Raw genomic sequence first — 105,713 nt, forward strand, 5'->3', positions numbered from 1 at the left:
AGGAACAGCGCCATGCCGCACAGGCGGTTCCACTTGGCCTCGCCGGAACTGATGAACTGGTCGATCACCACCTGCGCGCCGTTGGCGAAGTCGCCGAACTGGCCTTCCCAGATGTCGAGCGTGTCGGGATCGGCGGTGGAGTAACCGTATTCGAACGCCATCACCGCTTCCTCGCTGAGCAGCGAGTCGATGACGATCGCGTCCTCGGGATTCTCGACGAGTTGCTGCAACGGCAGGTACTGGGCGTCGCTCTTCTGATCGTGCAGCACCGCGTGGCGATGGAAGAACGTGCCGCGCCCGCTGTCCTGGCCGACCAGGCGCAGCTTGTGGCCTTCGTCGAGCAGGGTGGCGTAGGCCAGGTTCTCGGCGAAGCCCCAGTCACCGGGCTGTTCACCGGCCGCCATCTTGCGGCGGTCCTCATAGATCTTGGCCACGCGCGGATGCAGCACGATCTCGTCGGGGATCGTGTTGATCGCGTGGGCCAGCTCGTCGAGCTTGGCGCGCACGACGGTGGTGTCGACCGGGTCGGACAGCTTGCCCGACAGGTAGGTCGACCAGTCGATGGTGAATTCGTCGGGCGTGACCGTGGCCAGTTCGGTGGTGACCTTGCCCGCGTCGAGCGTGTCGCGATAGTCGTCGACGATCTTCTGCGCATCGCCCTCGGCCAGCGTGCCGGCCGCGGCCAGCCGCTGGGCGTACAGCTCGCGGGTGGTCTTGTGTGCGCGGATCGTCTTGTACATCAGCGGCTGGGTCGCCGCCGGCTCGTCGGCCTCGTTGTGGCCGTGGCGGCGGTAGCAGACCAGGTCGATGACCACGTCCTTGCCGAAGCGCTGGCGGAAATCGAACGCGAGCTCGGCGCAGAAGACCACCGCTTCGGGATCGTCGCCGTTCACGTGCAGCACCGGCGCGCCGACCATCTTGGCCACGTCTGTGCAGTAAAGCGTCGAGCGCGCATCCTCGGCGGCGCTGGTGGTGAAGCCCACCTGGTTGTTGATGACGATGTGCACGGTGCCGCCGACGGCGAATCCGCGCGCCTGCGACATCTGGAACAGCTCCATCACCACGCCTTGCCCCGCGAACGCGGCGTCGCCGTGCAGCAGGATCGGCAACACCTGCTTGCGTTCGGTATCACCGCGGCGATGCTGGCGCGAGCGCACGGACCCGGCGACCACCGGGTCGACGATTTCCAGGTGCGAGGGGTTGAACGCCAGCGCCAGGTGAACCGGGCCGCCTGGCGTGGCGATGTCGGCCGAAAAGCCCATGTGGTACTTGACGTCGCCGGTGTGTGCGCGGTCGTCGTGGGCGTGCTCGAACTTGCCCTCGAACTCGTCGAACAGCTTGCGCGGCGACTTGCCGAGCGTGTTCACCAGCACGTTGAGCCGGCCGCGGTGGGCCATGCCGATGACGATGTCCTTGACGCCGTTCTCGCCGGCGCGCCGCACCACGTTGTCGAGCAGCGGGATCATCGCGTCGCCGCCTTCGAGCGAGAAGCGCTTCTGGCCGACGTACTTGGTGTGGAGGTAGCGCTCCAGGCCTTCGGCCGCGGTCAGGCGCTCGAGGATGCGGCGCTTGTCGTCGGGCGTGCGCCCGTAGTCGCCGCCGGCCGCTTCCAGCCGCTCGTAGATCCAGCGGCGCTGCTCGGCATCGGTGATGTGCATGAACTCGGCCCCGATCGGGCCGGTATACGTCGCCTTGAGCCGCGCGAGCAGATCGCCCAGCTTCATCCGCGCGTTGCCGCCCACGCCGCCGGTGCTGAACTCGCTGGACAGGTCGCTCTCGGACAGGCGATGGAAGGCCAGTCCCAGGTCCGGGGCCTCCGGCTTGTCCTGCATCGCCAGTGGATCCAGCGCCGCGCCGAGGTGGCCACGCGAGCGGTAGGCGGTGATCAGGCGGCCGACATTGCGCTCGCGCTCATCGCCTGCGCCCTGCGAGGTCGCGACGCCGCGCGCGGCCGCGCGGCCCGCCGCGGCGACGTTGCGGATCACTGCCGAATGCGGGATGTCCCCGGCTTCGCGGCCCTTGAAACCATCGAACCACGCCTTCCACTGCGCCCCCACGCTGTCCGGGGCAACCAGGTACTGCTCGTACAGGTCCTCGATGTAGGCGGCGTTGGAGCCAAGCTGGGAGGACTGCGCAAACTGCTTCAGGAGACTGTCCACGTCGGGCGTAATCGGCTCGAAAAGGGGAGGGCAAATGCCTGATTCGACGGGATTTTCGCTGGCCCGTGGAACGGCTCGGGAAAGAACTCCGATTATAGCCGCTGGTCGTGCCGCAGTGCATCACGCGGGGGGACGCAGCGTTGCCCGGAGGCACGCTCACAGGCCCAGGGCCCGGTATTCGCTGCACGGTCGCGACCGTTCCCAGACCGGGCGGAACTGCTCGGCCAGCTGTCGGGCACGGCCGCCGGCACCGGTTTCGGCTTCGCCTTCGAGGCGGTGGCCCAGGGGGCGGAAGTAGTAGCCACCATCGTCGTTGGCCAGGTAGGCCGAGGGGTAGCCGCGATCGACCGGGTCGGCGACCTCGCGGAACGCGATCACGCTCGGCAAGCGCTGCGCGAGCGCCAGCAGCGGAGCCAGTGCGCGCTGCGGCGTGGCGGCGTCCTGCAGCAGGACCTGGACCTGGATGCCGGCACCGCGGGTGCACAGGTCGCGCATCGCCTCCAGCACGCGCGGCGCGTCGAGCAGGCCCGGATCGAGTTCGCGGCTGTAGACGCACAGCTTGCGCCGTGCCTGGCGGATCAGGCCGGCGGTGACGGCAATGGCCGCGTCGCGCCCGTCGATCGCCTGCGGCCGGTCGATCCGGCGCCGCATCGCCTGGTGCCCGATGCCGGCTTCGACGAAGCGCTCGCCGACCGGCACGAAGCCATGGCGGGCATAGAACGACTGCGCCGATACCTGCGCGTTGAGGGCGATGTCGTTCCAGCCTTGCTGGCGCGCCTGCCGCAGCAAGGCCTGCAGCATCGCGTCGCCGACGCCCGCGCCGCGCCATTCGCGCAGCACCGCCATGCGTCCGATGCACGCGGGGGCGTCGCCGTCGCGCGGCGGCACCAGCCGGCCGGTGCCGATCGCGGCGCCGCCCCGGTCGCGCGCGACGACGTGCCGGCACTGGGGGTCGAGCGCGTCGCGCTCTTCTTCGAGCGGGACGTTCTGCTCCAGCACGAACACCGTTTCGCGCACGGCGAGCAGCGCGTCGGCTGCGTCGTCGAACGCGACGTCGTCGATCCGGAATGGCCCGCGTGATGCAACGGTGCTCATGGCGCGTGGCCGTCCGGGCCGACGAGGTGGTAGTGCCCGCCGAGCAGGAGGTCGTAGACCGCATCGCGGCCGCGGTCCGAAAGCTTCGCGTACGCCGGGCCGTCGAGCGCGGGCATGGACGCGATCGACTGCGCGTCGCGGACGGGCAGGGCATGGACGTGGCCAGCGGCGTACAGCCGGGCCGCGCGCGCCGAGCGCCGCCAGGCCATGCGCGTCCACGGGTGGCGATGCAGCACGTGGCCCTGCTGGAGGTCCCATTCGATCTCGATCCGCGAGCGCCCGTCCTCGGCCGGCATCGCCTCGCCGCTGCTGCGGTACAGCGTGATGAAGCGGCCGAACCAGTCGCCGAGCCGCTCGGGATCGTTCATCCGCAGCACGTTCAGCGCCTCGACCGCGCGCTGCATCGCCGCGGCGTCGATCTCGTTGGCGTCCTTGGCCGGCGCGAGGTCCGGGTCGGCGTAGCGCAGGCCGTCGTCCGCTTCCGATGCCAGGGTGTCGACGAAGTCGCCAAGCAGTTCCGCCGCCGAGGGCGCGCGCATGCCGACCGAAAACGTCAGGCAGGCATCCTCGGCGACGCCGTGGTGCGGCACGCCCGGCGGCAGGTACAGCATGTCGCCCGGGCCGAGCACCCAGTCGTGGTCGGGGGTGAAGCGCTGCAGCATCCTGAGTTCGACATCCTTGCGGAAGTGCAGGGGGGGCGCTTCCTGCGTGTCGATCTGCCAGCGGCGATGGCCCTGCGCCTGCAGCAGGAACACGTCGTACTGGTCGATGTGCGCGCCGACCGATCCGCCGGTCGCGGCGAAGCTGACCATCACGTCGTCGATGCGCCAGCGGGGCAGGAAGTCGAAATTCGGCAGCAGGGCCGCGATGTCGGCGTCCCACTTGTCGACGTCCTGCACCAGCAGCGTCCAGTCGCGGTCGCCGAGGCCGGGGAATTCCTCTTCGTCGAACGGCCCGTGCCGCACCTGCCACGCATCGTGCTCGCGATCGTGCCGGACCAGCCGGGACAGCGCGGCTTCCTCGCAGGCCAGGCCCGCCAGGTCCTCGGGCTCGATCGGCGAGACGAAGCCCGGGAACGCATTGCGGATCAGCAGCGGCTTCTTCTGCCAGTAGTCGCGCAGGAAGTCGGCGGCCGGCATGCCCAGCGGCTGCTGCGCCGAACCTTCGACTTCGATGGAGGGGGTGGGGCGGGGACGTGCCATTCAGGAGTCCGGGAGTCGTCGGAGGCCTATTGTCGCGCCGATGCGTGACGGATGTCGGCCGTGCCCACGCCGGCGGCGCAGCACCGGTGCATTGGCGGCCCGAGCAACACGATGTCGCTATCGTGGATCTGCGATCTCGTCGTATCCGCGTCCGCGGAACTCGAGCAGGCACCAGCCATGCCCGAAGGGATCGGCAAGCTGCACGATGCGGCCCCACACCGCTTCGCGGATGGCGCCTTCGCCGATGGCGCCGGCCGACAGCGCGCGGGCCAGGGCGGCTTCGAGGTCTTCGACCACCACGTCGCAATGCAATGGCGTCCAGTGGCGAGTGTAGTCGCGGTCGGCCGGGGCATAGGCCGCGCTGTCGGCAGCCTTGCGCAGGAGGTAGAGCGGCACCGGTGCACCCGTCAGCTCCACGACGTCCTCGCCGAAGCGGCGGGCAGGTGCCAGACCGAAGGCGGCGATGTAAAACGCTTCCGCGGCGGCAAGGTCCGGAACGTCGATGTTGAGCAGCAACTTCATGCCAGCGCCTGCGCAAAGCGCAGTTCGAAGACCGACGGGTCTGCAAGCTTGAAGTCGCGGCGCCCGTGAAAGCGGTCGCCGATCGGTAGCAGTGGCGTGATGTCCAGCGGCTGCCACGCGCCGGTGCCGACTTCGATGGGGAGAGCGGTATGCGGGCGTGCCATGGCGGCCCAGAGGACGGAATGGGCCGCCATTGTCGCCCCTGGCGAGCGCCGGGGCACGAGCCCGGATGAGGATGCGGCCGGTGCGGCGTCGCCGGCGCGCGCGGTATGCGCGAAGGGCGGCAACGCCGGGTCGGCGATCAGAGCACCTTGTTGCCGCGACCGCTGTCCTCGACGGCGCCGACGTTGTTCACGTTGGCCGTATTGTCGTTTCCGGTGAAACGCAGCTTGTCCACCTGCCTGGCCATCAGCAGGTTGTCGCTGCCGCCCAGTTCGGCCTGGCCGACCTGGGTGAGGTTGAGCGTGACGTTGCGACCGGTTACCAGAGCGGTGTCGACGCGTTCGTTGATCACGGTCACCCGATCGCCGGCCACCTGCAGCGAACGGGCATGCGTCACGTTGAGCGATCCGTTGCTGCCGGTCACCGTGATTTCGCCGCAGTCGCCCTCGAGGACCAGGCGGAAATCGTCGTGCGTCAGGCGCACGTCGTGTCCGGCGCAACTGGCGCCGCTGGCCGGATCGACGATCGCGCCGCCAGCAGTCTCGACGACAGCGCCCGCGCTTCCGGGCGCGGCCTCCTGGCAGCCAGTCAAAGTCGAGGCAAACAGCGCAAGCAAGGCGATTCGGTGCATGGGCAGGTCCAGATGACGTTGACGGGGTCAGATGTCGCGGGCCAGCCGGTCGGCCAGTCCGATATACCTAGCCGGGGACAGCGCCAGCAGGCGCTGCCTGTCGGCATCGGGCAGCTCGAGCGAGGCGATGAACGCGCGCATCGAATCCTCCGTGATGCCCCGGCCGCGGGTCAACGCCTTGAGCTGCTCGTAAGGATTGGGCAGGCCATGGCGACGCATCACGGTCTGCACGGCTTCGGCCAGCACTTCCCAGGAGGCGTCGAGGTCGGCGGCGAGCCGTTGCGGGTTGGCCGACAGCTTGCCCAGGCCGCGAAGGAGCGCGTCGTACCCGATCAGCGCGTGGCCGAACGCGGTCCCGAGCGCACGCAGCACGGTGGAGTCGGTCAGGTCGCGCTGCCAGCGGCTGACGGGCAGCTTGATCGCGAAGTGCTCGAACAGCGCGCTCGCGATGCCGAAGTTGCCCTCGGCGTTCTCGAAATCGATCGGATTGACCTTGTGCGGCATGGTGGAACTGCCGACTTCGCCAGCCTTGACCGCCTGTTTGAAGTAGCCCAGCGAGATATAGCCCCAGACGTCGCGGCACAGGTCGATGCAGATGGTGTCGATGCGCCGGTGCGCGTCGCAGATCTCCGCGATGCAGTCGTGCGGCTCGATCTGCGTGGTGTAGGGGTTGAAGTCCAGGCCCAGCGATTCGACGAAGCGGCGCGCGAACGCCGGCCAGTCCACGTCCGGGTACGTCGCCAGATGGGCGTTGTAGTTGCCCACCGCGCCGTTGATCTTGCCGCTGAGCGACACCGCGGCCAGCTGTTCACGCTGGCGCTGGAGGCGGGCGACGACGTTGGCGATTTCCTTGCCGACGGTGGTCGGCGATGCGGTCTGGCCATGGGTGCGCGAGAGCATCGGCAGCGCCGCGTGTTCGTGCGCCATCGCCCGCAGGGCCGCGATCAGGGTGTCGAGCCTGGGCAGCAGCACCGACTCGCGCGCCTGGCCGAGCATCAGGGCGTAGGACAGGTTGTTGATGTCCTCGCTGGTGCAGGCGAAATGGACGAACTCCATTGCCTGGCCGAGCCCGGCGTCTCCCGATCCAGTCGGGGGCAGGCTCTTCAGCCGTTCCTTGATGAAGTACTCGACTGCCTTGACGTCGTGGTTGGTCGTGCGTTCGATCTCCTTGACCCGCGCGGCGTCGTCGAGGGAAAAGCCGTCGGCCAGCGCGCGCAGGCGCGCGACGGCGTCGGCGTCGAAGGGAGCGAGCTCTCCGATGGCGGGCTCCGCGGCCAGCGCAAGCAGCCACTCCACCTCCACCCGCACGCGCGCCTTTAGCAGGCCGTATTCGGAGAAGATCGGCCGCAGCGCATCGACCTTGCCGGCGTAGCGGCCGTCGAGCGGGGACAGGGCGAGCAGCTGGGGGGTAACGGACATGGCGATTCAAGGCAGCGAGGCTGCCCGGGATTCTACAGGGGGGTCAACGACCGAGCGGAGGCCCGGCCAGGTTCCACGGAAGGAAATCGCCGTCGGCTGCGGTTGGCAAGCCGTGTAATTCCGGGGGCAAGCACGGGATGGAGCCTGGACCAGCGGATGCCACTTCGAAGCGGATGGGGTTGGTGACTTCGTGACTTCCAACCGTTGGCGGTTACGGCATTGGCGCCGCGCCAGTGCAACGGGAATCGCCGACGATGCCATGGGCAATTGCGTGCCCATGGCGGTTCCAGGCAGAGCGACTACCTGGCAGCGTCCGTCAGGGGATTGCCGGCCTTGCCGCCCGTCTTGTACTTCTCGATGACAACCCCGTCCTTGTTGAACTCGAACACGGTGGCTTCGCTGACGTTCTTTCCAAAACTGCGGATCTTCGCGTAATCGTAATACCAGGTCTGGTTGTCACCCAGCTGTTCCTTGCGACTGGGATGGCCTACTGCCCTGACGACATCCTCCCGCCGCGTCCGGCCGATCTCCACGCTGTCGAACTGGTCCTGGGTGACCTCTATGCCGCTTTCATGCGACAGGAAGCCGGTTCCGGCGTGGGCGGAAGAAAAGAGCAGTGAGAGTGCAATGATGGCGAAGAGATTCTTCATGACGTTCCTTGTTTGGGTTGAGTTCTGCCAGAGCGGTCCGTTGCCTGATCGTGGCCGAGGCAATGAAGCTCCGACGCCAGCAAACTAGCACAAGCCCCATGCAGTGCCACACGGGCTGCACGAAAACGCAACGACGGTCCGTGGCTGGCGTCCAGCCGGGAATCCAGGCCCGTGGGACAACCGCATCGAAGCCGGTAAAGCCCTCCGACAACCTGCGGGGTGCGCGGTGCGGCCGCCTGCCAAGCCGATTGGGGCATCGCCCTGAACGTGCATTGGACCGCTCTTCGCGGTTTGTCTGCCGCGGCAACGGGCGCCGAGGCTCGCGGGCTTCGGCACTGCTGCGGAAGCATTCGCGGTAGCGGCGTATCCTGACCGCCTGCACCAGGAGGACAGCATGGCCACGCAGCGCTACCGGACCGAACACGACAGCATGGGCGAGCTCCAGGTGCCCACCGAGGCACTGTGGGGCGCGCAGACGCAGCGCGCCGTGCAGAACTTCCCCGTGTCGGGCAGGCCGATGCCGCGCGGTTTCATCCGCGCGCTGGGACTGGTGAAGGCGGCTGCCGCCTCGGTCAACGCCGACCTCGGCCTGTTGCCGAAAGGCGTGTCCAGGGCGATCCACGGCGCCGCCATGCAGGTCGCCGCGGGCGAGCATGACCGGCATTTCCCCATCGACATCTACCAGACCGGCTCGGGCACCTCGTCGAACATGAACGCCAACGAGGTGATCGCCACCCTGGCCTCGCGCACCGCGAAGCCCGGTTCCCGGGGCAATCACGTCGTCCACCCGAACGACCACGTCAACCTCGGGCAGAGTTCCAATGACGTCATTCCCACCGCGATCCGGGTCAGTGCGCAGCTCGCCGTGGTCGAGGACCTGCTGCCCGCATTGAAGCACCTGCGCAGCACCATCGACGGCCGCGCGCGCGCCTTTGGCAAGGTCGTCAAGACCGGTCGCACCCACCTGATGGACGCGATGCCGCTGACCTTCGCGCAGGAGCTCGGCGCGTGGTCGTCGCAGCTGGCCTCGGCGCAGGCGCGGATCGAGGACGCGCTGAAGCGCCTGCGGCGGCTGCCGATCGGCGGTACGGCGATCGGCACCGGCATCAACGCCGACCCCCGCTTCGGCAAGGCGATGGCGCAGGCGCTCTCGGCGCTTTCGAAGACCAAATTCGAATCGGCTGCCGACAAGTTCGAGGGCCTGGCCTCGCAGGACGATGCGGTCGAGCTGTCCGGACAGCTCAGCGCACTCGCAGTGGCCCTGATGAAGATCGCCAACGACCTGCGCTGGATGAACTCCGGCCCGCTGGCCGGGCTGGGCGAACTGGAATTGCCGGCGCTGCAGCCGGGCAGCTCGATCATGCCCGGCAAGGTCAACCCGGTGGTGCCCGAAGCGACGGTGATGGTCTGCGCGCAGGTGATGGGCCACCACACCGCGATCACGATCGCCGGTCAGACCGGCAACTTCCAGTTGAACGTGACCCTGCCGCTGATCGCGGCGAACCTGCTCGATTCCATCGGCCTGCTGGCCAGCGTCTCGCGGCTGCTGGCCGACACCACCATTGCCGGGATGCAGGTGCGCCGCGACAAGGTGGCCGCCGCCCTGGACCGCAACCCGATCCTGGTCACCGCGCTCAACCCGATCATCGGCTACGAGAAGGCCGCCGCGATCGCCAAGCGCGCCTACAGGGAAGGGCGGCCGGTGTTCGAGATCGCGCTGGAGGACAGCGGGCTGCCCGCCGCCAGGCTGAAGAAACTGCTGGATCCGGTCGCGCTCACGCGCGGCGGCATCCAAGGCGAGTAACGGCCGCGGGCGCTCAGCCTTCCCGGCAGCCGTCGACGTCCGCCTGGGTCATCGTCGCGTAGGGCTTGAACGCGGGCAGCTGCGCGGCAAGTTGCTGCTGGGATTCGAGCAAGGGCGGCATCCGGTCGCAGATCTCCAGCGCCCGGGCTTCGAACTCACGAGCTTCGGCTTCGATCTCTGCTTCCACCTGGTCGCCATTGCCCGACAGCGCCCCGCGCAGCGCCTTGCCGGCGGCGCGCACGCCGAAGTCGGCGCCCTGCGCGCCGATGTGGGCGCCTGCGGCGGCGATCGCGAGGACCTGGCTGCGGTATTTCACCAGCAACGCGCGCTGCCGCTCGTTGACCGGGATCTTCTCGCCGGCGACCAGCAGGTCGCCCTGCGGGGTGATCTCCGCTTTGGTGCCGCCGTTGTCGTCCGAGATCGTGAGATTCCGGCTTCCCATTTCGTCGGTCGCGCGATCCATGGCCTTGGCGACCACGCGGCCGATGGCGGAACGCGCTTCGGGCGAGGCGTCCTGTGTCGCCTTGTCGCCGGCGGAAGCCTGCTTGCCTGTCGATTCCTCGCGCTGGCAGCCGCTGGCCAGTACCAGGCAGGCGAGCAGGGCGATGACGTGGACCTTGGTCATGGGTGGTTCCTTGGTAGGAGTGTGGAGCGCGGATCAGTTTTCACGCGGGAGTTCGACGCGACCGCTGACATTGCGATGGCCGATGTCGCCGCTGCCGACCGATCGCACGCCGAGGTCGCCGCGCACGCCGTCGGCATCGATATCGCCCGAACCGATCGAGCCGACCGTGACGCTGCCGCCGATGTCCTCGAGATCGACATCGCCCGACCCCACCGAACCGATCTCCACCGGTCCGCGCGTGGCGCTGATGCCGAGGTCGCCGGAGCCGACGCTCCCGACCTTCGACGCGCCGCGGACGTTGCGGAATGTCGCGTCGCCCGAGCCGACCGACAGCAGGTGCAGCGAACCGACGTCGTCCGCCTCCAGGTCGCCCGAACCGATGGCAGCCGTGAGTTCGCCGCGGATGCGCGACGCGCGGACGTCGCCCGACCCGGTATCGACGCTGGCGGCGCGGGCGCCCTCGACGCTGGCGTTGCCCGAGCCCACCTTGAGCTGCACCGCGACCGTATCCGGCACGCTGGCCCGCAGCTTCATGTAGGCGTAGTGGTTGCCGATGAAGATGCCGCTGAAGTTGCCCTCGCGCCTGGCATGGACCAGCAACCGGTCGCCGCTCTTTTCCTGGGTCAGGACCAGGCGCCCCAGTTCCTTCGCGTTCGAGGCGCAGGCGCGGCCGTCGACCTTGTGGTCGGGTGAATTGCCGGCGCGCACGTCCAGGTCATTGCCGCCGATGTCGAACACCACCGTTTTCACGGCCGAGAAGTCGAGCTGCAGGCTGCGCGGTTCGCTGTGTTCGCAGTGCTCGTCGCCGGAGGCTTGCGCGGCCAGGGGCAGGAGCAGCAGGGCGACGAGGATCAACTGGTGCATGGGAGTCTCCGTTGGGTCGTGACGGGGCAGCGCCGCGTGGTGCGGCGCTGCCGCGCTGTGTCGGTCAGTCGGCGAGTTCGCGCCGGCGACGCAGCTGGATGGCGGCGTAGATCATCAGTGCACCCACGACAGCGCCGATCCAGATTTCGGGGGTGGCCAGGCTGGACAGCTGGCCGGCGGGCGACAGGTTCTGGATGATGTTCTGCAGCCCGTGATCCCCGGCGTTCTCGCCGAAGCCCTCGCGGTAGAGCAGGTCCATGCCCGGCACCGTGCCCAGCAGCAGGCGTCCGACGATGTTGCCCCAGAACCACGCGCTGTCGAGCTTGAACAGTTCCATCAGGTCGAACCAGCTGACGAAGATACCGGCGAACAGCGGCACCATGAGGGCCCACAGGAACGGCTTGCTGCGCGACCACGCCGAGCACAGCAGCAGCCAGCCGACGGTGGGCAGGGACCACAGCGCATACACCGGGATCCAGGCCAGGCTGCTGGCCGCGATCGTCAACGGGTTGGCCGGGCCCCAGAGCAGGGTCCAGGGATTGCCGCCATGGAGCAGCACCACGGCGCTGAGCATGACCATCAGGCCAAGCATGGTGATGAGCGACATGACCACCGCCAGCACCGGCGCCATCACCACCGCACTGGCGACCTTCGACAGCACCGTCTGCGCGTCCGAGACCGGCAGGGACTTCCAGAACAGCACGCTGCGATCCTTGCGTTCGTCGTAGAGCGCGCCGAGGCAGTAGAAGAAGACCACGAACGCCAGCACGATGAAGGGCCAGGATGAGCTCAGGTAGAGCGTCAGATCGATGCCCTGGGAGAACTTGACCATGTCCTCGGCATTCATGTGGCTGGTGAGCTGGCCGATGTCGAGGCCGTTGACGTTGATGCCGTCGAACTGCAGGTCGCCGCTGTCGGCTGCGCGGCGTGCGGCGACCAGGCCGAACACGATCATCATGCCGGTCAACAGCAGCGAGATGGCGCCGGCGATCAGCGGCGCCCAGAAGAAGCCGCCCTTGTGCTCCCAGAACTCGCGCTGCAGGAGCAGCTTGAACTTGTGGGTGGAATGGACCGGCGCGGCGGTGCGCGGCGCGGCATCGATGGCGGGGGCGTTCATGCGTAGGTCCCTTTCATGGTGGCGACGAACAGGTCGGCCAGGCCCGGCGTGCGGGTCTCGCCGAATCCGGCGAGGCCGGCCTGCGGCACGCCGTCGAACAGCATCACGGTCTTGCCGAAGGGCAGGGCGCGTTCGTCGATGGGCGCGAGCGCACGCGCGTTGTCGGCCTGGTCGGCGTTGACCAGCACCTCGACGAAGCGTTCGCCGACGGCGTCCATCGGTGCGTCGAGCACGATCTTCCCGGCGCGGATGAACATCACGTCGGTCAGGATGTGCTCGACCTCCTCGACCTGGTGGGTGGTGATGATGATGGTCTTCTGCTCGTCGAAGTAGTCCTCCAACAGGCGCTGGTAGAACTGCTTGCGGTACAGGATGTCCAGGCCCAGCGTAGGCTCGTCGAGCACCAGCAGCTTGGCGTCGATCGCCATCACCAGCGCCAGGTGCAGCTGCACGATCATGCCCTTTGACAGTTCGCGCACCCGCTGGCGGGGCTTGAGCTGGGTGTTTGCGAGGAAGCGTTCGCAGCGGGCGCGGTCGAATCGCGGATGCACGCCAGCCACGAAGTCGATCGCCTCCTTGACCCGGATCCAGCGCGGCAGGACGGCGACGTCGGCGATGAAGCAGACCTCGTTCATCAGCTCGTCGCGCTGGGTGCGGGGATCGTAGCCGAGCACCTTCAGCTCACCGTCGAACGGGGTCAGCCCGAGCATCGCCTTGAGCGCGGTGGTCTTGCCGGCGCCGTTGGGCCCGATCAGGCCGATGATCCGGCCGCCGGCGATGTCGAAGGTGGTGTTGTCGAGCGCGACGGTGGTGCGGTAGGCCTTGCGCAGGTTGCGTGCAACGACGACCTGCTCGGCGTTGGCGACGGTGTTCAAGCGGCACCCCCTTCGAAGCCCGGCTTCAACAGGTCTTCCATCGACAGGCCGAGGCGCTGGATGCGTTCGAGCACCAGCGGCCACTCCTCCTTGAGGAAGCGTTCGCGTTCGTTGGTCAGCAACTTCTTCGATGCCTCTTCGGTGACGTACATGCCCAGGCCTCTGCGTTTTTCGACAAGTGCTTCATCCGCGAGCTCCTGATAGGCGCGCGAGACGGTGATCGGGTTGAGCTGGTAATCGGCGGCGACCTGGCGCACGGAGGGCAGGGCGTCGCCGGGCTTGAGTACGCCATCGAGCATCATCGCGATGACGCGCTCCTTGAGCTGGCGATAGATGGGGGCACCATCGGTCCACTGGATTCCACTCATGGCTCAGCTCCGGCTGCCGCGGCGCAGGCCCTGCGCGAACGAGAAATAGGGGACGGCCAGGGCGCCGCGTACCTGGCGCGCGTGGCGGCGCTTTTCCTTCGCGGCCGCGCGCTTGTGTTCGGCTTCGTCGGCGGTCGCTTCGAACGCGGCGCTGAGCGCGGCCTCGGTGGACACGGCGGCGGCAAAGCTCATCGCGCTGGCGATGGTGTCGCCGAGCGAGGCGCTGTCTTCCAGTTCGCTTTCGAACTGCCGGGCGCGGGCTTCGATCGCGTCGATGTCGGCCTGCATGGCGACCGGGCCGGCGCCGGCGGCGGGCGCGGAAGCGGCGAACCCGAGAGGGGCCGGGGCGTCCTGGCCTGGCAAGACCGGGGTGGCGGCCATCAGCGCGAACACCAGCACCAGGCCGGTGGCTCCGAGGCCGAGCATCGAGTTGTGGAGCTTGCGGTTCATGGGACGTCCTGCTTTGGGTGACCGGTGTTGTATGTAACTATAACACCAAGACACACCATGTCAACGAGTTTCAGCGGGGGATCGACCCAACTGAAGGCATACGCGGGATTACTGGCGCCTCACAGGAAAAACAACAGGATTATCAACGAGTTGTGTCACTGGGCGGCTCGTGCGGCAGGCGAACTCCGGTCTCGCCCCCCAAGCGCATTCGGGTTCGCGTTGGCTCCCGGCAGCTTTTAGCCTCCAGTTCCTGCATTCCTGCGTCGCGGCTACCGGCTGGCCCGGCCGCGCTCGGTAGAAAGGTCTTGGCTGAGCCCGCGATCCCATGCTCGCCGTGCACGAAGGCGTACGGCGAGGGACAGGGCTGTTGCCGGTCTCGAATGCATCCGGAGCACGCGCGCCTTTTTGCATGTCTCCGCCAGCGATGCACCCACTCCTGCTTTCTCGCACCGGTTGCGACGCGCCGGTCGCGCCGTTTCGCGGCGATTGCCCGTATCGGCCGCGGCCGCGACAATAGGCGACTTCGCGCCTCGCCCGCAGGCGCCGCACAGGAGTCGTACCGGATGAAGCCCTTGCTGCGCGGAGCTGCCGCGCTGTTGATCGCCCTGGCCGCCCTGCCGGCCGCCAACGCACTGGCCCAGGACAAGCAGGTGGACAAGCCGGCGGACAAGCAAGTCCTGTCGAGCGAACGCGACAGATCCAGCTACATGGTCGGCATGGACGTGGCCAGGTCGCTCGCGCCGGCCGCCCCCGACCTCGACATGGCCGCGTTCGAGCGTGCGGTGCGCAATGGCCTCGAGGGCGGCGAACCGCTGATCGCGGAAAAGGACGCCGTCCAGACCGGGCAGGCACTGATGCAGCGCGTCGCGGCGCGTAGCGGTCGGCCCGTCGCCGGCCTGCCGCCGGGTACGCCGCCGCCGGCGGTGGACAAGGCCAAGGTGGGCCTGCTGCTCGGTGCGGACATCGGACGCTCGCTGGCCCCGGCGAAGGGCGAAATCGACCTGCCGGTAGTGATGCAGGCATTGCGCACCACGCTGGCGGGCGACAAGGCCCTGCTCAGTGACGCCGATGCCGACGCCGTGCGCAAGTCGTTCGGCGAGCGCATGCAGGCCAAGATGAAGGTCGAAGCGGCCCAGGCCGCGACCCGCAACGCCGCCGAAGGCCAGCGTTTCCTCGACGCGAACAAGTCGGTCAAGGGCGTGTTCACCACGCCGTCCGGGCTGCAATACATGGTGTTGCGCCAGGGCTCCGGCGCGCGTCCGCGGCCCAGCGACCGCGTCCGCGTCAACTATCGCGGTACCCTGCTCGACGGCACCGTGTTCGACAGTTCCGAACAACACGGCGGCCCGGCCGAGTTCGGCCTGGACCAGGTGATCGCGGGCTGGACCGAGGGCGTGTCGATGATGCCCATCGGCGGCAAGTACCGGTTCTGGATTCCCGCCGACCTGGCCTACGGCAAGCAGGGCAATCCGTCGATCGGCCCGAACTCCACGCTGGTGTTCGATGTCGAACTGCTCGATATCCTCTGATGATCCGGCCGCGCCGCGGTCTTCCCACGCATAACGATCCGACCATTTCCCTTTCCCTTGCCGGCGCACCGCCAGCATCCGCCGCACAACCCGGAGTTTTCCCGACATGACATCCCGCACCCGTTTCGCCGTTGCCAGCCTGCTCGCCGCATCGCTGGCGTTCGGATTCGCCGCCTGCAAGCCGATCGACGAGGACGCGAAGAAGGACGACAAGTCCGCCGCGGATGCCAACAGCGCCGGCGGTGCCGACATCGCCAAGAGCAGCGGACTGAAGACCGATAAGGAGCAGGCCAGCTACATGGTGGGCATGTCGGTCGGCAAGTCGCTGGAGCCGATCAAGGACGAAGTCGACATGGACACCCTGATCAAGGCGATGAAGACCATGATGTCCGGCGGCAAGCCGCTGCTGACCGACGAGCAGGCGCAGCAGGTCGCGCAGGCGTTCGACCAGCGCCTGCAGGCGAAGAAGGTGGCCGAGGCCGAGGCGGCGTCGAAGAAGAACGCCAGCGAAGGCGAAGCCTTCCTGGCCGCCAACGCCAAGAAGCCGGGCGTCAAGACCACCGCGTCGGGCCTGCAGTACCAGGTGCTGACCGAAGGCAAGGGTCCCAAGCCGGCCGCCGACGCCATGGTCAAGGTGCACTACAAGGGTGAACTGCTCGACGGCACCGAGTTCGACAGCTCCCACGATCGTGGCGAGCCGGCCGTGTTCTCGCTGCAGCAGGTCGCGCCGGGCTGGGCCGAGGGCGTGCAGCTGATGCCGGTGGGCAGCAAGTACAAGCTGTGGATCCCGAGCAAGCTGGGTTACGGCGAGCAGGGCACCCCGGGCGGCCCGATCCCGCCGAATGCCACGCTGGTGTTCGAGGTCGAGCTGCTCGACATCGTCAAGCCCGACGCCGCCCCGGAAGCGAAGAACTAGGGAGCGGCACCGCATGCGCGTCGCGATCTTCGGCACCGGTTACGTCGGGCTCGTCACCGGAACCTGCCTGGCCGAAGTCGGCCACGAAGTGGTCTGCGTCGACATCGACCAGGCCAAGGTGACCGGGTTGGAGAACGGGGTGATCCCGATCTACGAGCCGGGCCTGGAGCCGATGGTGAAGGCCAACCATGCCGCGGGGCGCTTGCGTTTCACCACCGACCCCGCGCAGGCGGTCGCCCACGGCGAGGTGATCTTCATCGCCGTCGGCACGCCGCCCGACGAGGACGGCAGCGCCGACCTGCAGTACGTGCTGGCGGTGGCCAGGACCATCGGCAGCCACCTGCGGAAACCCGCGGTGGTGGTCGACAAGTCGACCGTGCCGGTGGGCACCGCGGACAAGGTGCGAGCTGCGATTGCCGCGACCCTGGCCGAGCGCGGAGCGGACGTCGACTTCGACGTCGTCTCCAATCCCGAGTTCCTGAAGGAAGGCGCCGCGGTCGAGGACTGCATGCGTCCGGACCGGATCGTGATCGGCGCCGACAGTCCGGCGGCGGTCGAGAAGCTCCGTCGCCTGTACGCACCGTTCAACCGCAACCACGAGCGCATCGTCAGCATGGACGTGCGCTCGGCCGAGCTCACCAAGTACGCCGCCAACGCGATGCTGGCGACCAAGATCAGCTTCATGAACGAGATGGCGAACATCGCCGAGAAGGTCGGCGCCGACATCGAGATGGTGCGCCAGGGAATCGGTTCGGATCCGCGCATCGGCTGGCACTTCATCTATCCCGGTGCGGGCTACGGCGGTTCGTGCTTCCCCAAAGATGTGCAGGCGCTGGCGCGGACCGCGCAGCAGAACGGGCATGCCGCCACGCTGCTGGACGCGGTCGAGGCCGTCAACGAGCGCCAGAAGGCCCACCTGTTCGAACTCATGTTGCGCCACTACGGCGAAGGCGCGCTGCGCGGCAAGACCATCGCGCTGTGGGGGCTGGCGTTCAAGCCCAATACCGATGACATGCGCGAGGCGTCGAGCCGCCGGCTGCTGCAGTTGCTCTGGGATGCCGGCGCGATGGTGCGCGCCTACGATCCCGAGGCGATGGACGAGACCCGCCGGATCTTCGGCGAGCGCGATGGCCTGGTGCTGTGCGACAGCGCGGACGATGCGTTGCGTGGCGCCGATGCGCTGGTCGTGATCACCGAGTGGAAGCAGTTCCGCAGCCCGGATTTCGCCAGCCTGCGGCAGCGCCTGGCCGACGCGGTGGTCTTCGACGGCCGCAATCTCTACGAACCCGATGACGTGGAAGCCGCCGGCCTTGCCTATTACGGCATCGGCCGCGGCCGTTCCATCCGCCTCGGTTGACCTCCCGATGCCCGACGAATCCACGCAGCTCGAACAGCGCATCGTCGAACTCGAGATGCGGCTTGCTTTCCAGGAGCAGGCGCTGTCGGAGCTCAGTGACGCGCTCGCCGCCGCACGCATCGAGGTAGCCGAGGGGGCCGAGATGCTGCGCCGCGCGCTGGAAGCGGTGAAACAGCCGCGCGGCGAGTTCTATGCCGACCCTTCCGAGGAACCGCCGCCACCGCATTACTGATGGCCCGTGGTTGGCTGGCGACTGCCGGTTCGGCAGAGCGGACACGGTTTCCAGGTCATCGCGGGACCGCTGCGGAAATGCCCGGGTGATGCCGGGCGCGATGCGCGACCAATCATCAATCACGAATCGATGCTGCCATGAGCGACACACTCCGCGACCAACTCCTCGGCCTGGGCTTCAAGTCGGCACCGAAGCCGGACAAGCCGGCGCGCGACGGCGCCCCGAAGCCGGGCAAGCCGCGCCGCGACAAGCCGCGGCCGGACGGCGCGCAGTCGCGCGCGCATGCGCGCACCGAGGGGCAGGGCAGGCCGCGCTCGCACGAGCGCACGCAGGGGCAGGGCAGGCCGCACGCGGCCCCGAGCCGCGGCACGCCCGGATCGCGCGAGGACATCGACCTGGCGAAGGCCTATGCGATCCGCGCCCAGCGCGAGAAGGATGAGCGCATCGCCGCCGAGCGCCTGAAGCAGGAACAGGCCCGGCAGCGCCGGGAGGCCAAGGCGAAGCTGGCGCTATTGCTGCAGGACAAGGCGCTCAATGACGCCAACGCCGAACTCGTGCGCCATTTCGACTATGGCGGCAAGATCAAGCGCATCCACGTCAATGCCGAGCAGCTCAAGGCACTCAACGCCGGCGAACTGGGCGTGGTGCAGCTCGACGGGCGCTACCTGCTGGTCACGGCCGCGATCCTGGCCGAGGCCGAGGCGACATTCGCCCCCGCGGTGGCGCTCAAAGTCGATCCACAGGCGCCGGCGCCCGGCGATCCCTACGACGACCCTCGTTTCCAGGTTCCCGACGACCTGATCTGGTGACCTCGACGCAGCGGTCCGACAGCCGGTAGGCCGGTCGCGCGGCAGCCTTCCGTTCGAACAGGGGCTGAGTGCCATTCAGCTTCCTCTTCGCGGGGACGGCGCATGTACCGCAGCTTCCGTTACTGGGGGTTCCTCAGTTACAGCCACGACGACCGTCGTGTCGCGGAACGCATGCACAAGGCGCTCGAGGCCTATCGCATTCCGGCGCGGCTGGTGGGACTGGACGGACCGTTCGGCCCGGTACCGTCGCGGCTGCTGCCGATCTTCCGCGATCGCGATGATCTGAACGCCGGCGGTCGCCTGGGACCGGAGGTGGAGCATGCGCTTGCCGTCAGCCGTTCGCTGATCGTGCTGTGCACGCCTTCGGCCGCGGAATCGCCTTGGGTCGAAGCGGAAGTCGCGGCTTTCATCCGCCTGCACCAGGACGGGCCGCTGTTCTGCGTCATCCTTGCCGGCGAGCCCCTGGCGCCGCGAAGCGTGGGGGTGTCGTGCGAGTGCCTGCCGCCTGCCGCTCGCGTGCGGTTCAGTGCCGAAGCCGGGCTCGATTTCAGTACGCCGGTCGCGGTCGACCTGCGCGAAGAAGGCGATGGCTGGCGTCTGGCGGTGCACAAGATCGTCGCCGGGCTGACGGGCCTGCCGCTGGACCAGCTGGTGCAGCGCGATGCGCAACGGCGCCATCGACGCATGGCGTGGCTGGCGTTGGCGCTGATCGTGGTCGCGGTGGCCATGGGATTGCTCGCCATGCTCGCTTACCGAGCACGCGACGAAGCGCGCGAACAGCGGGCGCAGGCCGAAAGCCTGATCGAGTTCATGCTCGTCGACCTGCGCAAGCGCCTCGAACCGGTCGGTCGGCTGGATGCGCTGGAGGCGGTGGGTGAGCGCGCGCTGGCCTATTACGACCGGCAATCGGTCAAATCGCTGGATCCCGATTCGCTGGACCAGCGCGCCCGCGCGTTGCACCTGATCGGCGAGATCGACGACCGCCGCGGCGACCTCCAGGCCGCGCGTTCGGCATTCACGCGTGCGCGCGCGTCCACTGCCGAGCTCCTGCTGCGGGAGCCTGACCAGCCGCAACGCATCTATCTCCACGCGCAAAGCGTTTTCTGGAATGGCTATACCGACTGGCAGTACGGCGACATCCCCGCGGCCGAGCGCGCATTCCGCGAATATGCCCGCCTTGCCAATATCCTGCTGCGCCACGATCCCGAGAACCCGGACTGGTTGACCGAGGTCAGCAGCGCGCATTCGAACCTGGGCACCCTGCTGCTCGAACAGCTCCGCGCGGCCGATGCGGTGCCCCAGTTCATGCAGAGCCTGCGCATCGATCGCAGGCGCGCGACGCTCTGGGGCGATGCCGGAGCCGTGCAACTCGATATTGGCCAGGACCACTCCTGGCTGTCGTCTGCGTATTTCGCCAACAGGCAGCTCCGGCAGGCCATCGCCGAGCGCGAGGCGGAGCTTGACGTCTACGCTAGCTTGGCCAGGCTGGAGCCGCGCGACGCGACGGTGCAGGGGCGGCAGATGTTGGGATACCGCTTCCTCGCCATGCTGCGCCTGGCCGCGGGCGACGTGACGCGCGCGAGGGCCGCTCTCGTGCGCTCGATGTCGCTTGCGGAGCAGCAGCGCAAGCTCGATCCGGACAACCTGGACTGGCAGGAATCGAACGCGAAGGCGGAAGTCCTCCTGGCGCGGATCGAACGGATGTCGGGGGCCGGCGAACGGGCCAGGCGGCACCTGGACGCAGCTGCGTCCTTGCTTTCCAGGCAGCTGCAGCGCGATACGCCGACGTGGGAATGGCGCGTCGATGTCCAGGAAACGATCGCCCTGGAGCGCGCCGAACAGATGCTGGACGCGAGTCGCCTGCAAGACGCCGAAAGCGCCCTGGTGGCCTCGCAGCAGCGACTGCAGGAGGCTGCGTTGGAGCCTTCGCACGAAGTCAGGACGCTGCGCTACCGAATCCTCAATGAGGCGCTGCAGGCCCGAGTCGCAGGACGACGCGGCGAAGCGGCCGTGGAGCAGGCGCACTGGAAGCAGGTGGTTGCGCTCGCGCGCGGCCGGCAGCGACAGCTCGATGGCGAAACGACGTTTGTGCTGGCCGATGCCATGCAGGGCACGCGAAATGAGGATGAGGCCAAGCGACTGCGTTCGAGCTTGGCAGCCGCGGGTTACAGGCAAGGAGCCTCCGGATTCGGTGACGGTGGCGGTCCGGCGCCACAATGACACGCGAGGAGAGTTGAAATGGTTTCAGGAAACGTGGCGACTACGATCAAGACCCCGCTTGGAAATGGGCACAACCGAAACGTGCGTGTCCATATCGACTTCGAAGGAACCGACAAGGAGGATCGCCGAAACTACAAATTGACTTTCCTGGGGGCTGGCGCCACACCCGAGGGGGATCTGGTCTGTCTCGGCCCGAAAGGCACGTCGATCATCGGGAATCGATATGCATTCGTGTTCCAGGCAGAGCAGGGCAATCACCTTTCGAAAGCGAGCTTCGTGAACCCGAGCTCGCCGCCCAACTTCGACTTCGTCGTCGGGGTCATCAAGGAGGATGCCAAAGCGTGCGTTATCACTCCGGATGACGATGAGTTTTCGGTACCAGTGCTCGGTCCCCGCGAAACGATTCTGGTTACTGACCTGAAGAACAATAGCAAGCAGTTGCTTGGCTATCGGTTCACGGTCTGGGTCACGCACGACGATGGTTTCGTCGTTCCCGTGCCTTGCGACCCGCGGATCATCAACAAATAGAATGCAACGCGAACTCATCGAGCAGGGTGTCGAGGCCATTCCCCTGATCGTCGGCGTCACCAGCCACCGCGACCTGCGTGAGGACGAACTCGCAGGCCTGCGTGGGCAGGTGTCCCGGCTGTTCGCCCGCCTGCGCGGCGACTACCCCGACCTCCAGCTCGCGGTGCTCTCGCCGCTGGCGGAAGGCGGGGACCAACTGGTCGCCGAAGAAGGCCTGCGCCAGGGCGCGCGGCTGCTGGTGCCGCTGCCGCTGCCGGTCGAACTCTACGCGCACGACTTCCACGGCGAGGCGCAGCGATCGAACTTCCTCGCGCTGCTGGGACAGGGCGAAGCATTGCCGCTGCCGGTGCCCGAAGGCGTCGGCGTCAATGCACTCCGCGCGCCGGGGCCGCTGCGCGACCTGCAATACGCGCGCTGCGGCCTCTACGTCGCCGACCATTGCCACCTGCTGCTGGCGCTGTGGGACGGACGCCCATCACCGCGCATCGGTGGTACGGCGCAGGTGGTCGCCTACTACCTGGGCCAGTCCATGCCCGGTGTCGGCGACGCGCGCGCGCGGGTGCGCAGGGTGCTGGCAAACGATGACGACAGCCTGGTCTTCCATGTGCCCGCCGGTCGAAGGCGACACCGCGCGGCAGCGCCCGCGCAGGAGGAGGCTCCGCGCTGGCTGACCTCTCGCGGCGCGAGCCCGGGCGGCGCGCCGATGCCGGCAGGCTTTCTCACTGTGTTCGATCGACTGCAGTCGTTCGCGCGCGATCTGCGTCGGTATCCGGCCGCGCCGTTGCCCGCCGCGGAGGCCGATGGCAGCGTGGTGCAATCGCTTTTCCTCGGCGCCGACCGGCTGGCCGTGCACTTCCGCGGCCGCGTGCTGCTGGCCCTGCGCGCGACCCATGTGATGGTGGCGCTGATGGGCATCGCCCTGCTGCTGTACCAGTACGTACCCGAACCACGGTGGCTGCTGTGGCTGTTCCTGGTGGTGTTCGCTTACGGGATCGTACTGGCGCGGGTGGCGCGCCGCCGCGAATGGCACCGCAAGTACATCGACTATCGTTCTCTGGCCGAAGGACTGCGCGTGCAGTGGTTCTGGCGCCGGGCGGGGATCTCCGCGACCGGCGACCAGAACTTCGCCCACGACAACTTCCTCCAGAAGCAGGACGTGGAGCTGGGCTGGATCCGCAACGTCATGCGCTTCGCGGGGCTGCAGGTCACGGCTCCGATCGATCCAGCCGATGTCGGGCAGGTTTGCGACGAGTGGGTGGGCGAGGACGACGGCAGCGGCAACGGCGGGGCGGAGCTGGCGTGGTACACGCGCCGCGCGATCGAGCGCAGCCGCCAGGAACGGACGACCCGCGTGCTGGGCATCGTCTGCCTGTGGGCCGGCATCGCGATCTGCCTGCTGCTCGCGCTGGCCTGGCCGCGCCTGCCGCTGCCGCTGCGCGACGTGCTGGAAATCGCGCTCGGCACGCTGTCGATCATCGCCGCGGTGCGGTCCGCCTACGCGTTCCGCAAGGCCGACAAGGAACTGGTGCGCCAATACCGCTTCATGCAGCGCATCTACCGCAACGCACGCAACGCCCTGGATGCCTGCACCGACTGGCACCAGCGGCAGGACATCCTGCAGATCCTCGGCGAAGCCACGCTGGCCGAGCATGCGGAGTGGGCCCTGATGCACCGGGAGCGGCCGCTGGAGCACGGGAAACCATAGAAGCTCTTCTGGGAGCGGCTTCAGCGGCGCGCTTTGCTTCTTCCGCGAAGTCCGGGCAGGGTTGGAGGAGGGTGCTTTCAGGATCAGCCGGAACACGGCCACCCATCAAGCCTTCCCCTGCAAGTTGCAGGGAAGGGCAACATCGGAAGTCGCGGCGGAAACCGCTCCCACATCACGCGCGTGGGCTATTCCGGGTCGTAATCGAGGTTGGAGGCCAGCCAGCGTTCGGCCTGGGCTATTCCGGGTCGTAATCGAGGTTGGACGCCAGCCAGCGTTCGGCCTGCTGCAGGGACGCGCCTTTGCGGCGTGCGTAGTCCGCGACCTGCTCCTTCGACAGCCGGCCGACGACGAAGTACTGGCTCTTTGGATGGCTGAAGTAGTAGCCCGATACCGCGGCCGTCGGCAGCATCGCGAAGCCTTCGGTCAGCTCCATGCCGGCGTTGCGCTCGGCATCGAGCAATGCGAACAGCGTGCGCTTCTCGCTGTGCTCGGGGCAGGCCGGATAGCCCGGGGCGGGGCGGATGCCGCGGTACTTCTCTGCGATCAACGCGGCGTTATCGAGCGATTCGTCGGGATCGAAGCTCCAGTACTCCTTGCGCACGCGGCGATGCAGGTGTTCGGCAAGCGCCTCGGCCAGGCGGTCGGCGAGCGCCTTGAGCAGGATGGAGTTGTAGTCGTCGTGGTCGGCGCGGAAGCGTTCGAGGTGCGGCTCGATGCCCAGCCCCGCGGTGACCGCGAAGGCGCCGATCCAGTCCTGCCGGCCGCTGTCCTTCGGCGCGATGAAGTCGGCGAGGCAGAAGTCGGGACGCTCGACCGGCTTGTCGACCTGCTGGCGCAGGAAGTGCAGGGTGGTGGGGCCCGGCTCGCCTGCCGGTGCGGCGTCGACGACGACGTCATCGCCCACCGAGTTGGCGGGCCACAGCCCGAACACGGCCTTCGCCGTAAGCCATTTTTCGGCGATGATCCGGTCCAGCATCGCGCGGGCGTCGCGATACAGCTCGCTGGCCGCCTTGCCGACCACCTCGTCCTCGAGGATCGCCGGGAACTTGCCGGCCAGTTCCCAGGCCTGGAAGAAGGGCGTCCAGTCGACGATCTCCACCAGGTCCTGCAACGGGTAGTCGTCGAAGACGGTGATCCCGGGCATCCGGGGTTCCGGCGGCGCGTAGTCGCTCCAGCATCCGTCGAACTTCTGCGCCCGCGCCTTCTCCAGCGGCACCAGCCGCTTGGCATCGCCGCGGTTGCGGTGGCGCTCGCGGATCTCGGCGTAGTCGGATTCGTTGGCGGCGACGAATGCGCCCCTGAGCTCCTTGGAGATCAGCGACTGCGCCACGCCGACCGCGCGCGAGGCGTCCTTCACCCACACGGTCGGCGACTTGTAGAACGGATCGATCTTCAGCGCGGTATGCGCGCGCGAGGTGGTCGCGCCGCCGATCATCAGCGGGATGGTGAAGCCCCGGCGCTGCATCTCGCGGGCCACGTTGCCCATTTCCTCCAGCGATGGCGTGATCAGGCCTGAAACGCCGATGATGTCGGCATTCTCGGCGATCGCGGAGTCGAGGATCCTCTGCGCCGGCACCATCACGCCGAGGTCGACGACGTCGAAGTTGTTGCACGCCAGCACCACGCCGACGATGTTCTTGCCGATGTCGTGCACGTCGCCCTTGACGGTGGCCATCACGATCTTGCCGTTGGACTTGCCGACATCGCCCGTGCGCAGCTTCTCGGCCTCGATGAAGGGCAGCAGGTAGGCCACGGCCTTCTTCATCACCCGCGCCGACTTGACCACCTGCGGCAGGAACATCTTGCCCGCGCCGAACAGGTCGCCGACCACGTTCATGCCGTCCATCAGCGGGCCTTCGATCACGTCCAGCGGACGCGTGGACTGCAGTCGCGCTTCCTCGGTGTCGCCCTCGACGTACTGGTCGATGCCGTGCACCAGCGCATGGCTCAGGCGTGCGCGCACGTCCTTCTCGCGCCACGACAGGTCTTCGGTCTGCGATTGCCCCTTCTTGCCCTTGTAGCGCTCGGCCAGCGCCAGCAGGCGCTCGGTGGCGTCAGGGCGGCGGTTGAGGATCACGTCCTCGACGTGCTCGCGCAGTTCGGGGTCCAGGTCGTCGTAGATCGGCATCGCGCCGGCGTTGACGATGCCCATGTCCATGCCGGCGCTGATCGCGTGGTACAGGAAGACCGAGTGGATCGCCTGGCGCACCACCTCGTTGCCGCGGAACGAGAACGACACGTTGGAAACGCCGCCGGAGATGTGGCAGTGCGGCAGGGTCTTGCGGATGATCCGCGTCGCCTCGATGAAATCGACCGCGTAGTTGTTGTGCTCCTCCATGCCGGTGGCGATGGCGAAGATGTTGGGGTCGAAGATGATGTCCTCCGGCGGGAAGCCGACCTCGTCGACCAGGATCCGGTAGGCGCGCGTGCAGATCTCGACCTTGCGTTCGCAGGTATCGGCCTGGCCCTGCTCGTCGAACGCCATCACCACCGCGGCGGCGCCGTAGCGCAACACCTGGCGTGCGTGCCCGATGAATTCCGCTTCGCCTTCCTTCATCGAGATCGAGTTCACCACGCCCTTGCCCTGCAGGCACTTGAGCCCGGCTTCGATGACGCTCCACTTCGACGAATCGACCATCACCGGGATGCGGGCGATGTCCGGCTCCGAGGCGATCAGGGTGAGGAAGCGCACCATCGCCTTCTCGGAGTCGATCATCCCCTCGTCCATGTTGACGTCGAGGATCTGCGCGCCGTTGGCGACCTGCTGGCGCGCGACTTCGACGGCCTCCTCGAAGCGGTCTTCCTTGATCAGCTTCTTGAACTGGGCGCTTCCGGTGACATTGGTGCGCTCGCCGACGTTGACGAACAGCAGCTCGGGCGTGATGACCAGCGGCTCGAGGCCGGAGAGGCGGGTGTAGCGGGCTTGGTTATTCATCGGTGTCGTGCGTCATTCCCGCGAAGGTGGGGTTTTCAACAGGCGAAGGCCCGATCCAGCGACGCTTGCGCTGGCGCGCTGCCGGACCGGGGCGGGGAACTGGATTCCCGCCGTCGCGGGAATGTCGGCAAGTGCAGACTCGACACGTTCACGCGGCTTCGCGTGCGGCGCCGGGCAGCCTGCGCGGCGCGACGCCGGCGACGGCCTCGGCGATGGCGCGGATGTGGTCCGGCGTGGTGCCGCAGCAGCCGCCGACGAAGTTCAGAAGCCCCGATTCGGCGAACTCCTTCAGCGTCGCCGCCATTTCCTCGGGCGTCTCGTCGTACTCGGCAAAGGCGTTGGGCAGGCCGGCATTGGGATGCGCGCTGACGTAGCCCTCGACGATCCGCGCCAGCGTCTCGACATGCGGTCGCAGGTCCTTCGCCCCCAGCGCGCAGTTGAGGCCGACCGACAGCGGCCTGCCGTGCGCGATGGACGCGTAGAAGGCCTCGGCCGTCTGTCCGGACAGGGTGCGGCCGGATGCGTCGGTGATGGTGCCGGAGATCATCACCGGCAGCCTTCCGCCGCGCGCATCGAAGACTTCCTCGATCGCGAACAGCGCAGCCTTGGCGTTGAGCGTGTCGAAAATGGTTTCAACCATCAGCACGTCCGTGCCGCCATCGATCAGGCCTTCGACGGCCTCGCGGTAGGTTTCGCGCAGGGCATCGAAGCTGGTGTTGCGGAACCCGGGGTCGTTGACGTCGGGGCTGATCGACGCGGTGCGGCTGGTGGGCCCGAGCACGCCGATCACGAAGCGCGGCCTGGCCACCCGTCCTTCGGCGGCATCGTTCGCTTCGGCCGCATCGCAGCAGGCGCGGGCGATGCGTGCGCCTGCCTCGTTGAGTTCACGGACCAGGTGCTGCAGGTGGTAATCGGCCTGGCTGATGGCGGTGGCGTTGAACGTGTTGGTCTCGACCATGTCGGCGCCGGCGTCGAGGTACTCGGCATGGACCCGGGCGATCACGTCCGGCCTGCTCAGCAGCAGCAGGTCGTTGTTGCCCTTGAGGTCGTGGCCGCAGCGCGGACCATGCCCGGGCTGCGGATCGGCCTGCCGGCTGTCGAAGCCTTCGGCGAAGCGCTCGCCGCGGTAGTCGGCTTCCTCGAGGCGGTGGCGCTGGATCATCGTGCCCATCGCGCCGTCGATCACCAGGATGCGTTGCGCCAGCGCCGATTCCAGTTGGGCGACCCGATCGGGGTGCAGCCAGGGAAGTTGTCTCATCGTGTCACTCCGGGTTTTTCGCCTTCCGCTTCAGGGGAGGGCCGGGACGGGAGGTGGGCTTGGTTGCAGCGGCCCGAATCCATCCCGCCCGCGCTCGCCTTGAAAGAGCGGGCCTGCCCGCCAAGCTACTGGCGAATGCCGTCACGGCTTCTTCGCGATCAGCGAAATCACTTCGAAATGCGGTGGCCGCTTTTCCCGCGTCACCGTTTCCGCGGTCTGCAGGACAAGCCCCGCCTTCTCGGCGAAGCGTCGCAGTTCCTTTTCGCTGAAACCCAGGTTGGCGTGGCCGTAGGCCTCGACCACGCTGCGGTGCTCGTGGCGCGCGAGGCTGGACAGCAGCAGGCGGCCCCCGGGACGCAGCACGCGCGCGGCCTCGGCCACGGCCTGCGCTGGTTTGGCGGCGTAGGTCAGCGCATGCATCAGCACGACCAGGTCGAAGCTGTCCGGGTCGAAGGGCAGGGCGTGCATGTCCGCTTCGCGTACCTCGACATTGCGATACTGGCGCAGGCGCTCCGCGGCGGCGGACACCACGCGCTTGCTGCTGTCGATGCAGACGTAGCGGTGCGCATGCGGCGCCAGCAGTTCGGCCAGCACGCCGTCGCCGGAAGCGATGTCGAGCACGTCCCCGGTCTCGAACAGCGGCAATACCGAGCGCGCCAGCGCCTCCCAGGTGCGACCTGGCGAGTAGTGGCGTTCCATGTCGCCGGCGACCGAATCGGCCCAGTTCTGGTCGGCCGCGCGCATCGCCAGCACGCCGGCCACGCGCTCGGCGTCCTGGCGCAGCAGCGGATCGTCGCTGCCGGCGCTGAGCGCCTGCCACAGGCTGCGCTGGGCCGGGTCGAGCGTCGACTCGTCGAAGCGGTAGTAGGCCGACACGCCGGAGCGACGGTCGCGCACCAGGCCCGCTTCCTTGAGCTTGGCCAGGTGCGTGGAGACGCGGGGCTGGGCCAGCTGCGTGATCGCCGACAGTTCGGCGACGGTCAGTTCCTCGCCTTCGAGCAGCGTCAGCAGGCGGACGCGGGTCGAATCGGCAAGCACCTTCAGCCGGCTCGACCAGCCTTCGAGATCCATGAATATCTTCCCATCGCGATACAGAGATAAGTGTCCTCCGCGGCGGCGGGAAGGTCAAGCACGCGGACGCAATCGCGTGCGCGGGTCGCCACAGCCCTGGCGAAATGCGACGCATCGCGCCCCGGAATGTGAAAATGATCGCCGCTGCCTGCGCTCGGGGCGTTGGCTGCAGGTCAGGATCTCCCTTCGGTTCCGCGCGCCCCCCGGCTACAATTCCGCATCTGACCTCAAGGCGGAGCGCGCAACGTGGATTTTGGGTTCACCGAAGAGCAGTTGATGATCCAGGACGTTGCGCGACGGATCGCGCAGGAGAAGATCGCCCCCAGCGCCGAGCATTTCGACAAGAGCGGCGAGTTCCCGCTGGACAACATCCGCCTGCTGGGCGAGAACGGGCTGATGGGCATCGAAGTGCCGGCCCAATACGGCGGTGCCGGCATGGACCCGGTCGCCTACGTGCTGGCGATGGTGGAGATCGCCGCGGCCGACGCCGCGCATTCGACCATCATGTCGGTCAACAACTCGCTGTTCTGCAACGGCATCCTGACCCACGGCACCGAGGCGCAGAAGCAGAAGTACGTGCGTGCGATCGCCGAGGGCGAAGAGATCGGCGCGTTTGCGCTGACCGAGCCGCAGTCCGGGTCCGACGCGACCGCGATGCGCTGCCGCGCGGTGCGCCAGGCCGACGGCACGTTCGTCGTCAATGGCAAGAAGAGCTGGATCACCTCGGGCCCGGTGGCGAAGTACATCGTGCTGTTCGCGATGACCGATCCGGACAAGGCCGCGCGCGGCATCACCGCATTCATGATCGACACCACGCGCGAAGGCTTCCATCGCGGCAAGACCGAGCCCAAGCTCGGCATCCGCGCCTCGGCCACCTGCGAGATCGAGTTCACCGACTACGTGGTGCAGCCCGACGAAATGCTGGGCGAGGAAGGTCGCGGCTTCAAGATCGCGATGGGGGTGCTCGATGCCGGGCGCATCGGGATCGCGTCGCAGGCCATCGGCATCGCCCGCGCAGCCTACGAGGCCAGCCTCGAATACGTGCGCGAGCGCAAGGCGTTCGGCCAGCCGATCGGCGCGTTCCAGATGATCCAGGCGAAGATCGCCGACATGAAATGCAAGCTGGACGCGTCGCTGTTGCTGACGCTGCGCGCGGCCTGGCTCAAGGGCCAGGGCAAGCGCTTCACCACCGAGGCCGCAGTGGCCAAGCTCACCGCTTCGGAGGCGGCCATGTGGGTCGCGCACCAGGCGGTGCAGATCCACGCGGGCATGGGCTACTCGAAGGAAATGCCGATCGAGCGCTACTTCCGCGACGCGAAGATCACCGAGATCTACGAGGGCACCAGCGAGATCCAGCGGCTGGTCATCGCCCGCCACGAGACCGGGCTGCGTTGAGCCGAGGCGATTCGACCATGATGCCCAGATCGGACAGAACCGCCTGTCCCGCCTTGCGCGGCCACGATCGCCGCGAAACACGGATCGTCGTGCCCGGCATGGCCATTGCGCCATCGCCGTCCTGGCCAGGTGCGTCCTGAGCCCGGCACGTCCTGCAATACCTGTGTGGTGAACCCCACCCGGGGCCCGGCATGTGCACGGGCCTCCATCATCGGATCCAGCTCCCATGAGTACGCAACGCAAAGCCGCCGCTTCCCGTCCCTCCGCGCGCAACGCCGATGCCCCAGGCCAGCGCCGCAAGCCCGGTCGCCAGGTCGCGGCCATGCTGTCCCCCATCTTCGACGCCGTCGGCAAGCGCGCCGGCAAGGCCCGGAAGGACGATGCGATCGCCTTCGCCGACGCGTTCTACCATCGCCTGACCCCGGACGAGCTGCCGCTGCACACCCCCGACGGCTGGGCGGCGCTGGCGACCGACTTCCTGGAGTTCGCGCGCACCCGCAAGCGCGGCACGGCCAACGTGCGCCTGTTCAACCCGAACGTGAAGCAGCATGGCTGGGAGTCTCCCCACACCGTGCTGCAGATCGTCAATGACGACATGCCGTTCCTGGTCGATTCGGTGACCATGGCGCTGGCCGAGGCGGGCATCGGCGTGCACGTGCTCGGCCATCCGGTGGTGCCGGTCACCCGCGACAAGTCGGGCAAGCTGGTCGAGGTGGGCAGCGGGAATCCCGAATCGTTGATGCACATGGAGATCGATCGCCAGACCGGCGGCGCGATCGACGACATCGAGGCGACGCTGCAGTCGGTGCTGGCCGAGGTGCGCGGGATCGTCGCCGACTGGGGTCCGATGCGCGAAAAGATGCTGCAGGTGGCCGAAGGCCTGTCGACCCGCAGGATGCCGGTCGACGAAGCCGGCCGGCACGAGGCGCAGGAATTCCTGCGCTGGGCTGCCGACGACCACTTCACGCTGTTCGGCTACCGCGAGTACGCGGTGAAGAGGAAGGGCAAGGAGGAGACGCTGTGCGCGGTCGAGGACAGCGGCCTGGGCCTGCTGCGCTCGAAGGAGGTCGGCAAGCCGCGCCTGCTCAAGTCGCTGGCCGCCCACTACATGCCGCAGTCCGGCGCGGTGGATGCGCTGATCCTGACCAAGACCAACGCCCGCTCGACGGTGCACCGCCCGGGCTACATGGACTACATCGGCGTGCTCGAGTTCGACGACAAGGGCATGCCGGTGGGCGAGGAGCGTTTCCTCGGCCTCTACACGTCCAGCGCCTACAACCGCCGCCCGTGGGACATCCCGCTGGTGCGCGAGCGCTTCGAGTACGTGATGCGCGAGTCCGGCCTGAAGCCGAACAGCCACAGTGGCAAGGCGCTCAAGCACATCCTCGAGTCGCTGCCGCGCGACGAGCTGTTCCAGTCCAGCGAAGAAGAGCTGCTGGCGCTGGCGACCGGCATCCTCGGCCTGCAGGAGCGCGTGCGCAGCAGGCTGTTCCTGCGCCGGGACCGCTACGGACGCTTCTATTCGGCCCTGGTGTACCTGCCGCGTGACCGCTACAACACCGACCTGCGCCTGCGCGTCGAGGCGCTGCTCAAGCGCGCCCTGCATGCCGACCATGTCGACACCAACATGCAGGTCGGCGAATCGCCGCTCGCGCAGCTGCACATGATCGTGCGTCCGCGCGCCGGCGAGGATTTCGAGCTCGACCAGCAGGCGCTCGAGGCCGAACTGGCCGATATCGTGCGCAACTGGCACGACGACCTGCGCGACGCGCTGGTCGCCACCAGCGGCGAACGCGAGGGACTTGCGCTCGCGGCCCGCTACGGCCGCGCGCTGCCGACGAGCTACCTGCAGGAGGTCGGAACCGGGATCGCGACCGACGACGTCATGCACCTCGCCTCGCTGCGGGGACCGGACGACCTCGCGCTGAGCCTGCACCGCCACCACACCGGCGTCGGCGGCCTGCGCCTGAAGTTCTATCGCCAGAACAACGACATCCCGCTGTCGGACGCGTTGCCGATGATGGAAAACATGGGCCTGCGCGTGATCACCGAGCATCCCTACCTGCTGCCGATCGACGACGGGCGCACCTACCTGCAGGACTTCGAGGTCGAGGCGGCGCGCGAGTTCGACATCGGCGCGGTCGGCCGCACGTTCGAGGAGGCCTTCCTCCAGGTCTGGCGAGGCAACGCGGAAAACGACGGCTTCAACCGGCTCGTGCTCGGCGCCGGCCTGGCCTGGCGCCAGGTCGCGATGCTGCGTGGCTACTGCAAGTACCTGCTGCAGGTCGGCGTGCCGTTCTCGCAGAGCTACGTGGAAGAAACCTTCACCCGCTATCCGCTGCTGGCGCGACTGCTGGTGGAGCTGTTCGAGGCCCGCTTCGATCCGCGCCGGGACAAGCCCGGCAAGCCGGGCAAGCCGGGCAAGCCAGGCGTGGCCGGGGCAGCGGATGACGCGGCGCAGTTCACGCGCCAGGTCGAAGCGCTGTGCGGCGACGATGCCGAGGCATTGAAGACGCTGCGGCCGCTGTTCGATGCGCGTGGCAAGGACCGCGGCGCGCAGTACGAGGCGGCCCGCGTTGGGCTCAAGGCGCTGCTCGACCGCGTCGCCAGCCTCGACGAGGACCGCATCCTGCGCAGCTTCATGGGCGTGATCGACGCCACCCTGCGCACTGGCTTCTACCAGGCGAGCGTCGACGGCAGCCCGAAGGAGTACATCGGCTTCAAGTTCGATTCCGCGCGCGTGCCCGACCTGCCCAGGCCGCGGCCGTACCGCGAGATCTTCGTCTACGCGCCGCGCGTGGAAGGCGTGCACCTGCGCTTCGGCGCGGTGGCGCGCGGCGGCCTGCGCTGGTCCGACCGGCGCGAGGACTTCCGTACCGAGGTGCTGGGCCTGGTGAAGGCGCAGATGGTGAAGAACACGGTGATCGTGCCGGTCGGTTCCAAGGGCGGCTTCTTCGTCAAGCAGCCGCCGGCAGACCGCGACGCGCTGCAGGCCGAAGGCATCGCCTGCTACACGATGTTCATCAACGGCCTGCTCGACATCACCGACAACCTGGTCGACGGCAAGGTCGTGCATCCGCGCGACGTGGTCCGCCATGACGAGGACGACCCGTACCTGGTGGTCGCCGCGGACAAGGGCACCGCGCGCTTCTCCGACATCGCCAACGGCATCGCGCGCGAGCACGGCTACTGGCTCGACGACGCGTTCGCCTCCGGCGGCTCGGTGGGCTATGACCACAAGGGCATGGGCATCACCGCGCGCGGCGGCTGGGAGTCGGTGAAACGCCACTTCCGTGCGCTCGGGCGCGACAGCCAGTCCCAGGATTTCACCTGCGTGGGCATCGGCGACATGTCCGGCGACGTGTTCGGCAACGGCATGCTGCTGTCGAAGCACATCCGCCTGCTCGCGGCGATGGACCACCGCCACATCTTCGTCGACCCGAATCCCGACGCCGCGAAGTCCTACAAGGAGCGCCAGCGCCTGTTCAAGCTGCCGCGCTCGAGCTGGGACGACTACGACAAGGCACTGATCAGCAAGGGCGGCGGGGTGTTCCCGCGTTCGGCGAAGTCGATCCCGGTGTCGGCGGAAATGCGCGCGGCGCTCGGGCTCGAGGACGGCGTCGCCGCGATCAGCCCGAACGAACTGATGAGCGCGGTGCTCAAGGCGCCGGTCGACCTGCTGTGGAACGGCGGCATCGGCACCTACGTCAAGGGCAGCGGCGAAACCAACGCCGATGTTGGCGACCGCTCCAACAACGCGATCCGCGTCAACGGCGGGGAGTTGCGCTGCAAGGTCGTCGGCGAGGGCGGCAACCTCGGCTTCACCCAGTGCGGCCGCATCGAGGCGGCGCAGAACGGGGTGCTGCTCAACACCGACTTCATCGACAATTCGGCCGGCGTCGACACCTCGGACCACGAGGTCAACATCAAGATCCTGCTCAACGGCCAGGTGCAGGCGGGCAAGCTGAAGGTCGAGGAGCGCAACACGCTGCTCAAGTCGATGACCGACGAGGTCGCGGGCCTGGTGCTCAACGACAACTACCGCCAGAACCAGGCGCTGAGCCTGATGGAACGGATGAGCGTGTCGCGCCTGGGTTCCAAGCAGCATTTCATCCAGACGCTGGAATCGCAGGGCCTGCTCGATCGCCAGATCGAATACCTGCCCTCGGATGCCGAGATCGCCGAGCGCAAGGCCCGCGGCCTGGGTCTGACCCGGCCCGAGCTGGCGGTGCTGCTGTCGTACTCGAAGCTGGTGGTGTTCCAGCAACTGGTCGACTCGGACGTGCCCGAGGATCCGTACCTGTCGAAGGAACTGGTGCGCTACTTCCCCGAGCCGCTGCAGAAAAAGTACGCCAAGGCGATGGAACAGCACCGCCTGAAGCGCGAGATCATCGCCACGGCGGTCACCAATTCCACCATCAACCGGATGGGTGCGACCTTCCTGCTGCGGATGCAGGAAGACAGCGGCCGCAGCCCGGGCGAGGTGGCGAAGGCCTTCACCATCACCCGCGAGACGCTCGACGCGCGCAACCTGTGGGCGCAGATCGACGCGCTCGACAGCAAGGTCCCCGAGTCGGTGCAGATCGACGCGCTGCAGGTGATCTGGTCGCTGCAGCGTTCGATGACCCGCTGGCTGCTGGCGCGTCCGGGGGCGATCCCGGACATCGCCACCGCGGTGGATCGCTACCACGACGGTTTCCGCGACATCCGCGCCGGCGATGCCATCCTTCCCGATTCGCAGCGTCCCGAGTACGAAGCGGCCCTGGCCGCCTGGCGCGCGCGCGGCGTGCCGTCCGAACTCGCGCTGCAACTCGCGGCGCTGCCGTACCTGGAGCCTTGCTGCGACATCATCGAGTTGGCGCGCGAGCGCAAGCTCAAGCCGGTGGACGTGGCCAAGGTGCATTTCCGCCTGGGCGACGCACTGCAGCTGCCGTGGCTGATCGAGCAGATCGACCAGCTGCCGGTGGATGGCCGCTGGCACGCGGTCGCGCGCGGCGTGTTGCGCGATGAACTGGCCGCGCAGCAGCGTGCGCTGGTCGGCCAGGTGCTCTCCGTGCCGGGCAGCGGTGCCGACGCCAAGGTGCGCAGCTGGATCGGCCGGGACGACCCCGCGCTGCGCTTCACGCTGTCGATGCTGGGCGAGCTGGCAGCGCAGAAGACGCTCGACTATCCGACCGTGTCGGTGGCCGTGCGCAGGCTCGCGCAGCTGACCGCGAACGGGTGACGGCGCGTCCATGCCGGGAGCCCACGGTTCCCGGCATGGATCGACAGCAGGGAAGGGCCGCATCCGCGGCCCGGGTTATGCTCGTGCAAGCCCATGGAGCCGCCGATGACCGCGAACCCGCGTATCGCCTTCCTCGCCAGCCAGACCGCCGACGCGCAGGCCGCCCTGGCCGCGCTGTCGCGTGCGCACGGGCAGCACCAGCCCGAGGACGCCGATGTGTTGTGTCCGCTGGGCGGCGACGGTTTCATGCTGCAGACGCTGCACCGCCATGGCGCACTCGGCAAGCCGGTGTACGGGATGAAGCTGGGCAGCGTCGGTTTCCTGATGAATCACTATCGCGCCGAGGACGCGGACGGGAGCCTGTTCGAGCGCCTCGCCGCGACCGAGCCCGCGGTGCTCAAGCCGCTGGAGATGCTGGCGCAGACCGAGTCGGGTGCGAGCGTCGGCTCGCTGGCCTACAACGAGGTGTCGCTGCTGCGGCAGACGCGGCAGGCCGCGCACCTGCGCATCGACCTCAACGGCCAGCCGCGGCTGGAGGAACTGGTGTGCGACGGCGTGCTGGTCGCAACGCCGGCGGGCAGCACCGCCTACAACTTTTCCGCGCATGGACCCATCCTGCCGCTGGGTGCGAATGTGGTCGCACTGACGCCGATTGCCGCGTTCCGCCCGCGGCGCTGGCGGGGGGCTGTGCTCAAGGCGGAAACGGAAATCCGCTTCCACGTCGTCGATCCCTACAAGCGGCCGGTCAGCGCGACGGCGGATTCGCACGAAGTGCGCGACGTGGTCGAGGTCATGATCCGCGAGTCGCGCGATCGCACCGTCACCCTGCTGTTCGACCCCGAGCACAACCTCGAGGAGCGGATGCTGGCGGAGCAGTTCACCAGCGGGTGATCGTGCGCGGCGCGTGATTCGACCGGGCGAGGCTCGGGACGCTCGGGCGCGTCGCGGCGGAGTGGCATGGACCCGGGAGTATCAGGTTCTCGCTCGGTTTGTGGGCGCACCCCTGATCGCAGGCATCGTCGCGGCTGGCGGACCCGGCGTGGCCCGCAGCGCTTCGGGGCGAATGTCCCCCGTCAGCCGCCTGCGGCGGCCGCCTCCTCCTTGATTTCGCCCCGAAGCGCTGCGGGCCGCGCCGGGTTGTTGATCGCCGGCGCGGCAATGGCAGCGGGAACGGCCTACGCCAGCAGGTCCGCCTTTGCCGCGCAGATGAAGTCGTTCTCGCTCAGGCCTCCGACGTCGTGGGTGGAATAGCGCACGACGCAGCGGTCGTAGTGCACGCCCAGGTCGGGATGGTGGTCTTCGCGGTTGGCCACGTGGGCGAGGGCGTTCACGAACGACATCGTGTGGTAGTAGTCCTTGAACGCGAATGTCCTGCCCAGGGCGTGGCCGTCTTCCAGCACTTCCCAGCCAGGGACCTGGGGCAGCAGTTCCTGGATGCGGGCCAGGGAGAGTCGATGTTCGCTGCCCTTGCGCGGGGTGCAATGGGCCTGGGCGAGGGCGGGCAGGTCGGGCATGTCGGCTCCTGTCGACGGCGCGCGCCGCGGTGGCGCGCTGAACGGGAAATGTTCGTCGCCGGGGTTTTACGGAACCGGAACGAACGCGAATCGGCGGGGTCGCTAGAATACGCCCCACGGCCGGCAACCTCCGCATCCGCACGGGCAACCGCGCGCGCCGGTGGTACTGGCAGGTACCTCGCAGCAGGCAGCAGGCAATGATCGACATCTCACAATCCGCGCAGTCCCATTTCCGCAAGCTCATCGAGCGCGAAGCCGTGCCCGGCATGGGCGTGCGGCTGGCGGCGAAGGATCCGGGCACCTCGCGTGCCGACGTGCGGCTCGAGTTCGCCGAGCCGGGCGACCTGCACGGCGACGAGTGGGCGATCGACTGCGAAGGCTTCACCCTTTGGCTGGACGCCGACAGCGCGCCGTTCCTCGACGGCGCGCAGATCGATTACACGACCCAGGCCACGGGCGGCCAGCTGCAGATCCGGGCGCCGAAGATCAAGGGCGAGGCCCCGGCTGAATCGGCATCGCTGGTCGAACGCGTGCGCTGGCTGATCGGGCACGAGATCAATCCGCAGCTGGCCCAGCACGGCGGAAACGTCGCGCTGCAGGAAATCACCGCCGAAGGGGTGGTGGTGCTGCGGTTCGGCGGGGGCTGCCACGGCTGCGGCATGGCCGACGTCACCCTCAAGCAGGGCATCGAGAAGACCCTGCTGGAGAAGGTGCCCGGCGTGACCGCGGTGCGCGACGCGACCGATCACGACAGCGGCGCGGCGCCCTACATCGCCCGCGGCTCGGCGTGACCCGGTAGCGCGCCAGCGGCCACTGGATGACCTTTTCCTCTGCCGAACTGATCGACGCGCTGCGACGACGCAGGCGGCGATCGTTGCGGCCCGAGCGTCCCGCGGGCGAGTTCCCGCCGGGATGGGCGGCCTGGTTCGACGCGATGGAAAAACGGATCGGGGCGGTCACCGGCGCGGCTGCCGAGGCGATCCTGGCGATCTTCCTGGCCCGCGAGCCGAAGCTGCCGCCGCGCGCGATGGCGGAGCTCAACCGCTGGCAGGCATTCAATACCCTGTGGCGGCAGCAGTGGCAGCCGGCCAGCGAGCACGAAGAACCCGGGATCCGGATCGCTGCCGGCGTGGTGACGCTGCTGCTGCACGTGCTGTTCGCGATATTCCTGATCTACGTGGCCTATGTGCGCTTCATGGGCGTTGCCGAGCCGGCGAGCGCGGGCGAGGACGTGATCCAGGTCGAATACATCGGCGAGGGCACGCCGGAAGAAACGGGCGGCGGTCCGCCGCCGGGCGCGATGACCGTGCAGGAAACGGCGGAGTCGGCCGCCAGCGCGGCGGCCACCGCGCAGCCGCCGCAAGCCGCGGCGCAGAGCGTATCGCCTCCGGCGTCGGCCGTGGCCGCGGTCGATCCGCCGGCGCCCGCGCCCCCTGCGCAGGCACCGCCGGTCGAGCAGCCGCTGCAGGTCACCGAAACCCCGGAGCCGGACCAGGTGTTCACCGTGCCGCCGGTGGACCTCGCCGTCCCGCAGCCGGTCAGGCCGGTGCCGGAGCTGGGCATAACGGCGCCAGAGGTCGAAATGGTCGAGGTTCCGGCGCCGGCGGTGGCTCCGGCGCTGCAGGCGATCGAGCCCGCCTCGCCACGGGTCGCTTCGCCGCGCCTGCAGCAGCCGGCGACGATCACGGTGCGCGAGATTCCCGCACCGATCGCCCCGGTCAGCGTGCCCAGGGTGCCGGTGCGTCCGAGCGCCGCGCCCGACCTGCGCGCGCAGGCGCCGCAGGTCGCGATTCGCGCCATTCCCACGCCCAGCCGGGCGCCATCCGGCGAAGCGACGCAGGCGCAGCGCAGTGAGAGCGCCGGCGCGGCGAACGCGAGTTCGCCTGATTCGGCGACATCGACGGCCAGCGCTTCGCGTAGCGCGTCCGCGAGCGGCAGCCAGACCGCAAGCGCCGGGACCCGGCCCGTTGGTACCACCACCGGAGGCGGCGCGACCTCTTCGCCCAAGCCCGGAGCGTTGCCTTCACCGACGCGTGGCGACGACTGGGGCGCTTCGACGCGCAATCGTCCCGGTGGCCAGGCCGGCACGCCGGGACTGTTCAACGCCGATGGCACGCCGAAGCTCGCTTCGGGTGATGGCAACGTCGGGGGCGGCCTGCCGCCGGGCACGATCACCGAGGATTTCGAGAAGATCGACCGCAACGGCACCTGGCTCAAGCGTCCGCCGCTCGACTACACGCCGACCGCCTTCGACAAATTCTGGGTTCCCAGCGAGACCCTGCTGCAGGAATGGGTGCGTCGCAGCATCAAGGAAGTGCGGATTCCGATTCCCGGCACGTCCAAGAGCATCAAGTGCTCGGTGGTGCTGCTGGCGCTCGGCGGCGCGTGCGGCATCACCGACCCGAACATGCAGGACGTCGAGGCCGAGGCGCGCAAGCCGCCGGACGTGCCGTTCAAACCAGAGCTGCAGGAAAACCAGGACGCGCTGGGCAAGCCGCCGGGGTCGCGATAATCGCGTTTTCGTGGGAGTGGCGGGAGCCGCGAGTGCGTTTCCCGACGCGTCGATCTTGGAGCACAATGGTTCGCGGCTTCCGCCGCTCCTGCGGGTTCGTCGTCGCCGAGAACGCGGGATCCTTCCAATGCGGAAGCTGCAAGTTCCGCTCACAAAAAAGGCCCGCCGAAGCGGGCCTTCCCGTCGGAATCGCCGCGCCGGGCCGGCGCGCGCGATGCCTAGTCGTTGACGCCGTGCAGGTCGCGCAGCTGGGTCGGACGCGAGCCGAAGTATGCGGCCAGGTCGGCGATCTGCTGGTCGGTCAGCTCCTTGGCCTGCTGCGACATCAGCGCATGTTCGCGGTTGCCGTCGCGATACTGCTGCAGCGAGTGGGCGATGTAGTCGTAGTACTGGCCGCCGAGCTTGGGATAGCTGGCATCGATCGGGGCGTTGCCTTCCTCGCCATGGCAGTCCACGCAGGACTGGCCGGTGGCCTTGCCCTTGGTGTGGGCGAGCTTCTCGCCGGCGTCGACGTGGCCGTTGGGCAGGCCGGCGGACGAGCTGGTGTGGCCTTCGCTGCGGTCCGACGAGGAGTGTTCGGCCGGCGTGTCGCCGCCGGAGCAGCCTGCAAGCGCCAGCGCGGAGGCGAGGGCGATGGCGAGAACGGGAGCGGAACGGGTCATGGCGCGGCTCACTGCTTCAACTCCGAAAGATAGGCCGCGATATCGGCGATGTCCTGCCCGGAAAAGCTCTGCGCCTGCGCTTGCATCGTCGGGTGCTTGCGCGCGCCCTTCTGGTATTCGGTCAGGGCGTTGGTCAGGTAGACCGCCGATTGCCCGCCGATGCGTGGCACGTGGTAGTTCGGGTAGGCGTTCTTGTAACCGGTGACGCCGTGGCAGCCTTGGCAGGTGAACGTCAGCAGCTTGCCGCGAGCGGCGGAGCCGACCGGCGTGGCTGGCGTGCTGGCGGCCGCCGCGGCGGGCGCGGGTGCTGGCGCGGCAGGCGCGGGAGCGGCGGCTGCCGGGGCGGGCTCGCTGGTGGCGGGCGCGGTTTGCGTCTGGGCGAACGCCGCGAAGGACAGCGCGGCAAGGGCAAGGCTGGCGGCGATCGGCACCGGTCGCGTCATGTCGGGTATCCGCAATCGTGAATGGCTGGAATGGAACTGGCTGGTCGCGTGAACACCTGGGCGTCGCGCAACCGCAACAGTATAGCGACAGCTTGAGACCAACCCAAAACCTCGCGGCATGCCGACGTGCCGGCGCGCGTCCGCCGCCAGTCACCATGACCTCTGGCGCATGTTGCGCCGAGGCGGGTGATATACCTTGCTACAACACCGTAGGGGCTAGCGAAAAAGATGGACAAGAACACCGTGTTTTCAGGCGTCACGAAGGCGTTGCTGGCCGGCGTGCTCGTGGCCGGGGTGGCCGCGCTGGGGGGTTGCAAGGACGATGGGGAAGGCACCGCCCAGGCCAAGGCGCCCGGCGCCGAAAAGGCCGCTGACGCCATCCCCGTGGAGGTGTCCAAGGCCTCGCATCGCGCGGTCGCGGCGAGCTACACCGGCACCGGGGCGCTGGAAGCGCGCGCCGAATCGCAGGTGGTGGCCAAGACATCCGGCATTGCCATGGCGGTGTTCGCCGAGGAAGGCCAGCACGTGAAGGCCGGACAGGTGCTGGTGCGCCTGGACGCGGATCGCGCGCGCCTGCAGGCCGCACAGAGTGAGGCGCAGGTGCGCAAGCTGGAAGCGAACTACAAGCGCGCCGGGCAGCTGGCCTCGCAGCAGATGGTGAGCGCCAACGACCTGGACCAGCTCAAGTACGACCTGGCCAACGCGCGCGCGGTCAACAACATGGCCAACCTCGAGCTGTCTTACACCAGCGTGGTCGCGCCCATTTCCGGCACGATCGCCTCGCGGTCGATCAAGCCCGGCAACTTCGTGCAGATCAACACCCCGATCTTCCGCATCGTCGACGACTCCCGCCTCGAGCTGACGTTGAACGTCCCGGAGCGCGAGATCGCCACGCTCAAGGCCGGGCAGCCGGTGCAGCTGCAGGTCGATGCGCTGCCGGGGCAGTCGTTCGACGGCACGGTGGACCGCGTGGCGCCGGTGGTGGACTCGGGCAGCGGCACGTTTCGCGTGATCTGCGCGTTCTCCGGCGGCGGCGCGCTGCAGCCGGGCATGTTCGGCCGCATCAAGATCGATTACGACCAGCGCGCCAATGCGCTGGTGATCCCGCGCATCGCACTGCTCGACGACCAGGGCACGCCGGCGGTCTACGTGGTGCGCGGTGGCAAGGCGGCGCGGGTACCGATCAAGACCGGCTACACCGACGGCGAATGGACCGAGGTGCGCAGCGGCCTGAAGCCGGGCGATGCGGTGGTAACCGCGGGCAAGGTCGCGCTGCGCGACGGCAGCGCGGTGCAGGTGATCGGTGAGCCCGCGAAGAAGCCGGGGAGCAAGCCGGTTGCCAAGGCCGCAGCCGGCACGGAAGCCAGGCAATGAGTGGCGGCGCACACGATCCGGAAGCGACCGGTGCGCCTCGCCCGGACGATGACTCGGGCAACGGGCTGGTCGGGGTATCCACGCGCCGCCGCGTCACCGTGGCGATGTTCTGGATCACCATGCTGCTGTTCGGCTCGATCGCGCTGGCCTCGCTGAAGGTCAACCTGCTGCCGGACCTGAGCTATCCGACGCTGACCGTGCGCACCGAGTACACGGGCGCTGCGCCTTCGGAAATCGAAACGCTGATCACCGAGCCGGTCGAGGAAGCGGTCGGCGTGGTCAAGAACCTGCGCACGATGAAGTCGGTGTCGCGCACCGGCCAGAGCGACGTGGTGCTGGAGTTCGCCTGGGGCACCGACATGGCCCAGGCCGGACTCGAAGTGCGCGACAAGATGGAAGTGCTGCAGCTGCCGCTGGAAGCCGAAGCGCCCGTGCTGCTGCGCTTCAATCCGTCGACCGAGCCGATCCTGCGGCTGGCGTTGTCGAGCAAGGCCCGCGCCGCGACCGATGACGACGCGATCCGTGAGCTCATCCAGCTGCGCCGCTACGCCGACGACGACCTGAAGAAGAAGCTCGAGCCGGTCGAGGGCGTGGCCGCGGTGAAGGTCGGCGGCGGCCTCGAGGACGAGATCCAGGTCGACATCGACCAGCAGAAGCTGGCCCAGCTGCGCCTGCCGATCGAAACCGTGATCCAGCGGCTGCAGCAGGAAAACATCAACATCTCCGGCGGCCGGCTCGAACAGGGATCGCAGCGGTTCCTGGTGCGCACGGTCAACCAGTTCGCCAGCGTCGACGAGATCGCGAACATGCTGGTGACCACGCAGGGCGCCGGCAGCAACGCCGCCGAAAGCGCGGCGCAGCAGATGGCGCGCGTCGCCGCCGCGACCGGCGATCCCAATGCGATGGCCGCCGCCGCCTCGGTCGAGAGCGCATCGTCCGCCGGTTCAAGCACCGTGGCCGGCGGCGTCCCGGTCCGGCTCAAGGATGTCGCCACCGTGCGCCAGGGCTACAAGGAGCGCGAGGCCATCATCCGCATGGGCGGCAACGAAGCCGTCGAGCTGGCGATCTACAAGGAGGGCGATGCCAACACCGTCGCCACCGCCGATGCCATCGCCAAGCGCCTGGAGCAGATCAAGGCGCAGATTCCGCCCGGCGTGGAACTGACCACCATCGACGACCAGTCGACCTTCATCCGCCACGCCATCGCCGACGTGAAGCTGGACGCCGTCATTGGCGGCCTGCTGGCGATCCTGGTGATCTTCCTGTTCCTGCGCGACGGCTGGAGCACCTTCGTCGTCGCGCTGTCGCTGCCGGTGTCGATCGTCACCACGTTCTTCTTCATGGACCAGCTGGGCCTGAGCCTCAACGTGATGTCGCTCGGCGGCCTCGCGCTGGCCACCGGCCTGGTGGTGGACGACTCGATCGTGGTGCTCGAATCGATCGCCAAGGCGCGCGAACGCGGCCTGGGTGTACTGCAGGCCGCCGTCGCCGGAACCCGCGAAGTCAGCATGGCGGTGGTCGCCTCCACCCTGACCACGATCGCGGTGTTCCTGCCGCTGGTCTTCGTCGAAGGCATCGCCGGGCAACTGTTCCGCGACCAGGCGCTGACGGTGGCGATCGCGATCGCGATCTCGCTGGCGGTGGCGATGACCCTGATCCCGATGCTCAGCGCGCTCAAGGGCCGGCCGCCGATGGCGTTCCCGGAAGAGCCGCCGCATCCGCAGTGGCAACCCGACCGGAAGTGGCAGAAGCCCGTGGCCGCGACCGGGCGCGGGATCGGTGCCGGGACTCGCGGCGTGTTCTTCGGCATCGCCTGGCTGTTCGTCCGGCTGTGGCGCGGCGTGGTCGCGGTCGTCGGCCCGGTCATGCGCAAGGCCAGCGACCTGGCCATGGCGCCCTACGGTCGCGCCGAACGCGGCTACCTGAAGCTGCTTCCGGGTGCGCTGCAGCGTCCGTGGCTGGTGCTCGGCTTCGCCGCGATCGCGTTCGCGCTCACGCTGGCGGCAGTCCCGCTGCTGGGAGCGGACCTGATCCCGCAGTTCGCGCAGGACCGTTTCGAGATGACGGTGAAACTGCCCCCCGGCACGCCGCTGCGCCAGACCGACCAGCTGATCCGCGAGCTGCAGGGCGAACACGACAAGGATCCCGGCATCCGCACGCTGTACGGCGTGAGCGGCAGCGGCACGCGCCTGGACGCCAACCCCACCGAGAGCGGAGAGAACATCGGCAAGCTCACCGTGGTCATGGCCGATGGCGGCAGCAAGGAGGTCGAAGCGGCCGAGACCGAGAAGCTGCGGATGACGATGCAGCGGCACCCCGGGGCGCAGGTCGATTTCAGCCGTCCCGAGCTCTTCAGCTTCTCGACCCCGCTGGAGATCGAACTGCGCGGGCAGGATCTGGCGTCGATCGAAGACGCAGGCCGCCGGCTCGCCGCGCTGCTGCGCGACAACCCGCACTACGCCGACGTGAAGTCGACGGTGGAGCAGGGCTTCCCCGAGATCCAGATCCGCTTCGACCAGGAGCGGGCGGGGGCGATGGGCCTGACCACCCGCCAGATCGCCGACATCGTGGTCAAGAAGGTGCGCGGCGACGTGGCCACGCGCTACAGCTTCCGTGACCGCAAGATCGATGTGCTGGTGCGTGCGCAGGTCTCCGATCGCGCATCGGTCGCCGACATCCGCCGCCTGATCGTGAACCCGGGCAGCGCGCGGCCGGTGACGCTCGATGCGGTGGCCGACGTGGTCGAGACCACCGGCCCCAGCGAGATCCACCGCGCCGACCAGGTGCGCGTGGCGATCGTCTCGGCGAACCTGCGCGACATCGACCTGGGCGGCGCCGTGCGCGAGGTCGAACAACTCGTGCGCGACAACCCGGTCGGCGCGGGCGTCGGGATGCACATCGGCGGCCAGGGCGAGGAGCTGTCGCAGTCGATCCGGTCGCTGCTGATGGCGTTTGGCCTGGCGGTGTTCCTGGTCTACCTGGTGATGGCTTCGCAGTTCGAATCGCTGCTGCATCCGTTCGTCATCCTGTTCACCATCCCGCTGGCGCTGGTCGGCGCGGTGCTGGCGCTGCTGTTGACGCGGTCGGCGGTGTCGGTGGTGGTGTTCATCGGCCTGATCCTGCTGGTCGGACTGGTGGTGAAGAACGCGATCATCCTGATCGACAAGGTCAACCAGCTGCGCGAGGCTGGCGTTGCCAAGCGCGAAGCGCTGGTCGAAGGCGCGCGCTCGCGCCTGCGGCCGATCGTCATGACCACGATGTGCACGCTGTTCGGCTTCCTGCCGCTGGCGCTCGCCGTGGGCGAGGGCGCGGAAGTGCGCTCGCCGATGGCGATCACCGTGATCGGCGGCCTGCTGGTATCGACGCTGCTGACGCTGGTGGTGATCCCGGTGGTGTACGACCTGCTCGATCGCCGCGCGGACGACTACTACCTGGCCCGCGCCAGGCGCACGGGCGCCGAGGACCTGGCCGCGCACGACGCGATTCGAGCCGACGGAGATGCTGCATGACAGCTGCACGACATCCGGTGGCCTGCGCAGCGGCGGAGCGTGAGGCGGCGCAGGCCTTGATCGGCGGCGCGCGATCGATCCGGACGTTTGCAGGACAGGGGTCACGACCATGAGCGTCGCCGAATTCAGCATCCGCCGGCCGGTGACGACGATCATGTTCTTCGTGTCGCTGTTCGTGATCGGCATCATCGCGGCGGTGCGGCTGCCGCTCGAGGCCTTTCCCGAGGTATCGCCGCCCTTCATCTTCGTCTCCCTGCCGTACACCGGTTCGACGCCCGAGGAAATCGAGCGCACGGTGCTGCGGCCGGCGGAAGAGGCGCTGTCGACGATGGCCGGCATCAAGCGCATGGATTCCAGCGCGCGCGCCGACGGGGCCCAGCTGTTCATCCAGTTCAGCGACTGGAGCAAGGACGTCGCGATCGCCGCCTCCGAGGCGCGCGAGCGCATCGACGCCATCCGCGACGAACTGCCCGACGACCTGCAGCGCTATTTCGTGCTCAAGTTCTCCACCACCGACCAGCCGGTGCTGCGGGTGCGCCTGGCCGCCGGCAACGGCATCGACCTGTCGAACGATTACGACCTGATCGACCGCGAGTTCAAGCGGCGGCTGGAGCGCATCGCCGGCGTGGCGCGCGTGGAAGTGTCCGGCGCGATGCCCAACGAGGTCGAGATCGCGATCGCGCCCGACCGGCTGACGGCCCACGACATCGGCCTCAACGAGCTGGCGCAGCGGCTGCAGCAGCTGAACTTCTCCGTGTCCGCCGGCGAGATCGAGGACGGTGGCCAGCGCCTGCGCGTGCAGCCGGTGGGCGAGATCGTCGACCTGCAGCAGTTGCGCGACCTGGTGATCAACGAGCGCGGACTGCGCCTGGGTGATGTCGCCACCGTGCAGCTCAAGTCCGCGCGCCTGGACATGGGGCGCCGGCTCGAAGGTCAGCCCGCGGTGGGGCTGGACATCTTCAAGGAACGCAGCGCCAACCTGGTGGAGGTGTCGCGCACCGTGCTGGCCGAGATCGAGGCAATCCGCAGCGAATCCGCGCTGCGCGACGTGCGCGTGACCGTGATCCAGAACCTGGGCAAGGACGTGACCACCTCGCTGCTGGAACTGGCCGAGGCCGGTGCGATCGGCCTGGTGCTGTCGGTGATCGTGCTGTTCTTCTTCCTGCGCCACTGGCCGTCGACGCTGATGGTGACGCTGGCGATCCCGATCTGCTTCGTGATGACGCTGGGCTTCATGCATTTCGCCGGTGTCACGCTCAACATCCTGACGATGATGGGCCTGCTGCTCGCGGTCGGCATGCTGGTGGACAACGCCGTGGTGGTGGTGGAAAGCATCTACCAGGAACGCGAGAAGATCCCCGGCAAGCCCAAGCTGGCGTCGATCATCGGCACCCGCCACGTCGCGATCGCGCTCACCGCGGGCACCCTGTGCCACTGCATCGTGTTCGTGCCCAACCTGTTCGGCGAGCGCAACTTCCTGAGCATCTACCTGTCGCAGATCGCGATCACCATCTCGGTCTCGCTGCTGGCGTCCTGGCTGGTTGCGGTGAGTCTGATCCCGATGCTGTCCGCGCGGCTGAAGACGCCGCCGGCGGTGCAGAAGACCGGCGGCCTGATCCCGCGCATGCAGGAGCGCTATGCGCGCTTCCTGCGCTGGACGCTGGAGCATCGCGGCAAGAGCGTGATCGGCATCGCCCTGATCGTGGCGGTCAGCATCGTCCCGGTCATGAACACCAAGAGCAACATGTTCGGCGGCGACGGCGGCGACGAGATCAACATCTACTACCAGTGGAAGGGCTCGTACACGGTGGCGCAGATGTCGGACGAGGTGCGGCGGGTCGAGGAGTTCCTCGACAGCAACCGCGAGAAGTTCCATGTCACGCAGATCTACTCGTGGTTCAGCGAGCAGGGCGACGCCGGCACGCAGGTGACATTCGATTCCGCCGAACCCGAGCAGATCAAGTCGCTGACCGATGCGATCAGCAAGGCGCTGCCGAAGTCGGCGCGCGCCGAGATCGGCGTGCGCAACGGCGGCGGTGGCGGGCCGGGCGGCGGTGGTCCGGGGCAGGACGTGCAGGTGCAGCTGGTGGGCGATTCGTCGCAGACGCTGGCCGAGTTGGGGCGCAACATCGTGCCGATCCTGGCGCGGCGCAAGGAGCTGCGCGACGTGCATGTCGACGCCGGCGACCAGAACAGCGAACTCAGCGTCCGGGTCGATCGCGAACGGGCCGCCGCGTTCGGCTTCAGCGCGCAGGAGGTCTCCCGGTTCGTCGGGCTGGCGCTGCGCGGCGCCTCGCTGCGCGAGTTCCGTCGCGGCGAGACGGAGGTCCCGGTATGGGTGCGCTTTGCCGGCGCCGAGCACTACGGCATGTCCGACATCGCGACCTTCATGGTGCGCGCGCCCGATGGCCGCACCGTGCCGCTGCTGGCGATGGTGGACGTGTCGATCGACCCATCGGCCACCCAGGTCCAGCGCACCAACCGCCAGACCACGCTGACCATCAAGGCCAGCCTCGCGCAGAAGGTCACCATGCCCGAGGCCCGCACCGCGATGGAGGAAACGCTCAAGGCGTTCGCCTTCCCGGCCGGCTATTCGTACTCGTTCGACGGCGGCGCCTTCCAGGACGAGGACGAAGCGATGGCGCAGATGCTGTTCAACCTGCTGATCGCGCTGGTGATGATCTACATCGTGATGGCCGCGGTATTCGAGTCGCTGCTGTTCCCGGCGGCGATCATGAGCGGCGTGGTGTTCTCGGTGTTCGGCGTGTACTGGCTGTTCTGGCTGACCGGCACCGAGTTCAACATCATGGCCTTCATCGGCATCCTGGTGCTGATGGGCGTGGTGGTGAACAACGGCATCGTCATGATCGAGCACATCAACAACCTGCGCCGGCGCGGCATGAGCCGGACCGATGCGCTGGTGGAGGGAAGCCGCGAGCGGTTGCGGCCGATCCTGATGACGATGGGCACGGCGATCCTGGCGATGGTCCCGATCGCAATGAACACCGGTTCGACCGACGACATGCCCGCCTACTATCCGATGGCGCGCGCGATCGCCGGTGGACTCGCCTTCTCGACGCTGGTCAGCCTGCTGTTCCTGCCGACGATCTACGCGATCCTCGACGACCTGCGGCACGGCACCTCGCGCCTGTTGCGGCGCGCGCGCGGGGTGCCGCAAGTGCCGGTGGGCGCGGCCCTGGAAGGCTAGCCCGCCTTGAGGTGGCGCCCGCGGTCGACGCGGGCCGGGGCCAGGTCAATCGGGCGCGTGCGCCCGCGGTGCGGCGCCGGCTGCGGGTGCGCGTTCCCAGGGCGCCACCGGCCCCGGATGCGGGCGGAACAGCGGATGGCACTGCGGGCGGGCGTCAGCCTGGAGCTGTTCCGACAGCAGCAGGTCGCGGACTGCGAGCTTGCGGAGCAGGTGCTGGCGTTCGCAGGCAAGCTGGCCGAAGGTCACCGGGATCGGCTCGATCGCGCGCAGCGGCCCGATCTTGCTGCGGTCGAAGGCATAGCCGCGCGCGGTTGCCTCGGCGTGCACCGCGGCGAGGTAGGCGTTGATGGCCAGCTTCGGCGAAGCGTGGTCGCGGAATCGTTCGAGCTGCGGGTGTCGCGTGTAGCCGCGGGTCCTGCCGCGCAGGACCGCTTGCGCCAGCAGGGCTTCGCGCCACACGGCCAGCAATCCCTGGCGGTCGAGGTAGTGCGGGTGCAGCGACCAGATGCGCACGGGTGTCGTTCGCCTCGCGTTGGCGGGTTGGGGTCAGGCGATCAGCTTGCCGACGATCCGTGCGCCCGCCAACCACACGCCGATGCCGGTGCCCAGGTTGGTCAGGATGAAGTTGAGCACCACGCGTGCGACGCGGTTGCGATACCAGCCGCGCAGGGTCTGCGCATCGTCGCGCAGGGCCAGGAAATCGCCATAGGCCGGCTTGCGCACGCGCAGTTCCACCAGCGCGCTGAAGGTGCCCGAGGGAATGCCGGGCCGGAACGGCTTCAACGGCGCCGCGATCGCGCCGGCGAGGATGCTGAGCGGATGCCCGCCGGCCAGCAGGCAGCCCAGCGCGGCCAGTCCGGCGGTGAACAGCACCCACTGCTGCAGCAGGTCCGCGCCAAGCGCGAAACCGCCGCGCCAGAACCCCCAGCCGATGCCGCCGAGCACCAGCGTGGTGACCACCATGGTGAACCAGGGCAGCTTTTTCTTCTTGCGGACGAAGTCCAGCTCCTCGCAGATCGCGTGCGGATCCCGAGTCTCCTCGCGCAGGTAGCGGGCCAGCCCCTGCAGGTGCCCGGCGCCGACCACCGCCAGCACGTCGCGCGCCTCGCCGCTGGTTTCGCGCAGCCGCGATGCCATGTACTGGTCGCGCTCGTCGATCAGGGTTTCATACAGGGCGGGGCTATGCTTGGCGAACTCGCCGAAGCTGGCTTCGAGCATGTCGCCCTGCTTGAGATTCTCGATCTCTTCCTCGCCGACCTCGTCGTCGACCAGCAGGCCGGTGAGCAGGCCGGTGACGAGGCGGATGCGGCCGAAGAATCCGAGCCGCGCCGAGATGCGCCTGAAGGTGACGCCCACTTCGCGGTCGATCAGGTGCACGGGCAGGTCGCGGAGGCGCGCTTCGTCGGCCGCGGCCTTGAGCTCCGCGCCGGGCTCGATCCCGAGTTGCTCGGCAAGCCGTCTTTGGTAGGCGGCCAGCCCGAGATTCGCCGCGAACAGCGCCGCCTTGCCCTCGCGGATGACCTTGACCAGGTCGAGCTTGGCCAGCGCGTCCGGGTCGCTCAGCGCCAGCATTCGCTGGGTGTCGAGCTCGACCGAGACCGCGTCGTACGCGCCGGTGTCGATGGCCGCGCGCACCGCATCCAGGCTGTCGCGGGACACGTGCGCCGTGCCCAGCAGGGTGTAGCGCACGCCATCGCGTTCGACGATGGCATGCGGCTGGCCGGCAAGGGCAGCGAGCGGGGAGGGCGGAACGGTGTCGGTCGTCATCAGGGGCGTGTCGTGCGGGCGGGGCGCCACGGCAACGCCACGACGGGCCGGCAGCATAGACGCTCGCCTGCGTCGCCCGCAAAGAACGTGGACCGCTGCAGGGGCGGCGCGGCCCTGAGTGTTTGCCGTGCCTCTTGCCTGCGGGGCACGGGGCACGGGCAAGGGCGCGAGAGGTGTTCAGGCGATGCCGTACGGCAGGGCAGGCGTGGACACCACGCGCTGACCGACCGCCTCGCCGCGCAGGAATCGCATCGTCGCGACGATCACGTCCTCGTTCTGGGCGATCCGGTTGTGTCCAAGGCCGCGGGTGCTGAGCAGCCGCGCATCGGGCCAGTAGCGTGCATAGCGCTCGCCTTCGGCCCAGGGCACTTCGCGATCGTCCAGATCGTGCACGATCAGCGCCGGGCTGCCGATCCGCGGCGCGTTGCGATGCGCCTGGAATTCGTCGAACGACGTGCCGACCATGGATTCGAACATCGCGACCATGCGGCGCCCCAGTCGCATCGGCAGCCCGACCACCCGCGCGAAGCGCAGCGCGGCATCGACCGGGTCGGCGGCCGGCGCGATCAGCACCGCGCGCTCCACGGCAAGCCCGCGTGCCATCGCGATGGCGGCGGCCGCGCCCCCCAGCGAGTGCCCGACCAGCGCCGCGGCGGGCCCGAAACGCCGGCCGACTTCAGCCAGGGTGCGGGCGAATTCGGGCAGCGTGGCGCGCCGTCCGCCGCTGCGCCCGTGGGCCGGCTGGTCGAACGCGACCACGGCGTAGCCGCATTCATGCAGGCGTTCGACCCAAGGCAGGAAACGCGTGCCGTGGCTGGACCAGCCGTGCGCGAACAGCACGTAGGGCTGCGAGCGAGGGTCGCCCCAGACGTAGGTATGGATTCGCTGGCCGTCGAGTTCGAGGTCAGCCTCCGCGGCCTGGCCGGTGGGCGCGGCGAGGGCGCGCGCACGTGAACTCGGGAACGGCGTGCAGAACAGGTCGCCCGCGCGGCGCAGCGTGGCCTGCGGACGCAGCAGGCTGCCCAAGAGGAAGCTGGTACGCAGCAAGCGGAAACGAACGTTCGTGCCAATTTTCGACAAGGCTGCAGGCATGGCGCACCTCGGGTGGGGATCAGGTCTGGGGGGAGTGGGCGGTGATCCAGCGTTCCAGCGCGGCGTCACCGTGGCGCCGCGCGCGTTCGTAGCCGAACAGTCCGGCCTCGTGCAGCATCGCCAGCGGAATGGCGTAGAGCTCGAAGGCGTACTGGTCCGTGTCGCCGTCGCGCAGGTGGCCGCATTCGATCGCCAGCCGGGCGGCGCGCTCCAGGGCGCTGCGCCAGCGCTGCTCGTTGTGCAGCACCTTGTCGCGCAGGACGCCGGGCCGGTCGTCGTACTCGGTCACCGAACCGACCAGCACGCAGCCGCCGGCCGCATGGCGGCCCCACTGGAACCAGTTGTGCATCAGCGCGCGCAGGCGCGGAAGACCACGCGGTTGCGACAGGGCCGCGATCAGCACCGCGTCCCCGAAGCGGTGGGCCGCCGCGTCGAGCACGGCGAGTTGCAGGTCCTCGCGCGAACCGAAGTGGGCGAAGACGCCGCTCTTGGACATCCCCACCGCTTGGGCCAGCGGGCCGATCGACAACCCTTCCAGCCCCGTCTGCCGGGCGATTTCGTAGGCCCGGTCAAGGATGGCATCCCGGGTGGCGGCGCCCTTGGAGGTGGCAGTCAGGCTGGACATGCGGCGCACGATAGCACGACCGTTCGTTTTTATTTCGACCGTTTGTCGGGAGACCCCGGCCTGCGGCACAGCGCGGCGAAACGTCTCTATTGCGCCGCCGCGTTGCAGCGTTCGGGTGCGGCTCGCCCCTGACGGATCCGCGTCCGGGCCACGCGGAGTGCGCCAGCGAATCCGCTAGTCGCGGTAGCGCCGCAGCAGGTCGTCGTAGGCGTCGATGCGGCGATCGCGCAGGAACGGCCAGATCCTGCGCACGTGCTCGCTGCGGCCGAGGTCGACATCGCAGACCAGCACCGTGGGTTCGCCACCGGCTTCGGCGATGAACTCGCCCTGCGGCCCGAGCACATGGCTGTTGCCCCAGAAATCGATGCCCGATGCGCCCAGCGGCGACGGTTCGTGGCCGACTCGGTTGCAACTCAGCACCGGCAGGCCATTGGCCACCGCGTGGCCGCGGTGGCTGAGGATCCAGGCGTCGCGCTGGCGGTCCTTCTCGGCCTGGTCGTCGCCGGGATCCCAGCCGATCGCGGTGGGGTAAAGCAGCAGTTCCGCGCCGGCCAGCGCCATCAGGCGCGCGGCCTCGGGATACCACTGGTCCCAGCACACCAGCACGCCGAGGCGGCCGACGCTGGTGTCGATCGGTTCGAAGCCGAGGTCGCCGGGGGTGAAGTAGAACTTCTCGTAGAACCCCGGATCGTCGGGGATGTGCATCTTGCGATACTTGCCGGCGGTGGAGCCGTCGGCATCGAAGACCACCGCGGTGTTGTGGTACAGCCCGGTAGCGCGCTTCTCGAACAGCGAACTGACCAGCACCACGCCGTGCTGTTTCGCCAGTGACGACAGGCGCTCGGTGCTCGGGCCGGGGATGGTTTCGGCCAGATCGAACTCGTCCACGCACTCGTGCTGGCAGAAATAGGCGCCGTTGTGCAGCTCCTGCAGCAGCACCAGCTTGGCGCCCTGGTGCGCGGCCTCGGCGACGCGCTGTTCGATCACGGCGAGATTGTCTTCGGCACTGCCGTGGTTGCGTTCCTGCACCAGGGCGACCGGGAGGGTTCTGGTCTTCATGCGTGGATTGTAGGGAATGCAGGTGCCGGACGGCATGATGGCCGCGCGCTGTTCATGCCGTGGCACAGCGGCGCAGCGTGTCCCAGGTGCGGGTCGTGGTGGCGTCGCCGAAGGTCTTCGCGATCAGTGCCATGAAGACCGGCGTGCCGGGCGCCGGCACGTAGGCGGTTAAGACTTCTCGATCCCGCATGGCGAGGATGCGCGCCTCGGCCTTCGCGATGGGCAGCACCGTTGGTGGCACCGGCACCGCATCGAGGAAGGTCACCACCCGCTTCGCGCCGGGCGGGAGATTGAAGGCCTGGAAAGGATCGGCATCCAGCAGCGCTCGCAGTTGTGATTGCAGGCGGATGAAGGTCCTGAAGCTGCGCCCCAGCGTTTCGGCCATCGCCGCTTCGGCCTGGCGCGCGAGTGTGGCGTCGCTGCGGCGCGGAGCGTCGAACACCACGTTGCCGCTGGACAGCAGGGTCGTGACGTTGGTGAACCCGGCGCCCTCGAAGCACGCGCGCAGGGCCGACATCCTGGCATTCATGGGGCTGACGCCGCGGAGCAGTGCCACGTAGCGGGGCATGGGCGGGTCCGGGTGCGGGGGCAAGGCGGCGACCGGGTACGGGTGGAACGAAGCTGTGCCTGTTCCGCGGGTCTACACCAGGCCTTCGGGCAGCTGCATGGTGAGGCAATGCAGGCTGCCGTTCTGCCAGATCAGCGGGCGGCAGGGGACCTGCACGATCTCGCGGCCCGGGAACGCTTGCGCGAGTACTTCGGCGGCGGCGGCGTCGGCTGCGTCGTCGTATGCGGGCATCAGCACAGCGCCGTCGATGACCAGGAAGTTGGCGTAGCTGGCGGCGAGGCGCCGGCCGCCGTCGATGATCGGCTGCGGCCACGGCAGCGGAAACAGCCGGTACGGGCGACCATCGCGGGTGCGCAACGCGGCGATCTCGTCGGCCATGGCCTTGAGTTCGTTGTAATGCGAGTCGGCGGGGTCGTCGCAGGCCTGGAAGACGATCGCGTCGCCGGGTGCGAAACGGGCGAGGGTGTCGATGTGGGCGTCGGTGTCATCGCCTTCCAGGTAGCCGTGATCGAGCCACAGCACCCGGTCCTGCGCCAGCCAGTCGGCCAGCTTCGCCGACAGGTCCTCGCGGCTGGTCTCCGGATGGCGCTCCTGCAGGCACTGCCACGTGCTCAGCAGCGTGCCGGCGCCATCGGTCTCGATCGCCCCGCCTTCCAGTGCAAAATCAATCGGTTGCCGTGAACTATTGAGGAACGTCTTCGCTTCGTCGAGGCTCTCGACAAGGCGATCGTCGCGACCGGCCTCGAACTTCCCGCCCCAACCGGTGAAGCGGAAGTCGAGCAGGCGAAACCCCTTGCCGTCGCGCAGCGTGATGGGTCCGGAGTCGCGCAGCCAGGTGTCGTCGTAATCCACCGCGAGAAATTCGACGCGATCCATGTCGACCCGCGCCGACGCCAGTCGCGCTCGCGCGTAGGCCTCGACGTCATCATCGGCGACGCACACCAGCGCGCGCTGGAAACGGGTGATCGCCGCCACCAGGGCGATATAGGTCTCCTCGACCTCGCCGAGGCGGTCGGCCCAGTCGGTGCCGGCATGCGGCCAGGCAATCAGGATGGCGGACTGGGGCTCCCATTCGGCGGGGAAGCGCAGCCTGGTGTTGGACATGGGGGTCTTCGTGTAAGACCCGCGCGACTGGCGCGCGGGCAAGATGGTCGAACGGGCTCGCGCGCTCCGCCTCAGCGGATGGCGGGCTTGGGGCCGACTTCGTTGGGCGCGGCCTTCTGCGCGACGGCGTCGATGACGCGGCTCTTCTCGAAATAGACGACGAAGCCCGGATACACCCAGCGGTTGATGGTGGGCCATTGGCGCTTCTGGCCGCCACGCGCGTCGAGCCTTTCGCTGGGGGCGCCGAAGCGGGCTTCGACCTGGGCCATGCTCATGCCGCGGGTCGGCATGGCCAGCCGGGTTTCCTGCTGCACGCGGTCGACCAGCAGGACATCGGCGGAGGCGGCGCCGGCCATGCCCAGCAGGGCGGCGGCGGACAGTGAAATCAGGATTCGCGACATGACGGACTCCCCCAAGGCTTGAAGATGAATGCCGCAGCGTTGTAGCAGATTGCGGGCGGGCCGGGTGGCCTCGGCGAGGTTACTGGGCGCGGCGTCACGCCGATGTCTGGACTTCCGCCGGCCTTGATCCCGGGCCGCGCCGTCAGGCGTGCGCCGCAGAAACGTGCGAAAAGCACGCGACAAACAGCGAAAGGCCGCATTGCTGCGGCCCTTCGTCGACAACACGCACGACTCCCGGCGTACCGGGGAGGGAATCCCTCAGCGCTGGCGCGCCTTGAAGCGCGGGTTGCTCTTGCAGATCACGAAGACCTTGCCGCGGCGACGGACGACCTTGCAGTCGCGGTGGCGGGTCTTCGCCGATTTCAGGGAGGACAGGACCTTCATGACATACCTCAAAGACGGGTTGGGACGAGCAAGCCCGCCATTCTAGCGGGTAATTCCCCGGCCACTCAAGCGCTTGCGGTGATTTTTTTCGGCAAGGGCGGGCTGGCCGCCCGTCGGGGCCCGTAGAATGCCGCAAACCGCAGATCGGGGAGAGGTGATGACGGCAAGCGAGGTTCCGGTCCTGACCATCGATGGGCCCTCCGGCTCCGGAAAGGGCACCATCAGCCGCATGGTCGCGCGCCGGCTGGGCTGGCACTACCTGGATTCGGGAGCCCTGTACCGCGCGGTCGGCGTGGCGGCGGCCTGGGGCGACCTCGACCTCGGCGACGCCGGGGCCCTGGTGCGCTGCACCTTCGACACCGCCATCGACTTCCGCGAGGACGCCAGCGGCGAGCTGCGGGTGCTGGTGAATGGCAACGACGCCACCGACGAGCTGCGCACCGAAACCGCGGGGGCGGTGGCCTCGGCCATCGCCGCGATGCCCGAGGTACGGACCGCGCTCATGGACCGCCAGCGCGCTTTCCGGCAGCCGCCGGGCCTGGTGACCGACGGCCGCGACATGGGCACGGTGATCTTCCCCGATGCGCCCTTCAAGGTGTTCCTGACGGCGAGCGCCGGGGAGCGGGCCGAAAGGCGCTATAAGCAGTTGAAGGACAAGGGGGTTTCCGTTACATTGGACGGTCTGCTGCGCGAGATTCTCGCGCGCGACGCCCGGGACGCCAACCGCGCGGTGGCGCCATTGCGGCCGGCCGGAGACGCCGTCCACATCGACACCACCGGGATCGGTATCGATGAGGTCGTCGAGCGCGTTTTGAACGTGGTGGGCGCATAGCGCCTGCTCGGGCCTTTCCCCCCTCAAGGTAAGTGCAAGGGCCGAATGAACAAGTCGCAGTCGCGGTGGTATCGCGACCGCGCGAGATCCTCCCTTCGGGAAGGAAGTTCCAGACCCTTCCTTCGGGAAGGGCGTCGCATCCCTCCGCCGATTCAGGGAGGGCGTTACAGGCCCCGTCGGACCGCCGCCGGGTTTTCCAACCACAACACTCACGGCCACGCGCAATCCCGCGCAAGCCGACAACGGGTGGACCGGCAAGCGCCACGCGCCTGCGGTCTGAGTCATCAACCGGGTAATTTCCAAATGACCGAATCATTCGCAGAACTGTTCGAACAGAGCCAGACCAACCTGGCCAAGCTGAAGCCGGGCTCCATCGTCACCGGCACCGTGGTCCAGGTGCGCACCGACGTGGTGGTCATCAACGCCGGCCTGAAGTCCGAAGGCATCGTGCCGATCGAACAGTTCCGTAACGACGACGGCGAGATCGACGTCGCAGAGGGCGACATCGTCAAGGTCGCGCTCGACTCCCTCGAAAACGGCTTCGGCGAGACCGTGCTGTCGCGCGAGAAGGCCAAGCGCGCCATGGTGTGGGACGAGCTCGAGGAAGCCCTCGAAGCCAATGCCACCATCACCGGCCGCATCAGCGGCAAGGTCAAGGGCGGTTTCACCGTCGACATCAAGGACGTTCGCGCGTTCCTGCCCGGTTCGCTGGTCGATGTGCGCCCCGTGCGCGACCCGGTGTACCTGGAAGGCAAGGAGCTCGAATTCAAGCTCATCAAGCTCGACCGCAAGCGCAACAACGTGGTGGTTTCGCGCCGCGCGGTGGTCGAGAGCGAGCATTCGGAAGAGCGCGAGCAGCTGCTCGAGAAGCTGGTCGAGGGCGCCGTGCTCAAGGGCGTGGTCAAGAACCTCACCGATTACGGCGCGTTCGTGGACCTCGGCGGCATCGACGGCCTGCTGCACATCACCGACATGGCCTGGAAGCGCGTGCGCCATCCGTCGGAAGTGGTGGAAGTCGGCCAGGAGCTCGACGTCCGCGTGCTCAAGTACGACAAGGAACGCAATCGCGTCAGCCTCGGCCTGAAGCAGCTGGGCGAGGATCCGTGGGACAACATCGCCCGTCGCTATCCGTCCAACACCCGCGTGTTCGGCAAGGTCAGCAACGTCACCGATTACGGCGCGTTCGTCGAGATCGAGCCGGGCGTCGAGGGCCTGGTCCACGTGTCCGAGATGGACTGGACCAACAAGAACGTCAATCCGTCCAAGGTCGTGCAGGTCGGCGACGAGATGGAAGTGATGGTGCTGGACGTGGACGAAGAGCGTCGCCGCATCTCGCTGGGCATCAAGCAGGTCACCTCCAACCCGTGGGAAACCTTCGCGGCCATCCACAAGAAGGGCGACAAGGTCGACGGCCAGATCAAGTCGATTACCGACTTCGGCATCTTCATCGGCCTGGACGGCGGCATCGACGGCCTGATCCACCTGTCCGACATGAGCTGGAACTCCACCGGCGAGGAAGAAGCGCGCAACCTGAAGAAGGGCGACACGCTGGAAGCCGTGGTGCTGGCGGTCGATCCGGAGCGCGAGCGCATCAGCCTGGGCGTCAAGCAACTCGAGCAGGATCCGTTCGGCCAGTTCATGGCCGCCAATCCGCGTGGTTCGAAGGTCAGCGGCACGGTCAAGGAAGTCGACGCCAAGGGTGCGACGATCGAGCTGGCCGACGGCGTCGAGGGCTATGTCGCCGCGCGCGACATCTCCGACGAGCGCGTCGAGGACGCCAGCCACCACCTGAAGGTGGGCGACACGATCGAGGCCAAGTTCACCGGCATGGATCGCAAGGGTCGTTCGCTGCAGCTGTCGATCAAGGCCAAGGACGAAGCCGAGACCGCAGAGACCCTGGCCGAGTACAGCAAGTCGTCCTCGTCGTCGGATGCCTCCAGCGGCACCACCAAGCTCGGCGCGCTGCTGCGCGAGCAGCTCGAGAACAAGTCCGAGTAAGCGCTGCACGGTGGTCCGGCATAGGCCGGACCACCGCATCGGCCCGCCACCACGATGACAGCGTCCATGACCAAATCGGAATTGATCGAGATCCTCACCCAGCGACAGGGTCACCTGAAAGCCGAGGATGTCGACATGGCCGTGAAGTCGCTGCTGGAAATGATGGGCGGGTCGCTGGCCCACGGTGAGCGTATCGAGATCCGTGGTTTCGGCAGTTTTTCCCTGCACTACCGGCCGCCGCGTACCGGCCGCAATCCCAAGACCGGCGATGCGGTCGCGCTGCCGGGCAAGCACGTGCCCCACTTCAAACCGGGCAAGGAACTGCGCGAGCGCGTCAGCGGCGTCACGCCGTTGCCCGCCGACGAGGGCTGAGTCCGGTTCCCCGGCTTCTACTCACCGTACGCCGGCTCGTCGTAAGCTTGGGGTCCTGGTTCACGGGCCCACGCACATGCGATTGCTCCGATTCATCATTGCCCTGTCGTGCATCGCCGCCGGCGTCATCGTGGGCGCATTGAATCCGCAGCCGGTTTCCATGGATTTCGGTTTCGTGACGCTGCGTGCCGCGCTCGGCGTATCGCTGCTGGTGGCGTTGCTCGCCGGTGCCGTCGCGGGCGGGTTGATGCTCGCAGCCTCGGTGGTGGTGCCGCTGCGGCGACAGCTTCGGCGCGAACGCGCGCGGCAGCCGACTGCGCCTGCAACCCCACAACCCGGCGACTCCTGACATGGACTTCATTACCCAATGGTTCTGGCTCTTCCTCCTGCTGCCCATCGCCGCGCTGAGCGGCTGGGTGGTCGGCCGCCGTGGTGGCGAACGCCATAGCGATACCCAGGTCAGCCGGCTGTCGACCACCTACTTCCGCGGCCTGAACTACCTGCTCAACGAACAGCCCGACAAGGCGATTGAGCTGTTCCTGCATATCGCGGAGCTGGACAAGGACACCTTCGAAACCCAGGTCGCGCTTGGGCACCTGTTCCGCAGGCGCGGGGAGGTCGACCGCGCGATCCGCCTGCACCAGGGCCTGGTGCAGCGCCCCGACCTGAGCGACGCGCAGAAGGTGCAGGCGCTGCTGGCGCTGGGCGAGGACTACATGCGCTCGGGCCTGCTCGACCGCGCCGAAACCGTCTTCAGCGACCTGGCCAAGATCGACCAGCGTGCGCCGCAGGCGCTCAAGCACCTGATCGGCATCTACCAGTCCGAGCGCGACTGGCCCAGGGCGATCGAGAACGCCTCGCGCTACGAGGCCGCCACCGGCGAACCGATGGGCAAGCTGATCGGCCAGTTCGAATGCGAGCTGGCCGAACGCCTGCGCGCAGCCGGCGATGCCGCCGGGGCGCGGGAGGCGGTCGCGCGCGCCTATGCCGCCGATTCCAACCTGGTCCGGGCCGGGATCCTGGAAGGTCGCATCGAAGTGGATGCGGGCAACGACGTCGCCGCCATTCGCGCCTTCGAGCGCGCCGCCCGGCACGATCCGGAGTTCCTGCCGGAAGTCCTGCCGCCGCTGCTGGCTGCTTACGAGCGGGTCGGAGACGGCCCCGGCGCGCGCAATTTCCTCTCCGAGATGAGCGAGCACTACCGCGGCATCGCGCCCGTGCTCGCGCTGACCCGCCTGGTGGAAGCCGAAGACGGCGTTGCCGACGCCCGCTCCTACCTGGCGCGCCAGCTCAAGGACCGTCCCTCGGTGCGCGGCGAGGCGGCGCTGATCGACCTGACCCTCGCGGCGGGCGCCGACCCCACGGCGACCCTGCAGGACCTCAAGCACATCACCGACCAGCTCTTGGTGCGCAATCCCAGCTACCGCTGCAGCCGTTGCGGCTTCGGCGCGCGCAGCCACCACTGGCAATGCCCGAGCTGCAAGGAGTGGGGCACGATCAAGCCTCTGCTGAACTACGCGGTGGTTTGATCGTTGGACATGCCGGCAATCCCGGACGCGACCGCCTGGCTCGTGCTGCTCGCCTGCATCAGCCTGGCCGGCACCCTCGTTGCCTATCGCTACGCCCTCTGGCGCGACCTGCTCGATCATCCCGGCGGGCGCCGCAGCCATGCCGTGGCGACGCCGCGCGGCGGTGGCATCGGCATCGTGATCGCGCTGCTTGCCGCCATGGGCCTGCTTGCGTTTCGCGATCATGGCCAGGCGATCGACATGGCGCTCGCGGCGACCGGCCTGCTGCTGGTCGCTGGCATCGGCTGGCTCGACGACCACCGGCCTCTGACGCCATGGTCGCGCCTGGCGGTGCATGCGATCGCATCCGGCCTGCTGGCGGTGGTCGCCTTGCGGTCGGGAGGGCAGGTGCTACCGGCGCTGTTCGCGTTCGCATTGGCGATGGTGCTGGTCAACATCTGGAACTTCATGGACGGCATCGACGGCATCGCATCGCTGCAGGCGCTGGTCGTGGCGATCGCCTGCGCGCTGCTGGCCGATGACGTCTCCGCGCGCTGGCTCGCGCTGGCGCTGGGCGCTGCGTGTGCCGGTTTCCTGCCGATGAACCTGCCGCGGGCCCGGATCTTCCTCGGCGACGTCGGCAGCGGCGCGCTCGGCTACCTGCTGGCCTTGGCCATGGTGCTGGCGGCGACCGGTGAGGGCAGGGCCATGTCGCCTTCGACATGGGCGCTGCTGCTGATGCCAGCTTCGGCCTTCCTTCTCGACGCGGCCTTGACACTGGGGTCGCGCATCGTGCGCGGTGAGCGGTGGTGGACGCCCCATGTCGGGCACGCGTACCAGCGATGGGCGAGGATGCTCGGCAGTCACTGGCCAGTCACTTTCGCCTATGCAGCATGGGCGATCGCGGGCTGCGTGCTCGCCCTGGTGAGCCGGGATCGCGCCGGAGCGTCTATCATGTACGTCGGCAGCGCGTGGTACCTGGGGGGAGGGATCCTGTGGCTGTGGTTCCAGTCGTATTGCGGCCGTAGGTCGGGTTTGCCGGGAAAACAAAGCGAATGAGTGCCTGGAAATTGCGGATGGGGGCTACGCTGCCGCGTGCAGCGATCGTGGCCCACGACCTGTTCATGGTCTGGCTATGCTGGGCAGGCCTGAACCAGTTCCGCTATTCCATGGAGATCGTCTCCCTCGACCTGCCGTTCTGGTCGCCGGAAACGTTGCTGGTCATGTTCGCCCAGGGGCTCGTGTTCTGGAAGGTCGGCCTCTATCGCGGGGTCTGGCGCTTCGCCAGCCTGCCGGACCTGCTGAACATCCTCAAGGCGAGCCTGGCCGGGTTGCTGGCCATCGTGCTGGCGCTGTTCCTCTACAACCGCCTCGACCTGGTGCCGCGCTCGGTGCTGGTCCTGTATCCGATCGTGCTGACCGCGCTGCTGGGCATGCCGCGACTGCTGTATCGCACCTGGAAGGACCACGGCCTGGCCCGCACCGACAAGGCCGCCTTGCGCGTGCTGATCCTGGGGGCGGGGCAGGCGGGTGAAACCCTCGTGCGCGACCTGCGCCGCGCCGGTGCCTACCAGCCGGTCGGGTTCCTCGACGATGCGGCCAAGCTCCGCGGCAGCCACCTGCAGGGGCTGCCGGTGCTCGGCCGCATCGAGGACGTGGACAAGATCGCGCCGGAGACCGCGGCCAAGCTGATCGTGATCGCCATGCCGTCGATCGATGCCGCCGCCATGCGGCGCGTGGTCGAGGCCTGCGAACGCACGGGCCTGCCGTTCCGCACCGTGCCGAGGCTCGACGACCTGCTCGAAGGACGATCCCTGCCGGGCGAACTGAAGGAGGTCGCGATCGAGGACCTGCTCGGGCGGCAGCCGATGACTCCGGACTGGAAGTCGATCCGCGGCTGGCTCGGCGGACGCAGCGTGCTGGTGACCGGCGCCGGCGGTTCGATCGGTTCCGAGCTGTGCCGGCAGTGTGCCAAGCACGGTGCGCGCCAGATCACGCTGCTGGAGATCGACGAACTGGCGCTGATCACCGCCGAGGCCGAGTTGCGCCGCGACTTCCCGCAGATCCAGTGCGTGCCGGTGCTCGGCGACTGCGGCGATCCGGCCGTGGTGCGCTACGCACTGGAGAATTCCAGGCCGGACGCGGTCTTCCATGCCGCCGCGTACAAGCACGTGCCCGTGCTGGAGACGCAGCTGCGCGAGGCGATCCGCAACAACGTGCTCGCCACCGAAACGGTCATCGAGGAAAGCCTGCAAGCCGGCGTCGGCACCTTCGTGCTGATCTCCACCGACAAGGCGGTCGATCCGGCGAACGTGCTCGGCGCGAGCAAGCGCCTGGCGGAGATGGTGTGCCAGTCGATGGCCGATTCGCTGACGACGCGGCTGATCACCGTGCGCTTCGGCAACGTGCTCGATTCGGCCGGCAGCGTCGTGCCGCTGTTCCGCGCGCAGATCCGCAGCGGCGGCCCGATCACGGTGACCGACGAGGAGGTCACCCGCTACTTCATGACCATCCAGGAGGCCTGCCAGCTCATCCTGCAGGCGTCGGCGATCGGTTCGCAGCAGGCCATCTACACCCTGGACATGGGCGAGCCGGTGCCGATCCGGCTGCTGGCCGAGCAGATGATCCGCTTGGCCGGCAAGCAGCCGGGGCGTGACATCGCGATCGTCTATACCGGCCTGCGTCCGGGCGAGAAGCTGCACGAAACGCTGTTCCACGCCGACGAGCGCTATCGACCGACCGCGCACCCCAAGATCCTCCAGGCCGAGGCGCGCGAAGTTGTGGTCGAAAGAATCCATGGCGTCTGCGCCCGGCTGCGCGAAGCCACCGCACGCTACGACGTCGAGACGCTCGCCGCACTGCTGCGCGAAGCCGTCCCAGAGTTCGTCCCCGCCGACTCGCCGCAACTGCCGCGCAAGGTCGGGACGGTGGTCGCATTCCCCGCAAGAGCATCCCGCAGGACATGAGCAAACGCATCAGGAAGGCCGTTTTCCCCGTCGCGGGCCTGGGTACCCGTTTCCTCCCGGCGACGAAGACCGTTCCGAAGGAAATGCTGCCGATCGTCGACAAGCCGCTGATCCAGTACGCGGTCGACGAGGCCATCGAGGCGGGCTGTGACACGCTCGTGTTCGTCACCAATCGCTACAAGCATGCCGTCGCCGACTATTTCGACAAGGCCTACGAACTCGAGCAGAAGCTGGAGAAGGCGGGCAAGTATCGGCAGCTCGACCTGGTGCGCAACGTCTTGCCTGAGGGCGTGCGCGCGGTGTTCGTGACCCAGGCCGAAGCCCTGGGGCTCGGCCACGCGGTGCTGTGCGCGAAGCCGGTCATCGGCAACGAGCCGTTCGCGGTGCTGCTGCCCGATGACCTGATCTGGAACAAGGGCGGCCCGGGCGCGCTGAAGCAGATGGCCGACCATGCCGAAGCCAACGGCGTCGGCGCGATCGCGGTCCAGGACGTCCCGCGCGAACAGACCGCGAGCTACGGCATCGTGGCGACCGACGACTTCAGCGACCGCTCCGGCAAGATCCGCCGCATCGTGGAAAAGCCCGAGCCTGCGGACGCCCCCAGCACGCTCGCGGTCGTCGGGCGATACGTGTTGCCCGGTGACATCTTCGAACAGCTGGAGAGGACCGGTCGCGGTGCCGGCGGCGAGATCCAGCTGACGGACGCAATCGCCAGCCTGATCGAGAAGTCGCGGATCGATGCCTATCGCTTCCGCGGCACGCGTTTCGACTGCGGCACGCACCTGGGCCTGGTCGAGGCGACCATCCGCTTCGCGCTGGACCACGAAAAGATCAGCGACGCCGCGCGTGACAGCATGGCCCGGACGCTGCACGAACTCGGGGTGATCGACCTCGATTGATACCGTTCCCCTTTTCAAAGGGGCCGGGAAGGGGAGGGATGGTCCTGCTCCGGCTGCGATTTGTCGCAGCGTCAAGGAACCATCCCGATCCCAGCCTTCCCCCGGCTGGGGAGTCCGCGCGGGCTAGGCCTCCGCGTCTACAGCGCCTCGAAGATTCCCGCCGCACCCATGCCGGTGCCGATGCACATCGTGACCATGCCGTACCTCTGCTGGCGGCGGCGGAGGCCGTGGACGATGGTGGCCGTGCGCACCGCGCCGGTCGCACCCAGCGGGTGACCGAGCGCGATCGCGCCGCCGAGCGGATTGACCTTGTCCGGGTCGAGCTTGCAATCGCGGATCACTGCCAGCGACTGCGCGGCGAATGCTTCGTTGAGCTCGATCCAGTCGATCTGGTCCTGCGTGAGCCCTGCCTGCTTCAATGCTTTCGGGATCGCGGCGATCGGGCCGATGCCCATCACCTCGGGTCGCACGCCGGCCACCGAGAAGGAGACGAAGCGTGCCAGTGGCGTCAGGCCGTAGTCCTTGATTGCCTGTTCCGAGGCGAGCAGGACCGCGCCGGCGCCGTCGCTCATCTGCGAGGAGTTGCCTGCGGTGACCGTGCCGCCGAAGTGTCCGTTGCGGAACACCGGGCGCAGCTTCGCGAGGCCTTCCGATGACGTGTCCGGTCGCGGACCTTCGTCGTTTTCGACCAGGAGCTTCTTCAACCGGATCGTGTTGCCGCCAAGGTCGGGCTGGTGCGAAACGACTTCGTAGGGCGAGAGCTCGTCGCGGAACTCGCCCGCCTGGATCGCGGCCAGCGCCTTCTGGTGCGAGGCGAGGGCGAAAGCGTCCTGATCTTCGCGCGAGACCTTCCATTCCTCTGCCACCTTCTCGGCGGTGATGCCCATGCCGTAGGCGATGGCGACGTGGTCGTCCTTGAACACGCTCGGCGACAGCGCGACCTTGTTGCCCATCATCGGCACCATCGACATCGACTCGACGCCCCCGGCCAGCATCAGGTCGCTGTTGCCAAGGCGGATCTGGTCGGCGGCGAGCGCCACGGCCTGCAAGCCGGAGGAGCAGAAGCGGTTGATGGTCTGCGCGGCGATGGTGTTCGGCAGGCCGGCGAGCAGCACGCCGATGCGTGCCACGTTCATGCCTTGCTCGCCCTCGGGCATCGCGCAGCCGATGATCGCGTCCTCGATGCGGTTCACGTCGATGCCCGGCACCTGCGCGATCACGGCCTTGAGGACGTGGGCGAGCATGTCGTCCGGACGGGTATTGCGAAACACGCCCTTCGGCGCCTTGCCCACCGGGGTGCGGGTGGCGGCGACGATGTAGGCGTCCTGGATTTGGCGGGTCATAGGGTTCTCTCTGGAATTCAATGCTTCAGCTTTCGTGGGAGCGGCTTCAGCCGCGAGCTTTTCAAGGACGAAGACGATGTGGGAAGAGCTCGCGGCTGAAGCCGCTCCCACAAGAGCCCTAGTTCCTCAGCGGCTTGCCGGTCTTGAGCATGTGCGCGATGCGGGCCTGGGTCTTTTCCTGCTGGGCCAACTCGACGAAGTGCTTGCGCTCCAGGCGCAACAGCCATTCCTCGTCGACCACCGAGCCGCGATCGACCTCGCCGCCACACAGCACGGTGGCGATGCGGGTGGCGATCTCGTCGTCGTACGCGCTGATGAAACGGCCTTCGAGCATGTTGACCAGCAGCATCCGGAAGGTGGCGATGCCGACGTCGCCGGCGACGCGGATGCGGCGCGCGGGCAGGGGCGGGCGGTAGCCGCTTTCGGTCAGGGCGCGCGCCTGCTGCTTGGCGATGTAAAGCAGCTCATGGGCGTTGAAGGCCACCTTGTCCTGCTCGCGCAGCAGGCCGAGCTCCCTGGCCTCGACCGCGGAAGCCGAAACCTTGGCCATCGCGACCGTCTCGAACACGCGCTTGAGCTCAGCGAACACGTCGCCGTTGGGCCCGGCCGCCGTTGATGCGCGCACGGCCAGTTCCTTCAGGCCGCCGCCGGCGGGCAGCAGGCCGACGCCGGCCTCGACCAAACCGATGTAGCTTTCCAGATGCGCCACCGTGCGTGCGCTGTGCATCTGGAACTCGCAGCCGCCGCCGAGCGCCAGGCCGCGGACCGCGGCCACCACTGGCACCAGCGAGTACTTGATCCGCTGGCTGGTGGCCTGGAAGTTGGCGACCATCGCCTCGAACGCATCCACCTTCCCGGCCTGCAGCAGGCCCAAGGCCCCGGCCAGGTCAGCGCCCGCCGAGAACGGCTCTTTCGGCTGCCAGATCACCATGCCGGCAAAGTCGCGCTCGGCTCGTGCGACCGCTTCCTGCAGGCCATCAAGCACCTGATCCGACACCGTATGCATCTTGGTCTTGAACGAGGCCACGGCGATGTCATCGCCGTCGGTCCACAGGCGGATGCCGTCGTTCTCAAACACGGTCTCGCCCTGCGCGAACGACTCGCCCAGCAGCGGATCGGGGAAGCGCTGGCGCTTGTAGACCGGTAGCGCCGAGCGCGGCAGTCGCGCGTTCTTGCCGGGGCTGTAGCTGCCCTCGGCCGAATGCACGCCCTCGCGCCCGTCGAACACCCAGTCCGGCAGCGGGGCATCGCTCATGGCCTTGCCGGCCACGATGTCGTCGGCGATCCATTGCGCCACCTGCTTCCAGCCTGCGGACTGCCACGTCTCGAACGGCCCCAGCGACCAGCCGTAGCCCCAGCGGATCGCGAGGTCGACGTCGCGCGCGGTTTCGGCGATGTCGGCCAGGTGGTAGGCGCTGTAGTGGAACAGGTCGCGGAACACCGCCCACAGGAACTGCGCCTGCGGATGCTGGCTCTCGCGCAGCTTGGCGAACTTCGCGACCGGATCTTTCGTCTTCAGGATCTCGACCACTTCCGGCGCCGCGGCGCGGTCGGCCTGGCGGTAGTCCTGTTTCTCCAGGTCAAGGACCAGGATGTCCTTGCCGACCTTGCGGAAGATGCCGGCCCCGGTCTTCTGGCCGAGCGCGCCCTTGGCGATCAACGCCTCCAGCCACTTCGGCGACTTGAAGTACTTGTGCCAGGGGTCGTCAGGCAGGGTGTCGGCCATGGTCTTGATGACGTGCGCCATGGTGTCAAGCCCGACCACGTCGGAGGTGCGGTAGGTGGCCGACTTCGGCCGCCCGGCCAGCGGGCCGGTGAGGGCGTCGACCTCGTCGAAGCCCAGGCCGCTCTGCGCGGTGTGGTGGATGGTCGACAGGATCGAGAACACGCCGATCCGGTTGCCGATGAAGTTGGGCGTGTCGCGGGCGTAGACCACGCCCTTGCCGAGCGTGGTGGTCAGGAAGGTTTCCAGGCCCTGCAGCACGGCCTTGTCGGTGCCCTTGGCCGGGATCAGTTCGGCCAGGTGCATGTAGCGCGGCGGGTTGAAGAAGTGCACGCCGCAGAAGCGGTGCCGCAGCTTTTCCGGCAGCACCTCGGCCAGCTTGTTGATGCCCAGGCCCGAGGTGTTGCTGGCCAGCACCGCGTGGTCGGCCACGAACGGCGCGATCTTCTCGTACAGGTCCTGCTTCCAGTCCATGCGCTCGGCGATGGCCTCGATGATGAGGTCGCAGTCCTTCAGCTTCTGCAGGCCAACCTCGTAGTTGGCCGGCACGATCGCCTCCGCCAGCGATCTGGACGCCAGTGGGGCAGGGCTCAGCTTGCCCAGGTTGCCGATGGCCTTGAGGACGAAGCCGTTGGGATCGCCCTCCTTCGCGGGCAGGTCGAACAGGACCGTGTCGACCCCGGCATTGGTCAGGTGCGCAGCGATCTGCGCGCCCATTACGCCGGCGCCCAGCACGGCGGCCCGCTTTACAAGCAATTTATCAGGCATGTGTTGCAACTCCGTGATAGATAATTCTTTTAGAGGCGAATCGCGCGGACAGGGCAGGTGTCAGGGGCTCTTGCGCAGGGCTAGCGCACCCGATCGGTCCGCGGCGTACCGCATACCCTCGGAGACGAGGAGGTTCCCCCGTCGCCTTGAATTCGCTGGATCAATCCGCGTCCATCCGTGGCAGGTCAGCTCTTGAACCCCGCCGCCGCGAACCGGATCAGTTCCTGCGCCGCGCGGGTGCGGTGGGTGGTGTCGCTGACCCCGGTGGGGCGCTTGATCAGGCCGAAGTCGGCCATTGCGTAGGTCAGCGCCCCGGCGAGGAAATCCAGCCGCCAGTACAGCTGCTCCTTGTTGAGTTCGGGGACACAGGTCGCGATCGCCCGGGCGAAGTCGCGCAGCACGTGGCCATAGCGCTCCGACAGGAACTTGCGCAGGCCATCGTTCTTTTCCGCGTAGGCGCGCGCGATGACGCGGATGAAGGCGCCGCCGCCGTTGCGGTCCTGCGCCAGCGCCAGGGCAGGCTCGACGAAGGCCGCCAGAATCGCCTCCAGTTCGCCCGGCGCTTCCTCGAGCGCCTGCCGCAGCCGCGCCAAGCGCTGGGCGCTCATCTCGTCCATGCGCCGGCGGAACACCTCGGTGACCAGGTTCTCCTTGCTGCCGAAGTGGTAGTTGACCGCGGCGATATTGACGTCCGCGCGGCTGGTGACCTGGCGCAGCGACGTGCCGCTGAAGCCATGCTGGGCGAACAGCTCCTCGGCGGCGCCGAGGATGCGGTCCTTGGTCGAGAACTGCGTGTTGGCCATGGAGCCCCTGAACGAATCAAACGCTTGTTTGATCGTAGTCCCGGCAAGGCCATGGCGTCAAACACGGCCTGCGGGAACGCGTGCGTGGAAACGCGATTTAGGCTAGAATCGCTGGCAGCCAAGTCGGCTAAACCCGCGTCCGTACGCGGGTTTTTCCATGTTACCCTGTGGGCCGCACCGCCCTGCGGCCCGCCTGACCGGAGAAAATCCCATGGCGCTGGAGCGCACCCTTTCGATCATCAAGCCCGACGCCGTCGCCAAGAACGTTGTCGGCGAAATCTATTCCCGTTTCGAGAAGGCCGGCCTCAAGGTCGCCGCCGCGAAGATGAAGCATCTCTCCCGCAAGGAAGCCGAGGGCTTCTACGCCGTGCACCGCGAGCGTCCGTTCTTCAACGCGCTGGTGGAATTCATGATCAGCGGCCCGGTGATGATCCAGGTGCTCGAAGGCGACAACGCCATCGCGAAGAACCGCGAGTTGATGGGCGCCACCAACCCGAAGGACGCCGCGGCTGGCACGATCCGCGCCGACTTCGCCGATTCGATCGACGCCAATGCCGTGCACGGTTCCGACGCCGCCGAAACGGCCGCCGTCGAGATCGCATATTTCTTCCCGTCAACGGACGTTTACGCACGTTGATGTCCTGCCACGGATCATGCGGATGAACGCGAATAGCGCGAGCGCGAAGATGGGTCGGGCGACATGCGCCAGCCGATCCTCGCGCTTTGATCCGTGTCATCCGCGTCGATCCGCGGCAAACGCTTTCGTTTCAGAAGTCCAGTGAACGAATCCACAGCCAAGCAGAACCTGCTGGACCTCGACCGCGAGGGCCTGGAGCGCTTTTTCGCCGATACGCTCGGGGAAAAACGCTACCGCGCCCACCAGGTGATGAAGTGGATCCACCATCGCCACGTCACCGACTTCAACGAGATGACCGACCTGGGCAAGGCGCTGCGTGCCAAGCTCGAGGAACACGCCGAAGTGCGCGTGCCGCAGGTCCAGTTCGAGAAGCCTTCCACCGACGGCACCCACAAGTGGCTGCTCGGCATGGACGGCAAAAACGCGATCGAGGCGGTGTTCATCCCCGACAAGGGACGGGGCACGCTGTGCGTGTCATCGCAGGTCGGCTGCGCGCTCAACTGCCAGTTCTGTTCCACCGCCACCCAGGGCTTCAACCGCAACCTGTCCACCGCCGAGATCATCGGCCAGGTGTGGGTCGCCGCGCGCCACCTGGGCAACGTGCCGCACAAGATGCGCAAGCTCACCAACGTGGTGATGATGGGCATGGGCGAGCCGTTGATGAATTTCGACAACGTCGTGCGCGCGATGAGCATCATGCGAGACGACCTCGGCTATGGCCTGGCCAACAAGCGGGTGACGCTGTCGACCGCGGGCATGGTGCCGATGATCGACCGCCTGGGCGAGGAGAGCGACGTGTCGCTCGCCGTCTCGCTGCACGCGCCGAACGACGAGCTGCGCACCGAACTCGTGCCGCTCAACAAGAAGTATCCGATCGCCGAACTGATGGCAGCCTGCGAACGCTACGTGATGCGCAAGCCGCGGGCCTCCATCACCTTCGAGTACACGCTGATGAAGGGCGTCAATGACCAGCCGACGCACGCGCGCCAGCTGGCGCGCCTAATGCGGCAGTTCGACAACGCGGTGCAGATGAAGGACGCGGGCAAGGTCAACCTGATCCCGTTCAATCCGTTCCCGGGCACGCGCTTCGAACGCTCGACCGAGGCCGACATCCGGGCGTTCCAGAAATCGCTGCTCGACGCCCAGGTGCTGACCATGGTGCGGCGCACGCGCGGCGACGACATCGACGCGGCCTGCGGACAGCTCAAGGGCCAGGTGGCCGACCGCACCCGCCGCCAGGCCGAACACAACAAGCGGCTGCAGGCGCAGGCGGATGCAAGCGGGACCGGAGGCAGCAGTGCGCCTGCATAGCGCCGTCGCCTGCGCGGTTTCGATCTTGCTGCTGGCGAGCGGCTGCTCGCGGCTGACCTTCATCAAGCCGAGCATGGGCAGCGGCGACTACGAGCGCACGTCGCCAACCTACGAATTCCGCGACGACCCCGGTGCCAAGCAGAAGACGCAGTTGCGCAGCCACCTCGTCCTGGCCGCGAATGCGCTGCGGATCGACAAGCTGGAGGAGGCCGAGTCGCAGGCCCGCGCGGCGTTGAAGATCGATGCCGGGTCGGCGGATGCCAATACGCTGCTGGCCGTGGTCGAGGACCGGCGCGGAAACTCGGCGAAGGCCGGAGGCTACTACGCGAAGGCGGCGGAGCTTGCGCCGCAGCAGGGCGCGGCCCTCAACAACTACGGCGCCTGGCTGTGCAGCAACGGGCGTGCGGCCGAGTCGCTGGCCTGGTTCGACCGCGCTCTAACCGACGCGACCTACCGCCAGCGCGCTTCAGCGCTGGCCAATGCCGGCTCCTGCGCATTGCAGGCCGGACAGGCCGGACGGGTGGAGCGCGACCTGCGCGAAGCGCTGTCGCTGGACCCCACGGAGGCCACCGCGCTGGCGGCGATGGCCGACTACCAGTACCGCACCGGCCACTACATGGACGCGCGCGCTTTTTCGGAGCGCCGCCTGGCGGCTGCACCGGCAACGGCCGCCGCGCTCCTACTTGCGTCACAGATTGAAGAAAAACTTGGCGACAGGGCCGCCGCCGCTCGTTATGTTCAGCGTTTGCGGACGGAATTTCCGCAAATGGGGACGCTCCAACCCGGGGATAGCAGTCAATGATGTCGCCCAACGACGATTCGGCGAACAGCGAACGCGGCTGTGGCCAGCGTCTGCGCGCCGCTCGCGAGGCCGCGGGCCTGACCGTGGCCGAAGTCGGCGCGCGGCTGAAGATGACCTCGCGCATCATCGAAGCCCTCGAGGCGGACGACTGGGAGCGCATCGGCGCGCCGGTGTTCGTACGGGGCCAGCTGCGCAGCTATTCGCGCCTGCTCGGCCTGCCGGTGCAGCCGGTGCAGATGGCGTCCGGGGTGGCCCCGATCGAACCGACCCGGCTGGTGCCGAGGACGCAGACGCCGCGCATGCAGCGCATCGTCGACCAGGTGGGCGGCCGGCTGGTGTACATCGTGATCACTGCATTGATCATCCTGCCGGTCTGGGTCGCGACGCAGTCGCACGTGGCCGGCATCCAGGACACCGCCGCGCTGCTGGACCTGCCCGCGGACAAGCTCGCCGCGAATCCGGCGGCGCCTGATCCCGCGCCCGCCGAGCCCTCCACGGTGGTGGCCTCGATGGCCTCGCTGCCGCAGCGCCACGCGCCCGTGGCGCCGACGCTGTCGCTGCGATTCACCGGCGACAGCTGGGTCCAGGTCGTCGGGACCGACGGCCACAGCGTCGAGGAAGCCCTGCTCAAGGCAGGGGATACCCGCAGCTATCCGGCCGGCGAGGTTGGCCGTCTGGTACTGGGCAACGCCTCCGCCGTCGAGGTGCGCAGCAATGGCCAGGTCCGCGAGCTGGCGCCCTACATGCGAGCGAACGTGGCGCGCTTTACGGTATCCTCTGACGGTTCCCTCGCGCCGGTCTCCGACTGACCCGCAAGCGGGTCCAGCGAGTTCCTGCGTTCCGGCAACGGCGCATGAATCCAGGCCATGGCCAGCCGGCTTCGCGCACGGCTGGTCTGGTAGTGTCGGCCCGCCGCGGCCAGCCCATTTCAATGACGCCCCACGCACGCCGGCGGGCGGGAGAGACGCAGTTTTCCCATGGCAATCGACGACCTGCTCGACGAACACGAACAAAGCGAACGCGTCCTGGCCTGGTTACGCAGCAACGGGGCCGGCCTGATCGGCGGCATCATCGTCGGACTGGCGCTGATCCTGGGCTGGCAGTGGTGGGGCGGCAAGCAGGCCGCCAGCGACATGCGGGCCGGCGACGATTATCAGGCGATGCTCAAGAGCCTCGAAGCCAAGGACATCAAGAAGGCGCAGTCGCAGGCCGCGGCGCTGCACGACACGCCTTACGCTCCGCTGGCGGTGCTCGACCTTGCCAAGGCGCAGGTCGAAGCCGGACAACGTGACGCGGCGATCTCCACCCTGCGTACCGCGCAGTCGCCCAACCCGGTGCTGGAGCAGGTCATCAAGCGGCGCCTGGCGCGGCTGTTGATCGACTCCGGCAAGGCCGGCGAGGCGCTGAAGGTCCTGGGCAATGAGGACGATCCGGCCACCCTCGAAGTCCGCGGCGACGCCCAGGTGGCGCTCGGCAAGCGCGAAGATGCGCGCAAGTCCTATACGGAAGTCCTGGCCAAGCTCGACGTTGCCTCGCCCGGACGTCGCCTGGTGGAACTCAAGCTCACCGACGTCGGCGGTTCGGCCGCCAAACCCGAGGCGCGGATTTGATGAAGATGGATTCGATGACGCAAGCGACGACAACCACCCGACGGCTTGCCGCGCCCCGACGCAACTTGCCGGCGCGCGCCGCCGTCGTGTTGCTGTGCGTATTCGCCGTGGCCGGGTGCAGCACCATCAAGGGCTGGTTCGGCAGCAAGAAGGACAAGGGTCCGGAACCCGCGGAGCTGGCCGAATTCGCGCCATCCGCGACCGTCAGCAAGCTCTGGTCGGCAAAGGCCGGCAAGGGCGAGGGGTTGCTCGGCGTCCAGCAGGGCCCGGCGGTTGCCGATGGCCGTGTCTACGCTGCGGCGGTGGAGGGCGGCGTTCGTGCGCTGGACCTGCAGACCGGCGCCACGATCTGGACCTACGAGTCCGAGCTTGAGTTGTCCGGTGGCCCCGGGGTCGGCGACGGCGTGGTCGTGGTCGGCGGACTCGAAGGCGACGTGATTGCTCTCGACGCGGCCACTGGCGCGGAGAAGTGGCAGGCCAAGGTGGACAACGAAGTCATCGCCGCGCCTGCGGTCGGCCAGGGCATGGCCTTCGTGCGCTCCAACGACGGCCGGGTCACCGCGTTCGACGCGGCCACCGGCGAGCGTCGCTGGTTCTGGAGCCGCGACATGCCGCTGTTGACCGTGCGCGGCAACGACGCCCCCACGCTCGGCCCGGGCTATGTCTTCGTCGGCAATGACGACGGGACGATCTCGGCGCTGGCCTTGGCCGACGGCCGCGAACTGTGGAACCAGGTGGTCGCGCAGCCCGACGGACGCACCGAGCTCGAGCGCATGGCCGATGTCGACGGCACGCCCATGCTCGACGGCGCCACCCTGTATGCCACCAGTTTCAAGCGCCAGACGATGGCGATCGAAGCGCCGAGCGGGCGCCCCCTCTGGGCGCACGACAGCGGTGGGGCGGGTCGGGTTGGCCTCGCATCCGACCGGGTGCTGGTCACCGATCCGGACGGCACCGTCTGGGCGCTGGACAAGGGCACCGGCACCGCGCTGTGGTCGCAGCCATCGATGGCGCGACGCAACCTCACCGGGCCGGCGATCCACGGCGACTATGCAGTGGTTGGCGATTTCGAGGGCTACCTGCACTGGCTCAAGCTCGATACCGGCGAACTGGCCGCGCGCGTGCGTACCGGTAGGGACCCGCTGCGGGCCACTCCGGTCGTGGCCGACGGCATCCTCATTGCCGAAGACACCGACGGCGGCCTCAACGCCTACCGCCTGGGGCAGTAAGCGGGCCGCAACAGAACAGATGGGATCGCCCGTGCGATCCCGCGCTGCATCCGTCAGTTCCGCAACGTCGCGGCTGTCGTCACCAAGGATCAATCGCCGGGATCGGATCATCGGAACCATCGCGGATCGCCATCGATTCCCGATCCCGATTTCCCGTTCCCAGGACCGCACCCATGCTTCCCCTCGTCGCTCTGGTCGGTCGCCCCAATGTCGGTAAGTCGACGCTGTTCAATGCGCTGACGCGCACGCGCGACGCGCTGGTCCACGACGAACCCGGGGTGACCCGCGACCGCAATTACGGTGTGTGCCGGCTCGACGAGGCGCGGCCATTCGTGCTGGTCGATACCGGCGGCATTGCGGGCGAAAACATCCACCTGGAAAGCGGCAATCTCGCCGGCGCCACGGCGCGCCAGGCGCGTGCCGGGGCCGAGGAAGCCGATCTGGTGCTGTTCATCGTCGATGGCCGCGAGGGCCCGTCGGCACTGGACGAGGACATCCTGCGCTGGCTGCGCAAGGCCTCGCGCCCGACGTTTCTGGTGGTCAACAAGACCGACGGCGTCGATGCGCGCGCAGCGCTGGCCGAGTTCTCGCGCTACGGATTTTCCGACGTGCTCGCGATCTCCTCCGCGCACCGGCAGGGTCTCGACGAACTGCTGGCGCAGGTGCTGGCCAAGCTGCCCGCCGACGGCGACGCGGAAATCCTGGACGACGATCCCGAGCGCGTGCGCGTTGCCTTTGTCGGCCGCCCCAACGTCGGCAAGTCGACCTTGGTCAACCGCATCCTCGGCGAGGAACGCATGATCGCTTCGGACGTCGCGGGCACGACCCGCGATTCGGTGGCGGTCGACCTGGAGCGCGACGGACGCAAGTACCGCCTGGTCGACACCGCCGGCATCCGCCGCAGGGCGAAGGTCGAGGAGGCGGTGGAGACATTCTCGATCATCAAGACCCTGCAGGCGATCGAGCAGTGCCAGGTCGCCGTGATCATGCTCGACGCCAGCGAAGGGGTGACCGAGCAGGACGCCAGCGTCCTGGGCGCGGTGCTCGACGCCGGCCGCGCGCTGGTGGTCGCGGTCAACAAGTGGGACGGCCTGAGCGACTACCAGCGCGAACAGGTCGAAGCCCTGCTGTCGCGCAAGCTGGCCTTCGTGCAGTGGGCCGAGGCGGTGCGCATCAGCGCGAAACACGGGTCTGGCCTGCGCGAACTGTTCGGCGCCATCCATCGCGCGCATGCATCGGCGACGCGCGTGTTCAGCACCGCCGAGGTGACCCGGGCGGTGGAAATCGCCTACGAAACCAATCCGCCACCGGTGGTCCGTGGGCACGTCCCGAAGCTGCGTTTCGCCCATCCGGGCGGCGACAATCCGCCGACCTTCATCGTCCATGGCACGCGGCTGCGGACCTTGTCGGAGACCTACCGCCGCTACCTCGAGAACTTCTTCCGCAAGCGCTTCAGGCTGGTGGGCACGCCGGTGCGGTTCGTGTTCAAGGAAGGCGAGAATCCGTACAAGGACCGCAAGAACGTGTTGACCGAACGCCAGGTGGCGAAGAAGAAGCGACTCATCCGGCACGCCAAGCGCGGCAAGTGACGCCACGCTCCGCGCTCCAGCGGCGCGAACCCGCCTTGGCCGTGCACCTGGACGTCACTGTGGGAGCGGCTTAAGCCGCGAGCTTTTGATCTCTCCTGCCCGAACCGAAGAGCTAGCGTGCGGAAGCACCCCCATGAGGTTTGCCGACTCGTGGTTGCACCGACGTGCATGCCTCAACAACGGCAGAAAGGCGCAACGATCACCCCGCCGGCCGTTGACGAAGGCTTATCCTGTTCGCGAATCTCCCCGCAGGTAGTGCCAACCCGTGACCGTCCGTTCCGTACCCACGCACGACGATGCCATCACCCTCGGCATCCTCGCCGGCGGCGAGGCGACGCGCCTGGGCGGGCGCGACAAGGCCTGGATGTCGCGTGCCGGCAACCCTCTGGTGCTGGCGCTTGCCGAACGGCTCGCGCCGGAGGTGGAAGCCACCATCGTCAGCGCCAACCGCAACGCCGAACGCTATCTGTCGCACGGACTGCGCGCGATACACGATCGGGTCGCGGGCATCGGCCCGCTTGGCGGCATCGATGCGCTGGCCGCCGCCTGCCAGACGTCCTGGCTGCTGACGGTGCCGGTGGACGTGATCGGGGTGAATGATTGCCTGGTCCGCAGCCTGCTCGCGGCCGGAGCGCAGGGCGCCTGGGCGGAAGACGACAACGGCCCGCAACCGCTCATCGCGCTATGGCCCGCTGCCGCGCTGCGCGAAGCGGCGGCCGCCGCGGTGGCGTCTGGCGACCACGCCGTGCACGCGCTGCAATCGCGCATGGGCATGGCGCAGGTACGTTTTTCCGGCCTGTGTTTCGGCAACCTCAACACGCCCGACGACCTCGACGCCGCCGGCGTTGCGTCCTGACCTGGAGGCACGCGGCATGTCCGAAGCCAGCGCGTTTCCGACCCGTATCGCCTACGCGGAGGCCATCGCCATCGTCGAGCGCGTCGCCGCCGCGCATCGCGTGCCGGCGCAGCGTGTCGCGCTGGCGCGCGCGCACGGCTGCATTCTCGCCGGTGACTTGGCGGCGCGGATCCCGCAGCCGCCATTCGACAACTCGGCGATGGACGGCTTCGCGCTGCGCCATGCCGACCTGCAGGCCGGCGGCGAAGCCGTGCTGCGCCTGGTCGGCGAACAATTCGCCGGGCGCGCGATCGACCTTGCGATCACCGCAGGCCAGTGCGCGCGCATCACCACCGGCGCGTCGCTGCCGGCAGGCGCCGACACGGTGGTGATGAAGGAGAACACCCGGCTCGATGGCGATCGCGTCTTCGTCCTCGTCGCCCCGAAACGGGGGCAGCACGTGCGTCGCGCCGGCGAGGATACGCAGCCGGGAGAGTCCCTGCTGCGGGGCGGGGAAGCGCTGACGCCCGCGCGCATCGCGCTGGCCGCCTCGCAGGGAAGGGCCGAACTCGAGGTCGCGCGACGTCCGACCGTGGCGGTGTTCACCACCGGCGACGAACTGGTCGAACCCGGCCTGCCGCTCGCGCCCGGGCAGATCTACAACTCCAACCGCGAACAGCTGATGGGCCTGTTGCGCGCGGACGGCCTGGAACCGGTCGCATGGCCGACCCTGCCCGACGATCCGGCACAGGTCGAATCCGCGCTGCGCCACGCCGGCCACGCTTTCGACCTTGTGTTGACGTGCGGCGCGGTCTCGGCCGGCGAGAAGGACCACATTCCGGCGCTGCTGCAGGCGCACGGCGCAATCCATTTCTGGAAGGTGCGCATGAAGCCCGGGATGCCCGTGCTGCTTGCCGATGGCGGCGGATTCGGCGATGCGCTGTTCCTGTGCCTGCCGGGCAATCCGGTGTCGGTGCTGGCGACCTATCTGGCGCTCGGCCGGCCGCTGCTGGATGCCATGCAGGGCAGGGCGGCCGCACGGCCGCGCTGGCGCGCGCGCCTGGCGTCACCCTGGCACAAGGCGCACGAGCGCCTGGAATTTCTGCGCGGGCGGTTTCTTTCGCGCGACGAAGGCAGCCTGGAGGTGGAACCCGATCCCGCCGACGGCTCGCACCGGATGCAGGCGGCGGCGGATTCGGATGCGCTGATCGTGCTCGCCGAGGGTGCACGCGAGTATCCCGCCGGCACGGTTGTCGAAGTGCTGCCGTACTGAGCCCGGAGCCTTCGCCTGCTTGCAGCGGCGAACTGCTCTATCCCGACATCGTGGGCCAAGGCAGCAGTTGGCGCCGAGCCGCTCCAGCGCGTTCCTGCCGGGCGGGCGGCCCGACCAGCGGGGGTACCCGGCGATGGAACGCGGTGGAACGCCGGTTCCGGCGGCCATTTTTCGCGATAATCAGACCATGGCGATTCCAGAGATCACCCCGCGCGAAGCACAGCTGCGACTGACCCAGGGTGCGGTGCTGGTGGATGTCCGTGAGGACCACGAACGCGAACTCGGCATGGCCGAAGGTGCGCGCGGCATCGCGCGCGCCGAACTGGAAGAAGATCCGTCGTTCCATTTCGCCGATACCGACGCCGAACTGGTGCTGATCTGCCAGAGCGGCGGGCGTTCGATGCTCGCCGCCGAGGTGTTGCAGCGGCTGGGTTATCGCAACGTGGTGTCGGTGCGCGGTGGCACGCTGCGCTGGACTGCCGATGGCTTGCCGATGACCCGGCCCGACACCGGCGCCGCGATCGACCAGGATTTCCACGACCGCTATTCACGGCACCTGCTGCTGCCGGAGATCGGCACGCGCGGCCAGCGTCGGCTGGAGCTGGCGCGGGTGCTGATGATCGGCGCCGGAGGGCTCGGTTCGCCGGCCGCCTTCTACCTCGCCGCCGCTGGCGTCGGGCACCTGCGCATTGCCGATGACGACGTGGTGGAGCGCAGCAACCTGCAGCGCCAGGTGCTGCACGTCGATGCCGACATCGGCATGCCCAAGGTCGATTCCGCCGAAACGCGGCTGTCGGCACTCAACCCCCGCACCCGCGTCGAGGCGGTCGCCGAGCGGGTGACGTCGGCCAACGTCGAGCGCCTGCTCGAAGAGGTCGACGTGGTGCTCGACGGCGCCGACAACTTCCCGGTCCGCTACCTGCTCAACGATGCCTGCGTGAAGCTGGGCAAGCCGCTGGTCTACGGCGCGGTGCATCGCTTCGAAGGGCAGGTGAGCGTCTTCGATGCCGGCCGCCGGCGCGGCGTGGCGCCGTGCTATCGCTGCCTGTTCCCGGAGCCGCCGCCGCCGGAAGCCGCGCCCAATTGCAGCGAAGCCGGCGTGCTGGGCGTGCTGCCGGGCGTGATCGGGATGCTGCAGGCCACCGAAGTGCTCAAGCTTCTGCTGCACATCGGCGAGCCGCTTGCCGGACGGCTGCTGCATTTCGATGCGCTGTCGATGCGTTTCCGCGAGACGCGCCTGCCGCCTGATCCCGACTGCGCGCTGTGCGCCCCGGCGCGGCCGTTCCCCGGCTACATCGACTACGCCGCGTTCTGCAGCGGCTCCTGACCAGAAAACGCTGGCAGGAGCGGCTTCAGCGACAACATCGCGAACGTTCGCGACGCCACAGCCCCCGGGCAGTCGTCGCCGCCACGTGACGGCGAACGCCATGACCTGCATTAGGCTTCGGCCTGTCCCCTGGATGCGATCGACAATGAATCCTGCTTCGATGTTGAAACTGCTGCTGGCGTGCGCACTGTGCTGGCTGCTCGCCGCCCCTGGGCAAGCCGCGGCTGCCGACGTGTGCCCGCTGCTGCGCGCGCAGGTCGACTCGCCCGTGGTGGCCACGCGCATCGCCGCGGCCGCATGCGAGGAACACCAGCTCTGGTACCGGCCCTTCATCGACACCGACGGCCGCCTTGCCGGTTCGCGCGTGCGGGAAGCCGAGGCCGGGTTGCTGGCCAACGGCCAGCCGGCTTGGCTGCGCGTGGTGGACTACTGGCGCGGCAGCGGCCTGCTCGGTTCGGCGTCGGCGCGACCCGGCGCCAGCGATTGCGCCTATGCCGGCATGAGCCAGTACGCTTCGCCGGCGTGCCGCGCGTTCGTGGTCGATACGCCGTGGTCGGCCGCCTTCGTCTCGTGGGTGATGGCCCGCGCGCGGGTCCCCGGCTTCAACGGGTCGGCCAGCCACGTGCGCTATGTGCGCGATGCCTATCGCGACCCGGCCGGCAACGCCTACCAGGTCGCCAACCCGGTGTCCGCGCGGCCGCAGCCCGGCGACCTGCTGTGCTACGTGCGCGTCGCGTCGCGCGTCTATGGCTTTGGCGGGCTTGCCGGGCTGCTGAGCAGCAACGAGTCCGGACTCAACATGCATTGTGACATCGTGGTCGCGGCCAACCCCGACAACGACGGCCTGGCTTACCTGATCGGTGGCAACGTGCTGGACGGCGTCACCATGCGCCTGCTCCGACTCACGCCGGGGGGGCAGTTCGCAAACCTGCCGATGCGCGTGCCCGGTGCGCCGGAGTGTTCGCCGGATGCGCCGTCGAGCTGCGATGCCAGCCGCCAGGACTGGGCGGTGATGCTGCAGCTGCGACCGGCACCCCAACTGGCGCAGCTGGCGCCCGCCATGCCGATGGCGCAATCGCCGGCGCGGTTGCCTCAACCTTCGGCGCAGTGCTGCGTGAATTGCGTGATCGGATCGGGCATTCCGCGCTGCCCGGCCGGAACCCCAATGCCCACGACCCCGAAGCCACCCGCGACTCCGGCCGCGACTCCGCAGCCACAGGCGCCGCCGACGAAGTGCTGCGTGGACTGCGTTGTCGGTTCCGGCATCCCGCGTTGTCCCGCGGGAACGCCGGCGCGCCCCTGACCGGGATGCCTCAGGCCTTGCCGTGCTGGAGGGCGTCGAACGCCGCCAGCTGCTCCGGCGTCGCATCACGCTGGTGCCGCGCCTTCCACTGCGCGAACGGCTCGCCATAGATCGCTTCGCGCGCTTCTTCCCGGGTCATCGCGGTGCCGCGTGCGCTGGCGGCTTCGCGGTACCAGTCGGCGATGCAGTTACGGCAGAAGCCGGCGCCGATCATCAGGTCGATGTTCTGCACGTCGGGCCGCTCTCGCATCAGGTGCTGCAGCAGGCGCCGGAACGCGGCGGCCTCGATCGCGGTCGTGTCCGCGGTGGTGTCGTGAACGGTCATGTCCGTGTTCGCGTGAATGCTGGAATCGGGGACAATAGCGCCTTCGCCGCACGCAGGTCCGCCCGCATGACCGAACAGCACCGCGCCCGCATCCTCGACGGCAAGGGCATCGCCGAGCACCTGCTCGACACGCTCAAGACGCAGGTCGATGCGCGCCTGGCGGCGGGCAAGCGGCGGCCCGGGCTGGCCGTGATCCTGGTGGGCAACGACCCGGCGTCGCAGTCCTACGTGCGCAACAAGCGCCGGGCGGCGCAGAAGGTCGGCATCCAGGCCTTCGACCACGACTTCCCCGATGGCGCCAGCGAAGCCGAGCTGCTGGCCCTGATCGACCGCCTCAACGCCGATCCGGCCGTACACGGCATCCTCGTGCAGCTGCCGCTGCCCGGCATCCCGGACGCCACCGGCCTGATCCATCGCATCGATCCGCGCAAGGACGTCGACGGCTTCCACCCGGAGAACGTCGGTCACCTGGCGCTGCGCCAGTTTGGCCTGCGCCCATGCACGCCGCGCGGCATCACCACGCTGCTCGCCTACACCGACCGCCCGGTGCGGGGGCAGAGCGCGACGATCGTGGGCGTCAGCAACCATGTCGGCAGGCCGATGGCGCTGGAACTGCTGATCGCCGGCTGCACCACCACCTGCTGCCACAAGTTCACCCCGCCGGACGTCCTGCGCCGGCATGTGGGCGACGCCGACATCCTGGTCGTGGCCGTCGGCCGGCCGGGCCTGATCCCGGGCGACTGGGTGAAGGCGGGCGCGGTGGTGATCGATGTCGGCATCAACCGGCTCGACGACGGTCGCCTGGTCGGCGACATTGGATTCGACGATGCTGCACGGCGCGCGAGCTGGATCACGCCGGTGCCGGGCGGGGTGGGGCCGATGACCGTGGCCACGCTGATGCAGAACACCCTGGAAGCCACCGACGCCGCCGACGCGGCCTGAGCCCCGCGGATTTCGCCGGGCTTCTGTGGGAGCGGCTTCAGCCGCGAGCTTTCCCCGATCATCCAGGCCGCATCAAAAGCTCGCGGCTCAAGCCGCTCCCACGAACGGATCGTTCCAGATCCACGCCGCTCGCGCCCATCCGGATCGCCCGTCATTCGCGGTAGAATGCCGTGCTTCACCCCACCGGCACTCCCATGCTGCGCATCCAGGCTGAAGCACTGACCTACGACGACGTTTCGCTCGTCCCCGCGCATTCGATCGTCCTGCCCAAGGACGTTTCGCTCGCCACCCGGTTCACCCGCGAACTGCGCCTGAACCTGCCGATCGTGTCCGCGGCCATGGACACGGTCACCGAATCCCGCCTCGCCATCGCCATGGCGCAGCTCGGGGGCATCGGCATCCTGCACAAGAACATGTCCGCCGAACGGCAGGCGGCTGAAGTGTCGCGGGTCAAGAATTTCGAGGCCGGCGTGATCCGCGAGCCGTTCACCGTCGGCCCGCAGACCACGATCGGCGAGGTGCTGAAACTCACCCGCGCGCGCAACATTTCCGGAGTCCCGGTGGTCGACGGGGGGCACCTGGTCGGCATCGTCACCGGGCGCGACATGCGCTTCGAGACCAAGCTCGACGACCCGGTGCGCAACGTGATGACCCGGAAGGAACGCCTCGTCACCGTGCGCGAGGGCGCCAGCGAAGATGAAGTGCTGCAGCTGCTGCACAAGCACCGGATCGAGAAGGTGCTGGTGGTCAACGACGGCTTCGAGCTGCGCGGCCTGATCACCGTCAAGGACATCCAGAAGGCGCACGACAATCCCAACGCGGCGAAGGATGCTTCCGAAAGCCTGCTGGTCGGCGCCGCGATTGGCGTCGGCGGCGACACCGAGCAGCGCATCGAGCTGCTGGCCTCGGCGGGCGTGGACGTGGTCATCGTCGACACCGCGCATGGCCATTCGCAGGGCGTGCTCGATCGCGTGGCCTGGGCCAAGAAGCATTACCCGAAGCTGCAGGTGGTGGGCGGCAACATCGTCACCGGCGACGCGGCGCTGGCGCTGATGGACGCGGGTGCGGACGCGGTCAAGGTGGGCGTTGGCCCCGGTTCGATCTGCACCACGCGCGTGGTCGCGGGGGTCGGCGTGCCGCAGGTGACTGCGATCGACATGGTCGCCGAAGCCCTGCGGGACCGCATCCCGCTGATCGCGGACGGCGGCATCCGCTATTCCGGCGACATCGGCAAGGCGCTCGTCGCCGGCGCCTCGACGGTGATGATCGGCGGCCTGTTCGCCGGCACCGAGGAAACCCCTGGCGAAACCGAGCTCTACCAGGGTCGAAGCTACAAGAACTATCGCGGCATGGGCAGTCTGGGCGCGATGGAAAAGGGCAGCTCCGACCGCTATTTCCAGGACAGCAGCGACGCCGACAAGCTGGTGCCCGAGGGCATCGAGGGCCGCGTTCCGTATCGTGGGCCGCTGTCGGGCGTCGTGCACCAGCTCGCTGGAGGCCTGCGCGCGACGATGGGCTATGTCGGCTGCGCCACGATCGAGGACATGCGCACCACGCCGAAGTTCGTGAAGATCACCGGCGCCGGCCAGCGCGAAAGCCACGTCCACGATGTGCAGATCACCAAGGAACCGCCGAACTACCGCGCCGGCTGAAGCGCCTGCATCGGGAATCGAGAATCGGGAATCGATGACCGCGGCGCTCTGCACGATTCCCGATTCCCCACTCCGACCCGGCCTGCATGACCGACCTCCACAGCGACAAGATCCTCATCCTCGATTTCGGCGCGCAGTACACGCAGCTGATCGCGCGGCGCATCCGCGAACTGGGCGTCTATTGCGAGGTCTGGGCCTGGGACCACGACCCGGCCGAGATCGCGAGGTTCGCGCCGAAGGGCATCATCCTGTCCGGTGGTCCCGAATCGACCACCGAACACGGCGCGCCGGCCGCGCCGCAACAGGTGTTCGAAAGCGGCCTGCCGCTGCTGGGCATCTGCTACGGCATGCAGACGATGGCCAAGCAGCTTGGCGGCGAGACCGAAGCCGCCGACTCGCGCGAGTACGGCCATGCCGAAGTCACCCTGGTGGCCGCCGACCTGCTGTTCGAAGGGCTGAAGGACCATCCCGGCGCGCCGCCGCGGCTCGATGTGTGGATGAGCCACGGCGACCACGTGTCGAAGGCGCCGCCGGGCTTCACCGTGACCGCGAAGACGGCCCGCGTGCCGGTCGCGGCATTCGCCGACGACGAGCGGCGCTGGTACGGCGTGCAGTTCCATCCGGAAGTCACCCACACCCGTTCCGGGATGCAGATGCTGCGCCGCTTCGTGGTCGACATCTGCGGCTGCCAGACGCTGTGGACGGCAGCCCACATCATCGACGACCAGGTCGCGCGCGTGCGCGAACAGGTGGGGTCGGACGAGGTCATCCTCGGCCTGTCCGGCGGCGTCGATTCGTCGGTGGTCGCGGCGCTTCTGCACAAGGCGATCGGCGACCAGCTGACCTGCGTGTTCGTCGACACCGGCCTGCTGCGCTGGCAGGAAGGTGACCAGGTGATGGCGACCATGGCCCGGCACATGGGCGTGCGCGTCATCCGCGTCGACGCGCGCGATCGCTACTTCGACAGGCTCAAGGGCGTCAGCGATCCGGAAGCCAAGCGCAAGATCATCGGCAACCTGTTCGTCGAGATCTTCGACGAGGAGTCCGGCAAGCTGGCCAACGCCAGGTGGCTGGCACAGGGCACGATCTACCCCGACGTCATCGAGTCGGCCGGCAGCAAGACCGGCAAGGCGCACGTCATCAAGAGCCACCACAACGTCGGCGGTTTGCCTGCGCACATGAAGCTCGGGCTGGTCGAACCCCTGCGCGAGCTGTTCAAGGACGAAGTGCGCCGCCTGGGCGTCGAGCTCGGCCTGCCGCGCGAGATGGTCTACCGCCATCCGTTTCCCGGTCCGGGCCTGGGCGTGCGCATCCTGGGTGAAGTGAAACCCGAGTACGCCGACCTGCTGGCGCGCGCCGACGCGATCTTCATCGAGGAATTGCGCAGCGCGGACCTGTACGACAAGACCAGTCAGGCGTTCGCGGTCTTCCTGCCGGTGAAATCGGTGGGCGTGGTCGGCGACGCGCGTGCCTACGAATGGGTGATCGCGCTGCGTGCGGTCGAGACCATCGACTTCATGACCGCGCACTGGGCGCACCTGCCGTACGACTTCCTCGGCCGGGTGTCCAACCGGATCATCAACGAAGTGCGCGGTGTCTCGCGCGTGGTCTACGACATCAGCGGCAAGCCGCCGGCGACGATCGAGTGGGAATGAACTCCGCCTCCAGGCAAACAGGAACCATCCGATGACGCTTTCGCTCTACGACATCTCCGTGCCCGCGCTCGTCCGCGGCCTGCAGAACCTGTCCCACCAGATCGACAAGGCCGTGGCTTTCGCCCGCGAAAGCGGCGTCGATGCCGACGACTTCGTGCAGGCCCGGCTCGCCGCCGACATGCTGACGTTCGCCGGCCAAGTGCAGCGCGCCAGCGACACCGCCAAGTTCGGCGCCGCGCGTTTGTCGGGCGGGCAGTCGCCATCGTTCCCCGACGACGAGACGACGCTGGAGCAGCTGCAGGCGCGCATCGCATCCACCGTGGCCTACCTGCAGGGCGTGCCGGCCGGGGAAATCGAGGGACAGGAAGCGCGGGAGATCCGATTCACCGCCGGACAGAACGAGCTGCAGTTCAGCGGCGCCGACTACGTGCGCACGTTCCTGTTGCCGAACTTCTATTTCCACCTGACCATCGCCTACGGTCTGTTGCGCCACAAGGGCGTGCCGCTGGGCAAGCTCGACTTCCTGCGCGGCGCGCAGCCGGGCTGAGCCGCGGCGTGATCGAGCCCGCGGACGACACCGACACACGGTGGATGGGCCACGCCCTCGCATTGGCCGAGCGTGCCGAACGCGAGGACGACGAGATCCCCGTCGGCGCGGTGCTGGTGGACGCCACGGGCAACGTCGTCGGCGAGGGCTGGAACCGGAACATCGCCGAGCACGATCCGACCGCGCACGCCGAGATCGTGGCGATGCGGCGGGCGGGCAGGGCGCTGGGCAACCACCGGCTGCTTGGCTGCACGCTGTACGTGACCCTGGAGCCCTGCGCGATGTGCGCGATGGCGATGGTGCATGCGCGCCTGGCGCGCGTGGTGTTCGCCGCCAGCGATCCCAAGACCGGAGCCGCGGGCAGCGTCTTCGACCTGCTCGCCGATCCGCGGCATAACCATCGCGTCGAGACCCGCGGCGGCGTGCTGGCGGAAGAGGCCAGCAGCCGGCTGACCAACTGGTTCCGCCGCCGACGCGGGCAGCCGCCGCTGGCCTGAAGATGCCGTCCACGGGCGCTGGGCTATGATGCTGCGCCCCTCGAGGATGACACCACACGCATGGCAAGCAATAGCGGACACGCACGCGACGGCCGGTTGATCTGGATCGACCTGGAGATGACCGGCCTCGACACGGAGCGCGACTCGATCATCGAGATCGCCACCGTGGTGACCGATTCCGAGCTCAACCTCCTCGCCGAGGGGCCGGTGTTCGCGATCACGCATCCGCTGTCCGTGCTGGAGGCGATGGACGAATGGAATCGCACCCAACACGGCCGGTCCGGGCTGTGGCAGCGCGTGCTGGAACAGGGCGTGCCGATGGCGGAGGCCGAGGCGCGGACCCTGGATTTCCTGCAGCAGTGGGTGGGGCACAACCAGTCGCCGATGTGCGGCAACTCAATCTGCCAGGATCGCCGCTTCCTGCATCGGCAGATGCCGTCGCTGGAGCGGCACTTCCACTACCGCAACCTCGACGTCAGCACGATCAAGGAACTCGCGCGCCGCTGGGCGCCGGAAGTGCTGGCCGGCGTGCGCAAGGAAGCCGCGCACACGGCGTTGAGCGACGTGCGCGATTCGATCGCGGAGCTGAAGCACTACCGCACGGCGATGGGCGTGTTCGGCGCGCCGCACTGAGGCGCCTGGCGATGCCGTTGCTCTTGTAGGAGCGGAGGCAGCCGCGAGCTCTTGCCGGCGATCCGGCGTCACGCAAAGTTTCGCGGCTTCCGCCGCTCCTGCAATGAGCGAGGCCGGCTGATCGCCGGCCCCGTTCGTTCGATCAGGACGCAGCCTTCGACTTCGCCAGCTTCAGCCAGGTGTCGACCACGGTGTCGGGGTTGAGCGACACCGACTCGATGCCTTCTTCCATCAGCCACTGCGCGAGGTCCGGATGGTCGCTCGGGCCCTGGCCGCAGATGCCGACGTACTTGCCCCTGCGGCGCGCGGTCTGGATCGCCATCGACAGCAGCTTCTTCACCGCCGGGTCGCGTTCGTCGAACAGGTGCGCAACGATGCTCGAATCGCGGTCCAGGCCAAGGGTGAGCTGGGTCAGGTCGTTGGAGCCGATCGAGAAGCCGTCGAAGATGTCGAGGAATTCGTCCGCCAGCAGCGCATTGGACGGCACCTCGCACATCATGATGATCTTCAGCCCGTCCTGGCCCTGCTTCAGGCCGTTGTTCTCGAGCACCTCGACCACCTTGCGGCCTTCGTCGAGGGTGCGCACGAACGGGATCATCACCCAGACGTTCGATAACCCCATCTCATTGCGCACCTTGCGCACGGCCTTGCACTCGAGCGCGAACGCCGCGGCGAACGACGGATCGACGTAGCGGCTGGCGCCGCGGAAGCCGATCATCGGGTTCTCCTCATGCGGCTCGTAGCGCGCGCCGCCAAGCAGGTTGGCGTACTCGTTGGACTTGAAGTCGCTCATGCGCACGATGACCGGCTTCGGATGCACGGACGCGGCGATGGTGGCGATGCCCTCGGCGAGCCGATCGATGTAGAACTCCACCGGTCCGGCGTAGCCGGCGATGCGCTCGTCGATCTTCGCGCGGATCGCAGGCTCCTGCGCGTCGTATTCCAGCAGCGCCTTGGGGTGCACGCCGATGTGGCTGGCGATGATCATTTCCAGCCGCGCCAGGCCGATGCCGGCGTTGGGCAGCTGGCCGAAGTCGAACGCGCGCTCGGGGTTGGCCACGTTCATCATGATCTTCAGCGGCGCCTCGGGCATCGACGACAGGTCGGTGGTGATGCGCTCGAAGGGCAGGGTGCCGGCGTAGATGAAGCCGGTGTCGCCTTCGGCGCAGCTGACCGTGACCTCCATGCCGTCCTCGATCAGGTCGAGCGCGTTGCCGGTGCCGACCACCGCCGGGACTCCGAGCTCGCGGGCGATGATCGCCGCGTGGCAGGTGCGGCCGCCGCGGTTGGTGACGATGGCCGCGGCGCGCTTCATCACCGGTTCCCAGTCGGGGTCGGTCATGTCGGCGACCAGCACGTCGCCGGGCTGCACGCGGTTCATGTCGTCGAGCGTGCGCACCACGCGTGCGACGCCGGCGCCGATCTTCTGGCCGATCGCACGGCCTTCGACGACCACGTCGCCGCGCTGCTCGAGCTGGAAGCGCTCGATCTGCGTGGCCTTGGCGCGCGACTTCACCGTTTCCGGCCGCGCCTGGACGATGAACAGCTTGCCGCTGACGCCGTCCTTCGCCCACTCGATGTCCATCGGCCGCTGGTAGTGCTTCTCGATCACCAGCGCCTGCTTCGACAGCTCGTGCACGTCCTCGTCGCTGAGCGAGAACTTGTTGCGCAGTTCGGCCGGAGTGTCCTCGGTGCGCACGCGTTCGCCGGGGGCATCGGAATACACCATGCGCAGCTGCTTGCTGCCCAGCGAGCGGCGCAGGATGGCTGGCCGGCCTTCGGCCAGGGTCGGCTTGTAGACGTAGAACTCATCCGGGTTGACCGCACCCTGCACGACCATCTCGCCCAGGCCGTAGCTGGAGGTCACGAACACCACGTCGCGGAAGCCAGACTCGGTGTCGAGCGTGAACAGCACGCCCGAGGCGCCGACGTCGGAGCGCACCATCAGCTGCACGCCAGACGAGAGGAACACGTCCTCGTGCTTGAAGCCGTGGTGCACGCGATAGGCGATGGCGCGGTCGTTGTAGAGGCTGGCGAAGACTTCCTTGACCTTGCGCACCACGTCGTCGGCGCCGGTGACGTTGAGGAAGGTTTCCTGCTGGCCGGCGAACGATGCGTCGGGCAGGTCTTCGGCGGTGGCCGACGAGCGTACGGCCACGGCCACGTCGCCGCCGCCGTTCTCGCCGCACAGTTGCGCGTAGGCCGCGCGGATGTCGGCGTCGAGCTCGGGCTGCAGCGGCGCGTCGATGACCCAGCTGCGGATCTCCTTGCCGGCCGCGGTCAGCGCCGGCACGTCCTCGACGTCCAGCGGGGCCAGGCGGTCGAAGATGCGCTGGTGCAGGGTGTTATGCGCGATGAAGGCCTTGAAGGCGTCGGCCGTGGTCGCGAATCCGCCCGGAACCGAGACGCCGAGCGCGTCCAACTCGCCGATCATCTCGCCGAGCGAGGAATTCTTGCCACCGACCTGGGCCAGGTCGGTCAGTCGCAGGTCGTGGAGCCACAGGATGTTTTTGCTGGAAGCGAGGGCGCTCAAGACGGGCACTCCGGGTTGTGCAGGCGGACGGTAAGAACGGGCGGGGCGGGCGGAGCCGGCCGAAGTTGGCTATTTTAGCAAGCCGATCCACCGCGGCGCTCGTCGTCATCCATGGGAAGCGTTTACACATGTCCGCAATTCGCCCGGTTTTCTATGTGTCCGACGGCACCGGCATCACCGCCGAAACCATCGGCCACAGCCTGCTTACCCAGTTCGCCGACACCCTCTTCAGCACCGACCGGATTCCGTTCGTGGACAGCGAGGAGCGGGCGCGCGAGGCGGCCGACCGGATCCGGGCCAAGGGCGAGGAGGTGGGCGTGCGCCCGGTGGTCGTGAGCTCCTGCGTCGATCCGGAGCTGACCCGCCTGATCGGTGAAAGCGGCGCGCTGGTGCTGGACATCTTCGCGCCCTTCGTCGAGCCGATGGAGCGCGAGCTGGGACAGCAGCGCAAGTCGCAGGTCGGGCAGGCGCACGGCATGGTCGATTTCAAGACCTACCACGCCCGCATCAACGCGATGAACTACGCGCTGACCCACGACGACGGCATCGCCATCAACTACGACGACGCCGACCTGATCCTGGTCGCGGTTTCTCGCGCAGGCAAGACGCCCACCTGCGTCTACCTCGCGCTGCATTACGGTGTGCGTGCGGCCAACTACCCGCTGACCGAGGAAGACCTAGAACACGACCGCCTCCCGCCGCGCCTGCGTCCGTACCGCAGCAAGCTGTTCGCGCTGAGCATCGATCCCGAGCGCCTGCACCAGATCCGCGAGGAGCGACGCCCGAACTCGCGCTACGCGCAGCTCGATACCTGCAAGCGCGAGGTGGCGGCGGCCGAGAGCCTGTTCCGGGCAGAGCGCATCCCGGTGCTGAGCACCACGCACAAGTCGATCGAGGAAATCGCCAGCACGGTGCTGACCACGCTCGGCATCCGCCGCGGGATGTTCTGAAAAAGCGCGCCGGCCTCGGCGCGAATCGCGTTGCGTGCAAACGGCCGGGAAGCCTTCACGTTAGGGCCCCGGTACCAGTCCGTCAATGCTGCCGCGGCGCGGCTCCAGCGTGTAGGATCGGGCCATGTCCAAGGTCCCCGTCAGCGATCGCACCGCGCATGTTCCGAGGCTCAGCCGCTTCGGCTGGCTGATGGGGCTGTATGCGGAAAACTTCAGCCGGCTGACCCGGCTTTTCGAACCCGCCGACCTGGCTCAGGGCCGCTATGTTTCGACGATCGGCGACGGCCTCGACCTGCAGCTGGAAGTCATCGCGCAGCACGCCTACACCACCGAACTGCGTCTGACCTACGGCCTGCAGGACCCCGTGACCGGCGAGCCGGATCCGTCTGCGTTCCTGCGCCTGTACCGCGATGCGCGCCAGGTGGAAGCCACGCACTGCTACGTGGGCCGGCGCTGGCAGGATGTGATCGGCATGTACCCGCCGCCGGCGGAGGTCATCGGCCATCGCATGCGGATGAACACCTTCCTCGGCAAGTGGCTGCAGTACCTGGCCGAGGGCGGCCACGGCGTCGCCACGCTGCGCGCGGCGCCGTCCGAAACCAGGGCGGCGTGAGGCACGCGTCGCGCTTTTATCCATCGTTCACGGCCTTTACGCCCTGCAAACATCCGGCTGCTAGCATCGCCCTCCAACGCGCCTGAATGCGCATGAGGAGACACCGATGACCAAGCTCGACAAGCCGTTGCGGCGCGAAGTCCAGATCGGCGACAAGGCCTACACGCTCACCATCGATCCCGACGGCCTGAAGCTGGTCGAGAAGGGCCATCGCAAGGGCATGGAAGTGAGCTGGGCGTCGTTGGCCGGGAGCGAAGGCGAGGGCGCGTCGCAGACGCCGTCGATGTAAGCGACGCCAGAGCCGTAGCGCTGCCGCGAAAGGCCCGCCACCGCGGGCCTTTTCGTTGCCGGCGGAAACAGGATTGCACGCGATTCGTCAGCGACATCCGTCACGTGATTTCTGCCCGCTCCAGCCGTGGCGTGCGATCAGCACGCTATCGCCGCCGGCGGTACGCACCGCGACGCCGGTCGCGTCGCCACGCACGCGGTTGCGTGCGTAAGCCAGACGGCTTGCCACGCCGATCGCCTCGAGCTTGATCGCACGCAGTTCCAGCGCCTTGCCCCGCAGGCTGACGATCCAGCCGTGCCGGACGGGTTCCACGGTCAACACCGACCTCGCCATGTCGTCCACCTTCCCGCTTCGACGCGAGCCTGGGCCTGTCCGGTTCAACGTCGCGCGCCGACGTGGCTGGCCGTGCTCGCATTGGTTCGGAGGGCGGCGATGCTGCGCGGTGGAACCGGCATTGAACCGGATAGTGGCGATCAGGCACGCGGAAACGACGAGGGCCGCCTTTCGGCAGCCCTCGTCGTCGAATCAGAGGTGGCGTCCCCACGGGGATTCGAACCCCGGTGTCCACCGTGAAAGGGTGGTGTCCTAGGCCTCTAGACGATGGGGACGCAGTGGAACTTGCAGCGCTTCCAGACAGGCCATGTCCGGAATTGGTGGAGCCAGGCGGGATCGAACCGCCGACCTCCTGCATGCCATGCAGGCGCTCTCCCAGCTGAGCTATGGCCCCACGGGCTGGAAAGCGCGGAATTCTAGCCAGCGGTTGCCGAACGCGCAAGCGCTGATTTCGATTTCGCGCGTCGCGTTCACCTCGCGGCCGCCGCCAGGCGCAGTCGCAGCGCGTTGGCGACCACCGAAACCGAACTCAGGCTCATCGCCGCGGCGGCCAGCATCGGCGACAGCAGCAGCCCCGTGAACGGATACAGCACGCCGGCGGCGATCGGGATGCCGAGCGCGTTGTAGGCGAAGGCGAAGCCCAGGTTCTGGCGCATGTTGCGCACGGCCGCATTGGAAATCGCGCGCGCGCGCGCGATGCCACCCAGGTCGCCCTTGACCAGCGTGACCTGGGCGCTGGACATCGCCACGTCGGTACCGGTCCCCATGGCGATGCCGACATCCGCGGCAGCCAGCGCCGGCGCATCGTTGATACCGTCGCCGGCCATCGCCACGCGGCGGCCTTCGGCCTGCAGCCGCTGGACGAGCGCGAGCTTGTCGGCTGGCCGCACGCTGCCGTGGACCTCGTCGATGCCCAGTTCGCGCGCCACCGCCTGCGCCGTGGCGGTGGCGTCGCCCGATGCCATGACGATGCGCAGGCCGGAGGCGTGCAGCTGCCGGATCGCGCCCGCGGTGCCGGCCTTGAGCGGGTCGGCGACCGCGACCAGGCCCGCGAAGCCGCCCGCCACGCCCAGATACATGGCCGTGGCGCCCTGCGTGCGCAGTTCGTCCGCGCGCGGCGCGAGTACGGAGGGATCGATGCCGTGTTCGCGCATCAGCGCGTCGTTGCCCAGCACCAGCGCCTTGCCGTCGATGCGGCCGCGCACGCCGGCCCCGGTCATCGACTCGAAGTCCTGCGCCGGCGACAGCGCCATGTCGCGCCGTCGCGCCTCGGCGACGATCGCCGCGGCGAGGGGATGTTCGCTGCCGACGTCGAGGCTTGCCGCCAGTCGCAGCACTTCGTCGGGGTTCCAGGGATCGGCCGCCAGGACCTCGCGGAAAGCAGGCCGGCCCTCGGTCAGCGTGCCGGTCTTGTCGACCACCAGGGTGTCGACGCGGCGCAGCGTTTCCACCGCTTCCGCATCGCGAAACAGCACCCCGGCCTGCGCGGCGCGGCCGGTGGCGACCATGATCGACATCGGCGTCGCCAGTCCCAGCGCGCAGGGGCAGGCGATGATCAGCACCGACACGGCGGCGAGGATCGCGTGAGTCCACGCCGGTTCCGGGCCGAGCAGGCCCCAGCCCAGGAACGTCGCCACGGCGATGGCGAGCACGCCCAGCACGAACCAGTACGCGACCCTGTCGGCCATGCGCTGCATCGGCGCGCGCGAACGCTGCGCCTGCGCGACCAGCTGCACGATCTGCGACAGCACGCCGTCTCCGCCGGTCTTCTCGGCCTGCATCACCAGCGCGCCGGTGCCGTTGAGGGTCGCGCCGATGACGCGATCGCCGGTGGACTTCTCGACCGGCACGGGTTCGCCGGTGAGCATCGATTCGTCGACGTTGGAGCGACCGTCGACCACCACGCCATCGACCGGCACCTTTTCCCCGGGACGCACGCGCAGGCGATCGCCGACGTGGATCCCGGCCAGCTCGACGTCCTCTTCGCCGCCGTCCTCGCGCAGGCGGCGGGCGGTCTTGGGCGCCAGGCCCAGCAGCGCCTTGAGCGCCGCCGAAGTCTGCGAGCGCGCCTTGAGTTCGAGCAGCTGGCCGAGCAGGGTCAGCGAGACGATCATCGCCGCGGCCTCGAAATAGACGCCCACCACGCCGTGGTCGCGGAACGAAGCCGGGAACACGCCGGGCGCCACCGTCGCCACGACGCTGTAGCCGAAGGCGGCGAGCACGCCCGTGCCGATCAGGGTCCACATGTTGGGGCTGCGGTTGTGGATCGACTGCAGCCAGCGTTCGAGGAATGGCCAGCCGGCCCACAGGACCACCGGCGTGGACAGTGCCAGTTCGATCCACGGCTGCGTCGCGGCCGGCACCAGGGCGAACTCGTGTCCGGCCATCGCCAGCGCCATCGTCGCCAGGCTCAGCGGCAGGGTCCACCAGAAACGGCGGCGGAAATCGGCCAGTTCGGGGCTTTCGCCATCCTCGGGCGACGGCAGCATCGGCTCCAGCGCCATGCCGCAGATGGGGCAGGTACCGGGGCCATCCTGCTCGATCTGTTGATCCATCGGGCAGAAATAGCGCGTGCCGGGCGGGGGAGGCGGGGCCGGTTCGGCCTGTTCGGGATGCAGGTAGCGCCCGGGGTCGGCGAGGAACTTCGTCCGGCAGCCGGCGCTGCAGAAGTGGTACTCGGCGCCACCGTGGTTGGCATGGTGCGCAGTGCTCGCCGGATCGACGGACATGCCGCAGACGACGTCGATTGCCTTGTCGCCAGCAGATCCGACCGGCATGTTCCCGCCGCCGTGATGCGCGGCGTGGGCGTGGCCGGTCACGACCGTGCCGTCCGGCCGCGCGTGTCGGACGCGCTGTCGCTGGTGAGCGCCGCCATGATCGGACAGGTGGCGAGCGGACCATGGCCCGGGCAGGCGTCGACCAGCCCGCGCAGCGCTTCGCGCATCCGCGCCAGCTCGACGAGTCGTGCCTCCACGAGTTCGAGCTTCTTGGAAGCTTTTTCCCTCATCTCATTCATATCATTGGAAGAATGAGTACTTATCGCCATCAGCTCACCTATTTCCTCAAGAGTAAAGCCGAGTGTTTTGGCACGCCGGATGAAGTGCAGGCGGGTGACGTCTTCGGAGGCGTACTGGCGATAGCCGCTGGCGCTGCGTGCCGGCTCCGGAATCAGACGCTGGCGTTCGTAATAGCGGACGGTATCGATGGGCACGCCGGCCTGGCGCGCGAGCTGGCCGATGTTCATGGCGGTCTCCTTGGGGACAGGCACCATGATAAACCCTAGACTTTGGTCAAAGGTCAAGGGTTGGGTGCCGAGGGCGGATTGCCGGCGCGGGGACCCGATCAGAACCAGAAGCGGATGCCCGCGACCCAGGCGCGGTCCCCCGCATCCCCGCCCGCGGCTTCGGCCCGATCGGCGGTGCCGCCGAAACGACGCGTCCAGACGTAGCCCGCGTAGGGCGCAAGCTGCGGGCTGAACTCGTAGCGCAGGCGCAGTCCGACACTGGCGTCGCTCAGGCCCTTGCCGACGTGGTTTTCGTCGTCGTCGCGGCTGTAGAAGTTGGCTTCGAGCTTCGGCTGCAGGATCCACCGGTTGGTGAGCAGCACCTCGTATTCGCTTTCCACCCGCGCGGCGAGCCGCCCGGAAGCCCCGACATAGCCGATGGCCTCGAACTCGATCTTGTAGGGCGCCAGGCCCTGCACGCCGATCGCGAGCCAGTCGCGCGTCGCGCTGCCGCCGGAATCGTAGCGCACGCCGAGGGTGCGGTCCCACCACGGCCCGGTGGCGTGGCTCCAGAACAGTTCGGTGCTGGCGTGATCGAGCCGGCCATCGCGGCGCTCGCCCTCGCTGCGCAGCCAGAGCTTGTCGAAGTTGCGGCCAACGCCCGCACGCAGGTCCCAGCCCAGGGCGTTGTCGTTGCCGTGTTCGAGCCGGTCGCCGCGAAGCACCGCGACCAGCGGGTTGTCGTCCATGTGCCCGCGCATGTCCATGCCTTCGAGGTCCGCCGGGAACGCGGCGGCGCGTTCGGCGGCGGTGGGAGCGGGGAAGGGGAAGGGCGACTGCGACGCGTCGGTGTGCGCCGATTCGCCATGATGGACGTGCGCAGGCGCGTGGGCTTCCTGCGCCGGGGACGCATCCTGCACGTGATGGGCGTGGGCATCGTGCTGCGCGAATGCCGGCGCGGCGACGGCAAGGACGGCCGTCAAAGAGGCGGTGGCGAACGACTTCATTCGACCCGCACCTCGCGGAACATCCCCAGTTCCATGTGCAGCAGCATGTGGCAGTGGAAGGCCCAGCGCCCGATCGCATTGGCGCTGACGCGATAGCTGCGGACATGGCCAGGCGGCACGCTGATCGTGTGCTTGCGCAGGTGGAAGGCGCCGGATGCGTCTTCCAGGTCGCTCCACAATCCATGCAGGTGGATCGGGTGCTCCATCATCGTGTCGTTGACCAGCACGATGCGCATGCGTTCTCCGTAATTGAGACGGATGGGCGCGGCCTCGGAGAAGCGGACGCCGTCGAAACCCCAGACGTAGCGCTCCATGTTGCCGGTCAGGTGCAGTTCGACGGTGCGCGACGGTTCGCGCGGGTCGGGGTCGTCGAAGGCGCTTTTCAGGTCGGCGTACGTCAGCACGCGGCGGCCGTTGCCGCGCAGGCCGATGCCGGGATCGTCGAGTGCGCGCGAGGGCGCCATCGTCTGCATGTCGACCGCGGGATTGCCGGTTTCGCCGGCCGGGTGCGACACCATGGAGGCCGCGCCGCCGGCTCCATGCATCGAATGGTCCAGTTTGGTTGCCGCGTTCGCGGGCGGCATGGCATGGCCCATGGCGGCGTGGTCCATCGCGCTGTGGTCCATCGCGCTGTGGTCCATCGCGCTGTGGTCCATCGAGGCGTGGTCCATCGAGGCCTGGGGCTTCGAGACCTCCCTGCTCATCGCAGCGTGGTCGTGCGCGGAAGCCGGCACTGGATTGGCGGCTTCGGTTGCATCCGCTTTTTTCATCCCATGGCCGCCATGTCCCATGTCGGCCATGGTCAGGATCGCGCGGGGATCGAGGGCAGGGATGGGCGCTTCGAGCCCGATCCGCGGCGCCAGCGTGGCGCGCGCGTAGCCGCTGCGGTCCATCGCCTGGGCGAAGACGGTGTAGGGCTGGTCCTCCATCGGCGTCACGACGACATCCAGCGTTTCGGCCACGCCGATCCGGAACTCCTCGAAAGAGACCGGATGCACCGGTTGCCCGTCGGCGGCCACCACGGTCATCTCCAAGCCGGGGATGCGCACGTCGAAGTAGGTCATCGCCGAGCCGTTGATGAAGCGCAGGCGCACTTTCTCGCCGCGCTTGAACAAGCCGGTCCAGTTCCCGGCGGGGGTCACGCCGTTGATCAGGAAGGTGTAGGTCAGGCCGTTGACGTCGGCCAGGTCGGTCGGGCTCATCCGCATCCGGCCCCACATGCCGCGATCGTCGAGCGTCGCGCCCAGGCCGTCGCGGCCTGCGTCGCGGATGAAATCGCCTACCGTGCGCTTGTGGCGGTTGTAGTAGTCGGGCTGGATCTTCAGCTTGCGCACGATGGCGTGCGGATCCTCGTCGCTCCAGTCCGAGAGCAGCAGCACGTAGTCACGGTCGGCAGCCACCGGGTCGGGTGCGTCCGGCTCGATCACGATCGCGCCGTAGACGCCCTTGGCTTCCTGCAGGCTCGAATGGGCGTGATACCAGTAGGTCCCGGCCTGTTTCAGCGTGAATTGATAGGCGAACGCTTCGCCCGGACGGATGCCGTGGAAGCTCAGCCCCGGTACGCCGTCCATGTTCGACGGCAGCAGGATGCCGTGCCAGTGGACCGACGTATCCACGCCGAGCCGGTTGGCCACGCGCAGCGTGATCGTGTCGCCCTGGCGCCAGCGCAGCAGCGGCCCCGGCACGCCGCCGTTGACGGCGACGGCATTGGCCGGGCGGCCGGTGTAGTTGACCGGGACGGCGCCGATCGACAGGGCGTGATCCGTTGATTGACGCCAAGCATTCGCCCTGAAACTAACCGCCTGATTTCCAAAGAGAAGCGCGAACTAACGGGGCGTTTCGTCGGTGCTTTCCTCGTCAACAACTTACCCCGAATTCCCAGAACAACCAGCAATCGCCCGTCATTTCCTCGAACAACCGACGATCTGCCCGCTATTTCTTCTGCCGCATTTTGCCGGCTCGACGCGTGAGTCCGTTCCGGGTCCTCGGCCGCGTTGCAGACAGCTTGGATGCGGTCATGGTCTTCGTAGCGGATGAAATGGGCGCGGGGATGTCGACTGTACGCCTAGAGGGGGGCGGACGTGTTGGCGTCCAGCACACCCTCACCGAACGGATTACGTCGTTCGCGATGACGATCTCTGCCGTGGGCAAGGACCAGCGCTGACACTTCGATACTTTCCCGCAGGCCATCATCGACCTGAGTATCGTCTCCAAACCTTGGGTATACGCCCGGGCAAGGATGGCTTCCAAGGCTCTGGCCACGTGGCGTCGCCCCGAGATCCCATCCAGCGCATGGGATCGGGCCGCTTGAAGGGAACGGCTACACCCGTCGTCGCGCACCTCCAGACCGGAGACCACCCTGTCCAGCAACTCGCCGCAGAAACAGGCTGCTGTCGGGTCGACGGCCGAGAGGTTGAGCCAAATTCTTTGGTCGCTGGACAACCCGTGGGGAGCGATCAGGCAGTCAGGGCGGTTGACGAGGTTCTGTTCGAGGGTCTGTCCTTCTTCCAGCCCATTCAGGGTGGCGAGCTCGAGCGGGGTGGGTGTGTTAGCCGGAAACGCCGCCACGGCATCTCGGGTTGCCTGAGCGAGCTTGGCGTGCATCGTGGCGGGGAGCGGCACGAACGTCAGTGGACGCTCGCCACCCAGAAGGCTCCAGCCCCAGAACTCGCCTTCGGGTGGGTCCTCCCCAACATCGGAAAACTCTTCTAGGTCGGCCGCGGGCTTGGCGGTTACGAGCATGCCCTCGAGTTCAAGCGATTGGCGAGCCAGTGCAGCGTATCCCGGCATCCAATCGGTATGCGGGGCGGGGACTACGAGCAGACGGGACTTTCGTTCTTCGGCCGCCCAATCCAGATATCGGCTAGCCCATGCGTCGACATCCGCCGCCGGGAAATGCCACATGTTGATCGAAGCTGTCCTGACCTCGAACGCGTCGTACCCGCACTCGCAGCGACCAAGTCGAAGATCCTGGTGAAAGCGTGCCCAGCAGGTTCGACCACACTGAGGACAACCGGTGTGCAGCTTGGTGGCATGCCACGGACAGTGATCGATAAAAGGCAGTTGGAAAAGCGCACAGTGGTAACCATGGGCCGCGCAGAGAGGGCAATCGCGCAGTGGAAGGTTGTGGCGTTCCAGCACACGCCCGGTGCGCAGCGGGCTCCACACGTCTGGTGACCAATAGTCGCCCACGCGCGTCCGTCGCAGTCCAAGTGCGTGAAGCAGCCCCGCTTTTGGGGCACCAGGCCTTTGGGTCGCGGTCAGTGCGTCGGATGTCACTCGGTTGCGAATCCCTAGCGCTGTCAGTTCAACGCCCATCAGCCGGCCCAACTGCGTCATCCGCCGGAGCAGCCCGTAGCCGGAGATGTAGGGATAGGGTTCGAGTTCGGCGCCAAGGAGAGCCGGCAATGCCGGCCCTCCTTGGATGACGTCACGCCACGCCATTACGCGGCCTCGTCATGGCCCAAGTCCGGCATGCGCATCTTCGCGCGGACGAACTCCAGGCGGAGATAGCCGCTGGCCAGGAGAACATGCCTGACCTGCTCAGACGTGAAACCATTGAAGTCCGGCTTCTCGTGGGCAATGTCGGCCAGAAGCGAGTGCACGACCAAGGTAAACGTTGCCATCGGCCACGCATCGGTTTCGGGCAGCTTGTACTCCTTGCGCAGCGACCGGACGCCTTCGAAGATCACCGGCGCATCCTTCGACAGACACCAGCCGCGATCGAACGCGTCCTTGGCGAAGTAACGCGAGAACGGCATGTCCGGCGTCGGCCAGGCGACCGAACGGTCGTAACGACCCAAGGCATGGGTAATCTCCGCAATCCCCATCAGCGGCCGGAACGGGGCGGTGTCCATGAACCAGCGACGCACGGTATGGGACGGGCGTTCCAGCCAGTCGTCGCCGACATCGACGCCCTCGGCATCACTCTGGCGAACCAGCACGAGGAACAGGCTGAGGTTCTCATCGAGCACCAGACCATCCAGATCCTCGAGGTACTGGTACTCGGGCTCGGTGATGCGCTGGGCGTTGTCGATGAAGAGCACCATGCGGCGCTGCCGCGCCTGGCCGCAACGCGTGCGAATAAAATTCACCAGGCGTTCGAGGCCCAGGCCGGGATCCATGCGGATGGCGTTGACGAGCTTCAGTCGCCGGTTCATGGCGGTCCAGAACGCACGGTCCGAGCGACGGATTCCGCTGGGCATCACCATGCGCGCCGCGATGCCGATCTGCTGTTTCGTCTTGTTGTTGACCAGCCAGCGCGACGCATTGTCGGTCAGGTACTGCTGCGCGGTTGTTTTGCCGAGCCCGCCACCACCGTACACCGAGCAACCGTGATGACCTTGACTGATATTGGAGAGGATGAAATTGGCGAGGTACTCCGTCGGCTTGGTATAGATCTGGTAGCTGTTGGGAATGAAAATGGGGTGTTCGTTGTTGTCCATGAGTTCTCCTGGGCGTGTGTGCGCCATGCGGAAAGGTGGAAAACCGAAGCTTCAGAAGTCGTTTTCGTCGTCGAGGCTGATCCAGCCACCCGGAGGGACTTTCATGGGGGCATTGATCACTGGCGGACGTGAACTCGGTGGCGCGCCGTTGTGGACCTGTTCCATGCGGGCAAGTTGATCCACGGCCTGCTGGGAGGTTGGCGCGAGTGCACGCAGGAATGCGACGTAAGCCGCGATCGCGCAATCCACGCCGGTGATCGAGAAGCCTGTCCTCAACTTCGACCACTGCATGATCATGGCCCGCGTCGTTTCATCGTGGGCTGTGCGGTTCCAAGGCGCGGCCGCCCGGACGGCGCACAGGGGAGTGGTGGCGGTGCGCATCAGCACGAACGATCGCAGGTCGTGGCGATAGATGCGGGCCAAGACCGTCTTGCCGACCAGTTCCCACTTGTTGTCCAGATCCGGGCTGCGATAGCGCACGTACATGTAATTGACGTGCGGCATCACACCTTCGTTGCGATTGCCGTGAACCGTCAGCGGTACTAGCACGCTGCTCATGTCGCTGGCGTCTTCCTCGGCCTTGTCCGGCATGAAAGCGAAGGCCTTCGGCCCTTGCATCTGCAGATACTGAAGCGGACTCAGGTCGCCCAGCGCGGGGTGGGGTGTTGCGTTGTAGTTCGCGATGATGACGTCCAACAATTCTTCAAACGCATGCAACTGGATCGGATAGTCGTTCGGCGCGAAATTGCTGATACGGATCTTGTTCTCACCTAGTCGCTTGGCGGGCTCGAATCCGCCCGGCACGTCGCGGAGAGCGCCACGCTCCAAGCGCGAGAAGAATTGCTCGACGATCGGGCGGGAACGTGGTTCGTGCGCACGCCCATAGAACAGCATGCCGCCGCGGGCGCGACAGAACGCTTGCTCGAAGTCCAGGGCCGAATGCGCCTTCGCGTTGTCCAACGCCAGCAAGCGCGAGCGCCATGACGAGTGTGCGCCCAGGGAGCCCGAGGGTAGGCCAGCACCCGGTGCGTACTCCAAGCCAGGGATCGTCAGTTCTCGGCGTTTCCACGGTTGCAGGGACTTCGTGATGCAGGAGGCGAGGTCGAGGTTGTTGTAGGCCCTGCCGACGCGCAGGATCCAGCCCACGATGGCGCGGGACTCGACCTCGATCTCGACCAGCAACCACAGCGAGGTGATCTGGCGCTTGACGGAACCGCCGTTGGGCAATGCCACGCCGAGAACGGCCTCGATGTCGATGCGATGCCCGTCGATTTCCGTGCGAGCGAATGGGCTCCCTCGAAAAATTCCGGACAAGGTGGAAGGCGGTGCATCGGCGGTATCGAGGTTACCGATATCGGCGTGGTCGATGCGACGCTGGCGGATAAAGCGGAGCAGGGCGCGGCGCCCTTGGTCGGCTTGATTCAGAGGATAGAAATCCCGCAGTTCCAGACGTTTGAGCTCGGCGACGATCTTCGCGTGCAACCGGTCGAAGGCTTTCGGCGGTCGCCCGGGTGGCAAAGGCTGCCCGAACTCGTCGATCCAGAACGCGATTTCGGGGCGTGCCGAGAGGAGTTGGCTCATCGCATGCGGGCCGGCCAAGCGTGGCATTTCCGCATCGCCTTCCTGTTCGCCGCGCTGATAGGTGCCCCACGGCACGCACACCCTGAATCCGTACGGTTGCCCGTCGTGGGCCAGTTGCGGGGCGCGTTTAACCATGGCGCGCAAGCGTTTGTGGCACAGCCCGTGTGCGTCGGCCGCACGGGTGATGCCCATATCGCCTGTCAGGACTGCCGTCAGTGCCGCGCACGCTTCCTTGAAGCGCGACCGGATCGATTCAGCGAGATCGGACTCCTTGGGTTTGTACCAGGCATCAAGCTCCTCGGTGGGATAGCACGTGTATAAGCTACGCACGGGCCACCTCCAGGACGGCGTCGGCAGCGCACGGCAAGTAGTCCATCAGCCGCAACTCGCCTTGATGGATCATGCCCGCCACTACTGCGCGTACGTTTGCAGGAGTGAAATCCAAGGTCTTGATGAGGTTCGACAGCGAGACGCGCTCGGTGTTGGCGAGGCGCGCACGGATCTGGTTCCGAATAAGCGAGCGTGTCGCCAGTCGCCCGTACTCCCACACTAACGGCAACAGTTCGAAGCCGGTTGCAAGCCAGGTCCGTGCGGAAAGCAACTCCGACTCTGTGACATAGTGCAGCCGGATGCCATTGCGCTGTGCGGCCTCATCGAGTTCGCTTCGATCCCGAATGGAGACAGTACCCGTCGTGCTGCCGACGGTGCCTGCATCGGGAATGACCAAGTAGAAGCGCTCCTCGCCTGATGCGTCACGTGTCCAGAACGACACATCGATCTGTTGTTTGGCGGTGAGTTGGATGCGACGCGGTCGCTCGATGTATTTCTGGATGGTGGAATCGAACTCGAACTTGAGCGCCACTGCGGCGTTGACCGCATCGGCGATCGTGACCACCCGCCGGTTGCGTGGCGAAAAGAAGACGAATACTTCTCGGCGATTGCGTTCGCCACGGGTCAGCTTGCGAGGCGTGTAGGGCAGGTTGGTGTCAATGGCATGCGATGCCACGGACGAAGCGTCCGCTGTCGCGGTGGTTCCAGCAGTCATGGCAGCTCCTTCGCGCGCCGCTTAGGCACACGGCAAGGGACCGGGGTTTCCCGGTCGAATGGCAAAGGGAGGGGCAGTGCTCGCATCCGCGAGCGGTGCCTTGGCGCTCAGTGCGCGGGCTCGGGCTCGAGCCGGTAGCTCAAGATCAGGCGTGACAAGGGGCTGATGTACAGATGACTGCGGTATGCCGGTCCGCCCGGTACCTTCAGGTGAGTCAGGTAGTGAACGGGACGGGGCCGCTCGTTGTGCCGGGCGACGGCCCCCTCCAAGGCGGAGGTCACGGCGTCGAACGGAACGCTTTTGGCCTTTTTTCGATGGTTTTGCATCTGGGAATGTCCTTTCTGGGGCTGCCGGAGGCAGCAGTTGACACTGCCCAGGAAAAGAACGATGCTGTGGGTGAGCGCCCTATGGCATCGCGGGACCCTGGCAGGGGTCCCGCTTCTTTTCCGGGATCGGAAAGTTCGGATACGGGTGAAGCAGACGTTGGTCGGCGAGTAGTTCCTCCTGGCTAAGGACATGTCATGGTTTGTCCGGCACCTCGCCAAGCGAGGCCAACCAGATCGCAATGTCGCGTGTTCGTGCAAATCGCCCACGGCGACCCTCTAGAACGAATGTTTCCACCGGCAGCCGATCGGCTGCCGCTGCCTTTTGAAACGCCCGGGTGGTCCTGAAACCAAGGCATCGAGCGAGCTCGACGCCACCAATGAGCTCGCCGTGGGCAGTTATCAGGGCGGAAACCAACGGGTGAGAGAGACGAGGGGGCTGCACAGGACTGCAAGTTCGCCTTAGGGTCGACAAAGCGCAGTCGATCATGGTCTATTGAGCATGTCTATGCCAAAAAAGACCATCAAATCCGCTCATTTCTTCTCTGGAAAGGGGGGCGATCGCAAAATTGCTCGGAAGCCTCGAAGCCGAGAGCGGAGTCGAGAGGATCTGGTCCACCGCCTGCGATCCATGCTCTGGTTTGCGGCTGTTGACAACCGCTATTCCGGGAACTCGACAAATGCGATGGACGTTGACCTGCTCGCCTTGCCCGACACGAGTGGGCGGGTCATGTGGCGGATCAAGCGACACGCCTCGGATCCAGGGGAGCAGCGATCCGAATTGCTCCAGAAGCGGTCCCCTGTCGATGTGATCGGAGAGAGGCCAGGCTTTCACCATACGAAGACGATCTACAACAGCGAGTTGTTCACAGAAGTGCTGGTGGCTAGGCCGCTGGAGGTGGAGCGACGCGATGCGCTAATCACAATCGTTCTAGATAGGTTAGGACTGTACGAGCCGAGTCAGGCTGACCTCGCCATTGCCGAGAGAATCGGAACTGCCGTTGAAGGATTTCGCAATCCTGTCCACGGCTTGCGAGCTTGGCTGGCGGTTTTTACTCGCAGACGCCATATCGATCACGTGCTGCTCTTGTGTCTGCTCTATATGCGTGCGTTGGCGATGGCCAACCATTACGAGGCGTTGTCGTTCCGCGAAGCCGTACTTTTTGCGATTCAACGATTCTGCATGCGGCCGGGATTTAATGGTGACGTTGAAACGCTTTGGCGTTTTATCATTGCACGCCGGGTCTTTACCAATCGGATAAGCTTGGATCATCCAGATGCCGCGCTCATTGCGGCAGAAGAACTGGTTTCGATGTACTTTCGACGCGCCTCTACTGCGGCCGAGCGGAAACAGTTCGAGTGGATGCGCTACATGACCGCTTGTCGATCCGAACTGGATTACCAAGAACATTCTTCATTCATCACAAAACGAACGCCCGGCATTGACGCATTTCTCTCGGAGAGAAGCGTTCTAGAAGAGCGGGCGGTTCGCTCTTGGCGCGCCGAATCCTTGTGGCGAATGCGAAGCTCAATACGACAAGGCGTTACGGCCGCCACTCGTTTCCAAGAGATGCACGGACATCGAGAGAACTGGCGACCAGGTGACTACTAGGGTGCCAAGTCCTGATGTGTGACACGTTTCCTGCGTTCGAAACTAGGCAGTAGAGCGACCAAGAAGCACCTCGGCGCTAGGCCATCCGGTCCAGTAAAACGGACCCAAGCGCGTCACCCTGTAGGCGAATCCTCGGCCTAGCGCACTTTCTGGCTGCGGGGAAGATAGCGGAAAGGAACAGCCGCTCTAAGCACCACTGGCACTACGGACGCTCTGCGCCGCACTTCCTGATAGATGGCCTCTCGGGTTCCATCAGCATGAGGCCCTTGTTGCTGGGCTAGCGAAGCACCGCGTCTCACTGCTGCCCATGCACAGTAGCGCCACTGGGCCGGGGTGAGAACGACGCAGTCGCGGTATGCAAACGCGATGTCCTGCGCCCAATCGCCTGGGAAGCGGTGCTTGACCAACTGCTGCTCAAAGAAGCGCTCGGTTTCCGCTGAGCCGATGTCCATCGACGTTGCAGGGAAGACGATGCCCAGCATCCAACTGGTCGCACGCCCGCGAGTCTGGCCATCATGGATAGCGCTCCGCGGGAGCAGTTCCTTTACCCTGAGTTCGTGCTGCTCAAAGGCCTAAGCTTGCGCGCGCGTGAAGTTCTGGAAAACGCAGTCCACTTCGCTCAAGACGTCCGCGCAATGTAGCTCTTTCGTAGTAGAGCCGGATCAGCGATCGCACACCAGTAGTCCTTTCCGAGGTCGAACCACAGGTTGGCAAATCCTCGTGCCAAAGCGGTGGCGGGCAACTCGTGTTCTGGCGGAAACGCGCAATTGCCGTAGCGTCCGGCGGCCAAGGCGGCTGCGCGACGCGTCAGCTCCCGATACATAGCCTCACGGATGTGCTCGGCCGGCATCGCCTTCTGGCAGGCTACACTGGCCCCTTGGCGAACGGCGGCCCAGGCGCAGTAGCGCCATTGGGCGATGCTCAGTGCCATTCCGCCCAAGCGCTGAGCAAACTCCATGTCCGCCTGCCACTGACCTGCCCCCGGTAGCCGTACCAACCATTACTGGGAGAGCCCGGGGTTGAAGGGTACTGCGGT

At 67.6% G+C, this 105,713-nt stretch carries 91 protein-coding genes, 2 tRNA genes and 1 pseudogene (1 of these 94 cut by a window edge); 46 read left to right on the forward strand and 48 right to left on the reverse strand.

Annotation, left to right across the window (positions count from 1 at the left end):
- The 8 genes from ACFOM9_RS05215 to bamE form a co-directional block, all read right to left on the reverse strand.
- Positions 1 to 2,159: the 5' portion of a 2-oxoglutarate dehydrogenase E1 component gene (locus ACFOM9_RS05215; protein ID WP_386706920.1), read on the reverse strand. The gene continues 670 nt to the left of window position 1, outside the view; only the first 2,159 of its 2,829 coding nucleotides appear in the window; its start codon is at positions 2,157 to 2,159; its stop codon lies off the left edge, out of view.
- 156 nt (positions 2,160 to 2,315) lie between these two features.
- Entirely contained in the window at positions 2,316 to 3,254 is a 939-nt protein-coding gene (locus ACFOM9_RS05220) for a GNAT family N-acetyltransferase (protein ID WP_386706923.1), read from the reverse strand.
- Positions 3,251 to 4,456, reverse strand: coding sequence for a JmjC domain-containing protein (locus tag ACFOM9_RS05225; RefSeq protein ID WP_386706926.1), 1,206 nt, complete (start codon positions 4,454 to 4,456; stop codon positions 3,251 to 3,253). Before ACFOM9_RS05225 ends, ACFOM9_RS05220 begins: the two co-directional genes overlap by 4 nt.
- Before the next feature lie 117 nt (positions 4,457 to 4,573).
- Positions 4,574 to 4,978, reverse strand: a complete 405-nt coding sequence (locus ACFOM9_RS05230; RefSeq protein WP_386706929.1) for a VOC family protein — start codon at positions 4,976 to 4,978, stop codon at positions 4,574 to 4,576.
- Positions 4,975 to 5,172, reverse strand: coding sequence for a hypothetical protein (locus tag ACFOM9_RS05235; protein ID WP_386706932.1), 198 nt, complete (start codon positions 5,170 to 5,172; stop codon positions 4,975 to 4,977). Before ACFOM9_RS05235 ends, ACFOM9_RS05230 begins: the two co-directional genes overlap by 4 nt.
- A 107-nt stretch (positions 5,173 to 5,279) precedes the next feature.
- Entirely contained in the window at positions 5,280 to 5,771 is a 492-nt protein-coding gene (locus tag ACFOM9_RS05240; protein WP_386706935.1) for a DUF3060 domain-containing protein, read from the reverse strand.
- A 27-nt stretch (positions 5,772 to 5,798) separates the two neighbouring features.
- Entirely contained in the window at positions 5,799 to 7,190 is a 1,392-nt protein-coding gene (gene purB / locus ACFOM9_RS05245) for an adenylosuccinate lyase (RefSeq protein ID WP_386706938.1), read from the reverse strand.
- A 299-nt stretch (positions 7,191 to 7,489) separates the two neighbouring features.
- Positions 7,490 to 7,840, reverse strand: a complete 351-nt coding sequence (gene bamE, locus ACFOM9_RS05250) for an outer membrane protein assembly factor BamE domain-containing protein (protein ID WP_386706941.1) — start codon at positions 7,838 to 7,840, stop codon at positions 7,490 to 7,492.
- Positions 7,841 to 8,234: 394 nt separating this feature from the next.
- Here bamE and ACFOM9_RS05255 point away from each other — a divergent pair, with 394 nt between their 5' ends.
- Positions 8,235 to 9,644 (forward strand): class II fumarate hydratase, encoded by a 1,410-nt coding sequence (locus ACFOM9_RS05255; protein WP_386706944.1) that lies wholly within the window; start codon positions 8,235 to 8,237, stop codon positions 9,642 to 9,644.
- 13 nt (positions 9,645 to 9,657) lie between these two features.
- Here ACFOM9_RS05255 and ACFOM9_RS05260 read toward each other — a convergent pair whose 3' ends face one another.
- The 6 genes from ACFOM9_RS05260 to ACFOM9_RS05285 all read right to left on the reverse strand — a co-directional run bounded on the left by ACFOM9_RS05260 (position 9,658) and on the right by ACFOM9_RS05285 (position 13,943).
- Positions 9,658 to 10,269, reverse strand: coding sequence for a hypothetical protein (locus ACFOM9_RS05260; RefSeq protein WP_386706947.1), 612 nt, complete (start codon positions 10,267 to 10,269; stop codon positions 9,658 to 9,660).
- A 33-nt stretch (positions 10,270 to 10,302) separates the two neighbouring features.
- Positions 10,303 to 11,133, reverse strand: coding sequence for a DUF4097 family beta strand repeat-containing protein (locus tag ACFOM9_RS05265; RefSeq protein WP_386706950.1), 831 nt, complete (start codon positions 11,131 to 11,133; stop codon positions 10,303 to 10,305).
- Positions 11,134 to 11,197: 64 nt separating this feature from the next.
- Positions 11,198 to 12,250, reverse strand: a complete 1,053-nt coding sequence (locus ACFOM9_RS05270; RefSeq protein ID WP_386706953.1) for a hypothetical protein — start codon at positions 12,248 to 12,250, stop codon at positions 11,198 to 11,200.
- Positions 12,247 to 13,125, reverse strand: a complete 879-nt coding sequence (locus ACFOM9_RS05275) for an ABC transporter ATP-binding protein (protein WP_386706956.1) — start codon at positions 13,123 to 13,125, stop codon at positions 12,247 to 12,249. Before ACFOM9_RS05275 ends, ACFOM9_RS05270 begins: the two co-directional genes overlap by 4 nt.
- Entirely contained in the window at positions 13,122 to 13,493 is a 372-nt protein-coding gene (locus tag ACFOM9_RS05280; RefSeq protein WP_386706959.1) for a GntR family transcriptional regulator, read from the reverse strand. The genes ACFOM9_RS05275 and ACFOM9_RS05280 overlap by 4 nt, the downstream gene beginning before the upstream one ends.
- A gap of 3 nt (positions 13,494 to 13,496) precedes the next feature.
- Positions 13,497 to 13,943 (reverse strand): hypothetical protein, encoded by a 447-nt coding sequence (locus ACFOM9_RS05285; protein WP_386706962.1) that lies wholly within the window; start codon positions 13,941 to 13,943, stop codon positions 13,497 to 13,499.
- A 563-nt stretch (positions 13,944 to 14,506) separates the two neighbouring features.
- Here ACFOM9_RS05285 and ACFOM9_RS05290 point away from each other — a divergent pair.
- From ACFOM9_RS05290 to ACFOM9_RS05325, 8 genes are all read left to right on the forward strand, one after another.
- A complete protein-coding gene (locus tag ACFOM9_RS05290) occupies positions 14,507 to 15,472 on the forward strand; it encodes an FKBP-type peptidyl-prolyl cis-trans isomerase N-terminal domain-containing protein (RefSeq protein ID WP_386706965.1) in 966 nt (321 codons plus the stop codon).
- A gap of 106 nt (positions 15,473 to 15,578) precedes the next feature.
- Positions 15,579 to 16,388: an FKBP-type peptidyl-prolyl cis-trans isomerase gene (locus tag ACFOM9_RS05295; protein ID WP_386706968.1), complete on the forward strand. Its 810-nt coding sequence runs from the start codon at positions 15,579 to 15,581 to the stop codon at positions 16,386 to 16,388.
- A 13-nt stretch (positions 16,389 to 16,401) separates the two neighbouring features.
- A complete protein-coding gene (locus tag ACFOM9_RS05300; protein ID WP_386706971.1) occupies positions 16,402 to 17,745 on the forward strand; it encodes a UDP-glucose dehydrogenase family protein in 1,344 nt (447 codons plus the stop codon).
- 7 nt (positions 17,746 to 17,752) lie between these two features.
- The gene (locus ACFOM9_RS05305) at positions 17,753 to 17,977 is read left to right on the forward strand and encodes a SlyX family protein (RefSeq protein ID WP_386706974.1); all 225 of its coding nucleotides are present in this window, start codon (positions 17,753 to 17,755) and stop codon (positions 17,975 to 17,977) included.
- Between the two features lie 137 nt (positions 17,978 to 18,114).
- Positions 18,115 to 18,786 (forward strand): DUF2058 domain-containing protein, encoded by a 672-nt coding sequence (locus ACFOM9_RS05310; RefSeq protein WP_386706976.1) that lies wholly within the window; start codon positions 18,115 to 18,117, stop codon positions 18,784 to 18,786.
- A gap of 102 nt (positions 18,787 to 18,888) precedes the next feature.
- Positions 18,889 to 21,006, forward strand: a complete 2,118-nt coding sequence (locus ACFOM9_RS05315; protein WP_386706979.1) for a TIR domain-containing protein — start codon at positions 18,889 to 18,891, stop codon at positions 21,004 to 21,006.
- An 18-nt stretch (positions 21,007 to 21,024) separates the two neighbouring features.
- Complete coding sequence (locus ACFOM9_RS05320) at positions 21,025 to 21,534, forward strand: hypothetical protein (RefSeq protein ID WP_386706981.1); 510 nt, start codon at positions 21,025 to 21,027, stop codon at positions 21,532 to 21,534.
- Between the two features lies 1 nt (position 21,535).
- On the forward strand, positions 21,536 to 23,239 hold the full coding sequence (locus ACFOM9_RS05325; protein WP_386706984.1) for a hypothetical protein: 1,704 nt from the start codon (positions 21,536 to 21,538) through the stop codon (positions 23,237 to 23,239).
- 235 nt (positions 23,240 to 23,474) lie between these two features.
- Here the strand turns inward: ACFOM9_RS05325 and metH are convergent, their stop codons facing one another.
- From metH to ACFOM9_RS05340, 3 genes are all read right to left on the reverse strand, one after another.
- Complete coding sequence (metH, locus tag ACFOM9_RS05330; RefSeq protein WP_386706987.1) at positions 23,475 to 26,174, reverse strand: methionine synthase; 2,700 nt, start codon at positions 26,172 to 26,174, stop codon at positions 23,475 to 23,477.
- Between the two features lie 148 nt (positions 26,175 to 26,322).
- Positions 26,323 to 27,432, reverse strand: coding sequence for a homocysteine S-methyltransferase family protein (locus ACFOM9_RS05335; RefSeq protein ID WP_386706990.1), 1,110 nt, complete (start codon positions 27,430 to 27,432; stop codon positions 26,323 to 26,325).
- Positions 27,433 to 27,573: 141 nt separating this feature from the next.
- Positions 27,574 to 28,503, reverse strand: coding sequence for an ArsR/SmtB family transcription factor (locus ACFOM9_RS05340; RefSeq protein WP_386706993.1), 930 nt, complete (start codon positions 28,501 to 28,503; stop codon positions 27,574 to 27,576).
- Between the two features lie 246 nt (positions 28,504 to 28,749).
- On the opposite strand from ACFOM9_RS05340, the gene ACFOM9_RS05345 reads away from it, so the two are divergent.
- The 3 genes from ACFOM9_RS05345 to ACFOM9_RS05355 all read left to right on the forward strand — a co-directional run bounded on the left by ACFOM9_RS05345 (position 28,750) and on the right by ACFOM9_RS05355 (position 36,013).
- Entirely contained in the window at positions 28,750 to 29,898 is a 1,149-nt protein-coding gene (locus tag ACFOM9_RS05345) for an acyl-CoA dehydrogenase family protein (protein ID WP_386706996.1), read from the forward strand.
- 226 nt (positions 29,899 to 30,124) lie between these two features.
- Positions 30,125 to 35,122 (forward strand): NAD-glutamate dehydrogenase, encoded by a 4,998-nt coding sequence (locus ACFOM9_RS05350; protein ID WP_386706999.1) that lies wholly within the window; start codon positions 30,125 to 30,127, stop codon positions 35,120 to 35,122.
- A gap of 105 nt (positions 35,123 to 35,227) precedes the next feature.
- A complete protein-coding gene (locus tag ACFOM9_RS05355; RefSeq protein WP_386707002.1) occupies positions 35,228 to 36,013 on the forward strand; it encodes an NAD kinase in 786 nt (261 codons plus the stop codon).
- 284 nt (positions 36,014 to 36,297) lie between these two features.
- On the opposite strand, the gene ACFOM9_RS05360 is transcribed toward ACFOM9_RS05355, so the two are convergent.
- The gene (locus ACFOM9_RS05360; RefSeq protein WP_386707005.1) at positions 36,298 to 36,636 is read right to left on the reverse strand and encodes a 4a-hydroxytetrahydrobiopterin dehydratase; all 339 of its coding nucleotides are present in this window, start codon (positions 36,634 to 36,636) and stop codon (positions 36,298 to 36,300) included.
- Between the two features lie 197 nt (positions 36,637 to 36,833).
- Between ACFOM9_RS05360 and ACFOM9_RS05365 the strand changes: the two genes are divergently transcribed.
- Complete coding sequence (locus ACFOM9_RS05365; protein ID WP_386707008.1) at positions 36,834 to 37,427, forward strand: NfuA family Fe-S biogenesis protein; 594 nt, start codon at positions 36,834 to 36,836, stop codon at positions 37,425 to 37,427.
- Between the two features lie 26 nt (positions 37,428 to 37,453).
- Positions 37,454 to 39,148 carry a hypothetical protein gene (locus tag ACFOM9_RS05370; RefSeq protein ID WP_386707011.1) on the forward strand — a complete coding sequence of 565 codons (1,695 nt, stop codon included), beginning with the start codon at positions 37,454 to 37,456 and terminating at the stop codon, positions 39,146 to 39,148.
- A gap of 218 nt (positions 39,149 to 39,366) precedes the next feature.
- Here ACFOM9_RS05370 and ACFOM9_RS05375 read toward each other — a convergent pair whose 3' ends face one another.
- Both ACFOM9_RS05375 and ACFOM9_RS05380 read right to left on the reverse strand, forming a co-directional pair.
- The gene (locus tag ACFOM9_RS05375) at positions 39,367 to 39,810 is read right to left on the reverse strand and encodes a c-type cytochrome (RefSeq protein ID WP_386707014.1); all 444 of its coding nucleotides are present in this window, start codon (positions 39,808 to 39,810) and stop codon (positions 39,367 to 39,369) included.
- Between the two features lie 8 nt (positions 39,811 to 39,818).
- Positions 39,819 to 40,253: a c-type cytochrome gene (locus tag ACFOM9_RS05380; protein WP_386707017.1), complete on the reverse strand. Its 435-nt coding sequence runs from the start codon at positions 40,251 to 40,253 to the stop codon at positions 39,819 to 39,821.
- 228 nt (positions 40,254 to 40,481) lie between these two features.
- On the opposite strand from ACFOM9_RS05380, the gene ACFOM9_RS05385 reads away from it, so the two are divergent.
- From ACFOM9_RS05385 to ACFOM9_RS05395, 3 genes are all read left to right on the forward strand, one after another.
- Entirely contained in the window at positions 40,482 to 41,627 is a 1,146-nt protein-coding gene (locus ACFOM9_RS05385) for an efflux RND transporter periplasmic adaptor subunit (protein WP_386707020.1), read from the forward strand.
- Positions 41,624 to 45,136: an efflux RND transporter permease subunit gene (locus ACFOM9_RS05390; protein ID WP_386707023.1), complete on the forward strand. Its 3,513-nt coding sequence runs from the start codon at positions 41,624 to 41,626 to the stop codon at positions 45,134 to 45,136. Before ACFOM9_RS05385 ends, ACFOM9_RS05390 begins: the two co-directional genes overlap by 4 nt.
- A gap of 109 nt (positions 45,137 to 45,245) precedes the next feature.
- Positions 45,246 to 48,344, forward strand: coding sequence for an efflux RND transporter permease subunit (locus ACFOM9_RS05395; RefSeq protein ID WP_386707026.1), 3,099 nt, complete (start codon positions 45,246 to 45,248; stop codon positions 48,342 to 48,344).
- Between the two features lie 45 nt (positions 48,345 to 48,389).
- Here ACFOM9_RS05395 and ACFOM9_RS05400 read toward each other — a convergent pair whose 3' ends face one another.
- The 9 genes from ACFOM9_RS05400 to ykgO all read right to left on the reverse strand — a co-directional run bounded on the left by ACFOM9_RS05400 (position 48,390) and on the right by ykgO (position 55,344).
- Positions 48,390 to 48,857, reverse strand: a complete 468-nt coding sequence (locus ACFOM9_RS05400; protein ID WP_386707028.1) for a pyrimidine dimer DNA glycosylase/endonuclease V — start codon at positions 48,855 to 48,857, stop codon at positions 48,390 to 48,392.
- Positions 48,858 to 48,890: 33 nt separating this feature from the next.
- Positions 48,891 to 50,111, reverse strand: a complete 1,221-nt coding sequence (locus ACFOM9_RS05405; protein ID WP_386707031.1) for a TraB/GumN family protein — start codon at positions 50,109 to 50,111, stop codon at positions 48,891 to 48,893.
- A gap of 177 nt (positions 50,112 to 50,288) precedes the next feature.
- Complete coding sequence (locus tag ACFOM9_RS05410; protein WP_386707034.1) at positions 50,289 to 51,158, reverse strand: alpha/beta hydrolase; 870 nt, start codon at positions 51,156 to 51,158, stop codon at positions 50,289 to 50,291.
- Positions 51,159 to 51,222: 64 nt separating this feature from the next.
- Positions 51,223 to 51,828 carry a TetR/AcrR family transcriptional regulator gene (locus ACFOM9_RS05415; RefSeq protein WP_386707037.1) on the reverse strand — a complete coding sequence of 202 codons (606 nt, stop codon included), beginning with the start codon at positions 51,826 to 51,828 and terminating at the stop codon, positions 51,223 to 51,225.
- A gap of 174 nt (positions 51,829 to 52,002) precedes the next feature.
- Positions 52,003 to 52,887 carry a carbon-nitrogen hydrolase gene (locus tag ACFOM9_RS05420; protein ID WP_386707040.1) on the reverse strand — a complete coding sequence of 295 codons (885 nt, stop codon included), beginning with the start codon at positions 52,885 to 52,887 and terminating at the stop codon, positions 52,003 to 52,005.
- A 52-nt stretch (positions 52,888 to 52,939) separates the two neighbouring features.
- A complete protein-coding gene (locus ACFOM9_RS05425; RefSeq protein WP_386707043.1) occupies positions 52,940 to 53,455 on the reverse strand; it encodes a DUF1697 domain-containing protein in 516 nt (171 codons plus the stop codon).
- Positions 53,456 to 53,527: 72 nt separating this feature from the next.
- Positions 53,528 to 54,559: an agmatine deiminase family protein gene (locus ACFOM9_RS05430; RefSeq protein WP_386707046.1), complete on the reverse strand. Its 1,032-nt coding sequence runs from the start codon at positions 54,557 to 54,559 to the stop codon at positions 53,528 to 53,530.
- A 71-nt stretch (positions 54,560 to 54,630) separates the two neighbouring features.
- Positions 54,631 to 54,960: a hypothetical protein gene (locus tag ACFOM9_RS05435; RefSeq protein WP_386707372.1), complete on the reverse strand. Its 330-nt coding sequence runs from the start codon at positions 54,958 to 54,960 to the stop codon at positions 54,631 to 54,633.
- Positions 54,961 to 55,218: 258 nt separating this feature from the next.
- A complete protein-coding gene (gene ykgO, locus ACFOM9_RS05440) occupies positions 55,219 to 55,344 on the reverse strand; it encodes a type B 50S ribosomal protein L36 (RefSeq protein ID WP_005913193.1) in 126 nt (41 codons plus the stop codon).
- Between the two features lie 157 nt (positions 55,345 to 55,501).
- Here ykgO and cmk point away from each other — a divergent pair, with 157 nt between their 5' ends.
- The 8 genes from cmk (at position 55,502) to galU (ending at position 63,919) form a co-directional block, all read left to right on the forward strand.
- Positions 55,502 to 56,176 carry a (d)CMP kinase gene (gene cmk, locus ACFOM9_RS05445; RefSeq protein ID WP_386707062.1) on the forward strand — a complete coding sequence of 225 codons (675 nt, stop codon included), beginning with the start codon at positions 55,502 to 55,504 and terminating at the stop codon, positions 56,174 to 56,176.
- A 303-nt stretch (positions 56,177 to 56,479) separates the two neighbouring features.
- Positions 56,480 to 58,174 carry a 30S ribosomal protein S1 gene (gene rpsA, locus ACFOM9_RS05450; RefSeq protein ID WP_386707065.1) on the forward strand — a complete coding sequence of 565 codons (1,695 nt, stop codon included), beginning with the start codon at positions 56,480 to 56,482 and terminating at the stop codon, positions 58,172 to 58,174.
- A 66-nt stretch (positions 58,175 to 58,240) separates the two neighbouring features.
- A complete protein-coding gene (locus tag ACFOM9_RS05455) occupies positions 58,241 to 58,546 on the forward strand; it encodes an integration host factor subunit beta (protein WP_386707068.1) in 306 nt (101 codons plus the stop codon).
- A gap of 76 nt (positions 58,547 to 58,622) precedes the next feature.
- On the forward strand, positions 58,623 to 58,895 hold the full coding sequence (locus ACFOM9_RS05460; RefSeq protein WP_386707071.1) for a lipopolysaccharide assembly protein LapA domain-containing protein: 273 nt from the start codon (positions 58,623 to 58,625) through the stop codon (positions 58,893 to 58,895).
- A 1-nt stretch (position 58,896) separates the two neighbouring features.
- Positions 58,897 to 60,075, forward strand: coding sequence for a lipopolysaccharide assembly protein LapB (gene lapB / locus ACFOM9_RS05465; RefSeq protein ID WP_386707074.1), 1,179 nt, complete (start codon positions 58,897 to 58,899; stop codon positions 60,073 to 60,075).
- A gap of 9 nt (positions 60,076 to 60,084) precedes the next feature.
- Positions 60,085 to 61,113 carry a hypothetical protein gene (locus ACFOM9_RS05470; protein WP_386707077.1) on the forward strand — a complete coding sequence of 343 codons (1,029 nt, stop codon included), beginning with the start codon at positions 60,085 to 60,087 and terminating at the stop codon, positions 61,111 to 61,113.
- Positions 61,110 to 63,020, forward strand: coding sequence for a polysaccharide biosynthesis protein (locus tag ACFOM9_RS05475; RefSeq protein WP_386707079.1), 1,911 nt, complete (start codon positions 61,110 to 61,112; stop codon positions 63,018 to 63,020). The genes ACFOM9_RS05470 and ACFOM9_RS05475 overlap by 4 nt, the downstream gene beginning before the upstream one ends.
- The gene (galU, locus tag ACFOM9_RS05480) at positions 63,017 to 63,919 is read left to right on the forward strand and encodes a UTP--glucose-1-phosphate uridylyltransferase GalU (RefSeq protein ID WP_386707082.1); all 903 of its coding nucleotides are present in this window, start codon (positions 63,017 to 63,019) and stop codon (positions 63,917 to 63,919) included. The genes ACFOM9_RS05475 and galU overlap by 4 nt, the downstream gene beginning before the upstream one ends.
- 137 nt (positions 63,920 to 64,056) lie before the next feature.
- Here the strand turns inward: galU and ACFOM9_RS05485 are convergent, their stop codons facing one another.
- The 3 genes from ACFOM9_RS05485 to ACFOM9_RS05495 form a co-directional block, all read right to left on the reverse strand.
- Positions 64,057 to 65,262 (reverse strand): acetyl-CoA C-acyltransferase, encoded by a 1,206-nt coding sequence (locus tag ACFOM9_RS05485; RefSeq protein ID WP_386707085.1) that lies wholly within the window; start codon positions 65,260 to 65,262, stop codon positions 64,057 to 64,059.
- 118 nt (positions 65,263 to 65,380) lie between these two features.
- On the reverse strand, positions 65,381 to 67,753 hold the full coding sequence (locus ACFOM9_RS05490) for a 3-hydroxyacyl-CoA dehydrogenase/enoyl-CoA hydratase family protein (RefSeq protein ID WP_386707088.1): 2,373 nt from the start codon (positions 67,751 to 67,753) through the stop codon (positions 65,381 to 65,383).
- Between the two features lie 185 nt (positions 67,754 to 67,938).
- Positions 67,939 to 68,556 carry a TetR/AcrR family transcriptional regulator gene (locus ACFOM9_RS05495; protein ID WP_386707091.1) on the reverse strand — a complete coding sequence of 206 codons (618 nt, stop codon included), beginning with the start codon at positions 68,554 to 68,556 and terminating at the stop codon, positions 67,939 to 67,941.
- Between the two features lie 211 nt (positions 68,557 to 68,767).
- Between ACFOM9_RS05495 and ndk the strand changes: the two genes are divergently transcribed.
- The 11 genes from ndk to ACFOM9_RS05550 all read left to right on the forward strand — a co-directional run bounded on the left by ndk (position 68,768) and on the right by ACFOM9_RS05550 (position 80,472).
- Positions 68,768 to 69,193, forward strand: a complete 426-nt coding sequence (gene ndk / locus ACFOM9_RS05500; RefSeq protein ID WP_386707094.1) for a nucleoside-diphosphate kinase — start codon at positions 68,768 to 68,770, stop codon at positions 69,191 to 69,193.
- 141 nt (positions 69,194 to 69,334) lie between these two features.
- Complete coding sequence (gene rlmN / locus ACFOM9_RS05505; RefSeq protein WP_386707097.1) at positions 69,335 to 70,504, forward strand: 23S rRNA (adenine(2503)-C(2))-methyltransferase RlmN; 1,170 nt, start codon at positions 69,335 to 69,337, stop codon at positions 70,502 to 70,504.
- 73 nt (positions 70,505 to 70,577) lie between these two features.
- Positions 70,578 to 71,306 (forward strand): type IV pilus biogenesis/stability protein PilW, encoded by a 729-nt coding sequence (locus ACFOM9_RS05510; protein ID WP_386707375.1) that lies wholly within the window; start codon positions 70,578 to 70,580, stop codon positions 71,304 to 71,306.
- Positions 71,306 to 72,115, forward strand: coding sequence for a helix-turn-helix domain-containing protein (locus ACFOM9_RS05515; protein WP_386707100.1), 810 nt, complete (start codon positions 71,306 to 71,308; stop codon positions 72,113 to 72,115). The genes ACFOM9_RS05510 and ACFOM9_RS05515 overlap by 1 nt, the downstream gene beginning before the upstream one ends.
- A 168-nt stretch (positions 72,116 to 72,283) precedes the next feature.
- Complete coding sequence (locus ACFOM9_RS05520) at positions 72,284 to 72,916, forward strand: YfgM family protein (RefSeq protein ID WP_386707103.1); 633 nt, start codon at positions 72,284 to 72,286, stop codon at positions 72,914 to 72,916.
- Between the two features lie 14 nt (positions 72,917 to 72,930).
- Positions 72,931 to 74,145 (forward strand): outer membrane protein assembly factor BamB, encoded by a 1,215-nt coding sequence (bamB, locus tag ACFOM9_RS05525; protein WP_386707377.1) that lies wholly within the window; start codon positions 72,931 to 72,933, stop codon positions 74,143 to 74,145.
- Positions 74,146 to 74,318: 173 nt separating this feature from the next.
- Positions 74,319 to 75,734, forward strand: a complete 1,416-nt coding sequence (gene der / locus ACFOM9_RS05530) for a ribosome biogenesis GTPase Der (RefSeq protein WP_386707106.1) — start codon at positions 74,319 to 74,321, stop codon at positions 75,732 to 75,734.
- Positions 75,735 to 75,999: 265 nt separating this feature from the next.
- The gene (gene mobA, locus ACFOM9_RS05535) at positions 76,000 to 76,590 is read left to right on the forward strand and encodes a molybdenum cofactor guanylyltransferase (RefSeq protein WP_386707109.1); all 591 of its coding nucleotides are present in this window, start codon (positions 76,000 to 76,002) and stop codon (positions 76,588 to 76,590) included.
- A 16-nt stretch (positions 76,591 to 76,606) separates the two neighbouring features.
- A complete protein-coding gene (locus ACFOM9_RS05540; protein WP_386707112.1) occupies positions 76,607 to 77,842 on the forward strand; it encodes a molybdopterin molybdotransferase MoeA in 1,236 nt (411 codons plus the stop codon).
- Between the two features lie 187 nt (positions 77,843 to 78,029).
- Positions 78,030 to 79,169: a molybdopterin-synthase adenylyltransferase MoeB gene (gene moeB / locus ACFOM9_RS05545; RefSeq protein ID WP_386707114.1), complete on the forward strand. Its 1,140-nt coding sequence runs from the start codon at positions 78,030 to 78,032 to the stop codon at positions 79,167 to 79,169.
- 160 nt (positions 79,170 to 79,329) lie between these two features.
- On the forward strand, positions 79,330 to 80,472 hold the full coding sequence (locus ACFOM9_RS05550) for a DUF2272 domain-containing protein (RefSeq protein WP_386707117.1): 1,143 nt from the start codon (positions 79,330 to 79,332) through the stop codon (positions 80,470 to 80,472).
- Positions 80,473 to 80,482: 10 nt separating this feature from the next.
- Here ACFOM9_RS05550 and ACFOM9_RS05555 read toward each other — a convergent pair whose 3' ends face one another.
- Positions 80,483 to 80,797, reverse strand: a complete 315-nt coding sequence (locus ACFOM9_RS05555; RefSeq protein ID WP_386707120.1) for a DUF1244 domain-containing protein — start codon at positions 80,795 to 80,797, stop codon at positions 80,483 to 80,485.
- 66 nt (positions 80,798 to 80,863) lie between these two features.
- Here ACFOM9_RS05555 and folD point away from each other — a divergent pair, with 66 nt between their 5' ends.
- From folD to orn, 6 genes are all read left to right on the forward strand, one after another.
- The gene (folD, locus tag ACFOM9_RS05560) at positions 80,864 to 81,739 is read left to right on the forward strand and encodes a bifunctional methylenetetrahydrofolate dehydrogenase/methenyltetrahydrofolate cyclohydrolase FolD (RefSeq protein ID WP_386707123.1); all 876 of its coding nucleotides are present in this window, start codon (positions 80,864 to 80,866) and stop codon (positions 81,737 to 81,739) included.
- 194 nt (positions 81,740 to 81,933) lie between these two features.
- Entirely contained in the window at positions 81,934 to 83,391 is a 1,458-nt protein-coding gene (guaB, locus tag ACFOM9_RS05565; RefSeq protein WP_386707380.1) for an IMP dehydrogenase, read from the forward strand.
- A gap of 86 nt (positions 83,392 to 83,477) precedes the next feature.
- Positions 83,478 to 85,046, forward strand: a complete 1,569-nt coding sequence (gene guaA, locus ACFOM9_RS05570) for a glutamine-hydrolyzing GMP synthase (RefSeq protein WP_386707126.1) — start codon at positions 83,478 to 83,480, stop codon at positions 85,044 to 85,046.
- 31 nt (positions 85,047 to 85,077) lie between these two features.
- Complete coding sequence (locus ACFOM9_RS05575) at positions 85,078 to 85,593, forward strand: DUF1993 domain-containing protein (protein WP_386707129.1); 516 nt, start codon at positions 85,078 to 85,080, stop codon at positions 85,591 to 85,593.
- Between the two features lie 8 nt (positions 85,594 to 85,601).
- Entirely contained in the window at positions 85,602 to 86,090 is a 489-nt protein-coding gene (tadA, locus tag ACFOM9_RS05580; protein WP_386707131.1) for a tRNA adenosine(34) deaminase TadA, read from the forward strand.
- Positions 86,091 to 86,150: 60 nt separating this feature from the next.
- The gene (orn, locus tag ACFOM9_RS05585) at positions 86,151 to 86,723 is read left to right on the forward strand and encodes an oligoribonuclease (protein WP_386707133.1); all 573 of its coding nucleotides are present in this window, start codon (positions 86,151 to 86,153) and stop codon (positions 86,721 to 86,723) included.
- Between the two features lie 142 nt (positions 86,724 to 86,865).
- Here orn and ppsA read toward each other — a convergent pair whose 3' ends face one another.
- Positions 86,866 to 89,256: a phosphoenolpyruvate synthase gene (ppsA, locus tag ACFOM9_RS05590; RefSeq protein WP_386707135.1), complete on the reverse strand. Its 2,391-nt coding sequence runs from the start codon at positions 89,254 to 89,256 to the stop codon at positions 86,866 to 86,868.
- A 128-nt stretch (positions 89,257 to 89,384) separates the two neighbouring features.
- Here ppsA and ppsR point away from each other — a divergent pair, with 128 nt between their 5' ends.
- From ppsR to ACFOM9_RS05605, 3 genes are all read left to right on the forward strand, one after another.
- Entirely contained in the window at positions 89,385 to 90,206 is an 822-nt protein-coding gene (gene ppsR / locus ACFOM9_RS05595; protein WP_386707138.1) for a posphoenolpyruvate synthetase regulatory kinase/phosphorylase PpsR, read from the forward strand.
- A 124-nt stretch (positions 90,207 to 90,330) separates the two neighbouring features.
- Entirely contained in the window at positions 90,331 to 90,819 is a 489-nt protein-coding gene (locus tag ACFOM9_RS05600; RefSeq protein WP_386707141.1) for a DUF1249 domain-containing protein, read from the forward strand.
- A gap of 106 nt (positions 90,820 to 90,925) precedes the next feature.
- Positions 90,926 to 91,108 (forward strand): hypothetical protein, encoded by a 183-nt coding sequence (locus ACFOM9_RS05605; RefSeq protein WP_386707144.1) that lies wholly within the window; start codon positions 90,926 to 90,928, stop codon positions 91,106 to 91,108.
- An 87-nt stretch (positions 91,109 to 91,195) separates the two neighbouring features.
- Here ACFOM9_RS05605 and ACFOM9_RS05610 read toward each other — a convergent pair whose 3' ends face one another.
- The 12 genes and pseudogenes from ACFOM9_RS05610 to ACFOM9_RS05665 form a co-directional block, all read right to left on the reverse strand.
- Positions 91,196 to 91,420, reverse strand: coding sequence for a hypothetical protein (locus tag ACFOM9_RS05610; protein WP_386707147.1), 225 nt, complete (start codon positions 91,418 to 91,420; stop codon positions 91,196 to 91,198).
- Positions 91,421 to 91,640: 220 nt separating this feature from the next.
- Positions 91,641 to 91,716 (reverse strand) — tRNA-Glu (locus ACFOM9_RS05615).
- A 43-nt stretch (positions 91,717 to 91,759) separates the two neighbouring features.
- A tRNA-Ala gene (locus ACFOM9_RS05620) sits at positions 91,760 to 91,835 on the reverse strand.
- Between the two features lie 76 nt (positions 91,836 to 91,911).
- A complete protein-coding gene (locus ACFOM9_RS05625; RefSeq protein ID WP_386707383.1) occupies positions 91,912 to 94,218 on the reverse strand; it encodes a heavy metal translocating P-type ATPase in 2,307 nt (768 codons plus the stop codon).
- 38 nt (positions 94,219 to 94,256) lie between these two features.
- The gene (locus ACFOM9_RS05630; protein ID WP_386707150.1) at positions 94,257 to 94,685 is read right to left on the reverse strand and encodes a MerR family transcriptional regulator; all 429 of its coding nucleotides are present in this window, start codon (positions 94,683 to 94,685) and stop codon (positions 94,257 to 94,259) included.
- A gap of 98 nt (positions 94,686 to 94,783) precedes the next feature.
- Positions 94,784 to 95,671, reverse strand: a complete 888-nt coding sequence (locus tag ACFOM9_RS05635) for a copper resistance protein B (protein ID WP_386707153.1) — start codon at positions 95,669 to 95,671, stop codon at positions 94,784 to 94,786.
- Positions 95,668 to 97,443: pseudogene (locus ACFOM9_RS05640) on the reverse strand (copper resistance system multicopper oxidase); the annotation flags it as partial. The pseudogene ACFOM9_RS05640 and the gene ACFOM9_RS05635, both read right to left, overlap by 4 nt.
- 160 nt (positions 97,444 to 97,603) lie before the next feature.
- Positions 97,604 to 99,079, reverse strand: coding sequence for a hypothetical protein (locus ACFOM9_RS05645; RefSeq protein WP_386707156.1), 1,476 nt, complete (start codon positions 99,077 to 99,079; stop codon positions 97,604 to 97,606).
- 35 nt (positions 99,080 to 99,114) lie between these two features.
- Positions 99,115 to 100,116 carry an ATP-binding protein gene (locus tag ACFOM9_RS05650; RefSeq protein WP_386707159.1) on the reverse strand — a complete coding sequence of 334 codons (1,002 nt, stop codon included), beginning with the start codon at positions 100,114 to 100,116 and terminating at the stop codon, positions 99,115 to 99,117.
- A 51-nt stretch (positions 100,117 to 100,167) separates the two neighbouring features.
- Positions 100,168 to 102,027 (reverse strand): hypothetical protein, encoded by a 1,860-nt coding sequence (locus ACFOM9_RS05655; protein ID WP_386707162.1) that lies wholly within the window; start codon positions 102,025 to 102,027, stop codon positions 100,168 to 100,170.
- On the reverse strand, positions 102,020 to 102,742 hold the full coding sequence (locus ACFOM9_RS05660; RefSeq protein ID WP_386707164.1) for a hypothetical protein: 723 nt from the start codon (positions 102,740 to 102,742) through the stop codon (positions 102,020 to 102,022). The genes ACFOM9_RS05655 and ACFOM9_RS05660 overlap by 8 nt, the downstream gene beginning before the upstream one ends.
- Before the next feature lie 107 nt (positions 102,743 to 102,849).
- Positions 102,850 to 103,068, reverse strand: coding sequence for a hypothetical protein (locus ACFOM9_RS05665; protein ID WP_386707167.1), 219 nt, complete (start codon positions 103,066 to 103,068; stop codon positions 102,850 to 102,852).
- Positions 103,069 to 103,750: 682 nt separating this feature from the next.
- Between ACFOM9_RS05665 and ACFOM9_RS05670 the strand changes: the two genes are divergently transcribed.
- Entirely contained in the window at positions 103,751 to 104,677 is a 927-nt protein-coding gene (locus ACFOM9_RS05670) for a hypothetical protein (protein WP_386707170.1), read from the forward strand.
- Positions 104,678 to 104,814: 137 nt separating this feature from the next.
- Here the strand turns inward: ACFOM9_RS05670 and ACFOM9_RS05675 are convergent, their stop codons facing one another.
- The gene (locus ACFOM9_RS05675; RefSeq protein WP_386707173.1) at positions 104,815 to 105,159 is read right to left on the reverse strand and encodes a hypothetical protein; all 345 of its coding nucleotides are present in this window, start codon (positions 105,157 to 105,159) and stop codon (positions 104,815 to 104,817) included.
- Between the two features lie 137 nt (positions 105,160 to 105,296).
- Positions 105,297 to 105,608 carry a hypothetical protein gene (locus tag ACFOM9_RS05680; RefSeq protein WP_386707176.1) on the reverse strand — a complete coding sequence of 104 codons (312 nt, stop codon included), beginning with the start codon at positions 105,606 to 105,608 and terminating at the stop codon, positions 105,297 to 105,299.
- Positions 105,609 to 105,713: the final 105 nt, after the last annotated feature.

It is taken from the genome of Luteimonas notoginsengisoli, assembly GCF_042648885.1.
In the GTDB taxonomy this organism is placed as follows: Bacteria; Pseudomonadota; Gammaproteobacteria; order Xanthomonadales; family Xanthomonadaceae; genus Luteimonas; species Luteimonas notoginsengisoli.

Coding starts and splice junctions, on each gene's coding strand:
- ppsR (WP_386707138.1), top strand. CDS start 89,385: ATGTCCGCAATTCGCCCGGTTTTCTATGTGTCCGACGGCACCGGCATC.
- ACFOM9_RS05385 (WP_386707020.1), top strand. CDS start 40,482: ATGGACAAGAACACCGTGTTTTCAGGCGTCACGAAGGCGTTGCTGGCC.
- ACFOM9_RS05380 (WP_386707017.1), bottom strand. CDS start 40,253: ATGACGCGACCGGTGCCGATCGCCGCCAGCCTTGCCCTTGCCGCGCTG.
- ACFOM9_RS05350 (WP_386706999.1), top strand. CDS start 30,125: ATGAGTACGCAACGCAAAGCCGCCGCTTCCCGTCCCTCCGCGCGCAAC.
- ACFOM9_RS05360 (WP_386707005.1), bottom strand. CDS start 36,636: ATGCCCGACCTGCCCGCCCTCGCCCAGGCCCATTGCACCCCGCGCAAG.
- ACFOM9_RS05520 (WP_386707103.1), top strand. CDS start 72,284: ATGGCAATCGACGACCTGCTCGACGAACACGAACAAAGCGAACGCGTC.
- ACFOM9_RS05425 (WP_386707043.1), bottom strand. CDS start 53,455: ATGCCCCGCTACGTGGCACTGCTCCGCGGCGTCAGCCCCATGAATGCC.
- ACFOM9_RS05230 (WP_386706929.1), bottom strand. CDS start 4,978: ATGAAGTTGCTGCTCAACATCGACGTTCCGGACCTTGCCGCCGCGGAA.
- ACFOM9_RS05300 (WP_386706971.1), top strand. CDS start 16,402: ATGCGCGTCGCGATCTTCGGCACCGGTTACGTCGGGCTCGTCACCGGA.
- ACFOM9_RS05280 (WP_386706959.1), bottom strand. CDS start 13,493: ATGAGTGGAATCCAGTGGACCGATGGTGCCCCCATCTATCGCCAGCTC.
- ACFOM9_RS05430 (WP_386707046.1), bottom strand. CDS start 54,559: ATGTCCAACACCAGGCTGCGCTTCCCCGCCGAATGGGAGCCCCAGTCC.
- ACFOM9_RS05305 (WP_386706974.1), top strand. CDS start 17,753: ATGCCCGACGAATCCACGCAGCTCGAACAGCGCATCGTCGAACTCGAG.
- ACFOM9_RS05240 (WP_386706935.1), bottom strand. CDS start 5,771: ATGCACCGAATCGCCTTGCTTGCGCTGTTTGCCTCGACTTTGACTGGC.
- rpsA (WP_386707065.1), top strand. CDS start 56,480: ATGACCGAATCATTCGCAGAACTGTTCGAACAGAGCCAGACCAACCTG.
- ACFOM9_RS05435 (WP_386707372.1), bottom strand. CDS start 54,960: ATGTCGCGAATCCTGATTTCACTGTCCGCCGCCGCCCTGCTGGGCATG.
- ACFOM9_RS05235 (WP_386706932.1), bottom strand. CDS start 5,172: ATGGCGGCCCATTCCGTCCTCTGGGCCGCCATGGCACGCCCGCATACC.
- bamE (WP_386706941.1), bottom strand. CDS start 7,840: ATGAAGAATCTCTTCGCCATCATTGCACTCTCACTGCTCTTTTCTTCC.
- ACFOM9_RS05605 (WP_386707144.1), top strand. CDS start 90,926: ATGACCAAGCTCGACAAGCCGTTGCGGCGCGAAGTCCAGATCGGCGAC.
- ACFOM9_RS05575 (WP_386707129.1), top strand. CDS start 85,078: ATGACGCTTTCGCTCTACGACATCTCCGTGCCCGCGCTCGTCCGCGGC.
- ACFOM9_RS05625 (WP_386707383.1), bottom strand. CDS start 94,218: ATGCCGGTCGGATCTGCTGGCGACAAGGCAATCGACGTCGTCTGCGGC.
- folD (WP_386707123.1), top strand. CDS start 80,864: ATGACCGAACAGCACCGCGCCCGCATCCTCGACGGCAAGGGCATCGCC.
- ACFOM9_RS05550 (WP_386707117.1), top strand. CDS start 79,330: ATGTTGAAACTGCTGCTGGCGTGCGCACTGTGCTGGCTGCTCGCCGCC.
- ACFOM9_RS05405 (WP_386707031.1), bottom strand. CDS start 50,111: ATGACGACCGACACCGTTCCGCCCTCCCCGCTCGCTGCCCTTGCCGGC.
- ACFOM9_RS05470 (WP_386707077.1), top strand. CDS start 60,085: ATGCCGGCAATCCCGGACGCGACCGCCTGGCTCGTGCTGCTCGCCTGC.
- ACFOM9_RS05365 (WP_386707008.1), top strand. CDS start 36,834: ATGATCGACATCTCACAATCCGCGCAGTCCCATTTCCGCAAGCTCATC.
- ACFOM9_RS05390 (WP_386707023.1), top strand. CDS start 41,624: ATGAGTGGCGGCGCACACGATCCGGAAGCGACCGGTGCGCCTCGCCCG.
- ACFOM9_RS05635 (WP_386707153.1), bottom strand. CDS start 95,671: ATGAAGTCGTTCGCCACCGCCTCTTTGACGGCCGTCCTTGCCGTCGCC.
- ACFOM9_RS05375 (WP_386707014.1), bottom strand. CDS start 39,810: ATGACCCGTTCCGCTCCCGTTCTCGCCATCGCCCTCGCCTCCGCGCTG.
- ACFOM9_RS05540 (WP_386707112.1), top strand. CDS start 76,607: ATGTCCGAAGCCAGCGCGTTTCCGACCCGTATCGCCTACGCGGAGGCC.
- ykgO (WP_005913193.1), bottom strand. CDS start 55,344: ATGAAGGTCCTGTCCTCCCTGAAATCGGCGAAGACCCGCCACCGCGAC.
- galU (WP_386707082.1), top strand. CDS start 63,017: ATGAGCAAACGCATCAGGAAGGCCGTTTTCCCCGTCGCGGGCCTGGGT.
- ACFOM9_RS05680 (WP_386707176.1), bottom strand. CDS start 105,608: ATGGCACTGAGCATCGCCCAATGGCGCTACTGCGCCTGGGCCGCCGTT.
- guaA (WP_386707126.1), top strand. CDS start 83,478: ATGACCGACCTCCACAGCGACAAGATCCTCATCCTCGATTTCGGCGCG.
- ACFOM9_RS05420 (WP_386707040.1), bottom strand. CDS start 52,887: ATGAAGACCAGAACCCTCCCGGTCGCCCTGGTGCAGGAACGCAACCAC.
- ACFOM9_RS05415 (WP_386707037.1), bottom strand. CDS start 51,828: ATGTCCAGCCTGACTGCCACCTCCAAGGGCGCCGCCACCCGGGATGCC.
- ACFOM9_RS05600 (WP_386707141.1), top strand. CDS start 90,331: ATGTCCAAGGTCCCCGTCAGCGATCGCACCGCGCATGTTCCGAGGCTC.
- ACFOM9_RS05315 (WP_386706979.1), top strand. CDS start 18,889: ATGTACCGCAGCTTCCGTTACTGGGGGTTCCTCAGTTACAGCCACGAC.
- ACFOM9_RS05285 (WP_386706962.1), bottom strand. CDS start 13,943: ATGAACCGCAAGCTCCACAACTCGATGCTCGGCCTCGGAGCCACCGGC.
- ACFOM9_RS05265 (WP_386706950.1), bottom strand. CDS start 11,133: ATGCACCAGTTGATCCTCGTCGCCCTGCTGCTCCTGCCCCTGGCCGCG.
- purB (WP_386706938.1), bottom strand. CDS start 7,190: ATGTCCGTTACCCCCCAGCTGCTCGCCCTGTCCCCGCTCGACGGCCGC.
- cmk (WP_386707062.1), top strand. CDS start 55,502: ATGACGGCAAGCGAGGTTCCGGTCCTGACCATCGATGGGCCCTCCGGC.
- ACFOM9_RS05290 (WP_386706965.1), top strand. CDS start 14,507: ATGAAGCCCTTGCTGCGCGGAGCTGCCGCGCTGTTGATCGCCCTGGCC.
- ACFOM9_RS05475 (WP_386707079.1), top strand. CDS start 61,110: ATGAGTGCCTGGAAATTGCGGATGGGGGCTACGCTGCCGCGTGCAGCG.
- ACFOM9_RS05460 (WP_386707071.1), top strand. CDS start 58,623: ATGCGATTGCTCCGATTCATCATTGCCCTGTCGTGCATCGCCGCCGGC.
- ACFOM9_RS05355 (WP_386707002.1), top strand. CDS start 35,228: ATGACCGCGAACCCGCGTATCGCCTTCCTCGCCAGCCAGACCGCCGAC.
- ACFOM9_RS05675 (WP_386707173.1), bottom strand. CDS start 105,159: ATGCTGGGCATCGTCTTCCCTGCAACGTCGATGGACATCGGCTCAGCG.
- ACFOM9_RS05340 (WP_386706993.1), bottom strand. CDS start 28,503: ATGGATCTCGAAGGCTGGTCGAGCCGGCTGAAGGTGCTTGCCGATTCG.
- guaB (WP_386707380.1), top strand. CDS start 81,934: ATGCTGCGCATCCAGGCTGAAGCACTGACCTACGACGACGTTTCGCTC.
- ACFOM9_RS05650 (WP_386707159.1), bottom strand. CDS start 100,116: ATGGACAACAACGAACACCCCATTTTCATTCCCAACAGCTACCAGATC.
- ACFOM9_RS05270 (WP_386706953.1), bottom strand. CDS start 12,250: ATGAACGCCCCCGCCATCGATGCCGCGCCGCGCACCGCCGCGCCGGTC.
- ACFOM9_RS05310 (WP_386706976.1), top strand. CDS start 18,115: ATGAGCGACACACTCCGCGACCAACTCCTCGGCCTGGGCTTCAAGTCG.
- ACFOM9_RS05395 (WP_386707026.1), top strand. CDS start 45,246: ATGAGCGTCGCCGAATTCAGCATCCGCCGGCCGGTGACGACGATCATG.
- ACFOM9_RS05455 (WP_386707068.1), top strand. CDS start 58,241: ATGACCAAATCGGAATTGATCGAGATCCTCACCCAGCGACAGGGTCAC.
- ACFOM9_RS05630 (WP_386707150.1), bottom strand. CDS start 94,685: ATGAACATCGGCCAGCTCGCGCGCCAGGCCGGCGTGCCCATCGATACC.
- ACFOM9_RS05515 (WP_386707100.1), top strand. CDS start 71,306: ATGTCGCCCAACGACGATTCGGCGAACAGCGAACGCGGCTGTGGCCAG.
- ACFOM9_RS05490 (WP_386707088.1), bottom strand. CDS start 67,753: ATGCCTGATAAATTGCTTGTAAAGCGGGCCGCCGTGCTGGGCGCCGGC.
- der (WP_386707106.1), top strand. CDS start 74,319: ATGCTTCCCCTCGTCGCTCTGGTCGGTCGCCCCAATGTCGGTAAGTCG.
- ACFOM9_RS05325 (WP_386706984.1), top strand. CDS start 21,536: ATGCAACGCGAACTCATCGAGCAGGGTGTCGAGGCCATTCCCCTGATC.
- ACFOM9_RS05225 (WP_386706926.1), bottom strand. CDS start 4,456: ATGGCACGTCCCCGCCCCACCCCCTCCATCGAAGTCGAAGGTTCGGCG.
- ACFOM9_RS05335 (WP_386706990.1), bottom strand. CDS start 27,432: ATGAGACAACTTCCCTGGCTGCACCCCGATCGGGTCGCCCAACTGGAA.
- ACFOM9_RS05320 (WP_386706981.1), top strand. CDS start 21,025: ATGGTTTCAGGAAACGTGGCGACTACGATCAAGACCCCGCTTGGAAAT.
- ACFOM9_RS05295 (WP_386706968.1), top strand. CDS start 15,579: ATGACATCCCGCACCCGTTTCGCCGTTGCCAGCCTGCTCGCCGCATCG.
- ACFOM9_RS05255 (WP_386706944.1), top strand. CDS start 8,235: ATGGCCACGCAGCGCTACCGGACCGAACACGACAGCATGGGCGAGCTC.
- ACFOM9_RS05665 (WP_386707167.1), bottom strand. CDS start 103,068: ATGCAAAACCATCGAAAAAAGGCCAAAAGCGTTCCGTTCGACGCCGTG.
- ACFOM9_RS05660 (WP_386707164.1), bottom strand. CDS start 102,742: ATGACTGCTGGAACCACCGCGACAGCGGACGCTTCGTCCGTGGCATCG.
- ndk (WP_386707094.1), top strand. CDS start 68,768: ATGGCGCTGGAGCGCACCCTTTCGATCATCAAGCCCGACGCCGTCGCC.
- ACFOM9_RS05260 (WP_386706947.1), bottom strand. CDS start 10,269: ATGACCAAGGTCCACGTCATCGCCCTGCTCGCCTGCCTGGTACTGGCC.
- bamB (WP_386707377.1), top strand. CDS start 72,931: ATGACGCAAGCGACGACAACCACCCGACGGCTTGCCGCGCCCCGACGC.
- ACFOM9_RS05485 (WP_386707085.1), bottom strand. CDS start 65,262: ATGACCCGCCAAATCCAGGACGCCTACATCGTCGCCGCCACCCGCACC.
- moeB (WP_386707114.1), top strand. CDS start 78,030: ATGGCGATTCCAGAGATCACCCCGCGCGAAGCACAGCTGCGACTGACC.
- lapB (WP_386707074.1), top strand. CDS start 58,897: ATGGACTTCATTACCCAATGGTTCTGGCTCTTCCTCCTGCTGCCCATC.
- ACFOM9_RS05495 (WP_386707091.1), bottom strand. CDS start 68,556: ATGGCCAACACGCAGTTCTCGACCAAGGACCGCATCCTCGGCGCCGCC.
- metH (WP_386706987.1), bottom strand. CDS start 26,174: ATGAATAACCAAGCCCGCTACACCCGCCTCTCCGGCCTCGAGCCGCTG.
- orn (WP_386707133.1), top strand. CDS start 86,151: ATGGCAAGCAATAGCGGACACGCACGCGACGGCCGGTTGATCTGGATC.
- ACFOM9_RS05510 (WP_386707375.1), top strand. CDS start 70,578: ATGGGCAGCGGCGACTACGAGCGCACGTCGCCAACCTACGAATTCCGC.
- ACFOM9_RS05670 (WP_386707170.1), top strand. CDS start 103,751: ATGGACGTTGACCTGCTCGCCTTGCCCGACACGAGTGGGCGGGTCATG.
- ACFOM9_RS05555 (WP_386707120.1), bottom strand. CDS start 80,797: ATGACCGTTCACGACACCACCGCGGACACGACCGCGATCGAGGCCGCC.
- ACFOM9_RS05370 (WP_386707011.1), top strand. CDS start 37,454: ATGACCTTTTCCTCTGCCGAACTGATCGACGCGCTGCGACGACGCAGG.
- ACFOM9_RS05220 (WP_386706923.1), bottom strand. CDS start 3,254: ATGAGCACCGTTGCATCACGCGGGCCATTCCGGATCGACGACGTCGCG.